This window comes from Aeromonas sp. R7-2, assembly GCF_040908105.1.
In the GTDB taxonomy this organism is placed as follows: Bacteria; Pseudomonadota; Gammaproteobacteria; order Enterobacterales; family Aeromonadaceae; genus Aeromonas; species Aeromonas caviae.
On record NZ_JBFODC010000028.1, the window covers coordinates 1 to 114,757 of the forward strand.

103 protein-coding genes (1 of these 103 cut by a window edge) are annotated in these 114,757 nt (G+C 60.8%); 54 read left to right on the plus strand and 49 right to left on the minus strand.

The genetic code is table 11. The annotated features are described in order from the left end of the window. The first annotated feature begins 64 nt into the window (after window positions 1-64). Window positions 65-1,215 (plus strand): IS3 family transposase gene (locus AB5Y47_RS12000; RefSeq protein ID WP_102948979.1). Its coding sequence is split into 2 segments (ribosomal slippage): window positions 65-302 and window positions 302-1,215, totalling 1,152 coding nucleotides; the frame shifts between segments, so codons are not numbered across the junction. Between the two features lie 280 nt (window positions 1,216-1,495). On the opposite strand, the gene rne is transcribed toward AB5Y47_RS12000, so the two are convergent. Next, window positions 1,496-4,630: a ribonuclease E gene (gene rne / locus AB5Y47_RS12005; protein WP_368220266.1), complete on the minus strand. Its 3,135-nt coding sequence runs from the start codon at window positions 4,628-4,630 to the stop codon at window positions 1,496-1,498. Between the two features lie 414 nt (window positions 4,631-5,044). Between rne and rluC the strand changes: the two genes are divergently transcribed. Then, window positions 5,045-5,989 (plus strand): 23S rRNA pseudouridine(955/2504/2580) synthase RluC, encoded by a 945-nt coding sequence (gene rluC / locus AB5Y47_RS12010; protein WP_201893979.1) that lies wholly within the window; start codon window positions 5,045-5,047, stop codon window positions 5,987-5,989. Window positions 5,990-6,041: 52 nt separating this feature from the next. Here rluC and AB5Y47_RS12015 read toward each other — a convergent pair whose 3' ends face one another. Then, complete coding sequence (locus tag AB5Y47_RS12015) at window positions 6,042-6,623, minus strand: nucleoside triphosphate pyrophosphatase (protein WP_041215169.1); 582 nt, start codon at window positions 6,621-6,623, stop codon at window positions 6,042-6,044. A 159-nt stretch (window positions 6,624-6,782) separates the two neighbouring features. Here AB5Y47_RS12015 and AB5Y47_RS12020 point away from each other — a divergent pair, with 159 nt between their 5' ends. The 16 genes from AB5Y47_RS12020 to AB5Y47_RS12095 all read left to right on the plus strand — a co-directional run bounded on the left by AB5Y47_RS12020 (window position 6,783) and on the right by AB5Y47_RS12095 (window position 19,808). Continuing rightward, window positions 6,783-7,436: an START domain-containing protein gene (locus AB5Y47_RS12020; protein ID WP_286700009.1), complete on the plus strand. Its 654-nt coding sequence runs from the start codon at window positions 6,783-6,785 to the stop codon at window positions 7,434-7,436. Between the two features lie 196 nt (window positions 7,437-7,632). Further along, entirely contained in the window at window positions 7,633-8,154 is a 522-nt protein-coding gene (gene yceD, locus AB5Y47_RS12025) for a 23S rRNA accumulation protein YceD (protein ID WP_029314532.1), read from the plus strand. Window positions 8,155-8,174: 20 nt separating this feature from the next. Continuing rightward, the gene (rpmF, locus tag AB5Y47_RS12030; protein WP_005300935.1) at window positions 8,175-8,342 is read left to right on the plus strand and encodes a 50S ribosomal protein L32; all 168 of its coding nucleotides are present in this window, start codon (window positions 8,175-8,177) and stop codon (window positions 8,340-8,342) included. Window positions 8,343-8,351: 9 nt separating this feature from the next. Further along, window positions 8,352-9,371 (plus strand): phosphate acyltransferase PlsX, encoded by a 1,020-nt coding sequence (gene plsX, locus AB5Y47_RS12035; protein WP_290436387.1) that lies wholly within the window; start codon window positions 8,352-8,354, stop codon window positions 9,369-9,371. Window positions 9,372-9,377: 6 nt separating this feature from the next. Next, window positions 9,378-10,337 (plus strand): beta-ketoacyl-ACP synthase III, encoded by a 960-nt coding sequence (locus AB5Y47_RS12040; protein ID WP_010674740.1) that lies wholly within the window; start codon window positions 9,378-9,380, stop codon window positions 10,335-10,337. Window positions 10,338-10,403: 66 nt separating this feature from the next. Continuing rightward, a complete protein-coding gene (gene fabD, locus AB5Y47_RS12045; protein ID WP_042863866.1) occupies window positions 10,404-11,339 on the plus strand; it encodes an ACP S-malonyltransferase in 936 nt (311 codons plus the stop codon). A gap of 13 nt (window positions 11,340-11,352) precedes the next feature. Continuing rightward, window positions 11,353-12,087, plus strand: a complete 735-nt coding sequence (gene fabG, locus AB5Y47_RS12050) for a 3-oxoacyl-ACP reductase FabG (RefSeq protein WP_039041169.1) — start codon at window positions 11,353-11,355, stop codon at window positions 12,085-12,087. Between the two features lie 157 nt (window positions 12,088-12,244). Continuing rightward, on the plus strand, window positions 12,245-12,481 hold the full coding sequence (gene acpP, locus AB5Y47_RS12055) for an acyl carrier protein (RefSeq protein ID WP_005300909.1): 237 nt from the start codon (window positions 12,245-12,247) through the stop codon (window positions 12,479-12,481). Between the two features lie 81 nt (window positions 12,482-12,562). Further along, entirely contained in the window at window positions 12,563-13,804 is a 1,242-nt protein-coding gene (gene fabF / locus AB5Y47_RS12060) for a beta-ketoacyl-ACP synthase II (protein ID WP_151027385.1), read from the plus strand. Between the two features lie 66 nt (window positions 13,805-13,870). Continuing rightward, window positions 13,871-14,677: an aminodeoxychorismate lyase gene (gene pabC, locus AB5Y47_RS12065; protein WP_324028888.1), complete on the plus strand. Its 807-nt coding sequence runs from the start codon at window positions 13,871-13,873 to the stop codon at window positions 14,675-14,677. After that, entirely contained in the window at window positions 14,667-15,668 is a 1,002-nt protein-coding gene (mltG, locus tag AB5Y47_RS12070) for an endolytic transglycosylase MltG (RefSeq protein WP_029314535.1), read from the plus strand. The genes pabC and mltG overlap by 11 nt, the downstream gene beginning before the upstream one ends. Beyond that, window positions 15,668-16,309, plus strand: coding sequence for a dTMP kinase (gene tmk / locus AB5Y47_RS12075; RefSeq protein WP_368220267.1), 642 nt, complete (start codon window positions 15,668-15,670; stop codon window positions 16,307-16,309). Before mltG ends, tmk begins: the two co-directional genes overlap by 1 nt. Next, the gene (holB, locus tag AB5Y47_RS12080) at window positions 16,294-17,241 is read left to right on the plus strand and encodes a DNA polymerase III subunit delta' (RefSeq protein WP_319896597.1); all 948 of its coding nucleotides are present in this window, start codon (window positions 16,294-16,296) and stop codon (window positions 17,239-17,241) included. The genes tmk and holB overlap by 16 nt, the downstream gene beginning before the upstream one ends. 12 nt (window positions 17,242-17,253) lie before the next feature. Continuing rightward, the gene (locus tag AB5Y47_RS12085) at window positions 17,254-18,033 is read left to right on the plus strand and encodes a TatD family hydrolase (protein ID WP_368220268.1); all 780 of its coding nucleotides are present in this window, start codon (window positions 17,254-17,256) and stop codon (window positions 18,031-18,033) included. 298 nt (window positions 18,034-18,331) lie between these two features. After that, window positions 18,332-19,360, plus strand: coding sequence for a site-specific integrase (locus AB5Y47_RS12090; protein ID WP_103243121.1), 1,029 nt, complete (start codon window positions 18,332-18,334; stop codon window positions 19,358-19,360). A 163-nt stretch (window positions 19,361-19,523) separates the two neighbouring features. Then, window positions 19,524-19,808: a RepB family protein gene (locus AB5Y47_RS12095; RefSeq protein WP_128271379.1), complete on the plus strand. Its 285-nt coding sequence runs from the start codon at window positions 19,524-19,526 to the stop codon at window positions 19,806-19,808. Window positions 19,809-20,042: 234 nt separating this feature from the next. Here AB5Y47_RS12095 and rsmF read toward each other — a convergent pair whose 3' ends face one another. The 4 genes from rsmF to AB5Y47_RS12115 form a co-directional block, all read right to left on the minus strand. Beyond that, window positions 20,043-21,473 carry a 16S rRNA (cytosine(1407)-C(5))-methyltransferase RsmF gene (rsmF, locus tag AB5Y47_RS12100; protein WP_368220282.1) on the minus strand — a complete coding sequence of 477 codons (1,431 nt, stop codon included), beginning with the start codon at window positions 21,471-21,473 and terminating at the stop codon, window positions 20,043-20,045. Window positions 21,474-21,602: 129 nt separating this feature from the next. Beyond that, complete coding sequence (locus tag AB5Y47_RS12105) at window positions 21,603-24,155, minus strand: MlaD family protein (RefSeq protein ID WP_041205787.1); 2,553 nt, start codon at window positions 24,153-24,155, stop codon at window positions 21,603-21,605. Window positions 24,156-24,206: 51 nt separating this feature from the next. Beyond that, a complete protein-coding gene (locus AB5Y47_RS12110; protein WP_010674753.1) occupies window positions 24,207-24,815 on the minus strand; it encodes a paraquat-inducible protein A in 609 nt (202 codons plus the stop codon). Next, a complete protein-coding gene (locus AB5Y47_RS12115; RefSeq protein ID WP_010674754.1) occupies window positions 24,793-25,437 on the minus strand; it encodes a paraquat-inducible protein A in 645 nt (214 codons plus the stop codon). Before AB5Y47_RS12115 ends, AB5Y47_RS12110 begins: the two co-directional genes overlap by 23 nt. A gap of 220 nt (window positions 25,438-25,657) precedes the next feature. Between AB5Y47_RS12115 and AB5Y47_RS12120 the strand changes: the two genes are divergently transcribed. The 4 genes from AB5Y47_RS12120 (at window position 25,658) to fabA (ending at window position 30,364) form a co-directional block, all read left to right on the plus strand. Continuing rightward, entirely contained in the window at window positions 25,658-25,963 is a 306-nt protein-coding gene (locus tag AB5Y47_RS12120; RefSeq protein WP_045524873.1) for a YebG family protein, read from the plus strand. A 307-nt stretch (window positions 25,964-26,270) separates the two neighbouring features. After that, window positions 26,271-27,539, plus strand: a complete 1,269-nt coding sequence (locus tag AB5Y47_RS12125) for a site-specific integrase (protein WP_324028882.1) — start codon at window positions 26,271-26,273, stop codon at window positions 27,537-27,539. A 206-nt stretch (window positions 27,540-27,745) separates the two neighbouring features. Then, entirely contained in the window at window positions 27,746-29,725 is a 1,980-nt protein-coding gene (locus AB5Y47_RS12130) for a Lon protease family protein (RefSeq protein WP_045524875.1), read from the plus strand. Between the two features lie 78 nt (window positions 29,726-29,803). After that, window positions 29,804-30,364, plus strand: coding sequence for a 3-hydroxyacyl-[acyl-carrier-protein] dehydratase FabA (fabA, locus tag AB5Y47_RS12135; RefSeq protein WP_010674758.1), 561 nt, complete (start codon window positions 29,804-29,806; stop codon window positions 30,362-30,364). A gap of 80 nt (window positions 30,365-30,444) precedes the next feature. Here the strand turns inward: fabA and rmf are convergent, their stop codons facing one another. The 14 genes from rmf to AB5Y47_RS12205 all read right to left on the minus strand — a co-directional run bounded on the left by rmf (window position 30,445) and on the right by AB5Y47_RS12205 (window position 50,784). Beyond that, a complete protein-coding gene (rmf, locus tag AB5Y47_RS12140) occupies window positions 30,445-30,621 on the minus strand; it encodes a ribosome modulation factor (protein ID WP_010674759.1) in 177 nt (58 codons plus the stop codon). Between the two features lie 160 nt (window positions 30,622-30,781). Further along, window positions 30,782-32,431 carry a DUF3466 family protein gene (locus AB5Y47_RS12145; RefSeq protein WP_368220269.1) on the minus strand — a complete coding sequence of 550 codons (1,650 nt, stop codon included), beginning with the start codon at window positions 32,429-32,431 and terminating at the stop codon, window positions 30,782-30,784. Between the two features lie 8 nt (window positions 32,432-32,439). Continuing rightward, window positions 32,440-34,350, minus strand: coding sequence for an ABC transporter ATP-binding protein (locus AB5Y47_RS12150; RefSeq protein ID WP_368220270.1), 1,911 nt, complete (start codon window positions 34,348-34,350; stop codon window positions 32,440-32,442). Between the two features lie 72 nt (window positions 34,351-34,422). Beyond that, on the minus strand, window positions 34,423-34,650 hold the full coding sequence (locus AB5Y47_RS12155; RefSeq protein WP_103858454.1) for a glutaredoxin family protein: 228 nt from the start codon (window positions 34,648-34,650) through the stop codon (window positions 34,423-34,425). Continuing rightward, window positions 34,650-36,821 carry a bifunctional 23S rRNA (guanine(2069)-N(7))-methyltransferase RlmK/23S rRNA (guanine(2445)-N(2))-methyltransferase RlmL gene (gene rlmKL / locus AB5Y47_RS12160; RefSeq protein WP_324037020.1) on the minus strand — a complete coding sequence of 724 codons (2,172 nt, stop codon included), beginning with the start codon at window positions 36,819-36,821 and terminating at the stop codon, window positions 34,650-34,652. Before rlmKL ends, AB5Y47_RS12155 begins: the two co-directional genes overlap by 1 nt. 307 nt (window positions 36,822-37,128) lie before the next feature. Next, window positions 37,129-37,665, minus strand: a complete 537-nt coding sequence (locus AB5Y47_RS12165; protein ID WP_041211431.1) for a cell division protein ZapC — start codon at window positions 37,663-37,665, stop codon at window positions 37,129-37,131. 85 nt (window positions 37,666-37,750) lie between these two features. After that, window positions 37,751-38,761: a quinone-dependent dihydroorotate dehydrogenase gene (gene pyrD / locus AB5Y47_RS12170; RefSeq protein WP_039040791.1), complete on the minus strand. Its 1,011-nt coding sequence runs from the start codon at window positions 38,759-38,761 to the stop codon at window positions 37,751-37,753. 47 nt (window positions 38,762-38,808) lie between these two features. After that, window positions 38,809-43,671: an NAD-glutamate dehydrogenase gene (locus AB5Y47_RS12175; RefSeq protein ID WP_319896585.1), complete on the minus strand. Its 4,863-nt coding sequence runs from the start codon at window positions 43,669-43,671 to the stop codon at window positions 38,809-38,811. Window positions 43,672-43,945: 274 nt separating this feature from the next. Then, on the minus strand, window positions 43,946-44,167 hold the full coding sequence (locus AB5Y47_RS12180) for a DUF2835 family protein (RefSeq protein ID WP_151027405.1): 222 nt from the start codon (window positions 44,165-44,167) through the stop codon (window positions 43,946-43,948). A gap of 67 nt (window positions 44,168-44,234) precedes the next feature. Further along, window positions 44,235-46,859, minus strand: coding sequence for an aminopeptidase N (gene pepN / locus AB5Y47_RS12185; RefSeq protein WP_319896584.1), 2,625 nt, complete (start codon window positions 46,857-46,859; stop codon window positions 44,235-44,237). Between the two features lie 129 nt (window positions 46,860-46,988). Further along, window positions 46,989-49,004: a carboxy terminal-processing peptidase gene (gene prc / locus AB5Y47_RS12190; RefSeq protein WP_219603624.1), complete on the minus strand. Its 2,016-nt coding sequence runs from the start codon at window positions 49,002-49,004 to the stop codon at window positions 46,989-46,991. 8 nt (window positions 49,005-49,012) lie between these two features. Continuing rightward, a complete protein-coding gene (proQ, locus tag AB5Y47_RS12195) occupies window positions 49,013-49,657 on the minus strand; it encodes an RNA chaperone ProQ (protein WP_010674770.1) in 645 nt (214 codons plus the stop codon). A gap of 101 nt (window positions 49,658-49,758) precedes the next feature. Continuing rightward, entirely contained in the window at window positions 49,759-50,217 is a 459-nt protein-coding gene (locus AB5Y47_RS12200; protein WP_219603625.1) for a GAF domain-containing protein, read from the minus strand. A gap of 108 nt (window positions 50,218-50,325) precedes the next feature. Next, entirely contained in the window at window positions 50,326-50,784 is a 459-nt protein-coding gene (locus AB5Y47_RS12205) for a hypothetical protein (RefSeq protein WP_124243803.1), read from the minus strand. A 279-nt stretch (window positions 50,785-51,063) separates the two neighbouring features. Here AB5Y47_RS12205 and ccoN point away from each other — a divergent pair, with 279 nt between their 5' ends. The 11 genes from ccoN (at window position 51,064) to ttcA (ending at window position 61,283) form a co-directional block, all read left to right on the plus strand. Continuing rightward, window positions 51,064-52,488: a cytochrome-c oxidase, cbb3-type subunit I gene (gene ccoN / locus AB5Y47_RS12210; protein ID WP_010674773.1), complete on the plus strand. Its 1,425-nt coding sequence runs from the start codon at window positions 51,064-51,066 to the stop codon at window positions 52,486-52,488. 18 nt (window positions 52,489-52,506) lie between these two features. Next, window positions 52,507-53,121: a cytochrome-c oxidase, cbb3-type subunit II gene (gene ccoO, locus AB5Y47_RS12215; protein ID WP_010674774.1), complete on the plus strand. Its 615-nt coding sequence runs from the start codon at window positions 52,507-52,509 to the stop codon at window positions 53,119-53,121. An 11-nt stretch (window positions 53,122-53,132) separates the two neighbouring features. Then, complete coding sequence (locus AB5Y47_RS12220; protein ID WP_010674775.1) at window positions 53,133-53,312, plus strand: CcoQ/FixQ family Cbb3-type cytochrome c oxidase assembly chaperone; 180 nt, start codon at window positions 53,133-53,135, stop codon at window positions 53,310-53,312. Further along, window positions 53,312-54,301 (plus strand): cytochrome-c oxidase, cbb3-type subunit III, encoded by a 990-nt coding sequence (ccoP, locus tag AB5Y47_RS12225; protein ID WP_039040785.1) that lies wholly within the window; start codon window positions 53,312-53,314, stop codon window positions 54,299-54,301. The genes AB5Y47_RS12220 and ccoP overlap by 1 nt, the downstream gene beginning before the upstream one ends. 113 nt (window positions 54,302-54,414) lie before the next feature. Beyond that, complete coding sequence (locus tag AB5Y47_RS12230; RefSeq protein ID WP_219603627.1) at window positions 54,415-54,903, plus strand: FixH family protein; 489 nt, start codon at window positions 54,415-54,417, stop codon at window positions 54,901-54,903. An 88-nt stretch (window positions 54,904-54,991) separates the two neighbouring features. Next, window positions 54,992-57,388 (plus strand): heavy metal translocating P-type ATPase metal-binding domain-containing protein, encoded by a 2,397-nt coding sequence (locus AB5Y47_RS12235; protein ID WP_124243800.1) that lies wholly within the window; start codon window positions 54,992-54,994, stop codon window positions 57,386-57,388. Between the two features lie 134 nt (window positions 57,389-57,522). Beyond that, a complete protein-coding gene (gene ccoS, locus AB5Y47_RS12240) occupies window positions 57,523-57,729 on the plus strand; it encodes a cbb3-type cytochrome oxidase assembly protein CcoS (protein ID WP_201888749.1) in 207 nt (68 codons plus the stop codon). Continuing rightward, entirely contained in the window at window positions 57,713-58,399 is a 687-nt protein-coding gene (locus AB5Y47_RS12245; RefSeq protein ID WP_124243798.1) for a sulfite exporter TauE/SafE family protein, read from the plus strand. Before ccoS ends, AB5Y47_RS12245 begins: the two co-directional genes overlap by 17 nt. 68 nt (window positions 58,400-58,467) lie before the next feature. Then, window positions 58,468-59,223, plus strand: a complete 756-nt coding sequence (locus AB5Y47_RS12250) for an FNR family transcription factor (protein ID WP_041215139.1) — start codon at window positions 58,468-58,470, stop codon at window positions 59,221-59,223. A gap of 136 nt (window positions 59,224-59,359) precedes the next feature. Further along, entirely contained in the window at window positions 59,360-60,307 is a 948-nt protein-coding gene (uspE, locus tag AB5Y47_RS12255; protein WP_039040780.1) for a universal stress protein UspE, read from the plus strand. Window positions 60,308-60,374: 67 nt separating this feature from the next. Further along, window positions 60,375-61,283, plus strand: coding sequence for a tRNA 2-thiocytidine(32) synthetase TtcA (gene ttcA / locus AB5Y47_RS12260; RefSeq protein ID WP_010674783.1), 909 nt, complete (start codon window positions 60,375-60,377; stop codon window positions 61,281-61,283). A gap of 71 nt (window positions 61,284-61,354) precedes the next feature. Here the strand turns inward: ttcA and AB5Y47_RS12265 are convergent, their stop codons facing one another. Both AB5Y47_RS12265 and AB5Y47_RS12270 read right to left on the minus strand, forming a co-directional pair. Then, window positions 61,355-62,017, minus strand: coding sequence for a DUF2987 domain-containing protein (locus AB5Y47_RS12265; protein ID WP_368220271.1), 663 nt, complete (start codon window positions 62,015-62,017; stop codon window positions 61,355-61,357). Between the two features lie 60 nt (window positions 62,018-62,077). Next, window positions 62,078-62,833 carry a hypothetical protein gene (locus AB5Y47_RS12270; protein WP_042017089.1) on the minus strand — a complete coding sequence of 252 codons (756 nt, stop codon included), beginning with the start codon at window positions 62,831-62,833 and terminating at the stop codon, window positions 62,078-62,080. A gap of 257 nt (window positions 62,834-63,090) precedes the next feature. On the opposite strand from AB5Y47_RS12270, the gene AB5Y47_RS12275 reads away from it, so the two are divergent. The 7 genes from AB5Y47_RS12275 (at window position 63,091) to AB5Y47_RS12305 (ending at window position 69,865) form a co-directional block, all read left to right on the plus strand. After that, window positions 63,091-63,708 (plus strand): glutathione S-transferase family protein, encoded by a 618-nt coding sequence (locus tag AB5Y47_RS12275; protein WP_368220272.1) that lies wholly within the window; start codon window positions 63,091-63,093, stop codon window positions 63,706-63,708. 245 nt (window positions 63,709-63,953) lie between these two features. Next, complete coding sequence (gene rbsD, locus AB5Y47_RS12280; protein WP_216944276.1) at window positions 63,954-64,373, plus strand: D-ribose pyranase; 420 nt, start codon at window positions 63,954-63,956, stop codon at window positions 64,371-64,373. A 35-nt stretch (window positions 64,374-64,408) separates the two neighbouring features. Further along, window positions 64,409-65,938 (plus strand): ribose ABC transporter ATP-binding protein RbsA, encoded by a 1,530-nt coding sequence (gene rbsA / locus AB5Y47_RS12285; RefSeq protein WP_216944277.1) that lies wholly within the window; start codon window positions 64,409-64,411, stop codon window positions 65,936-65,938. Further along, window positions 65,935-66,903 (plus strand): ribose ABC transporter permease, encoded by a 969-nt coding sequence (rbsC, locus tag AB5Y47_RS12290; protein ID WP_042863889.1) that lies wholly within the window; start codon window positions 65,935-65,937, stop codon window positions 66,901-66,903. The genes rbsA and rbsC overlap by 4 nt, the downstream gene beginning before the upstream one ends. A 30-nt stretch (window positions 66,904-66,933) precedes the next feature. Then, window positions 66,934-67,809, plus strand: coding sequence for a ribose ABC transporter substrate-binding protein RbsB (rbsB, locus tag AB5Y47_RS12295; RefSeq protein ID WP_010674790.1), 876 nt, complete (start codon window positions 66,934-66,936; stop codon window positions 67,807-67,809). A 98-nt stretch (window positions 67,810-67,907) separates the two neighbouring features. After that, window positions 67,908-68,840: a ribokinase gene (rbsK, locus tag AB5Y47_RS12300; RefSeq protein ID WP_216944278.1), complete on the plus strand. Its 933-nt coding sequence runs from the start codon at window positions 67,908-67,910 to the stop codon at window positions 68,838-68,840. Then, window positions 68,840-69,865: a substrate-binding domain-containing protein gene (locus AB5Y47_RS12305; protein WP_368220273.1), complete on the plus strand. Its 1,026-nt coding sequence runs from the start codon at window positions 68,840-68,842 to the stop codon at window positions 69,863-69,865. Before rbsK ends, AB5Y47_RS12305 begins: the two co-directional genes overlap by 1 nt. An 88-nt stretch (window positions 69,866-69,953) precedes the next feature. On the opposite strand, the gene AB5Y47_RS12310 is transcribed toward AB5Y47_RS12305, so the two are convergent. From AB5Y47_RS12310 to thrS, 13 genes are all read right to left on the minus strand, one after another. Beyond that, window positions 69,954-71,603 carry a GGDEF domain-containing protein gene (locus AB5Y47_RS12310; protein ID WP_274799354.1) on the minus strand — a complete coding sequence of 550 codons (1,650 nt, stop codon included), beginning with the start codon at window positions 71,601-71,603 and terminating at the stop codon, window positions 69,954-69,956. Continuing rightward, window positions 71,600-72,058, minus strand: a complete 459-nt coding sequence (locus AB5Y47_RS12315; protein WP_010674793.1) for a hypothetical protein — start codon at window positions 72,056-72,058, stop codon at window positions 71,600-71,602. Before AB5Y47_RS12315 ends, AB5Y47_RS12310 begins: the two co-directional genes overlap by 4 nt. Before the next feature lie 106 nt (window positions 72,059-72,164). Further along, window positions 72,165-72,938, minus strand: a complete 774-nt coding sequence (cobB, locus tag AB5Y47_RS12320) for a Sir2 family NAD+-dependent deacetylase (protein ID WP_010674794.1) — start codon at window positions 72,936-72,938, stop codon at window positions 72,165-72,167. 72 nt (window positions 72,939-73,010) lie between these two features. Then, on the minus strand, window positions 73,011-73,625 hold the full coding sequence (locus AB5Y47_RS12325) for a GNAT family N-acetyltransferase (protein ID WP_103261891.1): 615 nt from the start codon (window positions 73,623-73,625) through the stop codon (window positions 73,011-73,013). Then, window positions 73,626-74,876 (minus strand): response regulator, encoded by a 1,251-nt coding sequence (locus AB5Y47_RS12330; protein ID WP_039040767.1) that lies wholly within the window; start codon window positions 74,874-74,876, stop codon window positions 73,626-73,628. A 1-nt stretch (window position 74,877) separates the two neighbouring features. Beyond that, window positions 74,878-78,801, minus strand: a complete 3,924-nt coding sequence (locus AB5Y47_RS12335; RefSeq protein WP_368220283.1) for a transporter substrate-binding domain-containing protein — start codon at window positions 78,799-78,801, stop codon at window positions 74,878-74,880. Window positions 78,802-78,855: 54 nt separating this feature from the next. Beyond that, window positions 78,856-79,152, minus strand: a complete 297-nt coding sequence (ihfA, locus tag AB5Y47_RS12340; RefSeq protein WP_005300715.1) for an integration host factor subunit alpha — start codon at window positions 79,150-79,152, stop codon at window positions 78,856-78,858. A 3-nt stretch (window positions 79,153-79,155) separates the two neighbouring features. Further along, entirely contained in the window at window positions 79,156-81,543 is a 2,388-nt protein-coding gene (gene pheT / locus AB5Y47_RS12345) for a phenylalanine--tRNA ligase subunit beta (RefSeq protein ID WP_201926257.1), read from the minus strand. 12 nt (window positions 81,544-81,555) lie between these two features. Then, window positions 81,556-82,539 (minus strand): phenylalanine--tRNA ligase subunit alpha, encoded by a 984-nt coding sequence (gene pheS, locus AB5Y47_RS12350; protein WP_041211447.1) that lies wholly within the window; start codon window positions 82,537-82,539, stop codon window positions 81,556-81,558. 306 nt (window positions 82,540-82,845) lie between these two features. Further along, complete coding sequence (rplT, locus tag AB5Y47_RS12355) at window positions 82,846-83,202, minus strand: 50S ribosomal protein L20 (protein ID WP_010674800.1); 357 nt, start codon at window positions 83,200-83,202, stop codon at window positions 82,846-82,848. A gap of 15 nt (window positions 83,203-83,217) precedes the next feature. Then, complete coding sequence (gene rpmI, locus AB5Y47_RS12360) at window positions 83,218-83,415, minus strand: 50S ribosomal protein L35 (RefSeq protein WP_005300673.1); 198 nt, start codon at window positions 83,413-83,415, stop codon at window positions 83,218-83,220. A gap of 86 nt (window positions 83,416-83,501) precedes the next feature. Beyond that, entirely contained in the window at window positions 83,502-84,032 is a 531-nt protein-coding gene (infC, locus tag AB5Y47_RS12365; protein WP_266110168.1) for a translation initiation factor IF-3, read from the minus strand. Window positions 84,033-84,053: 21 nt separating this feature from the next. After that, the gene (gene thrS, locus AB5Y47_RS12370; RefSeq protein ID WP_052815417.1) at window positions 84,054-85,982 is read right to left on the minus strand and encodes a threonine--tRNA ligase; all 1,929 of its coding nucleotides are present in this window, start codon (window positions 85,980-85,982) and stop codon (window positions 84,054-84,056) included. A gap of 325 nt (window positions 85,983-86,307) precedes the next feature. On the opposite strand from thrS, the gene AB5Y47_RS12375 reads away from it, so the two are divergent. Further along, on the plus strand, window positions 86,308-86,520 hold the full coding sequence (locus AB5Y47_RS12375) for a hypothetical protein (RefSeq protein ID WP_257692657.1): 213 nt from the start codon (window positions 86,308-86,310) through the stop codon (window positions 86,518-86,520). A gap of 3 nt (window positions 86,521-86,523) precedes the next feature. Here the strand turns inward: AB5Y47_RS12375 and AB5Y47_RS12380 are convergent, their stop codons facing one another. After that, window positions 86,524-87,114, minus strand: coding sequence for a tetratricopeptide repeat protein (locus AB5Y47_RS12380; protein WP_164882852.1), 591 nt, complete (start codon window positions 87,112-87,114; stop codon window positions 86,524-86,526). A gap of 174 nt (window positions 87,115-87,288) precedes the next feature. Between AB5Y47_RS12380 and AB5Y47_RS12385 the strand changes: the two genes are divergently transcribed. Next, the gene (locus tag AB5Y47_RS12385; protein WP_216944284.1) at window positions 87,289-88,344 is read left to right on the plus strand and encodes a PA0069 family radical SAM protein; all 1,056 of its coding nucleotides are present in this window, start codon (window positions 87,289-87,291) and stop codon (window positions 88,342-88,344) included. Window positions 88,345-88,350: 6 nt separating this feature from the next. Here the strand turns inward: AB5Y47_RS12385 and AB5Y47_RS12390 are convergent, their stop codons facing one another. Both AB5Y47_RS12390 and gyrA read right to left on the minus strand, forming a co-directional pair. Then, window positions 88,351-88,524 (minus strand): hypothetical protein, encoded by a 174-nt coding sequence (locus AB5Y47_RS12390; RefSeq protein ID WP_216944285.1) that lies wholly within the window; start codon window positions 88,522-88,524, stop codon window positions 88,351-88,353. 304 nt (window positions 88,525-88,828) lie between these two features. After that, window positions 88,829-91,576 (minus strand): DNA topoisomerase (ATP-hydrolyzing) subunit A, encoded by a 2,748-nt coding sequence (gyrA, locus tag AB5Y47_RS12395; protein ID WP_042017103.1) that lies wholly within the window; start codon window positions 91,574-91,576, stop codon window positions 88,829-88,831. A 199-nt stretch (window positions 91,577-91,775) separates the two neighbouring features. On the opposite strand from gyrA, the gene ubiG reads away from it, so the two are divergent. From ubiG to yfaE, 5 genes are all read left to right on the plus strand, one after another. Beyond that, window positions 91,776-92,492, plus strand: coding sequence for a bifunctional 2-polyprenyl-6-hydroxyphenol methylase/3-demethylubiquinol 3-O-methyltransferase UbiG (gene ubiG, locus AB5Y47_RS12400; protein WP_201872694.1), 717 nt, complete (start codon window positions 91,776-91,778; stop codon window positions 92,490-92,492). Continuing rightward, entirely contained in the window at window positions 92,492-93,178 is a 687-nt protein-coding gene (locus AB5Y47_RS12405; protein ID WP_201872696.1) for an HAD family hydrolase, read from the plus strand. Before ubiG ends, AB5Y47_RS12405 begins: the two co-directional genes overlap by 1 nt. Before the next feature lie 588 nt (window positions 93,179-93,766). Then, a complete protein-coding gene (gene nrdA / locus AB5Y47_RS12410) occupies window positions 93,767-96,034 on the plus strand; it encodes a class 1a ribonucleoside-diphosphate reductase subunit alpha (RefSeq protein ID WP_039040757.1) in 2,268 nt (755 codons plus the stop codon). Window positions 96,035-96,113: 79 nt separating this feature from the next. Beyond that, window positions 96,114-97,247, plus strand: coding sequence for a class Ia ribonucleoside-diphosphate reductase subunit beta (nrdB, locus tag AB5Y47_RS12415; RefSeq protein WP_010674816.1), 1,134 nt, complete (start codon window positions 96,114-96,116; stop codon window positions 97,245-97,247). A 69-nt stretch (window positions 97,248-97,316) separates the two neighbouring features. Beyond that, window positions 97,317-97,613 carry a class I ribonucleotide reductase maintenance protein YfaE gene (gene yfaE / locus AB5Y47_RS12420; protein ID WP_327790081.1) on the plus strand — a complete coding sequence of 99 codons (297 nt, stop codon included), beginning with the start codon at window positions 97,317-97,319 and terminating at the stop codon, window positions 97,611-97,613. 133 nt (window positions 97,614-97,746) lie between these two features. On the opposite strand, the gene mltA is transcribed toward yfaE, so the two are convergent. Next, the gene (gene mltA, locus AB5Y47_RS12425) at window positions 97,747-98,898 is read right to left on the minus strand and encodes a murein transglycosylase A (RefSeq protein WP_114523292.1); all 1,152 of its coding nucleotides are present in this window, start codon (window positions 98,896-98,898) and stop codon (window positions 97,747-97,749) included. 150 nt (window positions 98,899-99,048) lie between these two features. Here mltA and AB5Y47_RS12430 point away from each other — a divergent pair, with 150 nt between their 5' ends. Further along, window positions 99,049-99,300, plus strand: a complete 252-nt coding sequence (locus AB5Y47_RS12430; protein ID WP_216944288.1) for a DUF1289 domain-containing protein — start codon at window positions 99,049-99,051, stop codon at window positions 99,298-99,300. An 82-nt stretch (window positions 99,301-99,382) separates the two neighbouring features. Here AB5Y47_RS12430 and fruA read toward each other — a convergent pair whose 3' ends face one another. The 3 genes from fruA to fruB are packed head-to-tail and all read right to left on the minus strand — an operon-like array spanning window position 99,383 to window position 103,193. Next, a complete protein-coding gene (gene fruA, locus AB5Y47_RS12435; protein WP_216944289.1) occupies window positions 99,383-101,107 on the minus strand; it encodes a PTS fructose transporter subunit IIBC in 1,725 nt (574 codons plus the stop codon). Further along, the gene (pfkB, locus tag AB5Y47_RS12440; RefSeq protein WP_041215117.1) at window positions 101,104-102,093 is read right to left on the minus strand and encodes a 1-phosphofructokinase; all 990 of its coding nucleotides are present in this window, start codon (window positions 102,091-102,093) and stop codon (window positions 101,104-101,106) included. The genes fruA and pfkB overlap by 4 nt, the downstream gene beginning before the upstream one ends. Further along, window positions 102,093-103,193: a fused PTS fructose transporter subunit IIA/HPr protein gene (gene fruB, locus AB5Y47_RS12445; RefSeq protein ID WP_214004726.1), complete on the minus strand. Its 1,101-nt coding sequence runs from the start codon at window positions 103,191-103,193 to the stop codon at window positions 102,093-102,095. Before fruB ends, pfkB begins: the two co-directional genes overlap by 1 nt. Window positions 103,194-103,500: 307 nt before the next feature. Here fruB and cra point away from each other — a divergent pair, with 307 nt between their 5' ends. From cra to AB5Y47_RS12465, 4 genes are all read left to right on the plus strand, one after another. Beyond that, on the plus strand, window positions 103,501-104,487 hold the full coding sequence (gene cra / locus AB5Y47_RS12450; RefSeq protein WP_368220274.1) for a catabolite repressor/activator: 987 nt from the start codon (window positions 103,501-103,503) through the stop codon (window positions 104,485-104,487). A 634-nt stretch (window positions 104,488-105,121) separates the two neighbouring features. Continuing rightward, a complete protein-coding gene (locus AB5Y47_RS12455; RefSeq protein WP_041211460.1) occupies window positions 105,122-106,315 on the plus strand; it encodes an aromatic amino acid transport family protein in 1,194 nt (397 codons plus the stop codon). Between the two features lie 243 nt (window positions 106,316-106,558). After that, window positions 106,559-106,963 (plus strand): antitoxin Xre-like helix-turn-helix domain-containing protein, encoded by a 405-nt coding sequence (locus AB5Y47_RS12460; RefSeq protein ID WP_039040750.1) that lies wholly within the window; start codon window positions 106,559-106,561, stop codon window positions 106,961-106,963. After that, window positions 106,963-107,652 (plus strand): RES family NAD+ phosphorylase, encoded by a 690-nt coding sequence (locus AB5Y47_RS12465; protein ID WP_319883660.1) that lies wholly within the window; start codon window positions 106,963-106,965, stop codon window positions 107,650-107,652. Before AB5Y47_RS12460 ends, AB5Y47_RS12465 begins: the two co-directional genes overlap by 1 nt. Before the next feature lie 86 nt (window positions 107,653-107,738). Here AB5Y47_RS12465 and AB5Y47_RS12470 read toward each other — a convergent pair whose 3' ends face one another. Further along, window positions 107,739-109,145 carry a DEAD/DEAH box helicase gene (locus AB5Y47_RS12470; protein ID WP_069651299.1) on the minus strand — a complete coding sequence of 469 codons (1,407 nt, stop codon included), beginning with the start codon at window positions 109,143-109,145 and terminating at the stop codon, window positions 107,739-107,741. A 338-nt stretch (window positions 109,146-109,483) separates the two neighbouring features. Here AB5Y47_RS12470 and AB5Y47_RS12475 point away from each other — a divergent pair, with 338 nt between their 5' ends. Next, on the plus strand, window positions 109,484-110,269 hold the full coding sequence (locus AB5Y47_RS12475; RefSeq protein WP_319883662.1) for a transporter substrate-binding domain-containing protein: 786 nt from the start codon (window positions 109,484-109,486) through the stop codon (window positions 110,267-110,269). Window positions 110,270-110,356: 87 nt separating this feature from the next. On the opposite strand, the gene aroC is transcribed toward AB5Y47_RS12475, so the two are convergent. Together aroC and prmB are read right to left on the minus strand one after the other, a co-directional pair. After that, window positions 110,357-111,445: a chorismate synthase gene (gene aroC, locus AB5Y47_RS12480; protein WP_042017130.1), complete on the minus strand. Its 1,089-nt coding sequence runs from the start codon at window positions 111,443-111,445 to the stop codon at window positions 110,357-110,359. 16 nt (window positions 111,446-111,461) lie between these two features. After that, window positions 111,462-112,397 carry a 50S ribosomal protein L3 N(5)-glutamine methyltransferase gene (gene prmB, locus AB5Y47_RS12485; protein ID WP_041211581.1) on the minus strand — a complete coding sequence of 312 codons (936 nt, stop codon included), beginning with the start codon at window positions 112,395-112,397 and terminating at the stop codon, window positions 111,462-111,464. Between the two features lie 65 nt (window positions 112,398-112,462). On the opposite strand from prmB, the gene smrB reads away from it, so the two are divergent. Beyond that, window positions 112,463-112,987 (plus strand): endonuclease SmrB, encoded by a 525-nt coding sequence (gene smrB / locus AB5Y47_RS12490; RefSeq protein WP_041211465.1) that lies wholly within the window; start codon window positions 112,463-112,465, stop codon window positions 112,985-112,987. A gap of 90 nt (window positions 112,988-113,077) precedes the next feature. On the opposite strand, the gene AB5Y47_RS12495 is transcribed toward smrB, so the two are convergent. From AB5Y47_RS12495 to AB5Y47_RS12510, 4 genes are all read right to left on the minus strand, one after another. Further along, window positions 113,078-113,488: an SRPBCC domain-containing protein gene (locus AB5Y47_RS12495; protein ID WP_042881036.1), complete on the minus strand. Its 411-nt coding sequence runs from the start codon at window positions 113,486-113,488 to the stop codon at window positions 113,078-113,080. A 46-nt stretch (window positions 113,489-113,534) separates the two neighbouring features. After that, window positions 113,535-113,762, minus strand: a complete 228-nt coding sequence (locus AB5Y47_RS12500) for a DUF4287 domain-containing protein (RefSeq protein WP_042863908.1) — start codon at window positions 113,760-113,762, stop codon at window positions 113,535-113,537. Between the two features lie 29 nt (window positions 113,763-113,791). Then, on the minus strand, window positions 113,792-114,190 hold the full coding sequence (locus AB5Y47_RS12505) for a GFA family protein (protein WP_041211468.1): 399 nt from the start codon (window positions 114,188-114,190) through the stop codon (window positions 113,792-113,794). A gap of 207 nt (window positions 114,191-114,397) precedes the next feature. After that, window positions 114,398-114,757: the 3' portion of a VOC family protein gene (locus AB5Y47_RS12510; protein ID WP_103243083.1), read on the minus strand. Its footprint extends 6 nt past the window's final position; 360 of the gene's 366 nt are visible here — the last part of the coding sequence; the start codon falls outside the window, past its right edge; its stop codon occupies window positions 114,398-114,400.

Here is a 114,757-nt window from a genome sequence, read left to right on the forward strand (position 1 = left end):
TTGAATCGCCCCCAGTTCCCTAGACACCTCACAGCCTTAAAATGAGGCAACTATTGGAGGTGTTATGACCCGTCAGCGTTATCCAGAAACATTCAAAATCGAAGCCGTTAAACAAATCACCGAGCGCGGGCGGCCGGTGGCTGACGTTGCACGTGCCATCGGGGTATCCAGCCACAGCCTGTATGCATGGCTCAAGCAGTACGGTAAGCCTGCTGACCAGCAGATAGAAGAGTCTGCCTTGCAAGCCGAGATCCGCCGCCTGAAAACTGAACTGCGCCAGGTCACCGAGGAGCGCAATATTCTAAAGGAGGCCGCCGCGTACTTTGCCAGCGAGTCAAGGAAAGGTACGCGTTCATAACCTCCCGACTCGACCGGTACAGTGTCGTTACCCTGTGCCAGACCCTGGGGGTTCACCGAAGTGGCTTCTACGCGTGGTTGAAACAGCCCACATCGCCACGACAGCAGGAGGACGAACGACTGACCGGATTGGTCAAGCAATCCTGGCTGGAAAGTGGTGCTGTCTACGGTTATCGCAAGATCCATCGCGACTTTCGTGGCGCAGGGGAAGCCTGCGGCAAGCACCGTGTGGCCAAATTAATGAAGCGGGAGGGACTGCGTTCGCAAACGGGCTATCAACGCCGCAAGGGGCATTATGGAGGCAAGAGCACGCAAGCTGCCCCAAACACGCTGGCACGTCAGTTTAAGGTGCCAGCCCCCAACATCACCTGGGTGACTGACATTACCTACATTCGCACTCAAGAAGGGTGGCTGTACCTGGCGGTGGTGCTCGACCTGTTCTCTCGCCAGATCGTCGGCTGGGCGATGAAGTCACGCATGACGGCAGACTTGGCGGTTGATGCGTTATTGATGGCCGTCTGGCGGCGCAAACCCAAGCAGCCGGTACTGGTGCATTCGGATCAGGGCAGCCAGTTTACCGGTGGTGAATGGCAAGACTTTCTGAAGGCCCACAACCTGAGTTGCAGCATGAGCCGACGGGGTAACTGTCACGACAACGCGGTCGCCGAGAGCTTCTTTCAGTTGCTCAAACGGGAGCGGATCAAGCGCAGGATTTACGCGACAAGAGACGAAGCCCGCAGCGATGTGTTTGATTATATCGAGATGTTTTACAACCCAATCAGGCGTCATGGTTCCAATGATGGGCTGTCGCCGGTAGAGTTTGAAAGGCAGTTTATTTTTCAGCAACAAAGTGTCTAGAAAACCAGGGGCGCTTCAGTTTGCCAATGGCTCCATATGCTGTCAACGCACGGACCCTGTCGACAAAGCAGAGCATGTCGTGGTGCGTTGACAGAGATGAATCCTCTGTCTGGTGCGTTATTCACGTCTTGCTTGGACTGTGTGTGTGATCGCTGAACATCGGGAAAGCGGCGGATATCGAACGGGCAGGGGGGGGAGAGCAAGGCGATGTCAGCCCCAAAAAAGAGACAAAAAAAGAGCCACACATTGTGTGGCTCTTTATTCAGACTAACGAGTCTGCTCAGGGGCGACCGGCCGGGCTGGTTGCCACGTTGCTGGCAGCGGTGCTGCCACCGTGGCGACCGGAGGTCACGACTTCGCTGCGTACCAGGGGAGCGTACTCCACGGGTTCACGGGGTGTCGGGGCAGGCGCCGCAGCCGGCGTTGCCATGGGGGCATAGGCCTTGCGGGCACGGGCCAATACACCGGCACCCTTGTTCACGACCTGGGCCACAGGCACAGCGGCTTCTGCAGCGGCAGATTCCTGGGGGGCGACTTCGGCAGAGACTGGCGCCACGGGAGCAACTGGTTCGGCGACCACGGCAGGGGCTGCATCCACGTTGGTGACGTCGTCAGCCACGGATTCGGCCACAACAGCTTCGCTGCTCGGGGCTTCCTCGGTCTTGGTCTTCACGTTGGCAACAGCAGGCTCGGCAGCAACCACCTCGGCGGCGGCTTCCACGACCACAGGGGCAACAACGACGGGTTCCACCTGCGCGGCAGCCTCGACGGTGGCAGACTCTGCAACCAGTGCGGCTTGTGCCTGCTCTGCCGCTTCCTCAGCAACGGCTTCAGCCACCACGTGTTCGGTCAGTGCGGCGGAGGCCTGCAGGGCGGCTGCAACCGCTTCTGCGCTCGGAATGGTGATGACAGGCACAACCGGTTCTTCCACCTTCACCTGAGCCGCATCGGCCTGGGCCGCGGTAGTCAGCTGCACTTCACCTTGTGCTTCGTCTTCACGCTGGCCACGAGCCTCTTCGTTGATGCGCTTGCGACGTTGCCCTTCGATGCGCTGATTGCGCGGGGTACGGCGGGAACGACGCTGACCTTCGCCTTGCTCTTCTTGCTGCTCAGCGGCGGCTTGCACGTCGGCGACATCGATGATTTGCTCGTCAGTCGGCAGGGCAGGGGTGTCGGTTGCGGCGACATCGACACGGATCTGCTTGCGCAGTTGTCGACGTTCGCGGCGCTCGGCCACTTTTTGCTCTTTTTCCTGACGCGGTTCAGCGCTGGCGACAGCAGTATCAACGGTATCAACCGCCTCGACGCTCACCTCTGCACGGGGTTCGCGGGGCGCGCGAGGTTCACGAGCCGGACGCGGGGCACGAGGTTCGCGCTCCTGGCGGGGTTCGCGAGGCTCACGCTCCATGCGCTGTTCGGTGCGCACTTCGCCACGGGGTTCCCGTTCCTGGCGCGGTTCCCGCTCTTGACGAGGCTCACGCTCTTTGCGCGGGCGACGATTGCGATCACTGCTCTCGCGGCTGGCTGCGCCTTCACGCTTCTCGCCGGCCTCGGCATTGCGACTGCCGCGGTTGTCATCGCGACGGCCACGTTGACCACGGCTGCGGGATTCATCGCGCTGGTGACGGTGCCCGTCATCCTTGCGAGCTTCGCGCTGGGCGGCCGGTTTGTCGGCAGGCGCCTTCACCTCGGCCGGAGCCGCATCGGAGGAGGCACCGAACAGGCCGGAGAAGGCCTTGGCCAGCTTGCCAAAGAAGCCGACTTGTTCTGCAACCGGAGCGGGAGTCGCAAGAGGAGCCGGGGCGGTGGGCGCAACAGGCTGGGGAGCCGGGGCAAACCCTTGCAGCAGCGGCTGTTCGCGCTCGACTACCTGAGCCTGGCGCGGCTGATAGACCGGCTTGGCAATCTCGGTTTTGAGCTCGTAGCTGGCCGCTTCCGGGATCTCGTTCTGACGGATGCGGGTCACTTCGTAGTGCGGCGTTTCCAGATGCTGGTTCGGAATGATGTAGACACGCACATCATTGCGCTGTTCCAGATTGGCGATGGAGGTACGCTTCTCGTTGAGCAGATAGGCGGCCACATCGACCGGCACCTGGGCATGAACCTGCTCGGTGTTGTCCTTCATGGCCTCTTCTTCGATGAGACGCAGGATGGACAGGGCGAGGGATTCATTGTCACGGATGACCCCCTGACCCTGGCAACGGGGGCAGATATGGCTGCTGGACTCGTTGAGGGAGGGACGCAGACGCTGGCGAGACATCTCCAGCAGACCGAAACGGGAGATACGGCCCAGCTGGATGCGGGCACGATCCTGATGCACCGCTTCACGCAGACGGTTTTCCACTTCGCGCTGATGGCGAACCGGGGTCATGTCGATGAAGTCGATGACAATCAGGCCACCCAGGTCACGCAGGCGCAATTGACGGGCAATCTCGTCGGCCGCTTCCAGGTTGGTCTGCAGGGCGGTCTCTTCGATATCGCCGCCCTTGGTGGCGCGGGAGGAGTTGATATCGATGGAGGTCAGTGCTTCGGTCGGGTCGATGACGATGCTGCCGCCGGAGGGCAGGCGCACTTCGCGCTGGAAGGCCGATTCGATCTGGCTCTCGATCTGGAAGTGGTTGAACAGGGCGACATCGCCCTTGTACAGCTTCACGCGATTGAGAAAATCGGGACGGACCAGCTCGATATGCGACTTGGCGCGCTCGAAGATGACCGGGTTGTCGATCAGGATCTCGCCCACATCGCGACGCAGGTAGTCACGGATGGCGCGCACGATGACGTTGCTTTCCTGGTGGATCAGCACGGGAGCGGAGCGATTCTGTGACGCCTTGTGGATGGAGTCCCAGTGGTTGAGCAGAACGTTCAGATCCCACTCCAGCTCTTCCGGGGACTTGCCCACACCGGCGGTACGCACGATGAGGCCCATGCCGTCCGGCACGGTCAGACCGCTCAGGGCTTCCTTCAGCTCGGTCCGCTCGTCACCCTCGATGCGACGGGAGATGCCGCCGGCACGGGGGTTGTTCGGCATCAGCACCAGGTAGCTGCCGGCCAGACTGATGAAGGTGGTGAGGGCTGCACCCTTGGTGCCACGCTCTTCCTTATCGATCTGGACAATGACTTCCTGGCCTTCGCGGACCACTTCTTTGATGTTGGGACGACCCTGATAGGAGTAACCGGAGGGGAAGTAATTGCGGGCGATTTCCTTTAACGGTAGGAAACCGTGGCGTTCGGCGCCATAGTCAACAAAAGCAGCTTCGAGACTGGGTTCTACTCGGGTGATTTTGCCCTTGTAAATGTTCGCTTTTTTCTGCTCGTGTCCCGGACTTTCAATATCCAAATCGTAGAGCTGTTGTCCGTCAACCAGCGCTACGCGCAACTCCTCTTCCTGAGTCGCGTTGATTAGCATTCTTTTCATTGAGTTCTCATTATTTTGTCATTTTGATTCCTCCACTGGGTCCTGCCGGCGCCGGCCTCGGGTCTTCAGCATGCTGGGGCAACCTCCCGGTTGGGGTATGCATGAGGCGCAAACTAAGGGCACTCTGGTTCAGCCTTCTCGAGAGGGCGTGAATTAAGGATACCGATGTGGAGACAATTTACGTCGGCTCTGTTTGTGTTCTCCATGCGTTGTACCTCGCACCCGGGAACCGTCATGTTCTTGTATACACGGTGTTTCGGGATTGGGTGGCATACATTTTGGCCACTTAGTACAAGGCTTGAACACAATGACAAAACCTTGTTTATTATCCCATTTAAACCACTTTTATAGCAAGACGCCATTTTTTAACAAAGCATGGAGCCAAGGGCTGTCGGCGGTGTTAAAATCCGCGCCATGACACAGATACATCAACAAGTGCAGCTGCTCACCATCGAAGCTGAGCATGACGGGCAGCGCATCGACAATTTTCTCAAGACTCAGTTAAAGGGCGTCCCCAAGAGCCTGATTTATCGCATCCTTCGAAAAGGGGAGGTACGGGTCAACAAGAAGCGCATCAAACCGGAATACAAGCTTTGTGCCGGTGACGAGGTGCGGGTGCCCCCCGTGCGTGTGGCCGAGAAGAATGAGTTGCCTTCTGCCAACCTCGGCAGCATCCAGCGTCTGGAGAGCCAGATCCTGTTTGAAGACGACGCCATGATAGTGCTAAACAAGCCGTCCGGCATGGCAGTGCACGGCGGCAGCGGCCTCAGTTTTGGCGTCATCGAAGGGCTGCGTGCCCTGCGCCCCGAAGCCCGTTTCCTCGAACTGGTGCACCGGCTGGATCGCGACACCTCCGGCGTGCTGCTGGTTGCCAAGAAGCGCAGTGCCCTGCGCAGCCTGCACGAGCAGCTGCGGGTCAAGACCATGCGCAAGCAGTATCTGGCGCTGGTGCGCGGCCAGTGGCAACCCCACGTCAAGGTGGTCAATGCGCCACTTCGCAAAAATGATCTGCAATCCGGCGAGCGGGTGGTGCGGGTCAGCAGCGATGGCAAACCCTCCGAGACCCGGTTCCGGATTGCCCGTCAATTTGCCGAAGCCACCCTGGTCGAGTGCAGCCCCATCACTGGCCGTACCCACCAGATCCGTGTCCACACCCAGCACGCCGGCCATCCCATCGCCTGCGATGACAAATATGGTGAGGCCGGGTTTGATGAAAAAATGCGGGGGCAGGGGCTAAAGCGTCTGTTCCTGCACGCCTGGAAGCTCACCTTTACTCATCCGGTGGACGACCGGGAGATGCAGGTGGAAGCGCCATTGTCACCGGAGCTTGAGGCGTTCCTCGCCAAGCTGCCACGCTGACAGCCATGAAAAACGGGAGCCAAGGCTCCCGTTTTTCATGGCAGAGTTCTTGTTATGGCAGAGCCAGGCCGTGGCGACCCAGGAGATCAACCAAGCCTATCAGGGGAAGACCGACAAGGGCGTTGGGATCGCGCCCCTCCAGCGCCTTGAACAAGACGATGCCCATTCCCTCGCACTTGAAGCTGCCGGCACAATCCAGAGGACGTTCGGCCTCCACATAGCGACGGATGGCGGCTTCGTCGAGCGAGCGAAAATGCACGGTGAAAGGCTCGACGAGCTGCTCGGCATGGCCATTCGCAGCATTGATCACACAGAGCCCGGTGTAAAAGATGACGCGCTTGCCTTGTGCCCGCAGCAACTGCTCGACCGCCTTCTCCACCGTGCCGGGTTTGCCGAGGATCTGCCCGTCACAGACGCACACCTGATCTGAACCGATGATCAATCCTTGATCACGGTCAGCGGCAACGGCATTCGCCTTGGCAAACGCCAATCTGCTGACCAGAGCTTCTGCGGTCTCCCCGTGTCGCGCCGTCTCATCGACTTGAGGCGCAGCACAGTGAAATGGCTGACCGAGTTTTTCCAGCAAGGTCTTGCGGTAGGACGAGGTGGACGCGAGGATCAAGGAAGGCTGCATGTTTTGATGATATCCATTTATAAATCAATTGGTTGATTCTATCTGTGCAGATGGGGCCACGCAAACAGGAGATGTCTACAGCGGGACTCGCCTAATTAGCGGGAAGCATGCATGCTGATGGAACCACAGCACAAACACAAGAGATCGGAATTGAGCGTGATGACACGATATGCGGCCTTGGTCATGGCACTGATCTCCTTCGCCAGCTGGGCAGGGACATGGCAACTTCGCCAGGGGGATGAGGGGGTGATGCTTTGGACCCAGCCACATCCTCCGACCTCTTTTCAGGCCTTACGTCTGGAGATGCGGGTGAATGCCGATCCTGGCGCGCTGATCACGGTGCTGCGGAACACGGCGCGCCATAAAGAGTGGTTGCCCCAGAGCCGTGAAGTCAGGGTGCTGGCCAGATCGGGTCCCGACGATGATCTGGTCTATACCCGCCTGGCATCTCCCTGGCCGGTGCAAGACAGGGAGCTCATCACCCGCTCTCATCTGAGTCGACGCATTGATTGCAGCCTGACTCTCGAGGTGTGGGCAGAGCCGAATGCCCTGCCATTGCATGCAGGGCTGTTCCGGATCCAGGAAAGCGCCGGACGGTGGGAGGCGCTACCCCAACGGGATGGCAGCACACTCGTTCGGCTCGAAACCTATACCAATCCGGGCAACAACTTGCCGGGCTGGCTGGTCAATCCCATTGCCATCAAGGCTGCCGTGGGCAGTTTCAAAGCCATACGCCGACTGATGGAAGCCGAGCCCAGTGTGGCTGCGACACCAGGCCTGCTGGGGAGCGACCCGCGCTGTTCTGCCACCTGATGAGACACCAAGGAGCACATCCGGTGGACAGACAGGGGAGGGGAACAGGATCCTGTGCCAGATCCTGCACGATATGGCATAATCGGCCACCGATGAGCACAAGTTCCTCTTGCAGGGGCCTGTGAAGGTAAAATCATCGGCGGTAAGGACTTTTTCCTTTGACTATCCCTTGTTGGACCTATAATATTCGCGCCCTATGCAAAAGGTGAAGTTGCCCGTTAAGGTTGATCCAGTCCGTAATGCCTTGAAGCTACTCGATTATGTCGGGATAGTGGAAAAGTCGCAGATGCCCAGGCTGGAGGAATCAACCGAAGGCTTGCGAAGTGATGTGGATGTCACACTGCACTTTGGCAAAGATGTCCAGAAGTTGACCGTTATGAAAGGCACTGCCCATGCCAAGGTCGACCTGGTTTGCCAGCGTTGTGGTGAGACGTTTGAACACCTTTGTGAAGCTAGTTTTATTTACACTCCGCTGTTCGAAAGAACAAACGAGGAAGAACTGCCGGAAGCTTATGAGCCCATTGAGTTGGACGAAAACGGCGAGATAGATCTTCATCAAATCCTGGAGGATGAACTCATCCTCTCGTTGCCTCAAGTAGCCATGCATCCGGTGGATGTGTGTCCCAGAGGAAACATGGAGATGACCTGGGGTGAAATCGAACCTGCTGATGAGCGGCCGAATCCCTTTGCAGTTCTTGAAGCGCTCAAACGTAAGTGAATTTTAGGAGTTAGCCTACCATGGCCGTACAACAGAACCGTAAAACCCGCGCCAAGCGTGGCATGCGTCGTTCCCACGATGCGCTGACCACCGCTGCCCTGACTGTTGATCAGACCAGTGGCGAAATTCATCGTCGTCACCACGTGACTGCCGATGGTTTCTACCGCGGTAAAAAGGTAATCGCTTAAGGATTGCCTTTGTCTACGCAAACTGTCGCGCTAGACATAATGGGGGGAGATATCGGCCCCTCGGAAACAGTGCCTGCCGCCGTGCAGGCACTGTCTCTTCTACCCCAGCTAAAACTTGTTCTGGTCGGTGATCAATACCAGACCGCCCCTCTTCTGCAGCAACATGGCTTGCTCAACCACCCTCGCGTTCGTCTCGTGCATGCCTCCCAGGTCGTGGGCATGGGCGAAAAGCCTATCGTGGCGCTGCGTACCCTGAAAGACTCCTCCATGCGCGTGACCCTGGATCTGGTCAAGAGCGGCGCTGCCGATGCCTGTGTCAGTGCAGGCAACACCGGTGCCTTGATGGCCATGGCCAAGTGCGTGCTCAAATCCTTGCCCGGTGTTGACCGGCCAGCCCTCATCAAGGCGCTGCCCACATTGAGTGGAAAGCGGACCGTGATGCTGGATCTGGGTGCGAACGTGAGCTGCGATGCCGACACCCTGCTGCAATTTGCCGTGATGGGCGCCGTAGTCGCAGAGAAGGTGGAGGGGATACCTTCACCCAGAGTGGCACTGCTCAACGTAGGGGAGGAGGAGATCAAGGGCAACGACCTGGTGCGCCACAGCGCCGAGTTGCTGCGCCAATGCTCCGCCCTGAATTTTGTCGGTTTCATTGAGGGGGACAGGATCTTCAGCGGCGAGTGCGACGTGATCGTCTGCGACGGTTTCGTGGGCAACGTGGCGCTCAAGACCGCAGAGGGGGTGGTGCGGATGATGGCCGAACTGGCCGGATATCCGCGCAAAAAACGCAGTTTTCTTGGTCGACTCGCCGGATTTATGTTCAAACGGCGTTTCTCTTACCTGAACCCCGACCAGTATAATGGCGCGAGTCTGTTAGGATTGCGCGGCATTGTGGTAAAAAGCCATGGGCGGGCCGAGCGCCGCGCTCTGTGTCATGCGATTCTGCTGGCCGCACAAGAAGCCAGACATCAACTTCCATTGCAAATTGCAGATCGCCTTGAATCTGTCTTTTCCGACAGGGATTTATAAAACTCTATGCATAGCAAAATTCTGGGTACTGGCAGTTATCTGCCGAGTTCGGTTCGTACCAACGCCGATCTTGAACAGATGGTTGAAACCAGTGACGAATGGATCGTGGAACGCACCGGGATCCGTGAACGCCGTATCGCCGGAGCCGACGAAACCGTCGCGACCCTTTCTCATCAGGCGGCCTTGCGTGCGCTTGATGCGGCAGGTCTGACTGCCGCCGATCTGGACATGATAGTGCTGGCCACCACCAGCGCAGAGAATGCCTTCCCAGCTGCTGCCTGTGAACTGCAGGGGCTGCTTGACGTACCGGGGATCCCGGCGTTTGACGTAGCCGCCGCCTGTGCCGGCTTTACATATGCTCTCGCCATCGCCGATCAGTTCGTCAAATCCGGCGCTGCTCGCCACGTGCTGGTTGTCGGTGCGGACGTGCTGTCACGTATGTGCGATCCCGAGGATCGCGGCACCATCATCCTGTTCGGGGATGGGGCAGGGGCCGTGGTCATCGGTGCCAGCGACACTCCTGGCATCCTCTCCACCCATCTGCATGCCGATGGCCGTTATGGCGAGCTGCTCAAACTGCCGCAGCCCCGTCGCGGCATGCCGGGTGCCGAGCTCGAAGCCTACATGTACATGAAGGGCAACGATGTCTTCAAGGTGGCGGTGACACGCCTTAGCGAGATCGTGACCGAAACCCTGGCTGCGGCCAACGTCGAGCCGAGCGAGCTGGACTGGCTGGTGCCCCATCAAGCCAACTTCCGCATCATCAATGCCACCGCCAAGAAACTCGGCATGGGGCTCGACAAGGTGATCCTGACCCTGGATCGTCATGGCAATACCTCCGCGGCCTCCGTGCCCATCGCCTTCGATGAAGGGGTGCGCGATGGTCGCATCAAACCCGGCCAGCTGGTCCTGCTGGAAGCCTTCGGCGGCGGTTTTGCCTGGGGCTCTGCGCTGGTTCGCCTCTGATACCGAGCGGTGCCCGGTCCTCGGGCGCCCGCTTACCGAATTCGTCTTACCTTAAAGGAATCAATGATGACCCGATTTGCCATTGCCTTCCCGGGACAAGGCTCCCAGAGCGTCGGCATGCTGGCCGAGCTGGCCGAGCAACACGCCGTGATTAAAGAGACCTTCGCCGAGGCGAGCCAGGTGCTGGGTTATGACCTGTTTGCCCTGGTGATGGCAGGCCCGGCCGAGGATCTCAACAAGACCTGGCGTACCCAGCCAGCGCTGTTGACCGCCTCCGTCGCGCTGTGGCGCCTGTGGCAACAACAAGGCGGGGCAACCCCTGCCGTGATGGCCGGCCACAGCCTGGGGGAATACTCCGCCCTGGTGTGCAGCGGCGCGCTGGCGTTTGCCGATGCCGTCAAACTGGTCGAGCTGCGTGGTTTGGCCATGCAGGAAGCCGTACCGGAAGGCACTGGCGCCATGGCTGCCATCATCGGTCTGGACAACGAAAGCATCGCTGCCAACTGTGAGAAAGCGGCCCAGGGGCAGGTGGTCTCTCCGGTCAACTTCAACTCTCCGGGCCAGGTGGTCATCGCCGGCCACAAAGAGGCGGTCGAGCGTGCCAACGTGCTGATGAAAGAGTCAGGTGCCAAGCGTGCCCTGCCGCTGCCGGTCTCCGTGCCCTCCCACTGCGCCCTGATGAAACCGGCCGCAGAAAAGCTGGCCGCCGCCCTGGATGGGATCGAGATCAAGGTTCCTGCCATCGCCGTCATCAATAATGTCGACGTTTCCTGTGAGCAGGATCCGGCCGCCATCAAGCAAGCCCTGGTGCGTCAGCTGTTCAGCCCGGTTCGCTGGACTGAAACGGTAGAGCGCATGGCAAACGACGGTGTTACCCTCGAAATCGAGATGGGCCCGGGCAAGGTGTTGACCGGCCTGGCCAAGCGTATCGATGCGCGAGTGGAAGGTATTCACGCCAACGATGTCGCCTCGTTCGAGCAGGCGCTGGCCCAGATCAAGTAAACAGGAGCAAGTCATGAGTTTTACCGATAAGGTTGTGTTGGTCACTGGCGCCAGCCGTGGCATTGGTCGTGCGATTGCGGAGACGTTTGCTGCTCGTGGTGCCAAGGTCGTGGGTACTGCGACCAGCGAGAGCGGCGCCGAAGCGATCAGTGCTTACCTGGGTGAGCAAGGCTGCGGCATGGCACTGAACGTGACCAGTCAGGAATCCATCGAAACCGTCTTCGCCGCCATCAAGGCGCGTTTTGGCGACATCGACATCCTGATCAACAACGCCGGCATCACCCGCGACAACCTGCTGATGCGGATGAAGGATGACGAGTGGAACGAGATCATCGACACCAATCTCACCTCCCTGTACCGTCTGAGCAAGCCGGTATTGCGAGCCATGATGAAGAAGCGCAACGGTCGCATCATCAGCATCGGTTCCGTGGTCGGCACCATGGGCAACGCCGGTCAGGTCAACTATGCTGCTGCCAAGGCCGGTCTGGTTGGTTTTACCAAGTCGCTGGCCCGTGAAGTGGCATCCCGTGGCATCACGGTGAATGCGGTTGCTCCCGGTTTCATCGAGACCGACATGACCAAGGCACTCAATGAAGAGCAGCGCGCCGGCATCATGAATCAGGTGCCTGCTGCCCGTTTGGGCGATCCGAAAGAAATTGCTGCCGCTGTGGTATTCTTGGCATCGGATGATGCCGCCTATATTACCGGCGAAACCCTGCATGTTAATGGCGGGATGTACATGGTGTAATCAATTTGTCGTGAGTTCTGTTCAAATTTGCGATAATACGCCGAAGTTTGGCGAATTTCGTGGTTTGACCAGCGGCAAGTCACTTGCAAACTCACGTCAATTGAATACACTACCCCAACCAGACGCAATAGCGTATTTTTAAAGGAAAATTCAGGTCATGAGCAACATCGAAGAACGCGTAAAGAAAATCATCATCGAACAACTGGGTGTTAAAGAAGAAGACGTGAAGAACGCTGCCTCCTTCGTCGACGACCTGGGCGCTGACTCTTTGGATACCGTTGAACTGGTAATGGCGCTGGAAGAAGAATTCGATACCGAAATTCCTGATGAAGAAGCCGAGAAGATCACCACTGTTCAAGCGGCTATCGACTACATCACCGCTAATCAGGAATAAATTCCTGTTCTGAAAGAAGCGGCCCAAGGGCCGCTTCTTTTATGTTTACCCCTTTCAAAACACCTCTCGGAGACTACCTCAGTGTCAAAACGCAGAGTCGTGGTGACCGGCTTGGGGATGCTTTCCCCGGTAGGCAACACTGCCGAATCCAGCTGGCAAGCCCTGCTCAACGGGCAGAGCGGCATTTCCCTCATCGACCACTTTGATGCAAGCGAGTTCGCAACCCGTTTCGCAGGCCTGGTCAAGGATTTCGACCCCGAAGAGTTCGGCATCAACCGCAAAGAAGCCCGCAAGATGGATCTCTTCATCCAGTATGGCGTGGCGGCGGGTGTTCAGGCCCTGGAAGATTCCGGCCTGATCATCAACGAAGAGAACGCGGAGCGGGTAGGCGTTGCCATCGGCTCTGGTATCGGCGGTCTGGGTCTGATTGAGCAGAACCACAGCAGCCTCATCAATGGCGGCCCCCGCAAGCTGAGCCCCTTCTTCGTTCCGTCCACCATCATCAATATGGTGTCCGGTCATCTTTCCATCATGAAAGGCATGCAGGGCCCGAACATCGCCGTGACTACCGCCTGTACCACGGGTACCCATGCCATCGGCATGGCTGGCCGGATGATCGCCTATGGCGATGCGGACGTGATGGTCGCCGGTGGTGCCGAGAAAGCCTCCACCCCCATGGGCATGGGCGGCTTTGCCGCTGCCAAGGCGCTCTCCACCCGTAATGACGAACCGCAGAAGGCGAGCCGCCCCTGGGACAAGGATCGCGACGGTTTCGTACTGGGCGATGGTGCCGGTGTGCTGGTGCTGGAAGAGTATGAACATGCCAAGGCCCGCGGCGCCAAGATCTATGCCGAGCTGGTCGGCTTTGGCATGAGTGGGGATGCCTATCACATGACGGCCCCTCCCTCGGACGGCGATGGTGGCGCACGCGCCATGAAGAACGCCATCAAGGATGCTGGCATCGCACCCGAGCAGATCGGTTACATCAATGCCCACGGTACCTCCACGCCCCTTGGGGATGTGGCAGAGCTGCGCGGCATGAAGAAGGTGTTTGGTGACCATGCCAGCGCCCTGATGGTCAGTTCCACCAAGTCCATGACAGGCCACCTGTTGGGTGCGGCTGGCGCCATCGAGGCGATCATCACTGTGCTCTCTCTGCGTGACCAGATGGTGCCTCCCACCATCAACCTGGACAATCCGGATGATGAGTGCGACTTGGATCTGGTGCCGCATGTTGCCAAGGCCGGCAGCTTCGAATATGCCCTTTCCAATTCCTTCGGTTTTGGCGGCACCAATGGCTCCCTGATCTTCAAACGCGTATAATTCGCTCTGGGCGAATGATAAGGCCCGATACGGCAGTATCGGGCCTTTTTTATCGGAGGGATCCCCTTGCTGATTAATGGAATACCCACAGACACACTGTCAGCCAGGGATCGTGGACTGGCATACGGTGATGGTCATTTCACCACCATGCTGGCGAGGGAAGGGAAGGTGCTCTGGTGGCAGGACCATCTGGCCCGGCTGCAACATGCCAACACCCGCCTTGGTTTTGGCGAGCACTCCTGGGACCTGCTTGCCGACGAGGCGGCGCAGCTGGCTTCTGGGCAGACACAGGCTGTCGTCAAGATAATGCTGACCCGGGGCGCAGGTGGGCGGGGATATGACGCCGCAGGCTGTGACACGCCCACTCGCATCGTCTCTTTGGCACCTTATCCTGAGCATTATCATGATTGGCAGCAAACCGGCATCAATGCCCTGGTATGCCAGCAGCAGCTTGGTGACAGTCCCATGCTCGCCGGTCTCAAGACGCTGGGGCGCCTCGAACAAGTGATGCTGAAGCGCGAACTTGCTGCGCGCGGCGGGGTCGAAGGTATAGTCTTGAACAGCCGGGGATTTCTGGTAGAAGGGGTCAGCGCCAATCTGTTTTGGCGTCGCGGCAGGACGGTGTTCACACCGGATCTCACCCGCGCCGGGATCGATGGCATCATGCGCAAGCGCGTGATGACGATGCTTAAACAGATGGGCATTGAACTGCGTGTTGTAGAGGCTCCATTGGAGTCACTCTGGCAGGCGGAAGAGGTCTGGCTGACCAATACCCTGATGGGCATAGTCCCGGTCACCCGCATCGGGGATATGCACTATCCCAGTCCGGTATTGATCCGCCGTTTACAGGAGCGCTTGGTCATTGAAGTTTAATCGGCTTTACACCCTGCTCGCGGGGGCGGCACTCTCTGTCGCCGTTGCCGGAGGGTACGTGTATCACAAGTGGCAACAGGTGGAGACGCTCACCAACAAGGGGCCAACACGCCTCTTTACCGTCGAAAAAGGCGCCCATGCGGCACGCCTGATTGCCGAACTGGGGGAGGGGGAAACCAGCCCCTGGGCGGTGCGCCTCTGGTTGCGCGGTCATCCCGAACTGGTGGCCATCAAGTCCGGCACCTATGAAATCAAGGAAGGGGCGCCGCTCAAGGAGACTCTCTCTCTCTTTGCTTCCGGCAAGGAGTTTCACTTCAGCCTGACCTTTGTCGAGGGATCCCGTTTTGAGGATTGGCTGAAGCAACTTTCCAGCGCCCCCTATCTGGAGCGCCTGACTCTGGAGCAGAGCGAAACCGAGCTGGCTCAGGAACTCGGCATCGAAAATGGCAAGCTGGAGGGGTGGTTCCTGCCGGAAACCTACGCCTATACCACTCATGCCAGCGATCTTTCCATTCTGCGCCGCGCCTATCAGGACATGAAAACGTTCCTGGAGGCTTCCTGGGAGAAGCGTCAGGCCAATCTGCCCTACAAGACTCCCTATGAAGCGCTTATCATGGCCTCCATCATCGAAAAAGAGACGGGCCAACCGGATGAACGGGCCCAGATTGCTTCTGTGTTCGTCAACCGTCTACGCCTTGGCATGAAGTTGCAGACCGACCCTACCGTCATCTACGGGGTGAAGGAGAGGTACGATGGCAACATTCGCCGCAGCGATCTGACCGACGTGAACCCCTACAACACCTATGTGATCGACGGTCTGCCTCCGACGCCCATCGCCATGCCGGGCAAGGCCTCCATCGAAGCGGCGCTCAACCCCAAATCGACCGACTATCTCTACTTCGTTGCCAAGGGGGGCGGTGCCCACTACTTCTCCAAGACCCTCGATGAACACAATCGGGCGGTGCGTGAATACATATTGAAGAAACCCTAATGTCTAAATTTATCGTGATTGAAGGATTGGAAGGGGCAGGGAAGAGCTCTGCGGTGCGCTATGTCACCGACTATCTGCAAGCCCACGGAGTGGCGCGGATCGAGTGCACCCGGGAGCCGGGCGGCACGCCGCTGGCGGAACGCATGCGGGCCATCGTCAAGGAAGTACACGACGAGCGTCTGACCGTCGAGGCCGAGCTGCTGTTGATGTACGCCTCCCGGGTACAACTGGTGGAGACCCGGATCAAGCCGGCCCTGGCAGACGGCATCTGGGTAGTGGGCGATCGCCACGATCTTTCCTCTCAGGCCTATCAGGGGGGTGGCCGCGGCATCGATGCGAACCTCATCGGCGCCATCAAACGGGCGGTCCTCGGGGATTTCAAGCCGGACCTGACGCTCTATCTCGACATTGATCCTGCCATCGGCCTGCAGCGGGCCCGCCATCGCGGCGAGCTGGACAGGATTGAGCTGGAGCAGATCGGCTTCTTTGAACGTACCCGCCAGCGTTACCTCGAGTTGGCGGCCGCCGATGATTCCATCCAGGTCATCGATGCCGGATTGCCCCCGAAGCAAGTCAAAGCCGCCATCGAGGCAGCTCTTGAGCATTATCTGGCAAGCGAGGGACTATGTATCCCTGGCTGATCCCGGATTGGCATGCCTTGAGCGAGACGGCCCGGGCCGGACGGCTCGGGCACGCCTGGTTGCTGCTAGGCGATCCCGGCCTTGGCAAGGAGCAGCTTGCAGAGCGACTGGCGCGACTGCACCTGTGTCAGCATCCACAACGAGGTGAGCCCTGCGGTCAGTGCCACTCCTGCCAGCTTTTTGAGAAGGGGCATCACCCGGATCTTGGCACCCTGGGGCCCGAGGGCAAGACCATAGGTGTCGAAGCCATCCGGGAGATTTGCAGCCGTCTCCAGAGCACGTCCCAGCTCGGTCGCGGAAAGGTGGTGATCATTCAGGAGGCGGAGCGCATGACGGAGTCTGCCGCCAATGCTTTGCTGAAGACGCTGGAAGAGCCGGCTGGCGACAGTCTGTTGCTGCTCATCGCATCCCGGGTATCTCGCCTGCTCCCCACCATCTTGAGCCGTTGTCACAAGCATGTCTGCCAGCTCCCCTCTGAGGGGGAGACCCTTGCCTGGCTCGCCGAGCAGGGCCATCAGGCCACCCAGGCCCAGGTGCGGATCTGCCAGGGTGCGCCGCTGCGGGTGCTGAGCTATATCGAAGCACAGCAAGATGATGCCAGACGGGCATTGCTCGACGGATTTGTCTCGCTGGCATCGGCCCCCACCCGTGCGGCGAATGTCTGTGCCCAGTTGGCCGAGGATAATCAGGTCCGGCTGCACTGGTTGCAGCTCTTCCTGTGCGATGCCCTCAAGCTTCAGGCTGGCTGCGGCCATCATCAACTGGCAATGCCGGATCTTGCATCACTCAGCCAGCAACTGGCAGAGAAACACTCCAGCGAACGGCTCCTGGAAGCCGAACAGCAGCTGGTTATGCTGAAAGAGGTTTGTCAGCCAGGACAGCTTTCCAATCCCACCATCCATTTGATGAACTGGCTCAATCGCTGGTTATAAACAAGGTTGTCTATGTTACTCGTTGATTCCCATTGCCATCTCGATCGCTTGAGTTATGGCTCCAAGCAGACGGACATGGCCGATGTGCTGGCCAAGGCGGCGCAGCAGAGCGTGGGATATTTTCTCTGCGTGAGTGTGACCCAGGCCCAGTTCCCGACCATGATGGAGGCCATCGCCCCCCATCCCCAGGTGTTTGCCTCCTGCGGTGTTCACCCGCTCAATCAGGATCCCGGGGTGGATGCTGCCTTGCTGCTGACTCAGGCGGCCGATGAGAGAGTGGTGGCCATCGGCGAAACCGGGCTCGACTACTTCTATTCACCGGAAAACAAGGATGTACAGCAAGCCTCTTTCCGCGAACATATTCGTGTAGCCCGGGCACTGAACAAACCGCTCATCATCCACACCCGGGATGCCCAGGAAGACACGCTGCGGATCATGCGAGAGGAGGGGGCCGAACAGGTGGGCGGAGTGCTGCACTGCTTCACCGAGTCCCTCGAAATGGCCGAGGCCGCGATGGCCATGGGGTTCTATATTTCCATCTCGGGGATAGCCACTTTCAAGAACGCCTCAGCCCTGCAGGCCGTGGTCAAGGCGTTGCCACTGGAACGGCTGCTGGTTGAAACCGACTCTCCCTATCTGGCACCGGTTCCCCACCGGGGGAGGGAGAACGAGCCGGCCTTTGTTCGCGACGTCGCCCAATTTATCGCGGATCTTCGCCAGATACCGCTCGCTGAATTGGCAGAGGCCACCAGCCATAATTTCTTCGCATTGTTCAAGTTAGCAAAGCGATAACAGAAAACGCCCCGCATAGCGGGGCGTTTTCTATGACAATCTGCACTATCACGATCCATCCAAAAACAATCATGCCAAGTTGTTATCTCTCACTTTGTGTGGTGGATGCTGACGAGTTCAAATTGCCAGCACCTGATAAACGGAGCAGGAATGACAGAATGCTTGAGGAATAGATGAGGGGGCTGAAATGGGTTAAAAGCACTCTTCATAAGTATCGATAATATTCATTATCGATACTTGATAGATCTGAATGATCCTGTAAGATCCACCGAAACTCCGCTTTAAATCATAGAGTTAAGTGAACTACCCACGCCTTCAAAACCCAGTTCAGCAATCCTTGCAAAGCGTCTTCGATCCTCAGCTGAACAGCCGGGCAAGACGCTTCCTGCGCAGCGCTAAAGCCGACTCCACCCTCAATGCCTATCAGGCAGATACCCGTATCTTTGTCTCCTGGTGCCAGCTCCACGGGCTGGAGCCCTTGCAGACGACACACCACGACATCATGAATTTTCTGGCGGATCAGGCCGACGGCATCCTGGCCAACTGGGTCTGGCTCGACAAGGAGGAAGGAAAGGGGGAGCTTCGCAACGGGGAACCTCGCAAACCGGCCACCCTGGTAAGACGGCTTGCCGGCATTCGCTATGCCTTCAAGCAGAAGGGGATCCACCCCATGCCGACCGAGCATGCGGAGATCAAGGAGATGATGCGGGGCATAGTACGGCTCGGTGATAACCGCAAACGCAAAACGGGGGCGCTGACCCTGAAACCATTGGCCTGCGTACTGGACGAGATAGATACCAGCAACCTGGCGGGACTTAGGGATTACACCCTGTTGCTCCTGATGTTCAGTGGCGCCTTGCGCCGATCGGAAGCGGCCAGGATCGAGGTGGATGACGTGCAGTTTGTGGGGCAGGGGATACGCCTTCGTCTCAAACCAAGCAAACATCAGCTCCATGAATCGGAGATAGCACTCATTCCGGGTACCCGGTATTGCCCAGTGTCTGCACTGCAACAATGGCTGAAAAAAAGCCGGATTGCTGAGGGCCCCCTGTTTCGCCGGATGAATCGCTGGGGACAGCTGATGGCAGACCCCCTGGGGCCGCAAGGTATCAACCTGATGATCAAGCGGCGAACCGGCCAGGCCATCGACGATCTCCACGTCAGTGGCCACAGTTTGCGGCGGGGGTTCATCACCTCGGCGGTGACGGCGGGCAAACCGATGAACAAGATCATCGAGGTGACCCGACACAAGGACATGCGCACCTTGCAGGAATATTTCGACGATGCACACAAGTTCTCGGAACACGCCCTGGATGGGTTGTTATAGAAAACCGCGCCTCTCCATTTTTTATGTTAAATGATATCCTGTTGATCTGGTGATATATTCATGTCGTCCTCCACAGACATCATGACGGTGGGGGAGTCGTAATCCGATTTACTTTCGTAGAAGATGCCAACGAAAAATGAGAGATAACATTCACGATATAGACATGTCGGAAGGTCACGATAGCCAGGAATTGAAGAAAAGCGCTGCGCAAGAGAATGCCGAACGGCAGCGCCAGCACGTGAAGCGCAAGCAGGAAACCCACAGCCGGTTGCAATGCTGGATAAGCAATCGTCATGCAGAGCGGTTGGCCATGCTGGGGCAACAACTGGAAGACAGTCAGGCCTCCATCATCGAGCAGGCAATCGATCTGCTCTATCAGCACGAACTGCAACAAACGACCAACGCGCAGCAGAGCGATGTCCCCGAGTCGGCAGACATACTCGAATAGACGATGGTATCGTGCCAGCATGGTTGAAAAAGGAAGACAAAAAAAGCCAGGTACGAATTCCTTGTACCTGGCATAGGGGAATTGGCTCCTTGCAGAGCCGTGCGCTAACTGGTGTGCGGATAGCCTTAAGCTTAGACAAGGCTCTAGGCATTTCAAGAACCGGATAAAAGTTCAACCAGAGTGGGGGTTTTTCAGACTCGAACAGGCGCTGTTTTTGCTCGAGCGACCCCACTCTCACGCATTGAACAGGTTGTTGTCCCGTACCAGCTCCCGGGGCAGGGCATTCTTGATGCGACTCCCCACCCATTTCCCCATGCCGAGCGGGTGCCCCTGGTAACGAACGATCACTTCCCCACTCCCGGCATCCTGCTCTGGCCAGACATCTCGTCCCATCATGAATTCACGGGCATTGGCGGCATCCAGCTCGACGCATCCCTTGCTCGCCTCATGGCCGTAAGCCAGAGCCCATTCATGGGTCAATCGATATCCCTTCTTGAAGGTTTCAGCCAGCTTGATGCCGATGCGATCGAAACGCAGCTTCCCCTGTACCAGCTCGAAGGCGTGAGGGAAGAGCCAGATCTCGTCATTGCGGCCAAACAGTTGGCCATGGGGCACGATGCCAAAATTCCCTTCAATCTCCCGCAGCATGGGGCCGGCCTCTTTCTCTGGCAGCGGTGAGAAGGGGAACTTGCCGAGCTTGCCAGGTTTGAACATGGTGTTGGGCACGGAGTGATGCTTGCGTAACCGGGCGACGAAAAAGCCTTCACTGTCGAAGATCTGGGGCCAAACGTGCAAGTATCCCTCCGGTGTACAGGCTTTCTCCGCTCCCGGAAAGAGATCGGCCAACGAGTCAAAGCTGAAGGCATCACCGAACTTCTCCTGCAACGACTGACAGACGGCCTGATTCTCTTGCAGGCTCAGGGTGCAGGTGGAGTAGACCAGTACGCCGCCGGGTTTGAGGGCGTGAAAAGCGCTCTCCAGCAGGCCACGCTGCACCGCGGCAATCTCGTCGATGCTCTCGAGACTCCAGTTGCGCAGCGCGTCTTCATCTTTTCGCACCGTCCCCTCGCCGGAGCAGGGGGCGTCGAGCAGGATGGCGTCGAAGGTTTCAGGCAGCCATTGGCCAAAGACCTTGGCATCGAAATGGGTCATGCCGACGTTGGTCACACCGCAGCGCTGGATATTGGCGCTCAGCACTTTCAACCTGCTGCTGGAAAACTCGTTGGCGATCAGCATGCCGCGATTTTCCATCAGCGCCGCGATCTGGGTAGTCTTGGAGCCAGGGGCGGCGGCCGCGTCCAGCACCATGCCATCCCCTCGGGTTTGCTCACTGGCAAAGAGCGCCATCACCGGCAACATGGAGCTCGCTTCCTGGATATAGAAGAGGCCGCACAAATGCTCGGCCGTGTTGCCAAGGGGAACGCTCTCATCGCTGCGGGTGAGCCAGAAGCCGGCTGCACACCAGGGCACGGGATCCAGCTGCCAACCAAGCGGCGCCATACGGGCGACAAACTCGGATACCGTGATCTTGAGGGTGTTGACCCGGATGCTTCGCCGCAGCGGCTGCCGGCAACTCGCCACGAATGCCTCCATGGAGAGATGGGATGGCATGAACTCCGCAATGTGACGCAGGAAGTGATCGGGGAGGTAGGTGTTGTCGTGCACGGCGCAATCTCGCTGACCCAAAATGAGGGGCGACATCTTACCACAGTGCGCGGCCCTTCTTGATGGGGGAGTCCATGAGGCCATAAAAAAACCGGCACAAGGCCGGTTTTTGACGAACAGGGGAATAACTCAGGGCAAGATGCGGGGGCTCCACTCCAGCCACTCTTTCTCTGCCTTGGCATGAAGCGGATAACGATGGCCCGCCTTGACGGTCGCGCCCATTTCCCGCTCCGGCGTATTGAAGGCAATCCCGCCTGCCAGCAGGCTTTGCACCGTTTCGACCTCGATGGTGCCACCGGTCAGCCCGATATCGGCCTTGACCCCGGAGACATTCCAGAAGCGGCTATTGGCGCGTATCAGATGGGCGTACTGTCCATCCACATTCACATCGATCAGCACCTCACTGCCATCCCGGGCCAGGGTCACGCCGGTGACGCTGCCCACGACCATCTTGCGAAACAGCAGGGGGCTGCCCACGCTGATGCCATCGACGGAGGGGCTCTTGAGGGTCAGGGCAAGACCGGCGGGGCCACTCTGGCTCAAGGGGAAGGTCTCCTTGCCAGCCCCCCGGCCCGGTGTCGCCTCCACAAAGGCCCCCTTGATCAGGGTATCGAGGTGGGCAACCCCCCCCAGCCCGACCTTGGCCTGCACCAGGGCATAGCGTGCCCCGGATTGCAGGAAACGCGCGGCATATTGCTCATTCAGCTCGGCCTTGAAGCTTACCTGGCCCAGGGTCGGGTCCAGTTCCACCTGCTCTACTTTGCCGATGTCCACTCCGCGATAGCGGATGGGGCTGCCAACCCCGAGACCCGGGTTGTGATCCGCCGTGAGCGTGAGGGTACGCACCTGGGAGCTTGCCTGCTCCTTGCTGTCAAAGAGCTGATGACTGCTGCGACCTGTCCCCAGCTTGTCGAATTCGATGGCACCACGCAGCAGGGTGGCGAGGTTCCCCATCTTGACCTGCACGCCATCGAGCCGGATCTTGCCGTCGATGGCGGCCTTCTTCCAGAACTGGGGTTGCTGCTTGAGCAAAGGAGCATAGATGGCATCGATCTCCAGGGTGATGGCCACACCGCGATCATCGGCATCCAGCGCCTTGACCTTGCCCGCTTCCAGTCCCAGGTAGAGGACGGGGGAGCCCACACCGATACCATCAGCCTGAGCGGCACGCAGCGTCCAGCTGACCGCTTTGGCATGGCGGCTCCCAAGCAGGGCTAGCTCCTGGCTGGGGTAGAGGCGGTCAATCCTGTCACCCTTCGCAGCCTGTACCAGCTTGATGCCCCCCGCCAACCAGGCACTGGCCGGGCTGGTCTCCACCTTGATACCGCTGAGATCCGCCTCCACCTGCAAGGGGGCGGCGCGATAGAAGCGAGCCCGTTGCAGCAGATGGCGATAACGCTCGTTCACCAGCAACTCGACACTGGCATTGCCGCCGGCATCCAGGGTCAGTGCCCCGAGCTGACCTATCTGCAACCCCTTGAACCAGAGCGGAGCCCCTTCGCTCAAACCGGCGAGATCCTCTGCCTGCAGGGTCAGCTTGATGCCGCCGCGCTGTGCCTGGCTCTCCAGGGTCATGGTGTTGACCCGTTTACCGGGTTCATAGTCCAGGCGAATGGCGGGCCCGGCCAGCAGGCGATCCGCATGCTTGATCCCGGCAGGGGAGAGAGAGACTGTCTCCCACACCAGACGACTCTTGCCGGTCACCCGGAACGCCTGCTCGGGGTTGATGAGGGCCGTCACGCTCCGCCCCTGTTCGGTGAGGCGAATAGGGTCGACTCGTCCAATCTCGATGCCCTCATAGAGGATGGGCATCCCTTCCTTGATGGGCAGAGTCCCCGCCTGGATGGTGATGCGCTCACCCCGGGCGGCCTCGGCCAGCCCCTTGTAGAGGATGAAGTTGACCCCCTTTTGCGCCACGGGGGAATCCTTGGGGGAGTCAAACGCAATGCCGCCGCTCAGGATGGAGGTTAGGCTGCCCGCCTCCACACTGACGCCAGCCAGGCTGAAGGAGCCCTTGATGCCGCTGATGTTCCAGAAGCGGGTATCCGCCTTGACGAGGTGCTCGAAGCGCGGCTCGATCACCAGATCCAGGATCACGTTCTGGTTCTCTTCCCCAAGACGGGTGTTGATGACACTGCCCACCTCCAGCCCGCGGAAATAGATCTTGGCGCCGATGCCCACCGACCCCAGAGAATCGGCTGTCAGGTGCAGGGTTCGCCCCTGGGCCTGATAACCGGGGGGAGGGCCATCCAGGGCATCGAACTCATCCTCCAGCGGGTTGTTCTCCCGTCCGGGTTGCAGGTTGATGTAGTTGCCTGACACCAGGGTGTCCAGGCCGGAGATCTCGGTCAGTGACGCCTTCGGACTCACCAGCCAGAAGTCGGAACCCTTGCGTATGAGGGAGCGGGCACGGCTGTCCACCTTGGCCAGCACCGCAATCTTGCGACCATCCTGTGCCAGTTCCAGCTCCTGGACCACGCCGATGGCGACCCCCTGATAGCGCAACTGGGTCTTGCCCGGCAAGATACCGTTGCCCTGGGCAAAGTTGATGCGAATGAGTTGACCACTGCTCGTCCACTGCTGGTAGAGAAAGCCTCCCGCCAGCAAGAGGGCGATGAAGGGCAGCAACCAGACCGGGGATAACCAGCGGTGCTTCTCAATGACGGGCTCAGCCCCGACCATACCGACTCCTTACATTGGCTGTGATGCACAGCGCGTTCGACACAAAAAACATTAACGGGCCGCCTTGTCCCACAACAGGCGGGTATCGAGCATCCTGGCCGACATCATGGTGAGCACCACCACGCCGGCGAATGCCGTCGCCCCGGGGCCGGCACGCACGTTGAGCAGCACGCCGCGATCCACCAGGGCCACCATCAGCGAGATGACGAACAGGTCCAGCATGGACCAGCGTCCGATGAAATCGATGATGCGGTACATGACGAGCTGGCGTTTGCGGCGCACCGGCTTGCTGCGCTGCAACTGCCAGCAGATCCAGCCAAGACCCAGGATCTTGCCGATGGGCACGATGATGCTCGCGGTCAGTACTATGGTGGCGATGCCGGACATCTTGCTGCGATAGAGCGCCATGATACCGCTGAAAATGGTATCGGACTGCAATAATCCCTTGTTGTAGAAGTGGGTGATGGGCAGCAGGTTTGCAGGCAACAACATGAAGGTGGCCAGCGCCAGCAGGCCCCATGACCAGGCGAGGGAATGGGGAATGCGCATCTGCAAGGGGGTGTGACAACGAGGGCAGCTCATGCCGTGTTGATGGCGCACCAGCAACCCGCAGGTATGGCAGCGGCAAAGCCCCAGTTCACGGGCGCTGATCGGGGACATGGTCCGGCTCCCGGGAGGCATGTTGCAGCGGAATCCGCTCCCAGTAAGGGGCAGGATCAAAGAGGATCAGCAGCGTCATGTTGAGCAGCATCAGACAACCCAGGCTTAGCAGACCACCTCCCAGGCGCACGTCGGCGATGTCGATAAGCTTGAACAGGGCGACAAGCAGGCTGACGATGTACACCTCCAGCATGGCCCAGTGGCGAAATACCTCGACCGCTTTGAGGGTCCACGCCAGCAGATGCCAGCGCTTGGCCAGGCCGGAGGCGAGGGCAAAGATCCCGAGCAGCAGCCCTGTCGGCGCCAGCACGGCGCACCAGAGCACCAGTGTTGCCACCCAGAGCTCGCTCTCGGCATACAGCATCATAATTCCCTTGATCAGGTTGGCGTCCGAGTTCACACCCGCCAGACGAAGATAGATCAAAGGCTCAAAAAACGCGGAAGGCAGCAACAGGAATCCGGTGATGGTCAGCGCCATCAACTGGGAAGGGCGAAAGGCATAACGCCCATACAGATGCTGATGACAGCGGGGGCAATGGGCGTGACGGCGCAGCGGCAGCAACTTGCGTTCGATCAGCAAGTCACAGGCCGGACAGACAATCACCGAGTGCGGATCCGACATACGATTCAACCTGTTGAAGGAATTGATGAAATTTACCTTAAAACGCCTGCCCTGTCTTGCCGCGCTGCACAGCCCCCTTTGAAAAGACGTGTTTTCCGCTGTGAACTGGCCGCCGCCAGCCAAGCAGGGGCTGGCGATGCATGCCGACATGCTGAGGGTATTTGCAATACTGTATATACGTACATATACTTGCAATCACTATCATCAGGAGGGCGCCGCGATGGCCGTTGAGATCAAGTATGTTGTGGTACGTGGGGGAGTGGAGAAGATGACCTTTGCCAGCAAGAAAGAGGCGGATGCCTATGACAAACTGCTGGACACCGCCGATGAGCTGTTGACACTGCTGGCGGGTGCGCCGGTCGCGCTTGCACCGGAGCAGCAGGAGAGTCTGGCCTTTTATCTGGCCGAGCAGCGGGATCAGTTGCAGCAGGTATTGCGCGGTGGAAAAGGGCAGGGGAATCCACCCAAAGAAGACAAGCTGGATACTGAACTGCCAAAGGGGAAGCCCCTGAAGAGCGTGGCTTGAGACGAAAGGGCGGGGAAGGGGATGTGAGGCAGAAGCCGCTCTCTCATTCATGAAAAGTGCAACTTAAGTCATTATCGCGACTATTTTCCCCGAGAATTTTCCAACCACACTGCATATTCATTGAATATGCCGATTGCTCGTGATCATGGGGTATCACAGCAAGATGCCTCAGGTCGTTGCCCCCAAGGCGCACTGCAAGCCCTGATGCCGATAACCCTATTTATCGGCATCAGGGGGTTGCGGCCCCGTTCAAAACATTCAACCGACATCACACACCATCATGATTCATCCAGCTCTTCCACCCGCCATGCCACTGTTCGATAGCGTGGGCCACCTTGAAGCGGGCAATCCCCAGGTCAACCAGTACCTCGCCACCCTGAGTCTTGGCAAGGTCCCCGACGCGGGGATCGTGTATGAGCTGGCCGTCGACTGGCTGCTGGAGCAGCGCCACAGCGAAAACAACTACAAGACCTATCGCAGTGAGCTGACCACTTTTTTGCACTGGTGTTTTTGCGAGGTGGCCATCAGCCCCAGGGATCTCACCAGGCGCATCATGATGCGCTATCTCGACTATTGCCAGGCGCCACCGTCCGGACTGATTGCCTATCGCAACGTCGCCCAGTTCGTGCTCGACAAGGAGTGGGGGGAACGGTTGCCAAACCCCCTGTGGCGTCCGTTTCTTGGCAAGCGGGAACTGGGCCGGGAGCTGCCGTATCGACTGAGTGAGCAGGCGATGAAGACAAAACTCGCCATTTTGTCCGCCTTCTTCCAGTTTCTCATCCAGGAGGAGTACATGGATCGCAATCCGGCTCTCCTGCTGCAGCGGGTTAAACGTGCGGGCCCCCAGGAGGCTGGTGAAGACGCGCAATCCTTCACCGAACTGCAATGGTCCTATGTGATGCAAGCCGCCGAACAGCTCGCTGCCGAATGCCCGGCCCAACATGAGCGCAGCCGCTTTCTCATCTGTCTGATGTATGCCTGTTATCTGCGGATTTCCGAGGTGGCGGCCAGGCCGGGTTTCAGCCCCGTCATGGGCCAGTTTCGACGTGACGCCAAAACGGGCGTCTGGGGTTATGACATTCCCCGCAGCAAAGGCGGTAAACGTCGCACCGTGGCCGTTTCTCAGGCTCTGCTCGAAGCCCTGGCTCGCTATCGTACCTTTCTTGGACTTTCGCCACTGCCGGCCCCCGGAGAGCAAACCCCGCTGTTCGTACGCCACAAGGCGGCGGCCCATGGCCGCGAACAAGGCGAACTCAATGCCAATCTGGGTATCCGCCAGCTACGAGACCTGGTAATGGCGGTATTTGAACAGGCCGCAAGCCTTGCCGAACAAGACTGTTTTGATCAGGATGCCACTGAAATGCGAACCCTGACGCCGCACTCCATTCGCCACACCGGTATCACCCATGACATCAATCTGCACGGCAGGCCTTTATCCCACGTACAAGCCGATGCGGGACATGACAGCATCGACACCACCTCCAAGTACCTGCACACCGGCAACCGGGAACGTCACGAGAGTGCCAGCCGCAAGCCGCTGGACCACTTGCTCGACCAGGACCGTACATATGATTGATAACCAGTGGTGAACAATAAAACTGCACTCATAGCCAAGACGCGGGACCTAAAGGCAATCCTTGATTGACCATGCCCTGGGACTCATAAATCCGACACTGCGCATAATGTATATTATGTTAAATGAAATATCTTGGTATTCTGTCACCCTCAACCGAACTGTGTATAATGGTGGCAATTGATCCTATCCCCGACCGGATGTCTTAAGTGGCTGAATTAACATCAGAACAATTAAAACCCGCTTTCTCGATTGAGCAGTTCCCCACACTTGGCGAACTCGACCCCATTCCGTTTGCCGCCCTGCAACCCAGAGCGATTTCGGGTATCAAACGGCTGGCCAGTTTTGATGGTGACTGCCCGGTCATGATCCTCAACGGTTTCCCCGGTGCAGATTACGAGAATGTCTGCCAGACCCTGATCGCCTCTTCGAATGGCAAGGATGGCGACCTGTTCGATCTCTGTTATACCGAGAATCTCAACAACCCTTTCAAGCCCATCTGGCTGCGCCTGCAACCGGGCTCGGGTTTCGAGTTCTGCGAAATGGTCGGTGAGCTGCTCAAGCTGATGAGCCACCATCTCGACGCCGAGCGGCTGGTCACCCGGATCATCCGCAAACAGAACAACGACCCCAAGATCGTGGATTTCCTCTCCGATCTGGCCGCCCATGTCGCCCAGGGCCTCGAGTTCCAGCACCCGGTGCTCATCAACCTGCTGATCCATCATGAGGATCAGCAAGCCCCTGTCGTCTACGGCCGTGACCTGAACTGGGATACCTTGTTCGGCTCCATCAACTATCAGACGGAACAAGGCTCCGTTTACGCCAACCAGCACCTTTTGGAACCTGGTCTGCTGCGGGAAGCCAACGGTGGTTACCTGATACTTCAGCTCGATGAGCTGCTGGATCAGCCTCATCTCTGGTTCAAGCTCAAAAACGCCATGCAAAAAGGCGAGCTGGACTGGAATGCCTATCAGGAAGGCAAGACGCTGACGCCGTTCTTCACCCCGGAAGCGACCCCCATCCGGTTCAAGTTGATCCTGGTCGGTGACAGGCTGGACGTGGCGGAATTCCAGATGCTGGACAGGGACATGGCGGAGCGCATCTTCCTGCGTGCCGATCTGGTCTCCGAAGTGAACATCGAGGAAGATCTCCCCGCCTTCCTGCAATATCTCGCCTGGCTGCGAGCGCGCTGGGCGCTGCTGGATTTCACGCCAAGTGCCCTCCTCGCCCTCTGTCGCCATGCCAGCCGCCTGTGTGACCACCAGGAGTGGCTATCCCTCTCCGAGGTACAGCTCGGCGCCATCATGCGCATGGCCGACAGCCTGGCCCGCGAGCTGGAAGCGACCTGCGTCACTGACGAACATATCCTGCTCGCCCTGGAAGAGCAGGATTACCGCCTCAACTATCTGGTGGAGCAATCGGATCAGGGTGTCATCGACGGCCAGATCCTGCTGCAGACCGACGGTGAAGAGGTTGGCCAGATCAACGGCCTTTCCGTCATCCAGGTGGCCGGCCATCCCTATGACTTCGGGGAGCCGGTACGCCTCACCGCGACCGTCCACCTCGGGGATGGCGATGTGGCTGACATCGAGCGCAAGGCGGAGCTCGCCGGGCACATTCACGCCAAGGCCATGATGATCATCCACGGCTACCTCTCCAACAAGTTCGGCGCAGAGAACCCCTCGCCGCTCTCGGCCAACCTGGTGTTCGAGCAGTCATACCACGAGATCGATGGTGACAGCGCCTCCCTGACCGGCCTGTGTGCCCTGCTCTCCGCCCTCGCCCGCCAGCCCATCTATCAGCACTTCGCCGTGACCGGTGCGGTCGACCAGTTCGGCAATGTGCAGGCCGTTGGCGGCGTGAACGAGAAGATTGAGGGCTTCTTCCGGGTGTGCAAGATCCACGGTCTCACCGGCAAGCAAGGCATTCTGCTGCCAGGCACCAACGCCCAGCAGCTCAACCTTTCTGATGAAGTGATCGCGGCAGTAGAGGCCGGCCAGTTCCACATCCACCCGGTGGATCACGTGGAAGAGGCTATCGAGCTGCTCACCGGCTGCGTCGCTGGCGAACCGGACATGCCGGATACCCTGTTTGGCCGCATCCAGGAGAGACTGGACGAACTCAATGGCACGGCAACCAAGAGTGGCGGCCTGCTGCGCAGCCTGCTGGACCGGCTGCTTGGCCGTTAAATGAAGTGATCGGAGTTGTTTAGCGAACATCTGTAAGCTAAATTGGCCCGGCTTTGACCCATATGAAGGATAAACAGCGTGACCCTAGATAACGACACCACTGATCCCCGCCTCTCCCTGTGCGAACAAGGCAAAGAGTCCTTTACCCGTGAAGAGCTGCTTGCCTGCAGCCGTGGCGAATTATTTGGTGAAGGTAACAGCCAGCTGCCCGCCCCCAACATGCTGATGATGGATCGCATCGTCAAGATTAACGACCATGGCGGCGAGCACGGCAAGGGTGAAATCCTGGCTGAACTCGATATCACGCCGGATCTCTGGTTCTTCGACTGCCACTTCCCCGGCGATCCCGTCATGCCTGGCTGCCTGGGCCTGGATGCCATGTGGCAACTGGTCGGCTTCTTCCTGGGCTGGAAAGGGGGTCCTGGCAAGGGACGTGCGCTGGGTGTCGGTGAAGTCAAGTTCACCGGCCAGATCCTGCCGACAGCCAAGAAGGTCACCTACAAGATCACCTTCAAGCGCGTCATCAACCGCAAACTGGTCATGGGCATTGCCGATGGCGTCGTGGAAGTGGATGGTCGCCCCATCTACAGCGCCACCGATCTGAAAGTGGGCCTGTTCAAAGACACCACCGCATTCTGATCCTGCTCCTGGGTGAGCAGAGACAACGTAAAGGGGCCACGACGGCCCCTTTCCTTTTGTAATGAGTGATGAAGTATCGGTTACTTCATGAAGAGGCCTGAGCCTCGCCCTTCCATGGCATCGCGCCAACCACCAAGCCAATGGCCCCTGGCATCCAGGCACTGGTACGGACACGCTTCTTTCTGTTTGCCGACTACGCCAGCCTGATAACCACGAGCGCGAGCTCTCTCCAGACGGTCCCGTTTCTGTCTCTTCATCATCTACGACCCTCTTCGTGGAACAAAAAAAGCGACCAGTTTTTCACCGGTCGCCTTCATCTTTACCCCAGGGGGGAGGCAGGGTCAAACAAAAAATTCCATGCTATTCAGGGGTTGTGACACAAGATACTGAACTGCATTAATTTTTGATGACACTTATTTATCGCTGATAGCGACGCAGCCAGGCAAAGGGCAGCGCCAGCAGAGTCAACCAGAACAGGCTGCCGCCACCGCCCTCGCCACCATCCTGACCGGTCTGGTTGTTGACCGGCGCATTGCTGACCACATAGCTGGCCGGGGCATTGCCCTGATAATCCGCCACGGCCGGCGTCAGTTTGACGGCGACCACGGTGGCGTTGGCGCGTTTGTTGAGGTCGCTCTCGCTGTCATAGCGATACGCCGTCGCGGCAATGGTGCCGTCGCTGCTGATGCCGCTGGCGTAAGCGATGTGATAGTACTTGCCGTTCTGGGCACACTGCTTGTTGCCGGCGTCATCCTTGCCACAGATGAGATCGTTCAGATACCAGCTGTTGGCCGGGGCGGCCGCGTTCAGCAGGAAGGCTTCCTGCATGCGGTTGGTGCCATTGACCACCGGTTGGGTCTGGTGACGGGAGTCGCGCCAGCCAACCACCATGTTGTGATCGTTGATGGCGGCCGCTTCCGAGCCTGCCCCCGAGACCGGCTTGTCCTGGAGAGGAAGGCTGGCCGCCGTACCCGGCTTGCTCAGGTTGAACAGGAACATCTCCACCGGGCGGTTCTGTCCCTTGTTGATGCGATAGCGCTGGTTGCCGATCACGTAGCCGTTGTCGTTGACGGCCACGGCCCAGCTGTGTTGCAGCTTGGCATCGTCCTTGCCAGGCTCGCCATCCGGCAGCGGGATGATCTTGGTGGTGCCCACGGTGCCGGCAGCCGTATCCAGGGTCCAGTAGCTGGCGAGGTTGCGACCATCCAGATCACCGGTGCCCACCTCGCCGGTAGAGCTGTAGCCCACGCCGTAGAGGGTGCCGTTGTACTTGGCCACGCCCAGTGCAGAGGCGGTTTGCAGCACCTCGTCACGCTGATGACCATAGGTGCCGGCCTGCATCAGCTTGTTGAACCCGCCCGAGCTGTTGAGCAGCCAGAAGCTCGCCTGGGTATCGACCCCGGGGCAGTAGCGGAAGTCACCGTACTGGCTGTCATTGCCCGTCTCGAAACACCACTTGTAGAAGTCACCGCCCACCTTGTGGCGATACTTGTCGCTGGCCGCGGTACCGGTCACCAGATACTGACCGTTGTCCAGCTTCTTGATGGAAGTGGATACGCTCAGGCCGTGGGTGCTGGCCGCATCCTTGAGCTCGACCGGGTTGCCGTCATTGACCACGGCAAAGGCGGTGCGCAGCTTGCCATTCATCTTGTAACCGACCCGATCCTCCGGGACATCCCCGAGGGCCGTCACCAGGCCATCAACCTCGGAGCTGGTCACGTAGCCCAGGTTGCTGCGTTGATCCACCTTGTCCAGGAAGTCGCGACGCCACTGGTAGGCAAAGCCCGAGTTGTCGCTCCAGAAGGAGTTGCAGACCGAGTTGGAGAGCATGCAACCCTGCTCGAAACGGAAACGATCGACCAGGAAGTCGGCAAACCGCACGGTGGAGAAGTATTCCGCCATGTTGTTTTTGGTGTTGAGCCCGATGAGGCCGTTGGCATCGCCGCTGATCCCGCTGGCATAGCCTTTGACTTCGTCATCGACGATGGTGAAAAAGGAGCTTTGTGCCGCCTGCGCGTTGAGGCTGGCGCCGACCAGGATGGCCAGCATGGATAATTGCTTTTTCATCTACTTCCTTAGTCTTGATGTTTCAACGCTTCCAACTCCTCCCAACGGGAGAAGGCGTGTTCCAATGCGGCCTCTGCCGCATTCAATGCATCCAGTTTGGGCTGGGTCTGCTCTGCTGGCAGAGAGAAGAAACCGGGGTGGTTAATCTCGGCCTGCAGGGCATCGAGTTCCATTTCCAACTGTTCCAGCCGGGCTGGCAGATTATCCAGCTCCAGTTGCAACTTGTAAGAGAGTTTTCGTGTTTTTTTCGCAGGCTCCGCTGCCGACGCGACAGGCTCTGCCACCTTGACCGGGGCCGACTTGGCCGTCTGTTGGGCGGCCTGCAGGGCTCGTGTGGCCATCATGTCGGCGTAGCCCCCGACATAATCGCTGATCCGTCCATCCCCTTCAAACAGCCAGCAGCCGGTCACGGTATTGTCGATGAAACGGCGATCGTGGCTGACCAGCAGCAGGGTCCCCGGGTAATCGGTGAGCAGTTCTTCCAGCAATTCCAGCGTTTCGACATCCAGGTCGTTGGTTGGTTCATCCAGAATCAACAAGTTACTGGGCTTGAGGAAGAGTTTGGCCAACAGTAGACGGTTTTTCTCGCCCCCTGACAAGGCCTTGACCGGGGTGCGCGCCCGCTTGGGCTCGAACAGGAAGTCCTGCAGGTAGCCAAGGATGTGGCGGGAGCGGCCGCGAACCATCACCTCCTGCTTGCCCTCCCCCACGTTGTCCACCACCGTCTTCTCGGGATCGAGCTGCTCACGGTATTGATCGAAGTAGGCCACTTCCAGGTTGGTCCCCTGGCGCACCGAGCCACGGCTCGCCTCGAGCTGGCCCATCAGCAGCTTGATCAGGGTCGACTTGCCGCAGCCGTTGGGGCCCACCAGAGCAATCTTGTCCCCGCGCAGCACCTGCAGATCCAGTCCCTGGAACAGGGTGCGATCACCAAAGTCCAGCCCCAGCCCCTCGGTCTCGAACACCAGCTTGCCGGAGCGGCCCGCCTCGTCCAGTTGCAGCTTGGCCTTGCCCTGCAGCTCCCGGCGCTGGGTGCGCTCCATGCGCATCGCCTTGAGAGCCCGCACCCGTCCCTCGTTGCGGGTACGACGCGCCTTGATCCCCTGGCGCACCCATACCTCTTCCTGGGCCAACTTGCGGTCGAACTCGGCGTTTTTCAGCTCCTCGACCCGCAGCCACTCCTCCTTGCCTTGCAGATATTCGTCATAGTTGCCGGGCCAGGAGGTGATCACGCCGCGATCGAGATCGATGATCCGGGTCGCCAGCTTGTGGATGAACTCCCGGTCGTGGGAGATGAAGACGATGGCGCCGCGAAAGTCCTTGAGGAACTCTTCCAGCCAGTTGATGGCATCGATGTCCAGGTGGTTGGTCGGCTCGTCCAGCAGCAACAGATCCGGGTCACACGCCAGGGCGCGGGCCAGAGCCACCTTGCGCAGCCAGCCGCCAGACAGACTGTCGAGCGTCACATCAGGGTCGAGATCAAGCAGGGTCAGCACCTGATTGATGCGGGTCTCGTACTGCCAGCCGTTCTGATAGTCGAGCTGCTCCTGCAACTGGCTCATGGTGCGAATGTTGGCATCGGAAGGGTCGTGCGCCAGGGCGTGGGAGACATGGTGGTACTGCTTGAGCAGCTCCCCTACCCCGGCCAACCCTTCTGCGGCGTAATCGAACACGGTGATCTCGCTCGAGGCGGGCGGATCCTGCTCGAGGCGGGTCACTTTCAAATCTTGTTGCAACACCAGACGGCCGTCGTCCAGCGGCAGTTCGCTGGCAATCACCTTCATCAGGGTAGACTTGCCCGCCCCGTTGCGACCCACCAGACAGAGGCGCTCGCCCCGCTCTATGGTGAGCTCGGCATGGTCGAGCAGCGGAAAATCACTGAACGACAGGGACGCGCCGTGCAATGTCAAAAGAGCCATGTTTGTTCCTTGTTGCTTATGAAAAAACGGGCGGCAGCGTGAGTCTGCCCCCGTTTTGTCGTCAAATCCTGCTCACCCCTGTGCCAGCCAGCCTTGCAGCTCTCCCAGGGTGAAGGGCCAGCCCAGCTCCCGGCCGGCACTGTCTTGCAGCACCGGGATGCGCACCCGGTAAGCCTCGAGCCAGGCCTCCTCCTCCAGGATGTCGCAGCGGCGGGTCTGCGTGGCCATCCCGGCCTGTTCCACCAGCGCCCACGCCTGTTCGCACAGGTGGCAGCCGTCGGTGTGAAACAGGGTCAGCATCAGCCTTGTGCCTCGGCGTGGGTGATGATCCAGCAGTTGTGGATATGCTGGTTGCGCTCGAAGTCCTTGGGCCGGGTCTTGTTCGTGATGTTCTGCGCCTTGAGACCGATGGCGTCAAGGCCGGCCAAGTCCATCTTGAAGTGGCGCTTGTTGTTGGAGAAGACCAGGGTGCCGTCCGCCGCGAGCAGGCGCTTGAGGTGCTGCATCAACAGCAGGTGATCCCGCTGCACGTCGAAGCTCTCGTCCATCCGCTTGGAGTTGGAGAAGGTGGGCGGATCGATGAAGATGAGGTCGTACTGCTCGTCGGCTTCCGACAACCACTTCAGACAATCCGCCTGCACGAACTTGTGCTCGCGGCCCACCAGCGAGTTGAGGCGCATGTTGTCCTGGGCCCAGTTGAGGTAGGTGCGCGACATGTCCACCGTGGTGGTTTCGCGGGCGCCGCCGAGCCCCGCGTGCACGGTGGCACTGCCGGTGTAGGCAAAGAGGTTCAGGAAGCGCTTGCCCCGAGCCATCTGGCCCAGCATGCGGCGGGTCTGGCGGTGGTCGAGGAAGAGGCCGGTGTCCAGATAGTCGTAGAGGTTGACCCAGAGGCGTGCACCGTACTCCTGCACCTCCATCCGGTGCTGCTCTTCGGAGAGCTTCTGGTACTGCTGTTTGCCTTCCTGGCGCTCGCGCACCTTCAGGATCACCTTCTCGCCGTCCATGCCGGTCACCTTGATGGCGGCCTGCACCATGTCCAGCAGACGCTGGCGGGTCTTCTGGGCGGGAATGTCCTTGGGCGCCGCGTACTCCTGTACCACCAGATAATCCTGATAGCGGTCGATGGCAGCGTTGTACTCCGGCAAGTCCGCGTCATAGAGGCGGTAGCAATCGAGGTTCTCCTTGCTCGCCCATTTCTCGAGGGTCTTCAGATTCTTGCGCAGACGGTTGGCAAAGTCCTGGGCCACCTCTTTCTGGGAAGCGACGGCATCGAGGGCGATCTGATAGTTGCGCAGCTGGCACTCGAGGGCGCCGTTGAACAGGCGATACTGCTTGTCGGCACGCAGGCGCAGGCAGCTCAGGAGTTCGGGAGAGGCGGAGAGAATGGTGACCTTCCACCCCTGGAAGCCGCGGCGCAGGGCATCGCCAAGGGCCTGATGCACTTCCAGCAGGGCCGGGAACTCCCCAAGACGCTCGCCATAGGGCGGGTTGGAGATGAGCATGCCGACCTGACGACTCTCCCCTTCCACAGCCGGCATCGGCAGCGGGTTTTCCAGCTTGGTGACATCGGCCTGCTTGAAGGTGATGAGATGGGCCACGCCGGCGGCCTTGGCGTTGTCACGGGCCTTCATCAGGACCCGGGTATCCGCATCGCAACCGAACAGCTTCACCTCGCAGCGCTGCATGCCGCGCTTGGCTCGCACCTGGGCTTCCATCATCAGGCTCTGCCACAGTTCACCATCGTGTTGCAGCCAGCGATCGAAACCGAAGCGCTCACGGCGCAGCGCAGGCGCCATGTCGGCAGCGATGAAGGCCGCTTCAATCAGCAGGGTACCGGAGCCGCACATGGGGTCCATCATGGGCTCGCCGGCCCAGCCGCTGCGGGCAATCATGGCCGCAGCCAGGTTCTCTTTGAGGGGCGCCTCGCCGGTGCCCTGGCGATAGAAGCGCTGGTGCAGCGCCGGGCCTGACAAGTCCAGCGTGATATTGGCCTTGCCTTTGCCAAGGTGCGCCATGATGCGAATCTCCGGGGACTTCTTGTCCACATCCGGGCGCACGTGACCGCGCTTGGTGAAGCGATCAACGATGGCGTCCTTGATCTTCAGGGCGCCGTACTGGGTATTGCGAATGGAGGCGTTGGTACCGGTAAAGTCCACCGCGATGGTGGCGGTACCGGAGAAGTGCTCTTCCCAGGGAATGGTATGGGCCCCGAGGTAGAGGTCCAGATCATCGTTCATCTGGAACTCGGAGAGCACCAGCACGATTCGGGAGGCAAAGCGGCTCCACAGACAGGCCTTGTAACCGATGGCCAGTTCGCCCTTGAAGTGGACGCCGGCCACGGTCTCACGGACCTGCTCCGCACCCAGATTGGTCAGCTCGACGGCCAGCAGGTTTTCCAGCCCTTTGGGGCAGGTTGCAAAAAATTCTTTCATCACGCTCACGGGGATGCCATAAAAATAGTGCCGCATTATACCTTATCGGCCCGCGCTCGGCACTCGAACCTTGGACAAAGGCGCCATATAAACGGCAAGAGGCGCGGCAAACGCTCCCCTCCCCCTTGCGGGCGACAGGATCCCGCTCCTGGCTGGCAGTTGTCTACCATCACATTCGTAAAGAATTCGAAAATCTTGCCCGGACCAGGCAGAAAATGGTCGTGACGACCAGACGAAGGAAAAAGACAAATAATGGAACAAGAGAGAGACTGAGCGCTTAAATATCAGACCAATATAGCAGGCCTATAACGGACTTATTCGTCGCCATATAACGGCCTCATCGTCAGCCCACTTCCCGATATTGTGTCTGTGCCCGGACTCTGGCTTGCATCCGGTTATTCATCACCTTGATCACTGCAAAGCGCGGCAGCGTCTTGCTGTTGGTCAGCACCAGTTCGTCGGTCAGGTTCAGGCAAACGCTCGCCTGATCGCCGGCTTCGATGACCATGAATTCCCCCCGACCGTGGGGCGTATCCATCCACACCAGGGATCCCATCTCCGGAATAACATGAGCCTGCTGTTCATGAAAGAACCAGCTTTGCGGCATCAGGGGTTTATAAAAACGGCTGACGGCGATGGCATTGAGGACCAGCTGGACCTGGTGGGGCGTACTCCAGTCGAGTTCAGCGGCCTTGTCCATCAACTGGTAATAGAGGGCGGCATCATCCACACAAAAAGGCTGGGTGGTGAAAGAACAGGGAACAAGTTGCCGACCTTTATATTCGGTGGCAAATATCATGCGATCGGACAAATCCAGCATCAGGCGATCATCCTGAGCGTCATAATGCCACTGCCAATTGTCATTGGGTTGAATACACATGGTGGTGCCCTTATCTAAGCCGTCCCTCGACTTTATTCCATGTCGAGAATTTGAGCAACGTTAAATAAGGGCAACCGGTTATTTTTTAAATATGGGTAACGATCTCTTTGACCAGACTCGGCCCTTTATAAATAAAGCCGCTGTAAATCTGGACAAGACTGGCACCCGCCGCCAGTTTTTCCCGAGCCGCCATGGCGCTGTCGATACCACCCACACCGATAATGGGCAGGGCGCCGTCGAGGGCCTTGGCCAAGTGGCGGATCACCTCGGTGCTCTTGTGCTGGAGCGGACGACCGCTAAGCCCGCCAGCCTCTGCGGCATGGGGCATGTCATATATCATCTCCCGCTCCAGAGTGGTATTGGTGGCGATGACACCATCAATACGGTTCTTGATCAAAGAGGCGGCTACCTGATCTATTTCATCGAGTGACAGATCCGGGGCAATTTTCACGGCCAGCGGCACATACTTTTTATATTTCTCGGCCAGCTCCTGTTGACGCTGTTTCAATGCGGCCAGCAGTTCATCCAGTGCATCGCCATATTGCAATTGACGCAGACCCGGGGTGTTTGGTGAGGAAATATTGACCGCAATATAACCGGCGTGGTCATACACCTTGTCCATGCAGAGAAGGTAATCATCCTTGCCCTGCTCGATGGGGGTGTCCTTGTTCTTGCCGATATTGATGCCGATCACCCCCTGATATTTGGCCTCTTTCACCTTGGCCACCAGGTGATCGACGCCCTTGTTGTTGAAGCCCATGCGATTGATGATCCCCTCGGCCGGGATCACCCGGAAGAGACGAGGCTTGTCATTGCCGCTCTGGGGTCTGGGGGTCACGGTACCGACCTCGATGAAACCGAACCCCATGGCGCCGAAGGCATCGATGCACTCCCCGTCTTTATCCAGACCGGCGGCCAACCCCACCGGATTGGCAAAATTAAGCCCCATGACGGTGACGGGGCGTTTGGGCAGAGAATGGCGGAAGAAACAATCAAGCGGGGTACCGAGAAGGCGGGGCAAATATTTGATGGAGAGATCGTGAGCCTGCTCCGGATTGAGTTTGAACAGGAAATGCCTGGCGAGTGGGTACAGCATGCTTGCTCCTTAAAAAAAGCCCCGGCAACTGGCCGGGGCTTTTGGGGTTATGCCGAGGTTCGGCAATTCAACTGGAGCAGGTTCAACTCTCGCAAGGCCACCGAGAACTTGGCGAACTCGTGCGTGCTCGTGGTCTTGAAGTCGGCCAACATGTGGGTCCAACGGGACAAGAGTTGCTCATGCTCCGAAATCCAGTCGGCCAGTATGGTAGCGCATTCCCCCTGCTCTTTGCACCCTTCCAGTACCACGGAGGTGAGGCTGCGTTGCTGCCAGTCCAGATCTTCGCGGAAGGAAGCCCGCGCCATCGCCTGCCAGTGGTTGCCCACCGGCTGATGGTTGATCTGCTCGAGGAACCAGTGCAGATCCAGCTTGGCGCCCAGGCGATAGTAGACGTTGGCAACCCGCAGGATGTCGGTCTTGTGCTCCGCGGCAATCTGCGCCAGATCCAGGCAGGAGAAGAGGCTGCTCATGTGGGCCACGCGACGGGCGATGGCCTCCGGCACCTGTTTCTCCATCAGGGCGGCGACAGCCTGGCGGTGTTCGGCCACTTCGCTCTCGTCCATTACCTCATAAAGGTGCTGACTCAGGGTCTCGAAGGCCGGGCGGAAGAAGGCGATGTTCTCGCCGATGCTCCAGCTGCGGTTGCGGGCGCGCAGGAACCAGCGGGTGGCGCGGCGCACGATGCGGCGGCTGTAGAACATCAGCTCGAGCTGGGTCTGGGCATCCACCCCGTTGTCACACCCTTCGATGTCACGCCACAGGGCGCCGAGGCCGAACACTTCCCGGGCCATAGCGAAGCAGCAGGCCACTTCCGCCACCGAGGCACCGGTCTCGTCCTTCATCCGGCTGGCGAAGTTGAGCCCCATGTCGTTGACCAGCATGTTGGCCACCCGGGTCGCGATGATCTCGCCTCGCAGCGGGTGCTGGGCCAGGGCCGCACCAAATTGCTGCTGCAACTGGGTCGGGAAGCTGGTGACCAGCATGTTGGCGAGGAAGGGCTCGTCGGTCACTTCCGGGCAGTTGAGCTGCTCTTTGAGCACCATCTTGCCGTAAGCCACCAGCACCGCCAGCTCGGGTCGGGTCAGCCCCTGCCCTGCCGCCATCCGCTCGGAGAGCTCCTCGTCGGAGGGGAGGAACTCGAGCGCCCGGTCCAGCTTGCCTTCCCGCTCCAGCCCCTGGATGAAGCGCTGCTGCTCTTTCAGCTGCTCGGCACCACGGAAGGCGGTCACCGAGATGGACTGTGACTGGCGGTAGGCGTTGGTGATGACCACCTGGGCCACCGCATCCGTCATCTCGTAGAGCATCTGGTTGCGCTGCTTGAGGGTCAGGTCACCGGCCGCCACCAGTTGGTTGAGCAGGATCTTGATGTTGACCTCGTTGTCGGAGCAATCCACCCCGCCCACGTTGTCGGTGAAGTCGGTGTTGATGCGACCACCCTGACTGGCGTACTCCACCCGGCCAAGCTGGGTGAAGCCCAGGTTGCCACCCTCGCCCACGATGCGGGCACGCAGGTCACGACCATTGACCCGCAGCACGTCGTTGCTGCGATCCCCGACGTCGGCGTCGCTCTCGCGGGCACTCTTCACATAGGTGCCGATGCCGCCGTTCCAGAGCAGGTCGACGTTCAGGCAGAGCAGCGCCTTGATCAGCTCGTTCGGGGCCATGCCGCTCTTGTCGGTGCCGAGCAGGGTCTGCATTTCCGGGCTCAGCTTGATGGACTTGGCAGAGCGCAGGAAGATGCCGCCCCCCTTGGAGATGAGCTCACGGTTGTAGTCATCCCAGCTGGAGCCGGGCAGCTCGAACAGGCGCTTGCGCTCGACGAAGCTCCCGGCCGCATCCGGGGTCGGGTCGACGAAGATGTGCATGTGGTTGAAAGCGCCCACCAGCTGGATGTGCTCGGAGAGCAGCATGCCGTTGCCGAACACGTCGCCGGCCATGTCGCCTATCCCCACGCAGGTGAAGTCGGTGGTCTGGCAGTTGATGCCGATCTCACGGAAGTGGCGCTTGACCGATTCCCAGGCGCCGCGGGCGGTGATGCCCATCTTCTTGTGGTCATAGCCGACCGAGCCGCCGGAGGCAAACGCATCGCCGAGCCAGTGGCCGTACTCGAGGCTGATTTCGTTGGCGATGTCGGAGAAGGTCGCGGTGCCCTTGTCGGCGGCCACGACCAGGTAATAATCATCCTCGTCGTGACGCACCACGGATTTTGGCGGGATCACCTCGCCGCCAATGATGTTGTCGGTCACGTCGAGCAGGCCGCGGATGAACAGACGGTAGCAGGCCTTGCCCTCCTCCTGGATGACGGCACGGGGGGCGCCTGCCGGCATCTGCTTGCAGTAGAAACCGCCCTTGGCACCCACCGGCACGATGACGGTGTTCTTCACCTGCTGGGCTTTCACCAGACCCAGCACCTCGGTGCGGAAGTCCTCCTTGCGATCAGACCAGCGCAGGCCGCCACGGGCCACCTTGCCCCAGCGCAGGTGTACCCCTTCCACTCGCGGGGAGTAGACGAAGATCTCGAACTTCGGCAGCGGCAGCGGCATGTCGGTGATGCTGGAGGGGGCCAGCTTGAAGGAGATGTAGGGCTTGATGTTGCCCGCCTTGTCCAGCTGGTAGTAGTTGGTGCGCAGGGTGGCGTCGATCATCTCCACATAGCGGCGAATGATGCGATCGTCATCCAGGTTGGCGACCTGATCCAGCTTGGCGGCGAGCTGCTCGTGCAGCTTGGCGGATGCCTTGGCATCTTGCGATGGCACCTTGGCGTCCTGCTTGCCGGCCGGATCCAGGCGCTGTTCGAACAGAGTGAACAGCAGCTCTGCGATATCCGGATAACGGGTCAGGGTCTCCTCGATATAGGACTGGCTGAAGGAGACGCCGGTCTGGCGCATGTATTTGGCATAGGCCCGCAGCACGGATACCTGACGACCGGTGAGGCCGGCCCCCAGCACCAGACGGTTGAAGCCGTCATCTTCCAGGGTCTTGCTCCAGATGGCGGCGAAGGCCTGCTGGAAGCGCTGCTGGCTCTGCTCCAGATCGAACGGTTGCTCACCGCGCAGCAGCATGGAGAAATCGAGGATCCAGAACACCTCGCCGGTGGGGGTCCGTACCTGATACGGGGTCTCGCCGATGACGCGCAGCCCCATGTTTTCCAGCATGGGCAGGACGTCGGAGAGGTGGATGGGTTCGCTTCGGTGGAACAGCTTGAGGCGTACCCGGCGATCGTTCTCCTCCTCCTGGGCGCGGTAGAACAGCATGCCAAGCGGCTCGGCCTCGCTCAATCCATCCAGGGCCATGATGTCGGCCACGGCAGAGCCCGGCAGCACATCTTCCTTGTAGGCACGGGGGAAGGCGGTGCTGAAACGGCGGCGCAGCTCGTTACCGCGGGCCTCGCCATAGTGGGAAAGCAGCACGGAATCCAGGCGGTCATCCCAGCTGCGGGCCGCTTCAATCAGGTTGTTCTGTACTTCGTTCACATCCACATCCACGTTGTTGTTGTTGACCCGCACTATGTAGTGGGTCCGTGCCAGCACGCCCTCGGTGAAGTAGACGTTGAACTCCACATCGATGCTGCTGCCAAAATATTTCTGCAAAATCTGCTGGGTCTTGACCCGCAGCGCCGTGTTGTAGCGCTCCTTGGTGACATAGACCATGCAGGAGAAGAAGCGGCCGTAGACGTCGCGGCGCACGAACAGGCGCAGCATGTCCCGCTCCTGCATTTCCAGCACCCCGAGACCGGTGGCCAGCAGCTCCTCTTCACGGGCCTGGATCAGCTCGTCGCGCGGGTAGGTTTCCAGCACGTTCAGCAACGCCTTGTAGGCATGGGAGCCCGACTCAAAGCCGGAGGCGGCCATGATGCGCTCGAGGCGGTGGCTGATGAGGGGGATCTGGGTCGCACTGGTGTTGTAGATGGAGGAGGCATAAAGGCCGATGAAGCGATCCTCTCCCACCACCTTGCCGTGCTCGTCGAAACGCTTGATGCCGATGTAGTCCACATAGGCCGGACGATGTACCCGGGACTTGCTGTTGGACTTGGTGAGGATCAGCAAGTCGGAACTGAGGGCCGCGTGACGGGCGCTGGCGGGCATGGTGCCGAGGCGCTGGCCTTCGTCCTTGATGGAGTTCTTCATCAGCCCCAGGCTGGACTCGGGCTGCGGCAGGATCTCGTGATCCCCCTCCACCGCCTTGACGTCGTAGCGACGATAACCCATCAGGGTGAAGTTGTGGGCGGCCACCCATTTGAGGAAGGCGACGCAGGAGTCCACCTCGGCCTGGCTGACCGGGTTCTTGCGTTTGGGCAGCTCCTCGATGATCTCGTTCAGGCGCGCCAGCATGGGCTGCCAGTCTCCCACCGCCAGGGCCACTTCCCGCGCGACCGAGTTGAGCTCGGCAGTCAGGGCGTCCATCTCCTCTTCACCGGTCAGGTGATCGATTTCGATGAGGAAGGCAGTTTCCACCGAGGTCTGCTCTGCGGTGTTGTCCAGTTCCAGGATGGCGCCAATCTTGCCGCCTTCGCCGCGGATCAGGTGCAGCGGCTGGTGCAGCATCATGTGGGCGGTGATGTTGAGACGCTTGAGGGCCATGCGGATGGAGTCCACCAGGAAGGGGGAATCCTGCAGGATGATCTCGACGATGGTATGGGGAGACTGCCATCCGTGGCGGGTCAGCTCGGGGTTGTAGACCCGGATATAGGGCTCGATGCCGGTACGGTGGTTGAGGGCATTCCACAGACTGAGGGCGGCGCCATAGAGATCGCTGTCATTGCGGTCATGCAGATCAGTGCTGGCCATGTTGCCGTAGAACTTGGCAACGAAACATTCGACCAGGGAGGCACTGTTTTTCGGCAATTTCTGGTGGATCAGACTGAGAACGTTTTCGAGCAGAACGGAGGTAGGGGCGTCTTTCAATGCCATTGCTAGTTTCCTTATCGGACGACATCACAGACACGGCGACATCCACCCAGGATGCCCACCGGTACAGAGTTGCAGCGAAGTGTAATGGCTTGGATCAAGGAAGGCGAGCAAAGGTGATAACGGGATGTTAAAAACAAGGGGCAGATCACGGCTTGGGTTGTGATAAATTTTGCCAAGTTGGCAAAATTCAGAAAATCGCACTGGATTCCGCGCCATTTACCGGATAGATAGTGACTTAAAGCAGATATTTACCCGGATTGATGTTCAAGTTTTGTTAATTTATGCGTTCTAGGGAAATGAAGCGATGATCGTCCTGGGTTTTCAGTCGAAAGTAGCCGTGAACACCGCTCTCCGACACAAAACGCCGGATTTTCTCCAACCCCAGCTCCAGAGTCAGACCCTGCTCGGTACGTACCACCAGGCGGCTCACCTGTCCCTGGTACATCAGCATGATCTCGTCGCGGCCAAGGGAGAGCCGAAAAGTGTATTGCCTCATGTCACCTCCTGGTCATCCATGAAAAACGGGCAGGAGAGCCAGGCTCCCCTGCCCGCCGTCGTGGCGCTTACTGTGCCAGCGCCTTGCTCACCTTCTCGAACAGATCCCGCGCCAGCCCGTCCAGGTTGGCCAGGCGGGTCAGCTCGGCGCGAACCAGCACCTTGCGCCCCTCATCGAGCCGCTTGAACTGGATAAGCGGGGTGATGAGGCGGGACGCCACCTGGGGATTGACCTCGTTGAGCTCGATCAAGAGATCGGTCAGGAAGCGATAGCCGCTGCCATCGGCGGCGTGGAACTGCACCTGGTTGTTCATGGCGAAGCTGCCGATGAGCGCCCGCAGCCGGTTCGGGTTGCGGATGCTGAAGGTCGGGTGCGCCATCGCCTGCTTCACGTCATCGAGCACATCCTTGGCCGGCTTGGCGCCCACCAGCCGCAGCCAGTTGTCCAGTACCAGGCCATCATGGGCCCACTTGCCTTCGAAGTCGGCCAAAAGCGCGGCGCGGCACGGCAGCAGATGGCTGTTGGCCACCTGGAGTGCAGCCAGGGTGTCGGTCATGTTGTCGGCGGCCCCGTACTGCTCGCGCACCAGGGTATCGGCCTTCGCGGCATCCAGCGCCGCCAGATAACCCAGCACCACGCCCTTGAGGGCCCGTTTGGCCATGTCGGCATGGACCACCTGATAAGCCGGCAGACGCAGGCTCTCGTAGCACGCCAGCAGGCGGTCGCCGAAGGCGTGGGCCAATGCGGTCTGGATCCCGTTGCGCACCTGGTGGATGGCGTCGATATCGGCCACCTCGAACAGCTCGGCCAGGGTCGCCTCTCCCGGCAGGGCCAGGATCTCTGCCTTGAGGGCGGGATCCAGTGCAGCCTCGTCCAGAATGGCGACAAAGGCCGCCAGCAGGGTGTGGGAGAGTTCAACCCTCTGCCCGTGCTGGACCCGCGCCACCCCGTCGATCACCGCCTTGTTGATCAGCATCTGCGCCGCATCCCAGCGGGCAAACTCGTTGCGGGCATGGCGCATCAGGAAGGCAAGGGCCTCGTCGCTGTAGTCATAGTGCAACTTGACCGGGGCGGAGAAGTCCCGCAGCAGGGAAGGTACTGGCCTGACCGGTACCCGATCGAATTCGAAAGTCTGCTGTGCTTCCAGCACGTCCAGCACATTGCCGATGGCCTTGCCCTGATATTGCAGCGGGATGACGGCACCCTGTGCATCGTAGAGCTCGATGTCGAGGGGGATATGCAGCGGCAGCTTTTGTGGCTGATCCTGGGTCGGCGGGGTGTGCTGGCTCACGTGCAGACGATAAACACCACTCGTGGCATCGTACTCGTCGGTCACGGTGAGCTCGGGGGTGCCGGACTGATTGTACCAGCGGCGGAAGCGAGCGAGATCCACCCCGGAGGCATCCTCCATCGCCTGCACGAAGTCGTCGCAGGTGGCGGCAGAGCCGTCGTGACGCTCGAAGTAGAGTCGCATGCCCGCCTGGAAGGCGTCCTCCCCCAGCAGGGTGTGCATCATTCGGATCACTTCAGAGCCCTTCTCGTAGACGGTCAGGGTGTAGAAGTTGTTCATCTCGATCACCACATCCGGGCGGATGGGGTGGGCCATGGGGCCGGCATCTTCGGCAAACTGCGGACCGCGCACGGTGCGCACGTTGTTGATGCGGTTGACGCCGCGCGACCCCAGATCGGAGGAGAACTCCTGATCCCGGAACACCGTCAGCCCCTCTTTGAGGCTTAACTGGAACCAGTCGCGGCAGGTGACGCGGTTGCCGGTCCAGTTGTGGAAATATTCGTGACCGATCACCCGCTCGATGCCGTGGTAGTCCGCATCGGTGGCAGTGGCCGGGTTGGCCAGCACGAACTTGGAGTTGAAGATGTTGAGCCCCTTGTTCTCCATGGCCCCCATGTTGAAGAAGTCCACCGCCACGATCATGTAGATGTCGAGGTCATACTCGAGGCCGAAACGCTGCTCGTCCCAGCGCATGGAGTTGATGAGGCTCTCCATGGCGAAACCGGCGCGGTCCAGGTTGCCCTTGTCCACGAAGATCTCGAGCGCCACCTGGCGGCCGCTTTTGGTAATGAAGTGGTTGCGTTCCACATCGAAGTCACCGGCCACCAGGGCAAACAGGTAACTCGGTTTGGGGAAGGGATCCTGCCACTGCACGAAGTGGCGACCGTCGTCCAGATCGCCGCTCGCGACCTTGTTGCCGTTGGAGAGCAGATAGGGGTACTTGGCCTTGTCGGCGGTGATGCGGGTACTGTAACGGGCCAGGATGTCCGGCCTGTCCATGTAATAGGTGATACGACGAAAGCCCTCGGCCTCGCACTGGGTGCAATAGGCATCGCCGGATTTGTAGAGCCCCTCCAGCGCCGTGTTGGCGGCGGGATCGATGTCGGTGACCACGGTCAGCACGCACTCGGCCGGCAGGTTGAACAGGGTCAGACAGCTCTCTCCCTGCTCGTATTGCTGATAGGGCACGCCATCCACACTGACGCTGACAAGGTCAAGCCCCTCGCCGTCCAGCACCAGGGGTTCGTTGTGATCGCCGCTGCGACGCAAACGGGAGATGGCGGTGACCCGGGTCAGGGGCTCTTGCAGCTGAAAATCGAGATCCAGGCTGTCACACCAATAGAGGGGAGCCTGGTAATCCTGGCGATATTTGGCCGTCATGGCCTGAGGTTGTTCAGTCATTATTGTGTGCTTCCACGCTTTGTTATTGACGTGTCAGAGGCTGTCACAAGGCTCGGACAGGGTCAAATAGTTTGCATTCAGGCAAAAGAAAGGGCGACCCGAGTCGCCCTTGTCATTTCGTTGCCAGCATCAGCTCTTCTTGCTGAGGGTGGCCAGATCCGCCGTGATGTTGGCCGCTTCCACCTGGTATTCGTCAGGTGCCTCGAAATCGGTCGGCAGTTCATCCAGGCTCTTCACCGTCGGCTTGCCAAGACGGGTCAGCCGCTCATTGGCTCGCGCCAGCGCCTTCTCGTCCTGTTTGGCCTGTTCATCCAGCCGCTCAGCTTCGTTCAGGGAGACCGACTTCTTGTCCTTGTCCGCCTGATACTCCTTGATGTCCTGCAGCACATAGGCAAATTCCGGATCCTTGGTGATCCGTGCCTCGTGGGCCGCTTTCAGCTTGGGCAGCAGGCTGGAGAAGTCCCCCAGTCGCTCGTAGCTGGCCGAGGCGATCTTGTCCCAGGGCAAGGCGTTGAACTCGCGGCTCTCCCCCGTCTCCCCCGGCGCGACCGCAGTCGGGAAGGCGATATCGGGTGCAACTCCCTTGTTCTGGGTGCTGCCGCCATCGATACGGTAGAACTTGGCGATGGTGTACTGCACGTGACCCAGCGGCTGCTCGTAGAAGTCATAGACCTTGGCGAGGCTGCGATGCTGCTGCACCGTCCCCTTGCCGAACGAGTTTTCGCCGAGGATCAGCGCACGACCATAGTCCTGCATGGCGGCAGCGAAGATCTCGGAGGCCGAGGCGCTGTAGCGGTCGATCATCACCGACATGGGGCCACCGTAGTAGACATTGCCGTCGTCGTCGCCATTGACGGTGATGCGACCCATGTGATCACGGATCTGCACCACGGGGCCGCTGGCAAAGAAGAGACCGCTCAGGGCGGAAGCTTCCGTCAGGGCACCGCCACCGTTGCCGCGCAGATCGACGATGAGGCCGTCGATCTTCTGCTTGTTGAGGCTGGAGATCTCCTTGATCACGTCGTCGTGCAGGTTGACGTAGAAGCTCGGGATCTCGAGCACGCCGATCTTCTTGCCCTCGGCGGTGATCACCTTGGACTTGGCGGCTCTGTCTTCCAGACGCACCTTGTCACGCACCAGCTCCACCAGCTCTGTCTTGGCGGTCGCGCCCTTGCCGCGCTGGATCTCCAGCTTCACCTTGCTGCCCTTGGGCCCCTTGATGAGCTCGACCACGTCGTCAAGACGCCAGCCTATGACATCCACAATCTTGCCGTCGTCCTGCCCCACCCCGGTGATCTTGTCATCGGGTTTCAGGTGATTGGACTTGGCCGCCGGGCCACCGGGCACCAGGGAGCGGATGACGGTGAAGTCATCTTCCGCCTGCAGCACGGCACCAATCCCCTCCAGCGAGAGGTTCATCTCGGTGTTGAACCGATCGGCGCTGCGCGGAGACAGATAGCTAGTGTGCGGTTCGATGGCGCGGGCGAAGGAGTTCATGAAGAGCTGGAACACGTCCTCGCTCTCGGTCTGGGACATCCGCTTGATGGCGTTGTTGTAACGCTTGCCAAGCAGCTCCTTGATCTCGGGCCACTCCTTGCCGCTGAGCTTGAGGCTCAGGGCATCGAACTTGACCCGCTGACGCCACAGCTCGTTGAGCTCGGCTTCATCCTTGGGCCAGGGAGCCCCTTCCCGATCGAAGACGTAATTGTCTTTCTGGGTAAAATCGAAGGGAGTGTCGAGCAGTTTGAGGGCGTATTCGAACCGCTCGTACCGCCGCTGCTGACTCAGGTTGAACATCTCGTAGGCCGGAGCCAGTCGCCCTCGCTCGAGGTCGGTGTCAAAACCGGTACGATATTTCTCAAAACGGCTGATGTCAGAGGCCAGAAACAGGTTGCGGCTGTAGTCCAGATTCTCCAGATACTTGTCAAAGATCACGGAGGAAAAGGCGTCGTCCAGCTTGAACTGTTTGTAGTGGGAGCGGGTAAACAGATTGGCAATTCGCTTGCTGGCCGTAGCATGTTGGCTCTCTTGAGCCAACACAGGCAAATCACTTTCCTTGAGCACCGGCTCGATGGCCTGTGCGAGCCCGGCAAGCGCCAGGCTACAGGCAACGAGTGAAAAACGAATCACGCCATGCTTCAACATTCGTCTCCTTAGAGAACCAGATGCTCGAACTTGACCCGCAACATCATGCCGGTCTGCAATTGAACCTGTACGTCATCCTTGGTCACTTCCTTGATGGTCGCAGGCACAGGGGACTTGCCCAGCACGACGCGCACGCCCTGCTCGACTTTCAGAGTAGCGGCATCCACTTTCACCAGCGGCGCATCAGCGACCGGTGCAGCCTTGGGAGCAGGGGCGGACTTGGGCTTGTCGGAGCGGGGAGCGTCAGCCTTGCGCGGCGCGTTGCGACGCGGCTGCTTGGGCTTGTCTTCCTTCTCCTTGGTGTTGGTGCGGCGGCTGGCAAAGACACGTTCCTTGCTCTCCTTGAGCGCCTGTTTGGCATGCTCGATGTGCTCTTCGGTGAGCAGCTCGCCCGGGTTGCCGTCCAGATCGACACGGGCCTGGCCAGCCTTGAGGCCATGCAGGTAACGCCAGCTGGAGGTGTATTGACGCAGAGCAGAGCGCAGCATGGTCTTGGAGACTCTCTCGTCATCAGCAAGACGCGCGGCCAGATCCTGGAAGATGCCAATCTTGAGTGGCTTGGCCTCTCCTTCAGCGATGAAGCAGGCCGGGAATTTCTCGACCAGGTAGGCGACGATCTCTTTACTGTTCTTCAGCTTTTCAGTGTTTTCCATGTATAACCTTGGCTTTCATATAGACGCACGGGCATGCCCGAACACAACAAAGGCCCCATTATAGAGAGCTTGGGACCTTTTGCGAACCATCTAGCAATGACTTAGAGCATGCTTTCCAAAATTTGCACCGTTTCTTCGAGGCCAATCCGGTCCTGCTCGTCAAAGCGGTTAAAGATTGGACTGTCGATGTCCAGCACCCCGATGATCTTCCCGCCACGGCGCAGCGGGATCACGATTTCCGAGTTGCTGGCACCGTCGCACGCAATGTGCCCCGCGAACTGGTGCACGTCGTCCACCAGCTGGGTCTTGCCCTCGGCAACCGCAGTGCCACAGACGCCGCGCCCGACCGGGATGCGCACACAGGCCGGCTTGCCCTGGAACGGGCCGAGCACCAGGGTCTCGCCCTGCAGCAGGTAGAAACCAACCCAGTTGATGTCAGCCAGTTCCTGATTGAGCAGGGCAGACAGGTTTGCCAGGGTGGCGATCATGTCGGGTTCGCCCTCCAGCAATGCCTGGGCCTGCTGGTTGAGCGTGCGATAAAATGCTTGTTTTTCAATCATGATTAAATGAACTTCACTCCTTGATAATCAATGCAAGGTACCGTCCTGCCTGAAAATTTCAAATCAATTTTCAATTATCCCCCCTCCTGGGGCCCGATGAGATGCCGTTCAACGTGCCGCGCCCAACGTCAGTTGATGGCGCTGGCCATTGCTCCACTCGATGGTCAGGAGCCAGTCCATCGCCTCGGTCGTACAACTTCCCACCTGGGTCACCCCTCGCCACCCCGTTTGGCTGGGTTCAAACAGCACGGGGATGAGCCCCATGAACATATCCTTGCCCTCGAGCCAGGCCTTGACCGGCGTGATGGCCGGCACACCCCCTTGAAGGCGCAGGACAAAGTCATGTTCAGGGCGGATCGGCAAGCCATCGATGCTGACCGTCAGCGGGCGATCCCCGACGATGAGGCGGCAGGGGCTGTGGGACAGATCACAAATCTGAACATTGGTGCCCTCTGCATGGTCGCTTCCAGTGCCTGAAAACCAGGTTCGATAGGCCATCAGGGAGAGCAAAATGACCAGCACCATGGACAGGTGGACGATTTTGCGTGAAGTGAGTCTCTCTTTCATGAAAAAACAGCTCTGTAAGGTACTTTGAAAATGTAATTTTCGTGATCTGGCGCAAGGTAAAAACTGGCGGACATGAGACCCGCTGGAGCCAAATATATCACTGTTTGTACTGTTATTTTACCGGTCATTTCAGTATCATTCTCAATGGATTTTCATTTAACCACCTTTTGCTTTTCCTTTTATTAACAGATGTTAACGAGAGGATTTTGCAAAACCGGGGTGAAAATGGCCCAGGACACCGGGCAACACAAACAACAGCATCGGAAGCGGAATACAACGATGAGCCATACAACAAACCACCCTGAGTACAACTACACCGTTGTGCGCCAGTTCACCGTCATGACGATTGTCTGGGGTATCGTCGGCATGTCGGTGGGTGTATTGATTGCAGCCCAGCTGATCTGGCCTGCCCTCAACTTCGACACCCCCTGGCTGACGTACAGTCGTCTGCGTCCCCTGCATACCAATGCGGTCATCTTCGCATTTGGTTGCAGCGCCCTGATGGCCACCTCCTTCTACGTGGTGCAGCGCACCTGTCAGGTCCGACTGTTTGGTGGTCCCCTCGCCTCCTTCGTGTTCTGGGGCTGGCAGGCGATCATTCTGTCTGCAGCCATCTCGCTGCCGCTGGGGTACACCACCTCCAAAGAGTACGCCGAGCTGGAGTGGCCCATCGACATCGCCATCGCCGTGGTCTGGGTGAGCTATGCCATCGTCTTCTTCGGCACCCTGGTCAAGCGCACCACCTCCCACATCTATGTGGCGAACTGGTTCTTCGGTGCCTTCATCATCACGGTGGCCGTACTGCACATCGTCAACAACATGGAAGTGCCGCTCTCCGGCATGAAGTCCTACTCCATGTACTCCGGTGCCATGGATGCCATGGTGCAGTGGTGGTATGGCCACAACGCGGTGGGCTTCCTGCTGACGGCGGGCTTCCTTGGCATGATGTACTATTTCGTGCCCAAGCAGGCGGGTCGCCCCGTCTACTCCTACCGCCTCTCCATCGTGCACTTCTGGGCGCTGATCTCCCTCTATATCTGGGCCGGTCCGCACCACCTGCACTATACCGCCCTGCCTGACTGGGCCCAGTCGCTGGGCATGGTGATGTCCCTCATCCTGTTCGTGCCCTCCTGGGGCGGCATGATCAACGGCATCATGACCCTCTCGGGTGCCTGGCACAAGCTGCGTTATGACCCCATCCTGCGCTTCCTGATCGTCTCCCTGTCGTTCTACGGCATGTCGACCTTCGAAGGCCCCATGATGGCGATCAAGACCGTCAACGCCCTCTCCCACTACACCGACTGGACTATCGGTCACGTTCACTCCGGTGCCCTGGGCTGGGTTGCCATGGTGTCCATCGGTGCCGTCTACCACCTGATCCCGAACCTGTTCGGGCAGGGGCGCATGTACAGCATCAAGCTCATCAACGTCCACTTCTGGCTGGCCACCGTGGGCACCGTGCTCTATATCGTCGCCATGTGGATTTCCGGTGTGATGCAGGGCCTGATGTGGCGTGCGGTCAACGACGACGGCACCCTGACCTACAGCTTCGTGGAGGCGCTGCAAGCTTCCTATCCCTTCTACTTCGTGCGCTTCCTGGGTGGCTGCTTCTTCGTCACCGGCATGCTGCTGATGGCCTACAACGCCTATCGCACCGTCACTGCGCCCAAGGGTTCTCTGGAACCCGTCGCACAGCCAGCCTGATTTGAAGGGGTTTAAAGCATGAGCAACAACAACCGTCACGAGATTTTTGAAAAAAGCGTCCCCATGCTGGTGATTGGCATCATCTTCGCCATCAGCCTGGGGGGCCTGGTGGAAATCACCCCCCTGTTCTTCCAGAAGCAGACCAACGAGCCGGTGGAGGGCCTCAAGCCCTACACCGCCCTGCAGATGGAAGGACGCGACATCTACATCCGCGAAGGCTGCACCGTCTGCCACAGCCAGATGATCCGCCCGTTCCGCGCCGAGACCGAACGCTACGGCCACTACTCGGTTGCCGGCGAGAGCGTCTGGGAGCACCCCTTCCTGTGGGGCTCCAAGCGTACCGGCCCGGATCTGGCCCGGGTCGGCGGCCGCTACTCCGATGACTGGCATCGCGCCCACCTCATCAACCCGCGTGACGTGGTGCCCGAGTCCAACATGCCGGCCTTCCCCTGGCTCGAGACCAATGTGCTGAGCGGCGAGCTGACCGGCAAAAAGCTGGCTCTGTTCCGGGATCACTTCGGCGTGCCCTATACCGATGCCGACATCGCCGGTGCCGGTGAGGCCGTCAAGGGCAAGACCGAGCTGGATGCGCTGATCGCCTATCTGCAATCACTGGGCCATGCCCTGAAATAAGGAGTCGGGATATGGATTACGGCACATTTCGCGGCCTGTACACCCTGCTGCTGATGGTCATCATGATTGGCATCATCGTCTGGGCCTACAGCAAGCGCCGCAAGGCTTCTTTCGACGAGGCCGCCAACCTGGTTTTTGCCGATGACGAGCAACCCAGTGCTGATAACAAGAACGCAGGAGCGAAGCAATAATGAGCACTCTGTTTAGCATTTTTGTGACCGTCATAAGCCTTGGCACCATTCTCGGCTGCTTCCTGCTGCTGGCCTGGTGCATGAAGGACAAGATGGGGGCCGAAGAGGGCAAACCCATGGGTCACACCTTCGACGGCATCGAGGAGATCAACAATCCCCTGCCGAAGTGGTGGTCCTATATGTTCCTCTTCTTCATCGTCACCGGGCTCATCTACCTGCTCGCCTTCCCGGGCCTTGGCAACTTCAAGGGTCTGCTGGGCTGGCAGAGCTCCAACCAGGATGTGCGTTCCCTGGCCGAGTCCAAGGCGGCGGCCGAGTCTGCCAAGGCCGAAGGACGCGCGGTGGAATACGACCGGGAACTTGCCAAGGCCGACGAGATCTACGGCGCCAAGTTCCGCGAGCTGACCTATCAGGCTGACGGCAAGAGCTACAAGGAGATCACCGAGATCGCCAAGGATCCGGAAGCCCTGAAGGTGGGTCAGCGCCTGTTCCTGCAAAACTGTTCCCAGTGTCATGGCTCCGATGCCCGCGGTGGTCGCGGTTTCCCGAACCTGACCGACAGCGAATGGCAGTGGGGCGGCGCACCCGACCAGATCAAGACCACCATCATGGGCGGTCGTCAGGGGATCATGGCCGCCTGGGGCGAGATCCTGGGTCAGGACGGGGTGAAGGAGGTTGCCTCCTATGTGCTGAGCCTCTCCGGTCGCAAGGTTGATCTGGTGGAAGCCAAGAAAGGGGAGGCACGCTTTGCCATGTGCGCCGCCTGCCACGGTCCGGATGCCAAGGGCGGCATCGCCTTCGGCGCACCGGATCTCACCAACAACATCTGGCTCTATGGCGGCTCCCGTCAGGTGGTCGAACAGACCATCACCCACGGTCGTCACGGCGTGATGCCGGCCTGGAAGGACATTCTGGGGGAAGACAAGGTACATCTGCTCGCTTCCTACGTTTACAGCTTGTCCCACAACGATCGGCAAAATCAGCAGTAACATGTGATAAGCACGTGATTAATCAGCAAAAAGCCTCGACTCTTCGAGGCTTTTTGTTATCTTGTGTTGGCTGAATTACCGCCATTTCGTTAACCATTTGTTTCGGTAGCATCATGACTCAACCCTGGTATCGCCAATTCTGGCCCTGGTTCATCATCGCCCTCCCCTGCGCCGCCGTGGTAGGCAGCATCGCCACCGCCATCATTGCCAGCAAGGATGGGGTCAACCTGGTGGCGGAGGACTACTACAAGCAGGGCAAGGAGATTAACCAGGATCTCAGCAAGTTCGATCGCGCCGAGGCGCTCGGCATCCGTATCGCCCTCAATGTCAGCGACAAGGAGCTGACGTTAAATCCACTGTCCGGGGATTTCCCCCTCGGGCAGGCACTGCACCTCTCCCTGTTTCATCCCACGTTGGCGGGCCTGGACAGCGAACATCTGCTGACGGCCGATGGCAAGGGAGTCTATCGCCTGATGCTCGACAAGCCCCTCACCGGCAAGTGGCACGTGCGGGTCGATGCCTTCAACCATGAATGGCGCCTCCAGGAGACGGCACAACTGCCGACTCAGACAGTGATTGAGCTCGATCCCAAGGGACGTTGAATCACGAAGGCAGGGTGATCGGCACGCCGGTCAGCCGCCCTTCTCCCCGACCCGGCCTGCAGGGCTGCATCAAAGAGGGATGATCACCATGACCGGCTGTTTTCACTGTGGTGAACCGGTTCCCACTGGCAGTAACTTTACTCTCGAGATCAAAGGCATCGTTCAGCCGATGTGCTGCCCTGGCTGCCAGGCCGTGGCACAGACCATTCTCGAATGCGGCCTCGCCAGTTATTACGAACACCGCACCGCTCCCGGCATCAAGGGGGAGCTGGTGCCCGAAGAGCTCGCCGCCCTCACCCACTACGATCTGGCGGAGGTGCAGCAGGAGTTCGTCACCGACACCGGTACGGGTCGCGAAACTACGCGCGAGATCCAGCTGACGGTGGAAGGCTTGACCTGCGCCGCCTGTGCCTGGCTCATCGAGCGGCACCTGATGACCCTGCGCGGTCTGCGTTACATCAACGTCAATACCACCACCCATCGCGCCCGCATCAAGTGGGATCCGGCCCAGCTCTCTTTGAGCGACATTCTCAAGGGCTTTGCCAGGGTCGGCTATCGCGCCTATCCCTTCCAGACTCATCAGCAGGAAGCACTCTACGCCAAAGAGGTGCGCAGCTACATGTTCCGCATGGCGCTGGCCGGGCTTGGATCCATGCAGGTGATGATGTGCGCCGTGGCACTTTACATGGACCTCTTCATCAGCGTGGAAGAGGAGTTCATGATCTACTTCAAGTGGATAAGCCTTCTGCTCTCCACCCCCATCATGATCTACTCGGCCCAGCCTTTTTACGTGGGGGCATGGCGCAGCCTGAAGCAGGGGCACCTCTCCATGGATGTTTCGGTGTCGCTGGCACTGATCGGCGCCTTCGTCGCCTCCATCTGGGCCACGGTCTTCAACACGGGTGAGGTCTATTACGACTCCATCACCATGTTCGTCTTTTTCCTGCTGTTGGGCCGTCTGCTGGAACTGCGAGCGAGGCGCAAGGCGTCGGAGTCGAGCTCCAACCTGGCGCGTCTGGTGCCCATCATGGCGACCCGCATCGATGATGACGGCGAACACGAGGTGGCCGCCAAGACGCTGCGAGTCGGAGACAGGGTGCGGGTACTCGCGGGGGCCACCCTGCCGGCAGACGGCATCGTCACCTTGGGCCAGGCCAGCCTCAACGAATCCATGCTGACTGGCGAACAGTTGCCTCTGCTCAAGCAGGCCGGGGATCCCGTCTATGCAGGCACCATCAATACCGATGCCCCCCTGGAGATCCGGGTCAGCCATCCCATTGAAGAGTCGCGCCTGGCCCAGATCATGCGCCTGCAGGATCATGCTTTGGACGACAAGCCCGCCATCGCCCAACTGGCGGACGTGCTGTCGCGCCACTTTATCCTGGTGCTCCTGATCATTGCGGCCGCGGTCTGGACCTTCTGGCATTTTCATCAGCCCGAGCGGGCCTTCTGGGTCACCCTGGCGGTGCTGGTCGCGACCTGTCCCTGCGCCCTCTCGCTGGCCACCCCGACCGCACTGACCACGGCCACTGCCAACCTGACCCGCAGCGGCATTCTGCTGCGCCGCGGCCACGTGCTGGACATTCTGACCCGGGCCAACCGCATCGTGATGGACAAGACGGGAACTCTGACTACGGGCAACATCAGCCTGGTGAACACCCAGCCCCTCGGCGAGCTCGACGCAGCCCGCTGCCTCGCCCTCGCCCAGGCCCTGGAGACCTACTCCGAGCACCCCATCGCCCGTGCGTTTCGAAGCAAACCACTGGCGGACGGGGTGCCGCTCGCCGCCAGCGACGTCACCCCCGTCATCGGCCACGGCGTGCAGGGAGTGATTGAGGGCAAGCATTACCGCATCGGCAGTGCACACTGGCTCGAACTGGCGCAAGAAGAGAATGCCGCTCAAGGACTGGCCATCTATCTGGCCGATGAACACGGACTGCTGGCCCGTTTCATCCTGGCCGACACGCTGCGCCCCGATGCCGGTGCGCTGATCCAGGCCTTCAAGGAGGCAGGCCTGCAAACCACCATTCTCACCGGCGACGGTTCGGACCAGGCGGACATGCTGGCCCGCGAGCTGGGGGTCGATGAGCTGGTAAAAGGGGTCACCCCGGACGGCAAACTGGCCTATCTCAAGGCCCGTGAAGCGGCCGGGGATATCAGCATCATGGTAGGAGATGGCATCAACGACGCCCCTGTGCTGGCTGGCGCCCACGCGTCCTTTGCCATGGCGGGGGGCACGGATCTGGCCAAGAACAGCGCCGACGCCATCCTGCTGGCCGACGATCTCTCCCGTCTGCTGGCCGCCCGGGCCCTGGCCCTGCGCACTCGCAAGATCATCAAGGAGAACTTTGCCTGGTCCATCGGCTACAACCTGCTTGTGCTGCCGCTGGCGGCCAGTGGCTGGCTCCCCCCTTATCTGGCGGCTGCTGGCATGTCCCTGAGCTCCCTCATCGTGGTCACCAACTCCATGCGGCTCAATCGATGAGCAAGCGGGGAAAACGCTGAACATGTGGCCTGCCACCGATGCAGGCCACATATTTCACTGATAGCGGCTGGCCCCCTGCTCGAACAGGGTTACCATAGGGGTCGATTGCCACGGATGAATGCAAGGTAGCTTCCATGAACATCATTTTTGTCCTGATCCCCATCGCCATCCTGTTCGTCATCATCGCGGGGGCCGTCTTCTTCTGGGCCATCCGCTCCGAGCAGTTCGAGGATCTCGACAGGCAGGGCTCCAACATCCTGTTTGACGAGGAGCAGCGCCCCTTGCCCCCCCCTGAACAACAAGCAGAACAGGAAAGCAAGCCTCATGACCAGCAGCCTTGACCTCATGGGCGCCCTGCTGGTCGGGCTTGCCGGTGCCGGCCACTGTATCGGCATGTGCGGCGGCGTGTCCGCAGCGCTCTCCATGGCCATACCTGCCGAGAAGCAGCATTTTTGGGGCCGACTCGGTTATCTGCTCAACTACAACCTGGGGCGCATCCTGAGCTATGTGCTGGCGGGCGCGCTGGTGGGTGGTTTGCTCGCCACCACCACGGAGATAGGCGCTGGCAAACACGCCTTGGCAGGGCTTCGCTTCATCGCCGCCCTGCTGATGATAGCGCTCGGCCTCTACTTGGCTGGCTGGTGGCATGGCGTCTTGCTGCTCGAGCGCATCGGTGCGAAGTTCTGGCATCTCATCAAGCCGCTGGCAGGCAGGTTTCTCCCGTTTACATCAGCCTGGCAGGCCCTCCCCTTTGGCATGGTCTGGGGCTGGCTCCCTTGCGGCCTCGTCTACTCCATGCTGACCTGGAGCGCTGCCGCAGGCTCCGCAAGTGGCGGGGCACTCATCATGCTCTTTTTCGGCCTCGGCACCCTGCCGACCCTGTTTGCGCTGGGGGGGCTGGCAGACCGATTGCGCTACTGGCTCACCCTGCGCAGCCTGCGCCTTGGGGGCGCCTTGCTGCTTATTGCCTACGGGATCCACACCCTCTGGATCGGGATGGCGTCCTTTTGAAACCCTATCCAAAACGGATGAGATGGTGGTAAACTTGTTTGATATAAATCAATTATTCATTTGAGCCTATGATCCCGGACAAGAAACCTGGCAGACGTATTCAGAGCGGTGGCTGTGCAATTCATTGCCAGGATTGCAGCATCAGCCAGCTCTGCATCCCCTTCACCCTGAACGACAACGAGCTCGATCAGCTCGACAGCATTATCGAGCGCAAAAAGCCGATCCAGAAGGGTGAAGAGTTGTTCAAGGCCGGCGATGAGCTCAAGTCGCTCTATGCCATACGTTCCGGGACCATCAAGTCATACACCATCACCGAACAGGGTGACGAACAGATCACCGCCTTCCACCTCGCCGGTGATCTGGTCGGTTTCGACGCCATCCACAAGCAGGCCCACCCCTCCTTCGCCCAGGCGCTGGAAACCGCCATGGTGTGCGAGATCCCGTTCGATGTGCTCGACGACCTCTCTGGCAAGATGCCCAAACTGCGCCAGCAGATCATGCGGCTGATGAGCAACGAGATCATGGGCGACCAGGAGATGATACTGCTGCTCTCCAAAAAGAACGCCGAAGAGCGCCTCGCTGCCTTCCTGCACAATCTCTCGGTTCGTTTCTCCGAGCGCGGCTTCTCCGCCAAGGAGTTCCGCCTCTCCATGACCCGTGGGGACATCGGCAACTACCTCGGTCTCACCGTCGAGACCATCAGCCGCCTGCTGGGCCGTTTCCAGAAATCCGGTCTTATCAGCGTCAAAGGCAAATACATTACTGTACTGGACAACGTTGCCTTGGGCGTCATGGCCGGAGCCACTCGTCCTCCCTGCGGTTAATCCCCGTTTATTTCCTCTTTTGCCGGATCGGAGCACCCTGAAATTTGATCCGGCACACCTTCCCGCCTCCCCCCTTGGACTAAGCTGTAATAGCTAAAGAGTTGCCATCATTGGCCTTTTTGCCAAGGAGGAGAACATGGTCAAGTACCGAAACATTCTGGTGGTGATCAATCCCGAGGAGGAGCGCCAGATCGCGCTCGAGCGCGCGGTCAAGGTCGCCGAGCTGGATGAGGGCGCCCAGCTGACCCTGCTCCTGACGATTTACGACTTCTCTTACGAGATGACCGCCATGCTCTCGGCAGACGAGCGGGAAGAGATGCGCCATGGTGTCATCGCCCAACGTCGGGAGTGGCTCGACGAGATCCTCACTCCCTATCGGGCCAGAGGGCTGGAATGCGAAGTGAAAGTGCTCTGGCACAACCGTCCCTTCGAGTGCGTCATTCAGGAAGTGCTGGAGCAGCGTCACGATCTGGTCGTCAAGGCGACTCACAAGCACTCCTTCCTGCAAACCTTCATCTTCACCCCCACCGACTGGCACCTGCTGCGCAAATGCCCCTGTCCGGTTCTGCTGGTAAAAGAAGGGCACTGGCAACGGGGGGGCAACCTGATTGCCGCCATCAACTGCTCGAGCGATGACAAGGAGCAGAAGGTGCTCAACGAGCGGATCACCCGCGAGGGGATCGCCATCGCCGAGCTGCTTGGTGCCAGTCTCTATCTGGTCAACACCTACCCGGGCACCCCGGTCAATGTCGCCATCGAATTGCCAGAGTTCGATCCCAACGCCTACAACGATGCCATTCGCAAACACCATGAAGATCTGCTGCGGGAACATGCCGATCAGTTCGGCATCAACCACATGTGGACCAAGGTGGCGGAAGGCTTGCCGGAGGAGGTGCTGCCGGACATGGCGGACGATCTGAATGCCACCCTGATGATCATGGGATGCGTCGGCCGTACCGGCCTCTCTGCCGCCCTGCTTGGCAACACCGCCGAGCACGTGGTGGACAGGCTCAACTGCGACATTCTCATCCTCAAACCCGACGATTACAGCTGCCCTGTGGATGACAGGCGTCATCCTGCATAAGCGTTTCTTGCCCTCCCCCGGGACATGGCTATAATAAGCCGCTTATTTTTGTCCCGGGTTTGAGGCCATGCTAGAAGAGCTTAACGCCAAAGAGAAATACAGTTTCAACAAGCTGCAGAAACGCCTGCGGCGCAACGTGGGCCAGGCCATCGCCGACTTCAACATGATTGAAGAGGGTGACAAGATCATGGTCTGCCTGTCTGGCGGCAAGGACAGCTTTGCCATGCTCGACATCCTGATGAGCCTGAAGGCCAGCGCCCCCATCCATTTCGATCTGGTGGCCGTCAACCTGGATCAGAAGCAACCCGGCTTCCCCGAGCACGTGCTGCCCGAATACCTGAGCACCCTCGGCATCGACTTCAAGATCGTGGAAGAAGATACCTACTCCATCGTCAAGGAGAAGGTACCGGAGGGCAAGACCACCTGCGCGCTCTGCTCCCGCCTGCGCCGCGGCATTCTGTATCGCACCGCCCAGGAGCTGGGTTGCACCAAGATCGCCCTTGGCCATCACCGTGACGACATCCTCGAGACTCTGTTCCTCAACATGTTCTACGGTGGCAAGCTCAAATCCATGCCCCCCAAGCTGGTGAGCGACGATGGCAAGAACGTGGTGATCCGCCCCCTGGCCTACTGCAAGGAGAAAGATCTGGTGCGCTATGCCGAGGTCAAGGCCTTCCCCATCATCCCCTGCAACCTGTGCGGCTCCCAGGAGAACCTGCAGCGCCAGGCCATCAAACAGATGATGCAGGAGTGGGATCGCCGCTTCCCGGGTCGTCTCGAAACCATGTTCACCGCCATTCAGGACGTGATCCCGAGCCACCTGCTCGATCACCAACTGTTTGACTTCAAGAGCATCAACCGCGACTCCGGCATCATCGACGGTGGCGACAAGGCATTTGATCCGCCAGAGCTGCCCAAGGCGCCGCTGCTGGACATCGACGAGATGGACATGCTGGACGTGATTGAGGTGCGCTAAGCCCCGTTACCCACAAAAAAGGAGCGCCAGGCGCTCCTTTTTTCATTCTGGCAATCTGCGGACTCGGGTCGCTACTCCTTGTGCAGCCAGGGGGTCAGGCGCAGGCTCTCCCCTTGCAGTTGCAGCTTGCCCTGGGCAAACCCCTTCAGCTGCGCATTGCTGAGCAGCAGTTGCCCCTGCTGCCAGGAGACGGCCTCCTGACGGGCACCCTCCACAAGGTTGGCAGTGCCTGTGGGCGCCACCATGGAGATCCTCACCCCTTCCATCTTGGGCAGGAAATACTGGCCGACCATGCCGGCCATCTTGTCGAGCAATCGCTGCATCTGCTGCTGGCGCGAGACGAGCTCAGCCAGCGGCACCTCGGGTGTGGCGGGGGCGTCAGCCATCACCTGTACCGACAGATCGCAGGCAGCGTGGGCCTCGGTGAGCCCCACCACCACGATCGCCTTGTCGAGGTTGAGATCATCGTCATAGGGCAGACGCAGTTCGCCATCCACCGTGACCTCGGCGGGCACATCCCTGTCCGGGGTCGAGACCCGGGCCGAGGTGAGCCCGCATCGCCGACCGTTCTGTTGACTGGCCAGATAAAAGCCCAGTCTGGCGTGGCCAAATTCCCCCTTGGCGAAGGTCTTCATCTGGCTGTAGAAGGTGCCGTAGTCAAGTTCAAGGGACGGCTCAGCCTGTCCCAGCATGGGTACCAGCAGGAGCGCCGCCATCCCGTATCGCTTGTTCATATGCCATCCTTTTGCATCATGCTCCGGGCGGGTCGACACCGGCTGACCCCTGGTATCCCGTTATGCGTTGAAATGATCCGGGCCCTGCCCGTCGTTGCCACTGGCAACCTCGGTCACTTCGACTGCCACCCCACACAGATCCCGGTAGAGAATGCCCTTGCAGTTGAAGTAGAGCGGCGCCACCCAGATAAGTCCCAGCCCCATGGGGATGAGCGCCAGGAAGAAGAGTGCCAGCATGACCCCGTGCAGCAGCACTATGCTGGGCCAGCCCCGGGCAAAGAGCTTGAGGGAGACCAGAATGGCCTGAGCCGGGGAAAGACCGCGCTCCAGCACCAGAGGTACGGTAAACACCAGCCCCATGCCCACCAGGGCGGAAGGGATGAAGGCCAGCATCACCGGCACGCCCAGCAGCTCGAACAGGGGGCCAAACAGGCTGGTGATGAGGCTGCCGAGCAGACTCAGGCTGCCCAGGCGCAGGAAGTGGCGGAAGAAGTCGAATACCTGGCTCGGCCGGGCGCGCACCCCCACCGACTGCTGCAACCCCAGCATGTCGAGGGAGGAGGTCATGGGTGACATGATCACCGTGACCAGCAGGCTCAGGATCAGGGCCATATCCATGTCCCCTCCTTCACGGGCGACATAGGGCGTCAGCAAGGTATTGCTCAGCAGGATCCAGATTGCCATGACCCCGGCGATGGCCAGCGCCAATCCGAAACCGGTGCGACGAGTCTGTTGCCACCCCTCTTTCAACACCCCTTGCAGGTCCAGACGATATCCCTGGCTGAGGGACTGTTCGAGGGTTCCACCGATCCGCATTCTATTACTCAATTGACTGTCCAACATTCACTGACGACTGATCCAAGGTGGCACATTATAGCGGTTTGAACCGGCATGCGTAGCCGTTTTTCCTGTTATCTTCCGTTCAGAAAGCCATTGATACCAAAGGCCTTGCAGCCCTTCTTGATGAGGTTCCCCTCACCCTTGGCCCCTCTGGCCAACGGGAGTAGGATGATGGCGTGCGCTGGCGGACGAGATGTCCACTGGCTCTTCTCTCTCACACAAGGAAAACGGTCATGTCCGAACTGACGCTCTATCTTGCCCCGGGTACCTGTGCCATGGCGGTACGCATCGCTCTGGTGGAGGCCGGTGCCCCTCACCTTGTCAAGCGCCTGGATCTGGCCGCTGGTGAACAGCGCAGCCCCGACTACCTCGCCATCAATCCCAAGGGGCGAGTCCCGGCACTGGTGACGGAGCATGGCGTGCTGACCGAAACACCAGCCCTGCTGCTCTACGTGGCCCAGCGTTTTCCTAACGCCGGGCTGGCCCCATTGGATGACCCCTTCCTCCTGGCCAGGATGCAGGAGGTACACAGTTTCCTCGTCTCCACCGTCCATGTCGCCCATGCCCACGGACGCAGTCCCGGCCGCTGGGCCAACGATGAACAGGCCATGGCTGCCATGCAGGCCAAGATGCCCCAGAACATGCGCGATGGCTTTGACCAGATTGAGCGCCACTATCTGGCCGGCCCCTGGGTACTGGGGGAGCGCTTCAGCCTGGCCGACATCTACCTCTTCGTGATTGCAGGCTGGCTCGAGAGCGACGGGGTAGCCATCAGCGAGTTTCCCAAGGTGGCGGATCACTATCAGCGCATGCTGGCCCGCCCCGCAGTGCAGGCGGCGCTCGCCCTCTGATCTCCTCGCGCCGGTTACGCCTTTTTGTACGGGCAACATCCGGCGACGCCTCTCAGACGGGTGCTCTTCTGGCACCCGTTTCTTCTGAAATTGCCCTGTCACTGAGATCGTTTTCACATTTTCGTCATCACTGCCTAGACCCGTTAACGGTTAACACCTATCTTTCGCCCTAATGACGCAACCGGTTGCGTAACCGATTGCCCAACTCAATATCCATATGCGGTCCCAGGCCGCCGAGGTGCTGTATGAAACGAGGCAAGCTGCTCAATGCTCCCTTAAGCGCGCTGGTCGCGAAGATGGGCCACACCGACGAGATCACCGTCTGCGATGCGGGCCTGCCCATTCCGGCAGGCCCCGAGCGCATCGATCTGGCGCTGATGGCGGGCACGCCGAGCCTTGAAACCGTACTGGCCGCCCTGCTCACCGACCTGGTGGTGGAGAAGGTGATCATGGCAAGCGAGATCAAGGCGATCAGCCCCGCCACCCATCAGGCGCTGGTGGATCAGCTGGAGGCGCACGCCGCGGCTCAAGGCAAGCCCATCGCCATCGAGTACTGCCTGCACGAAGCGTTCAAGGCTCGCTCCCACCAGAGCAAGGCTATCGTGCGCAGCGGCGAGGTGACTCCCTACGCCAACCTGATCCTCTGCGCCGGTGTGGCGTTCTGAATTCTTCAAAGAAGGCCTCTTCAAGGAAGCTGCAAATGAGCACAACCTCCCCCCTCTCACCCATTCTGGAGCTGACCGGGATCGTCAAGACCTTCCCCGGGGTACGCGCCCTCGACGAAGCGGGTCTTCGGGTCTATCCGGGCCAGGTGATGGCCCTGCTCGGCGAAAATGGCGCTGGCAAGTCGACCCTGATGAAGGTGCTGACCGGCATCTACCAGGCCGATTCGGGCAGCGTCAGCTATCGCGGCCAGCCGGTTCACTTCAAGGGCCCCCGCGACTCCCAGGATCAGGGGATCAGCATCATCCACCAGGAGCTGAACCTGCTGCCGGAATTGTCGATTGCCGCCAACATCTTCCTCGGCCGCGAACCCCGTACCCGTTTTGGCAGCATCGACCACAAGCAGTTGCGTGAGCGTGCCAGCGGTCTGCTGGCACGGCTTGGCGTCAAGCACGGCCCGGATACCCGACTCGGAAGTCTCTCCATCGGCGAGCAACAGATGGTGGAGATAGCCAAGGCGCTGTCGTTCGATGCCAGCGTCATCATCATGGACGAGCCCACCGATGCCCTCACCGACACCGAGACCGAGCAGCTCTTCACCGTCATTCGCGAACTGCGCGAGCAGGGCTGCGGCATCGTCTACATCTCCCACCGCCTGAAAGAGATCTTCGAGATCTGCGATCGGGTCACCGTGCTGCGGGACGGCAAGTGGATCGGCGAGCAGGCGGTGAGCGATCTCGATGAAGACAGGATCATCGAGATGATGGTGGGCCGCCGGCTGGAAGAGCAGTACCCGCGCCTGGTGCGCGAGCTCGGCCCGGTCAGCCTGCAGGTGAAGGATCTGGCTGGCCCCGGCGTGCGCGGGGTGAGCTTCTCCCTGCGTCAGGGGGAAATTCTGGGCTTCAGCGGCCTGATGGGCTCCGGCCGCACCGAGCTGATGAAGCTTATCTATGGCGCCAGCCCCATCAGCGCTGGCCAGGTGACGGTGGATGGCCACGCCCTGGTACCCAGAAGCCCGGCCGATGGTCTGGCCGCCGGCATCGCCTATATCTCCGAGGATCGCAAAGGCGACGGCCTGGTGCTGGAGCTGTCGGTGCGCGAAAACATGAGCCTGTGCGCCCTCGGCGAGTTCATTCGTGGCGGCAAGATTGACGGCAAGGCCGAGCGCCAGGCGGTAGGGGACTATGTGCGTCTGTTCAACATCAAGACCCCGAGTCAGGATCAGCTGATCAAGCTCCTCTCCGGCGGCAACCAGCAGAAGGTGGCCATCGCCAAGGGGCTGCTGACCCGGCCCAAGGTGCTGATCCTGGATGAGCCGACCCGCGGCGTCGATGTCGGCGCCAAGAAGGAGATCTATCAGCTCATCAACCAGTTCAAGAAGGAGGGGATGAGCATCATCCTGGTTTCCTCCGAAATGCCGGAAGTGCTCGGCATGAGTGATCGCATCATGGTGATGCACGAAGGGCGCATCAGCGCAGAATTCAACACCCGCGATGCCAATCAGGAGAAGCTGATGGCAGCGGCAGTCGGTAAACAATGGCAAGCAGAGCAAGAGGCAGCACAATGACAACCCAAACCCTTTCCCGCCGCGGCGTCATGAGCAAGGCCTGGTGGATCGAGAACAAGTCCCTGGTCGCGCTGCTGGTGCTGATCGGCGTGGTCTCTTTCCTGAGCCCCAACTTCTTCACCGCCGACAACCTGCTCAACATCCTGCGCCAGACATCGGTCAACGCCATCATGGCGGTCGGCATGACGCTGGTCATCCTCACCGCCGGCATCGATCTGTCGGTCGGCTCTGTACTGGCCCTGTGCGGCGCCCTGGCCGCCACCATGGTGGCCATGGAGCTGCCCATCGGCCTGGTGATCCCCCTCACCCTGGGGGCCGGCGCCCTGCTTGGCAGCGTCAGCGGCCTCATCATCGCCAAGGGCAAGGTACAGGCCTTCATCGCCACCCTGGTCACCATGACCGCCCTGCGCGGCGTCACCATGGTCTACACCGAGGGGCGCCCCATTTCCACCGGCTTCAGTGACGGCGCCGATCACTTCGCCTGGCTGGGTACCGGCTACCTGCTGGGTCTGCCGGTGCCCATCTGGCTGATGGCCATCGTCTTCCTGCTGGCCTGGTACCTGCTCAACCACACTCGCCTGGGCCGCTACATCTATGCCCTCGGCGGCAACGAATCGGCTACCCGCCTCTCCGGTATCAATGTGGATCGGGTCAAGCTCGCGGTGTATGGTCTGTGCGGCATGCTGTCGGCACTGGCCGGGCTCATCGTCACATCCCGCCTCTCCTCCGCCCAGCCCACCGCCGGCATGGGGTACGAGCTGGATGCCATCGCCGCCGTGGTGCTGGGGGGCACCAGCCTGATGGGGGGCAAGGGCCGTATCATGGGTACCCTGATCGGTGCCCTCATCATCGGCTTCCTCAACAATGCCCTCAACCTGCTCGACGTCTCGTCCTATTACCAGATGATCGCCAAGGCCAGCGTGATTTTGCTTGCCGTGATGATCGATAACAAAAGCAACCGTTAACAAGCCACGCCACACACAAGGAATGAAATGATGAAAAAGCTCAATACCCTGCTCGCTGCCGCCATCATGTCCGTGCTGGGCACCGCCCAGGCCGCGGATCACACCCTGGCGATGGTGGTCTCCACCCTCAACAACCCCTTCTTCGTCACCATGAAGGAGGGCGCCGAAGCCAAGGCCAAGGAGCTTGGCTACGAGCTGGTGGTGCTGGACTCCCAGAACGACCCGGCCAAGGAGCTCTCCAACGTGGAAGATCTCACCGTGCGCAAGGTGAACGCCATCCTGATCAACCCGACCGACTCCGAAGCGGTGGGCAACGCCATTCGCCTGGCCAACAAGGCGAACATCCCGGTGCTGACCCTGGACCGCGGCGCAGCCCAGGGTGACGTCAAGGCCCACATCGCCTCCGACAACGTGGCCGGTGGCAAGCTGGCTGGCGACTTCATCGCCGAGAAGCTGGGCAGCGGTGCCAAAGTGATCCAGCTGGAAGGGATCGCAGGTACCTCCGCCGCCCGTGATCGCGGCGAAGGCTTCGCCCTGGCAGTCACCGCCAACAAGCTGCAGGTGCTGGCCTCCCAGCCCGCCGACTTTGATCGCACCAAGGGTCTGAACGTCATGGAGAACCTGCTGGCCGCCCATCCGACCGTGCAGGCAGTGTTCGCCCAGAACGACGAGATGGCGCTGGGTGCCATCCGCGCCGTGCAGGCCGCTGGCAAAGAGGTGATGATCGTGGGCTTTGACGGCACCGACGATGGCAAAGCCGCCGTGGCCAAGGGTAAACTGGCCGCCACCGTGGCCCAGCAGCCTGCCCTCATCGGCGCCATCGGCGTGGAAACCGCCGACAAGGTGCTCAAGGGTCAACCGGTGGAAAAATCCATCCCGGTACCGCTGCAAATCGTCAACAAGTAAGTTGACGGGGGGAGGTTCGCCTCCCCTCTCTTTTTCCGCCAGTGCCGCCTGGTCTGGGTCCACCCAGACCAGGATGTACTCAACCAAGGGTGATAGGAATGAATCGTCTCGTAGTCCTCGGCAGCGTGAATGCGGATCATGTGCTGCGCGTCCCCCACTTTCCCCGCCCCGGTGAAACCCTGACCGGCCACAGCTATCAGGTCGTTCCCGGCGGCAAGGGCGCCAATCAGGCGGTGGCCGCCGCCCGCCTCGGCGCCCCTGTCTCCTTCATCGCCCGCATCGGTGATGATGCCATCGGCCACCAGATGAAAACCGGGTTTGCCAACGACGGCATCGATGTCAGCGCCGTCGAACTCGACCCCAGGCTCCCCACCGGCATCGCCATCATCTATGTGAGCGACGAGGGGGAGAACAGCATCGGCATCTCCGCCGAAGCCAATGGCGCCCTCACCCCGGCCGTAGTGCAAGGTCACGAGGCAATGATCGCCGCCGCCCACACCCTGCTGCTGCAACTGGAAGTGCCGCTGGAGAGCGTGCAGGAAGCGGCCCGTCTGGCTCGTGCCCACGGCACCCGGGTGGTGCTCAACCCCGCCCCCGCGCGCCCGCTCTCAAGGGATCTGCTGGCGCTGGTGGACCTCATCACCCCCAACCAGACCGAGGCCGAGCTGCTGACCGGCGTCAAGGTGACGGACGAAGCGAGCGCCCGTGAGGCTGCAGCCCGCTTCCACCAGATGGGCATCGGTGAGGTGATGATCACCCTGGGGTCTCAAGGGGTCTATTGCAGCAAGGGGCAGCAACAGGCGCTCATGCCGGGTTTCCGGGTCAAGGCAGTGGATACCACGGCGGCCGGGGATACCTTCAACGGCGCCTTCCTGGCGGCCGAGCTCGCCGGCGCCGACTTTGACGCAGCCGTACGCTTTGCCCACGGGGCGGCGGCACTCTCCGTCACTCGGTTTGGTGCCCAGAGCTCCATCCCGAGCAAGCAGGAGGTCGATACCTTCCTCCTTGAACAGACTGCGCAGGGGCACTGATGGCCAATATCAAGGAGGTGGCCGCGCTGGCGGGGGTGTCGACCACCACCGTCTCCCACGTCATCAACGAGACCCGCTTCGTGGCCGAAGAGACCCGGGAGCGGGTCTTCGCCGCCATGCGCGATCTCAACTATGCCCCGAGCCTGGTGGCCCGCAGCCTCAAGGTAAAGGAGACCAACAGCATCGGCATGCTGGTTACCACCTCCAGCAACCCCTTCTTCGCCGAGGTGGTGCGCGGGGTGGAGCGCTACTGCTTCGAGCAGGGTTACAACCTGATGCTGGGCAACACCGAAGGACAGGCCGAGACCGCGCTCTCCTACCTCAAGATGATGCTCAGGAAACGGGTCGACGGCCTGCTCATCATGTGCAGTGAAGGGCAGCAGGAGGTGTTCAACCAGCTCGACTGGCTCAAGAGCCTGCCAGTCGTGGTGATGGACTGGGGCATGGAGAACGGCGAGGTGGATCTCATCGCCGACAACTCCCATCGCGGCGGCTACCTGGCAACCCGCCACCTGCTGGGGCTGGGTCACACTGCCATCGGTTGCATCACGGGGCCCCACAGCCGCGCCCCGGCCAACCAGCGCCAGGCGGGTTTCGAGCAGGCAATGCAGGAGGCCGGGCTCACCGTCAATCCGGGCTGGATCCAGGAGGGAGACTTTGACTGCGCCAGCGGTGCCGCCGCCATGACCCGCATGCTGGCACTGCCAGAGCGTCCCACCGCGCTGTTTGTCTGCAACGACATGATGGCCATGGGGGTCATCAGTGCCGCCCATCAGGCGGGGCTGGAGATCCCCCGCGATCTCTCCATCGTCGGCTATGACAACGTGGCGCTGGCCCAGTTCATGTCCCCCCCGCTCACCACGGTCAATCAACCGAAAGAGGAGCTGGGCCGCCTCGCCGTCACCCGGCTGCTGGCGCGCATTAACGGCGAGCCCATCGCAAACCGCATGATCACCGTGGATCCGGACCTGGTGATCAGACACTCCTGCGCTCCCTTTTCCTCACCGAACAGCAAACCAGTTTAAGTGCCAGCAAGCAGCAGAAGGGCGGCCATGAGCCGCCCTTCTGTGTATTGTCTCCTTGGCATCGGCCCCGGACTGCACAAGCCACCACTCAACTCAGCTTGAGATCATCCTCTTGCTGCGCCTCTCCCCGGGGAGCCAGGCGCAGCAGCCCCAGCGCCGTTGCCAACGGCTGGAGCAGCGCCTCGTACCCGGAGGGGGCTGGCAGCCAGTAGCGAATTGGCCAGCCCGCTTGCAGCAGTTCGGGGGCGCTGCTGCCAAGCTCGCTCAGCGCCAGCACGCAGCCACACTCGCGCATCTTCTCAAGCAGGGTGGCATCCGGTATCAGCGCAGGCAATGCCAGGATCAGCCTCCCCTGTGGCAAGGGGGGCAGGCTCGCCAGCAGAGGGGCCAGCTGGGCAGGCTGATGAAGCCTTACCAGCAAGGTGCCACTGCATGGCTCTTCTGTCAGCCATCGTGCCATCACGGGCCCAAGGACACCACGCTCCTGCATCCAGCCCACATCACAGGGCTGCTGGCTCACCCGCCAGCGCAGGCTGACCGCCGTCACCGGCACGCCCTGCTCGTCTCTCATCGGCTCGCAGAGGGTCTCCAGGGGTGAAGGGGCGGCCCCCGCCAGCCATTCCCGCAGTTGGTGCAGCTGCCGCTGGGCCATGTGGAGGTCAGCCTTCATCGCACTCTGATACCACACCAGGGTGTTCCCCTCACGCTTGGCCTCGTTCAATGCCAATATGGCCTGCTCCAATAGCTCATCGGCATCCTCGCCACCCTCGCACCTGGCCACTCCGAAGCGACACGCCAGATCAAAGCTGCTTTCCCGGGTCACGAACTCAAACTGCAACAGGCTCACCATGGCGGCCATGCGGGCATCGAGATCTCCCTCTTCGTCGTCCAGCACCACGGCGAACTCATCGCCCCCCAGCCGGTACGCACGACCGGGGCATGCCTGACGCAACCGGGCCGCAACGGCCTGCAACAGGCGATCACCAACCTGGTATCCGAGCAGATCATTGACCTGCTTGAACCGCTTCAGATCCAGCACCGCCAGCGCCTGGACTCGATCTTGCAGCAGGGATTGCCTGAGCTGTCCCTGCAAGGCCCGGCGGTTGCCAAGCCGGGTCATGGGATCGAGCAGGGAGAGGCGACGATTCTGCAGATTGGTCCGAATGAGGGCAAATACCAGCACACAGCCCATCACCAGCAGGATCAACTGCCAGATCTGGATCCAGAACAGGCTCTGGCGCAACTGGTTGAGGGAGGCTTCCCGCTCCTGGCCGGAGAGGATCTGATCCCCAATCTGCTCCACCTGATGGGTCAAGCCGGTCAGCCGGACGAGGGCAAGATCGAGGGCTTTCCCCCTCTTCAGCTCCCCGGACTGCATCTGGGGATCCAGCCCCTTGAGTTCGTCAAAGAGCCGTTCAAGCACCTCCCCCAGCCCATGCCTCGCCCGCGCATCGGCGGTCTCGGTACTGATCAGGAACACATCCAGCCGGTTCCACAGCAGGTCGTAATCCAGGCTCAGGGCCGCCATGTCGAGCGCCCCGGCACGGTAGAGGCGCACATCATAGAGAAATCGCTGGGACTCCTGCATTACCTGGCTGATGTTCCAGTGGGTGTTGCGGTAGAACATGTCAACGAGCTGCTCGTGCCGACTCTGCAGCAGCAGCCCCCAGAGGGACGAGAAGAGAAACAGCAGGGAAATGGCTGCAAGCAGCAGGTTATCTCGCTGTCGTCGCGTCACGGGACAACCTCGATGCGGATCACCTGCCAGACCATGTTGTTGTGGATGGCGGACACATCCATGTCGGGATGGGCCGAGAGGGGGACCAGCAGCCAGAGCGGCCCTTTATTGCGACGGGTGAGCGGTTTGTCATCCTGGTAACGCACCAGGGTCAGCGGCACCTTGGCAAACAGGGAGAGATCGACCCGCTGCTGGTAGCCATTGAGTGCGGCGACATCGATGGCGCTGGCACTATCCACCTGCTGCGCCGCCAGCACGCTCTTCAGGGTCGGTCCACGATAGCGGTGAGTGCCGAGGGTCCAGGGCGTCGCCGTCTCGAACTCCACTTGTGGCAAGGCTGCCAACGCCGCCTCATCCAGGGTGATTTCCCGCTTGTCCGGCAGGATCAGTTGCAATAGCGAAGAGGAGGAAGCCTGGGTACCGAACGAGAAAAGCACCAGCAGGAGCGAGGCCATCCCGCGCGTTGGAAAGTTCATGACATGTTGTGCCAACTGCATCTTGAAGTTAGGTGCCAGTGTGGCGATTTCAGTGGGTCAATGCAACTGTGTGAAAAATCAATAATTAGGGGCCCCGCATCTCCATCCAGTTATGGCCCTCGACGGAGAGAGGCTGATGCACTCCGCAACTTTGCAGGAGTTCATCCACAAAAGCGGGCACCAGCAAGGAAGCCGGACCATAACGTTTTTCATCAAACTGGCTGCCCACTTCGCTCGGCTCCAGATTGAGCTCCACCGTATGGGCACCGTTCAGGCCGGCCTCATGGACGAATCCGGCGGCAGGGTAGACCGCCCCGGAGGTCCCGATGGAGATGAAGAGATCGCACTGAGCCAGGGCCGAGTAGATGCGGTCAAGTCCGAGGGGCATCTCCCCGAACCAGACCACATGGGGGCGCAGCGGGTGGGGAAACTGGCAGCAGGAACACAGCTCTTCCTGATGGAGATCCCCGCGCCACTCGATCACCTGACCCGAGCCCGGGCAGCGGGCCTTGAGCAACTCGCCGTGCATGTGGATGAGGTTCTTGCTGCCGGCACTCTCGTGCAGGTTGTCGATGTTCTGGGTGACCAAGGTGACGCGCCCCGGCAGCAGGCGCTCCAGACGGGCCAATGCATAGTGGGCCGGATTGGGGTGGATCTCGGCGCGCTGCAACTGATGGCGCCGTGCATTGTAGAAACGTTGTACCAGTTCGGGATCCCGCGCATAGCCTTCAGGGGTGGCCACGTCCTCCACCCTGTGCTCTTCCCACAGGCCATCACAGGCCCGGAAGGTCTTGATACCGGATTCGGCCGAGATGCCGGCACCGGTGAGGATCACGATATGTTTGGCTGACTGCACCATGGTTGTTCTCCTCCAACGGGTAACAGGCTGACCTTAGCACAGGAGCAAGAGGCGGCCCATTCGCCCTTGGTCTTAGGCCGATGGGAGCACAAAGCTCGCCATGGGCGCGAGATCCAGCCTGGCAAAGACCATCTCCCGTCCTGTCACCAGGGTAAGCGGCAACCCGAGCCCCTTGAGCAGAGCCAGCATGGGGCGATTCTGGCCGAGCACTTCCGCCGTCCACTCCCGGATCCCCTCCCCGTATGCCAGCCGCGCAAGCGCCAGCAGGATGCGACGCCCGGCGCCGCGATGCTGAAAATGATCCGCGACGATGCAGGAGAACTCGGCCCTGTCCGGGTGCAGGCGCCGGCGAACGGACTGGGCCATGGCAAGCGGCCCCCCCTGCTCGTCGGTCAGCAGCAATCCTATCTGGGGTTCTCTGGGGTAGTCGAGAAAGAAGGCGAGCTGCTCGGCCGTCGCAGGCTGCTTGGCCCGCATGAAGCGCAAATAGACGCTCTGCTCGCTCAGGGCGTCATAGGCCGCGCTTATTCGCTTCGGGTCGCTGCCCGCCAGCTCCTGCAAGCGGCAAGTCAGCCCCCCCACCACCATCGTCATCGGCAAGGCGGCCCGTGAGGCGGGAGCCGTCCAACCCGACATTCCCTGCCACAAGCGCGGCTCATCGAGCGGCCAGCAAAGATAGCGAGCCATTTACCAGCGCCCTGCCACGCCGCGATCCTGCCACTGGGCGGCATCCTGCAGGTTGAAGGGGTCGTCGAGGTAGAGCGCGATGCCAAGCTCCCGGGAGCGCTGGATGAAGCGGGCCAGCAAGGAGTCGGCAGCCATCGCCTCCAGTTCGGGCAGCAGGTGTTGCCCGAGCAGCAAGGATTGCAACGGCAGACGCTCGATGAGATCAAACGGCAGGTGCTGGGCATGATCGAGCAGCAGCGCGAGTCTGGCCCCCGCGAGGCTCGCCTGCAGCACCAGGGCGAAACGGTCCGCCTGGCTCAGCAGGTGATCCCGTCGGTGGATGACCAGGGTGAGTTCGCTTGCTTCTCGTCCATGCTGCTCGAGCCAGAGCTTGAGCGGCTCCCAGTGAGGGGAAAGACCGCTCAGGCTCAGCCAGATCGGCAGCGTGCAGGAAGCCGCATCTGCCAGCAGCCCAAGCTGTCCTCTCGCCTCTCCCTGCCAGCTACGCACGGTGCGCTTGAGCCCGCCCAGCCTGCGCTGACGCTGGGGGCCAAGATAGAGCATCTTGAGCAGACGCAGCAGATCGTCGCTTTGCAGCGGCTTGGCCAGGGCGGCCAGCACGTTGAAACCCGCATCGTGCAGGAGACGCCGGGCGCCGTCTATCAGGGTCTGATCATGAGCGGAGAGCAGGATGATGGGCAGACCGCTGTGGCGATACTGGGGATGGCTCATCAGCAGGCTGATGGCATCCTGCTCCGCTAGGCTGAGATCACAGATAAGCAATCTCACGCCCCCCTCTTCCAGCGCCTTGAGGCACCCTTCGCCATCCTGAACCCAGTGGCAGGGCAACCCCAGTCCCTGGATCTCCTGCTGAATGCAGGCTCCCTGGAAGGGGTGATCTTCGAGCAGCAGGATCTGGCACTGGGCGAGCCAGGCACGCCACCCCTGCTCCCGTGCCTGCAACCCCTCGAGCCAGGGATCGCTGAGGCGATAGATCCCCGCCCCGGGAGCCAGCAGATGAGGCAGATAGTCGGCCCCCTGATGAGAGGCAGGATCAAACAGGGCGATGGCCCCGGCGGCAAACAGCCCTTCCCATTGCCAGCCGGCATCGGGTCGGGTGCGGTGCAGATTGGCATAGGCCGGCAGGCCCGCCCCCTTGACCGCCTGATGGGAGACAGCGTCCAGGGCATAGACGCTGACCGGGTAAAACGTTGGCTCCTGGCTGTCATCAGACTCCAGCAAGGCCATCAACTCTTCATCTGTGATGATCATGTCATGCTCTCTCGCCCAGTTGTCGGCAGACCTCTTCCACGCACTGCCTCAAGGCGACTCCAAGGGGATGTCCGGGGGCCTCCTGCCAACGGTCGATCACCTCTACCAGGGGGGTAGCCCCCACCATTTTGGCGGCCCCCTTCATCTTGTGTAAAGCCGTATTGAGGGCCTTCTCGTCCCCTTGTGTGACACACCGCTCAATGTCGGCCAGATCCTGGTGAACCGATGCCAGATAGATGTCAACGAGGGCCGGGCTGAGGGACACGGGCAGGGAAAGGGCTGCCGTTGGCTGCGGTGCCTTCCCCCCTTCATGGGGGCCAAAGACGGTACGAAGCAATACGGCCAGATCCCTGAGCAAGACGGGTTTGTCCAGATGGCCCTGACAGCCGCATTCCGCCAGTCGCTGCGCCGCCGGCTCGCTAAGATCCGCGGTGATCACGTAGACGGGTAGATGCTGCCAGCGTTCATCGGCGTGCAATTGCCTGCAGAGCTCGGCGCCGTCCATCACCGGCATCTGCAGATCCGTCAGCACCAGATCCACCGACTCCGATTGCAGGATCTCCAGTGCCAGACGGCCATTGGCCGCGCTCAATACCCGGGCCCCCAGCTGACCCAGCTGCATGCTGATCAGCATTCTGTTCACCTCGTGATCTTCCACCAGCAGCACCCGCCTGCCTGCCCCCGGCAGGTCCGTGATCTCCTCGGCGCCACGGACGAGTCTGGGTTGCAGCAGGCTGACCACGGAGCCCGGGATCCAGGGTTCCCCCTGCCAGTACCAGGCGCGCAAGCCCCCATCGTCCTGCATGGCCCCAAGGCAAGGTGCCGCCGGATCCTCGGCCACGCCAAACTCTGCGAGCCAGGCCCGCATATATTCGAGCTCCCCGGGCAACAGTTGCAGGGAGACCGTCTTGACGCGCGGTTGCCAGGGCGCCTTCTCCTGCGCATGCCTGAGGGGCAAGGAACAGAGGAAACGGCTGCCCCCGCGAGCCAGAGGTTCAACCCGGATCTCGCCCCCCATCTGTTCCATCAGCTGACGGCAGATGGCCAGCCCAAGCCCGGTCCCCTGGGCTCTGGGCTGGCCAGGCTCCTCCCCTTGCTCGAAGGGCTGGAACAACCGGGGCAACAGCTCGGCACTGATCCCGGGCCCCTCGTCATCCACCCCGCACAAAATCCACTCCCCTTGCCGCCGGGCCCAGAGCACCACCTCTCCCTGCTCGCTGAACTTGATGGCGTTGGAGAGCAGGTTGTGCAGCACCTGTTGCACCCGGTGGGGATCGAGTTCCATCAAGGCGGGCAGCGCCGGGTCGAGCGCCAGGCGCAGTTGCAGATGGCGGGATCGCGCCTTGGACCAGTGCACCGCAGCCACGTGCTCGCACAGCTCCACCAGATCCGTGGGCTGTACGGAGAGGCGCAACTGACGCGTCTCGTTGCGGCTGAAGTCGAGCACATCGTTGAGCAGTCCGAGCAGTTCATTGCCCGCCTGTCTGACATGGGCCAGAACCGAGGCCTGCTCTGCATTGAGTTCGGTCTGTTCGAGCCACTCCAGCAGGCCGAGCATGGCGTTCATGGGGGTGCGGATCTCGTGGCTCACGGCGGCCAGGAAGCGCCCCTTGGCAAGCACGGCCTGCTGGGCCTGCTCGTGGGAAAGCTGCAGGGAGTGCTCCTGCTCCACCCTGGCCGTCACATCCTGCACCACCCCGTAGATCCGCCACCCCTCCCCCTGACGGCGCCCCCTGCCGGAAAATTGCAGCCAGCGGGTTCCCTTGGCGGGGTGCTGATAGCGCAGCAGATGGGAGAAAGGTCGTCCGGCTTGCAGCATGGCCAGCATGGGGGCTCGCATCTCGCGCCTGTCCTGGTGGGAGATGCGAGTCAGGGTCTCGTTGGGATTGACCCGGATCTGCTGGCTCGCCAGCCCCAGCAGCTCGTGACTGCCCCGGCTCACAAACTCCACCCGGGTGATGGCTCCCCCCAGCAGGGTGAATTGCAACACCACACCGGGCACCGTATTGGTGAGGGCGCGCAGGCGCCGCTCCGCCTGACGCAGCAGGCGGGTACGTTCGCGCAGGGCGCTGATGTCGGAGAGGGCGATAAGATCCCCTGCCGGTGCCTGGGGCCCCAGTCGCAAAGGGATCTGGGCATAGGAGTAGACCTGCTCGTGCAGCGCCAGCTCCCCTTCGGCGCCCTGCAACTGGGGCGCGGGCAGCACCAGATCGGCGGCGTAGCGCGCCTCCATGCGCTTGGCCCGCTTGTTGCGCTTGATCACCTCCCCCTTGTCATTGCGCAAGAACACGGGAACGGGGAGCGCCTGGAAGAGAGACTCCCTGAACTTGCTTTCCAGCGCCAGCGCCTGCTCTACCTTGTGACGCTCGCGGGCCTCCTGGGCCAGTTGCTGGCGGGATCGCCAGACTGACCAGATCACCGCCATGCTGATCAGCAGTGCCAGCAACACGGAGCCAAGCCAGAAACCGTAGCTGACCCCTTCCTGCTGGTTGACCACTAGGCGGCGCCAGCGTTGCACCAGCTCGTCTACCTGCCGATCATTGAGGGTCATCAGGCTCTGATCCAGCACCCCTGCCAGGCTGGTCTGTTCCGGCCGGATGGCAAAACCGAGGCCGAAACGCTCCGGCAATTCGGTGATGGTCAGCTCGCTCAACTGGTTGTTTCGAATGGGATATTGGAGCTGGTACAACTCCGCCAGCATGGCCTGGGCATCCCCATGCCGCACCGCCGCCAATCCCTGCAGCAGGTTGTCGGTCACCTCCCACTCATGCTGGCCGAACCGGGCAAGCAGGCCGGGATCATAGAGCATTCTCGGGACCACCACCTTGCCACTGACGTCCACGAGGGAGACAGGCCCCCTCTTGCTGCGACTGACCAGGGCATAGCGGCTGGTCGCCACCATCCTGGTGAAGTCGAACTCCTTGTTCAGGGCGGCGGACTCCATCAGCCCGACCATCATGGCGGCATCGCCACTGCGCAGCAATGCCAACGCCTCCTCCCGGCTAGCGGCGGGCACCAGCTCGAAGCGCAGTCCCGTCTGCCGACTCACTTCCCGCAAGACGTCCGCACTCCAGCCAATGAGCTCTCCCTGCTGGTTGACGCCGCTGTATGGCATGAAACCGGGATCCGCCACCATCTTGATGGTGTGGGCCTTGCCGACCAGCCAGGCCTGCTCCTTGTCGGTAAAATGCAGGGGATTCACATCTTGCTCACCCTGAGGCAGATACTTGCCCAGATCCCGGTAGAGACTGCCCGGCGGCAAATAGCGGATGGCCGTATCCACCAGCTCCAGCAACTCGGGCTGGTTGCGCATCATCAGCCGGTAGCTGATGACCAGATCGTCGCTGCGAAGACGGCGAAGGCGCAGCCCTTCATCCGGGAATTCCCGCATCAGGTAGCGCAGTTGCAGATAATCGCCGAGATAGGCGCTGCCCTTGCCGGCCACCAGGGCACCATACCAGTTCTCGGCATCGGTCAGCAGTTGCTGGGATGAACCAGGATAGAGACGCTTCAGGGTCTCCTGGGCCTGCCAGATGGGTGACACCAGAAACTGCGCATGATCGAGCTCACCCCGATAGAGGATGGCGGACTCCGCTTCCATCATGGCCCGGCTCAAGACGGTATCGCTCGAGTTCGACCGGGCAGGCCCGACGTGAGGAATGAGATCGCAGCGCCCGTTCAGCAGATCCTGCGTCACGGCTGCCCAGCTCGGCCGCTTCTCGACATGCACCGGTACCGGCAACAGCTCTGCCAGCCGCGTCATGCGATCGATAAGCAGGCCCCCCTCCGCCTCCAGATAGGGAGGACGTTGCAGGGCCGGGTAACAGAAGGTCAGTCCGGTGAGCGAATCGGCATAAGCCTGGGCATCCGGTGACAGCGGGAGTATGGCGGCACGCAGTGGCAAGGCCAGCAGCGCGCCGGACAACAGAAGGATTTTTATCATCGGAACGGAAAAGCCAGGCGATTGCCTGGCTTTTTGTCACTCGTTGGGTTCAACATTTTCTACCCTGGCCTTGAGCTTCTGGCCGGGCCGGAAGGTCACCACACGACGGGCGCTGATGGGAATATCCTCCCCCGTCTTGGGGTTGCGTCCGGGACGCTGGTTCTTCTCGCGAAGATCGAAGTTACCGAAGCCGGAAATCTTGACCTGTTCGCCACGCTCGAGCGCCTGTCTGATCTCCTCAAAGAAGGCTTCCACCATATCTTTGGCTTCACGCTTGCTCATCCCGAGCTGGGTGAACAGGTGCTCTGCAATGTCGGCTTTGGTAAGCGCCATAGATCAATCCCTCAAGGATGCATTCAACTCTTCACCGAGGGCCCGCACGACATTGTCCACGGTCTCGGCGATCTCTTTCTCCTCCAGGGTGCGCTGGGTGTCTTGCAACACCAGGCTGATGGCCAGGCTCTTCTTGTCCTCTGCCATACCAGCGCCCTGGTATACGTCGAACAAGTTTATTCCAACTAACTGATTTCCGCCAACTTTTTTAATTACTGCCAGAACGTCGCCTGCCAGGATCTGTCTGTCAACCACCACGGCGATATCGCGACGGTTGGCCGGGAACTTGGATACTTCGGCAGCAACCGGCACCTTGGCCGGCGTCAGTTTGTCCAGCTCCAGCTCGAACATGACAGCGCGGCTCTTGAGCCCCAGCTTCTTCTCGAGGCTCGGGTGGATCACGCCGATGTGGCCGATCACGACGCCATTGCGCAGAATGGCTGCGCTCTGGCCCGGATGCAGGGCACTGTGCTCGGTGCGCTCGAAGGTGAAGGTAGCCCCTTCAGCTGTCAGATCCAGTACCGCTTCCAGGTCACCCTTCAGATCGAAGAAGTCGACGGGACGGGCCTTGACATCCCAGTGCTCGTCCCCCTGGTTGCCGGTGATGATGCCGGCCAGCATGGGCTCCTGACGGATGCCGTTCTCGGCATTCTCGTCCTTGATGAAACGCAGGCCCTGCTCGAACAGGCGCACGCGCGGCTGCTGACGGTTCTGGTTGTAGACCACCGCCTGCACCAGACCCGGGAACAGAGAGACGCGCATGGCGGACATCTCGACCGAGATCGGGTTCGGCAGCACGATGGCATCGCTCTGCGGGAACAGGGTTTGCTGGGTCTTGGGATCCACGAAGCTGTAGGTGATCGCTTCTTGGAAACCGCGGTCAACCAGCAGGTCGCGCACCCGCTTCAGGGTCACCTGCCCTTCAGCCTGCTCCACCATCGCGAGGGATGCGGCGGGTTTGAGATTCGGTATGTTGTTGTAGCCGTAGATGCGGGCCACTTCCTCGATGAGGTCTTCCTCGATGGCAATGTCGAAACGCCAGGAGGGAGCCAGCGCGGTCCAGCCGTCAGTATCCACGGTTACCTGCATGCCCAGACGAGTCAGGATCTCGACCACCTGCGCATCCGCCACGCTGATGCCGATCACCTTGTCGAGCTTGGTGCGGCGCAGCTTGATGGGGGCAGCCTTGGGCAGATGGGCATCGGATTTGACTTCGATGACCGGACCCGCTTCACCGCCGCAGATGTCCAGCAGCAGACGGGTGGCACGATCCATCACCTTGGCCTGCAGCTCGGGATCCACCCCGCGCTCGAAGCGGTGGGAAGAATCGGTATGCAGACCGTAGGCACGGGCACGGCCGGTGATGGAGAGCGGCGCGAAGAAGGCGCACTCCAGCAGGATGTCGGTGGTGGTCTCGGAGACACCGGTGCGATCGCCGCCGAAGATGCCGGCCATGCAGGCAGGGCCTTTGGCATCGGCAATCACCAGAGTAGTCTCTTTGAGCTTCACTTCGTTGCCATCGAGCAGAGTCATCGGCTCGTCGGCCTTGGCGCGGCGCACCACCAGTTCCCCTTCAAGCGTCGCCAGATCGAAGGCGTGCATTGGCTGACCGTATTCCAGCAGCAGGTAGTTGGTGATGTCAACGATGGCGTCGATGGAACGAATACCGCCACGGCGCAGCTTCTCCTGCATCCAGAGCGGGCTCTGGGCGTGCAGGTTCAGCCCCTTGATGACACGGCCCAGATAACGGGGGCAATCTGCCGGCGCTTCAACCCGGATCGGGAAGGTAGCATCGATAGTGGCAACAGCCGGCGCCCAGGTCGGCTCGACCACGTCCACGCTGTTGAGCACGCCGATTTCACGGGCCAGACCCGCGATGCCTAGGCAGTCGGCACGGTTCGGGGTCAGATCCACATCGATGCTGACGTCGTTAAGCGCGAGGTATTCACGAATATCGGTCCCGATGGGGGCATCCAGCGGCAGCTCGATGATGCCATCAGCCTCGACGTCGATGCCCAGCTCGCTGAAGGAGCAGAGCATGCCGTGGGACGGCTGGCCGCGCAGCTTGGCTTTCTTGATGGTGAAATCACCCGGCAGGGTCGCCCCGACCTTGGCCACGCACACTTTGAGGCCGGCACGGCAGTTCGGCGCACCGCAGACGATGTCCAGCAGCTCGGCCTCGCCCACGTTGACCTTGGTCACCCGCAGCTTGTCCGCGTCCGGGTGCTGGGCGCACTCGACCACTTCACCCACGACCACATTGTTGAACTGGCCGGCCACCGCTTCCACGGCGTCCACTTCCAGACCGGCCATGGTGATCTGCTCGGCCAGTGCATTGTCACTCAACTCGGTGCGGACCCACTCCATCACCCAGGATTTACTGAATTTCATGTTCTCTCGCCCTTACTTGAACTGCTTGAGGAAGCGCAGGTCGTTTTCGAAGAAGGCACGCAGGTCGTTGACCCCGTAACGCAGCATGGTCAGGCGCTCAACGCCCATGCCGAAGGCAAAGCCGGAGTATTTTTCCGGATCGATGCCGACCGAACGCAGCACGTTCGGGTGCACCATGCCGCAGCCCAGCACTTCCAGCCACTTGCCGTTCTTGCCCATCACGTCCACTTCGGCGCTCGGCTCGGTGAACGGGAAATAGGAAGGACGGAAGCGAATGGTCAAGTCTTCCTCGAAGTAGTTGCGCAGGAAGTCGTGCAGGATGCCTTTCAGCTCGGTGAAGCTGGCATGCTCGTCGACCAGCAGGCCTTCGACCTGGTGGAACATCGGGGTGTGGGTCATGTCGTAGTCGTTACGATAGACGCGGCCCGGCGCGATGATGCGGATCGGCGGCTGCTGATGTTCCATGGTGCGGATCTGCACACCGGAGGTGTGGGTACGCAGCATCAGATCAGGATCGAAGTAGAAGGTGTCGTGATCGGTACGCGCCGGGTGGTGAGCCGGGATATTCAGCGCATCGAAGTTGTGGAAGCCATCTTCAATCTCGGGACCACGGGCAACCTTGAAGCCCATCTCGCCAAACAGGCGCTCGATGCGCTCGATGGTGCGGGTCACCGGGTGCAGACCGCCATTCTCGATGCGGCGGCCCGGCAGGCTGACGTCGATGGTCTCGGCGGCCAGCTTCTGGTTCAGCACGGCGACTTCGAGGGCTTCACGACGCGCGTTCAGGGCATCCTGAACCTGCTGTTTGGCCTGGTTGATCACGGCGCCCGCTGCGGGACGCTCTTCAGCGGACAGGGCGCCCAGTCCCTTCATCTGCTCGGTAAAAAAGCCCTTTTTACCCAGATATTTGACCCGGATTTCGTCGAGGGCGGCGATGTCGCTTACGCCCTCAATTTCGGCCTTGGCCTGGCCGACTACTTCTTCAAGCTGTTGCATGTCTTCCTCGTCACCACTCCCGGAACAGGAGCCTTTAGGCTAAATAAGGTCAAGAGGGGAATAATACAAAAAAAGCCCCTTGGCTGACCATAGTTATGACGGGCTTTTCTCCCTGCAAATCATTTTGTTATATGGAGAAAGCCACAAGCCAGATGCAACAGGATTGAGACAAGCGTTGTTTGTTCTAGTTTGTTGGCATATGGAAGGATAAAGCATTCATGAACGTGGCATGCTACCTGCCAACGCTCAAAAATGAGCAACAAAAAAGGAGGCCTGAGCCTCCTTTATTTTTATAACAGAGCTGGATTAGACCAGAGCTGCTTTAGCTTTTTCAACCAGGGCGGTGAAAGCCAGCTTGTCGTGAACGGCGATATCGGACAGGATCTTGCGATCGATCTCGATGGAAGCCTTCTTCAGACCGTCGATCAAACGGCTGTAGGACAGGCCGTTCTGACGGGCTGCAGCGTTGATACGCGCAATCCACAGTTGACGGAACTGACGCTTCTTCTGGCGACGGTCACGGTAGGCATACTGACCAGCTTTGGTTACCGCTTGTACCGCTACGCGGTAGACACGGGAACGGGCGCCGTAGTAACCCTTGGCGGCTTTCATTACTTTCTTGTGACGAGCGCGAGCGGTCACACCACGTTTAACTCTTGGCATTTTTCACATCCCCCCTTATGCGTACGGCAGACAAGCGACAACACGTTTGTGGTCGGCAGCGGAAACAAAGAACTTCGGTCCCAGCTGACGCTTACGCTTGCTGCTCTTCTTGGTCAGGATGTGACGCAGGTGGTTGTGCTTGCACTTGAAGCGACCTGAGCCAGTCTTCTTGAAGCGCTTTGCCGCGCCCCGGTTGGTTTTCATCTTCGGCATTTCATACTCCGCATTGTGAGTGACAACAAAATCGCAAGGCGAACCGACTCATGGGGCCAGCCCCATGAGTCAATTTCTTGTGGGCCTTAAGATTTCTTCTTGGGTGCGAGGACCATCACAGCTTGACGGCCTTCGACTTTCGGGAACGATTCGACTACGGCCAGCTCTTCCAGATCGTTCTTGACGCGCTCGAGAACCTTGATACCAAGATCCTGGTGGGCCATTTCACGACCACGGAAGCGCAGGGTGACCTTTGCCTTGTCCCCGTCTTCCAGAAAGCGAACCAGGTTGCGTAGTTTTACCTGATAGTCGCCTTCGTCTGTGCCAGGACGGAATTTGATTTCCTTGACCTGGACGACTTTCTGCTTTTTCTTCTGTTCTTTGGTGGTCTTGCTCTTTTCGTAGAGGAATTTGCCGTAATCCATGATCCGGCAAACGGGCGGCTCAGCGTTCGGACTGATCTCGACCAGATCCACTCCTGCCTCAAGGGCCAAGTTCAGCGCATCCTGAATGGAGATGATGCCAATGGCTTCACCATCCAGACCAGTCAGACGAACTTCTTTCAGACGGATCTCTTCATTGATCCGGTGAGCGCGGGCTTGCGGTTGCTTGCCCAGTTTTTTTCCGCCTTTTATAGCTTATTCCTCCACTTTCTTTTGTCCGCGGGTCTGAACTTCCTGGGTCAACAGAGCAATCAGCTCTTCAACAGGATAAGAGCCCAGGTCAGCCCCTTTACGAGTACGCACTGCAATCTTGCCGGCTTCTACTTCTTTGTCGCCGCAGACCAGCATGAAAGGTACCCGCTTCAAAGTATGCTCGCGGATTTTAAAGCCAATCTTCTCATTTCTCAAGTCCGCTTTTGCGCGAAGGCCCGCATCATTCAATGCCTTGGCAACTTTCACAGCATAATCGGCCTGGTTATCCGTGATATTCATGACCACGGCCTGGGTCGGCGCCAGCCAGGTCGGGAACAGACCGGCGTACTCTTCCGTCAGGATCCCGATGAAGCGCTCCAGCGAACCCAGAATGGCGCGGTGGATCATCACGGGGATGTGACGCTCGTTATCTTCGCCCACATAGGTGGCGCCAAGACGGCCCGGCAGGGCAAAGTCGAGCTGCACGGTACCACACTGCCAGGCACGATCAAGGCAATCGTGCAGGGTAAACTCGATCTTGGGACCGTAGAAAGCCCCCTCGCCCGGTTGCAGGTCGTACTTCAGGCCGTTGAGTTCCAGCGCCTCGGCCAGCGCGGCCTCGGCACGATCCCAGGCTTCATCAGAGCCGATACGCTGCTCCGGACGGGTCGAGAGCTTCACCACGATGTTTTCGAAACCGAAGGTGCCGTAGACGTCATAGACCATGCGGATGCACGCAGACACCTCTTCCATGATCTGCTCTTCGGTACAGAAGATGTGGGCGTCATCCTGAGTGAAGCCCCGTACCCGCATCAGGCCGTGCAGGGAGCCTGACGGCTCGTTGCGGTGGCAGGAGCCGAACTCGGCCATGCGCAGGGGCAGATCGCGGTAGGATTTCAGACCCTGGTTGAAAATCTGCACGTGACCCGGGCAGTTCATCGGCTTGATGGCGTACTCGCGGTTTTCGGACTGGGTGGTGAACATGGCCTGGGCGTATTTCTCCCAGTGACCTGAACGCTCCCACAGCACGCGATCCATCATGAAGGGGCCTTTCACTTCCTGATAGTCGTACTCTTTGAGCTTGCCGCGGATGAAAGTTTCCAGCTCGCGGAAGATGGTCCAGCCGTCGTTGTGCCAGAACACCATGCCCGGCGCTTCTTCCTGCATGTGGTACAGGTCGAGCTGCTTGCCGATCTTGCGGTGGTCGCGCTTGGCGGCCTCTTCCAGACGCTGCAAATAGGCCTTGAGCTGCTTCTTGTCGGCCCAGGCGGTGCCGTAGATGCGCTGCAGCATCTTGTTGTTGGAGTCGCCGCGCCAGTAGGCGCCGGACATCTTCTGCAACTTGAAGTGGTGGCAATGACGCATGTTGGGCACGTGCGGGCCGCGACACATGTCGATGTACTCTTCGTGATGATACAGACCGGGCTGGTCATCACGGGCAATGTTCTGATCCAGGATCTCGACCTTATAGGTCTCGCCACGGGCTTCGAACACGTCACGTGCTTCCTGCCAGGAGACCTTCTTCTTGATGACGTCGTAATCCTTGGCGGCCAGCGCCAGCATGCGCTCTTCCAGGGCAGCCAGATCTTCGTCGGTCAGGGTGCGGTCGAGATCGATGTCATAGTAGAAACCGTTATCGATGACGGGACCGATGGCCATCTTGGTCTGGGGCCAGAGTTGCTTGATGGCATGACCCAGCAGGTGAGCACAGGAGTGGCGCAGAATGTCCAGACCTTCTTCGTCTTTGGCGGTGATGATGGCCAGGGAGGCATCGGTTTCGATCAGCTCACAGGCATCCACCAGTTCACCGTTTACCCGACCGGCAATGCACGCCTTGGCGAGACCGGGACCAATGTCCGCGGCCACATCCATGACGGAAACGGCGTGGGCAAATTGACGTTGGCTGCCGTCAGGCAGAGTAATGATTGGCATTAGGTGTTTCCTTATACAGTGGTGACCCCTACCAAAGGCCACATGCAGGTTGGAGAAACCCTTTCATGTCCAGCTGTTCACTCCCGAGTTTCACCGTTCACAATACGGTTGGTACACGGCAGTGGCACACCATATGGCGTGTGCAAGGCCATCCATTGAGAGGTACAGCGGGGGATTGTATCAGACGCGACAACCCAGACAAGCTGTCTTGGCGATTTTGCATACCGCCTAAGCGCGGGTGTCAATCTGTCGTACTTGCGAGGGCGCCCTTCTGCTGCCATACCCTGTACCAGATTGAGGCGTCAGCCAAAGCAAGGAGAGCATGATGTACACCTACGACATTTCATTTCCGGAGCATGCAGAAAAGCTGGTTCATCCGGATCACCTTCTCACGACTCACTGTCCCGTCCATATCGGTGAGCTGGTGATCCTGGGTGATGGCAGCAAGCGGGAGGTATGCAGCATCGTCCACAGTGCCGAGCGCAGTACCCTCTATGTCACCGAAGTGACGCCCGGCAAAGTCACCGCCAGCCGTTGATCCCTAACCGGCGTTCAGAAAAGAGTGGCCATTGAAATCGAAGGCGCTGCGCCCCTCCTCGGCCAGCGCCATCTCCTGCAACACCTGGAGTGCCATCTTGTTGCCCTTTTGCGAGGCCTGATAGAGCCACTGCTTCGCCTCGGCCAGTTCAACCCGCCCGTTGACCCCCATCAGGTGCAGGATGCCCACCTTCAGCATGGCGGGCACATCACCGTTCCTGGCTGCCAGCTCCATCCAGCGAAACGCCTCGTGCAGATCCCGCTTCACCCCGGCCCCGCGCAGATAGACCTCTCCCAGCCGATACTGGCCGAAAGCGTCCCCCGCCTGCGCAGCCTGACGATAGAGTCGGATGGCGCGATCCATATCCTGCTCGCTCCCCTGCCCCACTTCATGGCTCCAACCCATCAGCGCCTGTGCCCGTGGCTGGCCCTGCTCCGCCAGCGGCGACCAGATCCGGGTCGCCTCATCAAAGTGCCCTGTCCGCCAGGCGCGGTTGGCCGCCGCCAGCTCCTGATCGGTGGAGAGCGGGATCAGACGCCAGATGACCAGCGCAATGAGGGCGATGAAGAGCCAGCGGGCAGTAGTAGGTTGCATGACATTTTCCGTGATCTGGTTCGCATTTCGTCTATGTAAACGAAATGTAGCAACAGATCAAGCAGGAGATCACCCGGGTTCACCCTCTTTCATGGGGTCGCTCTTTGCGAACTTGCAGTTTGACGGGCTACACAGCAAAATAACTGTATATATAAACAGTGCATTGGTGATGTGATGGCAGGACGAGGCGCGAACCACAATGTCGAGCACCGCTTCAGCGGCCCGCAAATCGAAACCGTTGACGACGGCTGGAGTCAGAGCGACTGGGACGCGGCATTTGCCGCCAGCGCTCCCCGTACCGAGGTGACGGAGATCAGCGCCCGCAGCATCATCAGCTACAACGATTCGCCGGATCTTCCCTTCGGTCGCTCCATCAATCCCTATCAGGGGTGCGAGCATGGCTGCATCTACTGCTATGCCAGACCCAGCCACGCCTACCTTGAGCTCTCCCCCGGGCTGGATTTCGAGAGCAAGCTGTTTGCCAAAATCAATGCTGCCGAGCTGCTGCGACGGGAGTTTGCCAAGCCAGCCTATCAGCCACAAACCATCGTGCTGGGGGCCAATACCGATCCCTATCAACCCATCGAGCACCACTATCGCCTGACTCGCGAACTCCTGACGGTGATGCTGGCTCATCGCCATCCGGTAGGGCTCATCACCAAGAGCGCCATGATCCTGCGCGACCTCGATCTGCTGACCGAGCTGGCCCGGGAAGGGTTATGCCAGGTGATGGTGTCGGTCACCACCCTCAATGAGACGCTGAGGCGACAGCTGGAGCCCAGGGCCAGCACGGGGGTTGGGCGGATCAAGGTGATCGAACGACTGGCCAAGGCCGGTGTGCCGGTCGGCGTGCTCGCCGCCCCCATGATCCCCAGGCTCAACGAGCCGGAACTGGAACAGATCATCAAGGCCGCCGTCGACGCCGGGGCGGGCTGTGCGGATTACATCTTGCTGCGATTGCCCCACGAGCTCACCACCCTCTTTTGCGACTGGCTCGATACGTACTATCCCGGCCAGAAAGAGGCGATCCTCAACCAGCTGCGGGCAAGCCGGGGTGGCGCACTCAACAGCGCCACCTTTGGTAGCCGCATGCGAGGTGAAGGACAGTTTGCCGACCTGCTCGCCCAGCGCTTTCGCCTGATCAGCAGGCGGCTGCAACTGGGCAAGCGCCATATAGCACTCAATACAGCCGCCTTCATCCGCCCGGGCGAGCAGTTGCGTCTGTTCTGAGCACCGTCAGCCCCGTGTTCTCGGCGGGCAGCTCCCCGCTGGGTGGCGCTGTGCAATCAGCTCCGCAGGCAGGCGTGATGGCTCGTGCGCCACCTCCTCCTCATCCACCCTAAGGCGCGCCTTCTCCTGCCCTCCCCACATCCGGCTCCACCAGATCTCCCACATTACCCAGCTCGTCATAACAGTGCTCCTGGCAAGCGATGCCTGCCTCTGTGGTGGCCTCATTCAACGCAGGCAGCATGGCTGGCCGTCATGACAGGGCCATGACAGCCGAGTGAAGGAATCGTGTTGATGCGATGGGGTCAACCCTGCATATCAGGAATATGACGCCGTGGCAGGCAGGGCTGCATGCACGGCAGACGGAGCCGGGCACCAGAGAAGAGAGCTGCTGGGCAAGCACAAGGACGGGGAGAGCCTGCGGTGAGGCGGACAAAAAAAGAGCGACCATCAAGGTCGCTCTTTTGCACCGGACAAAGGGGGACGATTACTCGTCGCTCGCCTCCCCGGTATCGACGGCGCCAGCGTCCGCTGCGGTGTCGGTGCCTTCAGACACCTCCCCTTCAACAGCCAGGGCCTCGGTTTCCTCTTCGTCGCTCTCGGCAACACGCTGCAGGCCGACCACGGTCTCGTCTTCACCGGTACGGATCAGACGCACACCGCCGGTGTTGCGGCCGATGACGCTCACCTCGGACACCCGGGTACGAACCAGGGTACCGCCGTTGGTGATCAGCATGATCTGGTCGGTATCTTCGACCTGGATCGCATCGATCACCTTGCCGTTACGCTCATCCACCTTGATGGAGATGACGCCCTGGGTACCCCGGCTCTTGGTCGGGTACTCGTCCAGCGCGGTGCGCTTGCCGTAGCCGTTCTCGGTGGCGGTGAGGATGGCACCATCGCCACGGGGTACGATGAGGGAGACCACCTTGTCACCGGCGCCCAGCTTGATGCCGCGCACACCGGCAGCGGTACGACCCATGGGACGTACGCCCTTGAAGGTGCCCTTGCTTTCGGTGCCTTCGCCGTTGTCACTGCCATCATCATCGTTGCCGGCGTCGTCGTCGGTGTCGACTTCGTCAGTGGCATCGGCATCGGCGCGACCGCTGCCTTCCGCGAAGCGAACCACCTTGCCCGCATCGGAGAACAGCATGATCTCGTTGCTGCCATCGGTGATGTCCACCCCGATCAGCTCATCACCCTCTTTGAGGTTGATGGCACGGATACCGGAGGAGAGCGGACGGCTGAAGTCAGACAGGCTGGTCTTCTTCACGGTGCCGTTGGCGGTGGCGAAGAAGACATACTTGTCGGCGTCATATTCTTTCACCGGCAGGATGGCGGTGATGCGCTCACCCTCATCCAGCGGCAGCAGGTTGATGATCGGACGACCGCGGGCGCCACGGGACGCTTCCGGCAGCTGATACACCTTGAGCCAGTAGACCTTGCCACGGGTGGAGAAGCACAGAATGGTGTCGTGGGTGTTGGCCACCAGCAGACGCTCCACAAAGTCCTCTTCCTTGATCCGGGTGGCCGACTTGCCACGACCACCGCGGCGTTGGGCCTCGTAGTCCGAGAGCGGCTGATACTTCACATAGCCCTGGTGAGACAAGGTAACGACCACGTCTTCCGGGGTGATCAGATCTTCGATGTTGATCTCGGCACTGGACATGCTGATCTCGGTGCGACGCTCGTCGCCGTACTGCTCGCGCACGGCCAGCAGTTCGTCACGGATCACTTCCATCAGGCGTTCCGGGCTTGCCAGGATGTGCAGCAGCTCGGCGATGAGATCCAGCAGAGATTGATACTCTTCCAGAATCTTCTCGTGCTCGAGGCCGGTCAGCTTGTGCAGACGCAGGTCAAGGATGGCCTGGGCCTGGATCTCGGTCAGGAAGTACTGCCCTTCACGGATGCCGAACTCCGGCTCCAGCCACTCGGGGCGAGCCGCGTCGTCGCCCGCTTTTTCCAGCATGGCGGCCACGTTGCCGAGCTCCCAGCCCTTGGCTACCAGGGCGGCTTTCGCATCCGCCGGGGTCGCACTGTGGCGAATAAGCTCGATGATGGGGTCGATGTTGGCCAATGCCACCGCCAACCCTTCCAGGATGTGCGCCCGATCCCGCGCCTTGCGCAGCTCGAACACGGTCCGGCGGGTCACCACTTCACGGCGGTGCAGCAGGAACGCATCCAGGATCTCTTTGAGGTTCATCACCTTGGGCTGGTTGTTGTCCAGCGCCACCATGTTGATGCCGAACGTGGTCTGCATCTGGGTGTGCTTGTAGAGATTGTTCAGCACAATCTCGCCGGACTCGCCGCGCTTGATCTCGATGACGATGCGCATGCCGTCCTTGTCGGACTCATCGCGCAGGGCGCTGATGCCCTCGATTTTCTTCTCTTTGACCAGCTCGGCGATCTTCTCGATCAGGCGAGCCTTGTTCACCTGATAGGGGATCTCGTGGACGATGATGGTCTCGCGACTGGTCTTCTCGTCCACTTCCACCTCGGCCTTGGCCCGCACATAGACGGAGCCGCGACCGGTACGGTACGCCTGCACGATGCCGGAACGGCCGTTGATGATGCCGCCGGTGGGGAAATCCGGGCCGGTGACATGGGTCATCAGCTCGTCAATGGTGAGGTCGCCGTTTTCGATCAGCGCCAGGCAACCGTTGACAATCTCGGTGAGGTTGTGAGGCGGGATGTTGGTCGCCATGCCCACCGCGATACCGGAGGAGCCGTTGACCAGCAAGGTGGGGACCTTGGTGGGCATGACAGCCGGGATCATCTCGGTGCCGTCGTAGTTAGGCACCCAGTCCACGGTCTCTTTGTCCAGATCGGCCAGCAGCTCGTGGGAGATGCGCGCCATCCGCACTTCGGTGTAACGCATGGCCGCGGCGTTGTCGCCGTCCACCGAACCGAAGTTGCCCTGACCGTCGACCAGCATGTAGCGCATGGAGAAATCCTGCGCCATGCGGACGATGGTGTCATACACGGCGCTGTCGCCATGCGGGTGATATTTACCGATTACGTCACCGACCACACGGGCCGATTTTTTATAGGGCTTGTTCCAGTCGTTCCCCAGCTCGTTCATTGCATACAGAACGCGGCGGTGAACCGGTTTCAAGCCATCACGCACATCCGGCAGAGCTCGTCCTACGATCACGCTCATGGCGTAATCCAGATAGGAACTCTTGAGCTCTTCTTCGATGTTGACCGGCGTGATCTCTCTGGCCAGATCGCTCATAGAAAGCCTTAATCCCTAATTAGTTGTTCTTTGGCTTAAACAGCGCGACATGGTAACACACTGAGCCAAATACATTAAGCCACAAATCCGATGAGCACATCGGGCTGGTGCGACGAGGTCGGTCCGTTATAATGCGCGCCAGGACAATAGATTGCGCGCGCCCAGCCCGCTGCGCGCCTTGCCACAGGATCATCAAAACATGAATAGTGATGCCAATGTCGATCTGACAGAAATCGCCAAATTTGAAGCCATCGCCTCCCGCTGGTGGGACATGGAGGGCGAATTCAAGCCGCTGCATCAAATCAACCCGGTGCGCCTTGACTGGATCACCGACAAGAGCGGCGGCCTGTTTGGCAAGCGCGTGCTCGACATCGGCTGCGGTGGCGGCATCCTCTCCGAGAGCATGGCCCGCCGGGGGGCCCGGGTCACCGGCATCGACATGGGCAAGGAACCCCTCGGCGTCGCCCGCCTGCACGCGCTGGAACAAGGTGTGGAGCTCGAGTACCGCCAGATCACCGCCGAAGCCCACGCCGATGAAGCGCCTGGCCAGTATGACGTGGTTACCTGCATGGAGATGCTGGAGCACGTGCCGGACCCGGCCTCGGTGCTGCGCGCCATCGCCATCCTGGTACGACCGGGGGGCAAGGTGTTCGTCTCCACCATCAACCGCAACCCCAAAGCCTATCTGATGATGATCCTCGGGGCCGAGTACCTGATGAAGATGGTCCCCAAGGGCACTCACGATCACAAGAAGTTCATCACCCCCGCCGAACTCTGTCGCATGGGGGAAGCGGCGGGCCTGCTGGTGCGGGACATGAGCGGCGTTCACTACGCCCCGCTCTCCAACAGCTTCAAGCTCGGCAAGAATGTCGACGTCAACTACATGGTGGCGTTCGAGCGCCCGGAGCAAGGCTGATGAGCACACCTCACCCGATGCCCCTGCGCTGCGTGCTGTTTGATCTGGACGGCACCCTGCTCGACACCGCCCCAGACCTTGGCGCCGCCGTCAATCACGTGCTGATAAGCGAAGGCTTTGCCCCGCTCTCTGACGACATCATCCGTCAGACCACCTCCCACGGGGCCCTCGGGCTGCTCAGGGCCGGTCTTGGGGACGAGCTGCTGGAGGAGCTGGGGGCCACCCGCCTTCGCACCGCCCTGCTCGACTACTACGCCGCCAACCTCTGCGTCGGCACCCGTCCCTATGAAGGCATGGTGGATCTCATCGAGTGGCTCGACGAGAAAAAGCTGCCCTGGGGCATTGTCACCAACAAGCCGGGTTTTCTCACCGAACCGCTCTTGGCAGCCCTTCCCGAACTCGCCAGTTGCGGCGTGACGGTGAGCGCCGACACCTTGCCGGTGCGCAAGCCCGACCCCGCCCCCATGTTCTTTGCCTGCGAGCGGCTCGGTATCGCGGCGAGCCAGTGTCTCTATGTAGGGGATCACGTGCGAGACATCGAGGCTGGCCGCAATGCCGGCATGCGTACCGCGGTGGCTGGCTGGGGTTATCTCAATGATGACGAGGATCCGGCCCTCTGGGGCGCCGATCTTCACTTTGATACCGTGCAGGCCCTGCACCACTGGCTGCGTTACGAGCTGAGCTGACACGTTCATTGCCCATGACCGACAAGGCATCCGGATAGAGGTGGATCTGCGGGGCAACTTTGATGATGTCCCGATGGCCATGTGGGCATCGGCCCCGGCGCGCAGCTCCCCCCGCAGCACACCAGAGGGATCCCGGACGATCCCTCTTTTTATGGGCTTGGCAACCCCCCGAACGGCGTAACAGGACACCTTTTGACCCTGACTGCACAAGGGATGAGCAGGCCGGATTTGCTAGTAAAAACACCCTGCTTTCGCAAGCAAAAAAAGTTATTTTAATTTTCCATCTTCGATCGCCGGACTTGCATTTGACGGATCGGACGGATGAAAACCCGTTCGCTGTGAGCGTCCACTAACTCCCGTCCCGACACCCACAATTTATCCACAGCTAATGCGTTATCCACAGATTGCATTACCGCATCGACCTCACTATCTTGTAGTTCGCATTAAAAATAACACTACATCTTGTGATTCATCGCACAATCCCTGCCCAGTTTCCCTCGACAGACGGAGCCGGGTTGCGCCATTGTGCGATGGCTTTTCGGGAATCAACCGATACCGGCAGGTATCAATGAAAGGGGTCATCAGCCAATGAACTTGTTTGTGACGAAGCGTAACGGACACAAAGAACCCATCGATCTGGATAAAATTCACCGTGTGCTCGACTGGGCTGCCGAGAAGCTCGACAACGTGTCGGTCTCCCAGGTGGAGCTCAAGTCCCACATCCAGTTCTATGACGGTATCCGTACCGCCGACATCCACGAGACCATCATCAAGGCTGCTGCTGACCTCATCTCCGAGCAAAGCCCGGACTACCAGTACATGGCTGCCCGTCTGGCCATCTTCCACCTGCGCAAGAAGGCCTACGGCCAGTTCGAGCCGCCCCACCTGTATCAGCACGTCGCCAGACTGGTGGACATGGGCAAGTACGACAAGCACCTGCTGGAAGACTACACCCAGGCGGAATTTGAGGAGCTGAACGGCTACCTCGATCACTGGCGCGACATGGACTTCTCCTACGCGGCGGTCAAGCAGCTCGAAGGCAAGTACCTGGTACAGAACCGCGTCACCGGCGAGATCTACGAGAGCCCGCAGTTCCTCTACATCCTGGTAGCGGCCTGCCTCTTCTCCAAGTATCCGAAAGATACCCGTCTGGACTACATCAAGCGCTTCTATGATGCGGTCTCGACCTTCAAGATCTCCCTGCCGACCCCGATCATGAGCGGCGTGCGCACCCCGACCCGCCAGTTCAGCTCCTGCGTGCTGATCGAGTGTGACGACAGCCTGGATTCCATCAATGCCACCGCCAGCGCCATCGTGCGCTACGTTTCCCAGCGCGCCGGCATCGGCATCAACGCTGGTCGCATCCGTGGTCTGGGCAGCCCCATCCGTGGCGGCGAAGCCTTCCACACCGGCTGCATCCCCTTCTACAAATACTTCCAGACTGCGGTGAAGTGCTGCTCCCAGGGCGGCGTGCGCGGCGGTGCGGCCACCCTGTTCTACCCGCTGTGGCACACCGAGGTGGAGAGCCTGCTGGTACTGAAGAACAACCGCGGCGTGGAAGAGAACCGGGTCCGTCACATGGACTACGGCGTGCAGATCAACAAGCTGATGTACCAGCGCCTCATCAAGGGCGGTGACATCACCCTGTTCTCCCCGTCCGATGCACCAGGTCTCTATGACGCCTTCTTCGCGGACCAGGACAAGTTCGAAGAGCTCTACGTCAAGTACGAGCAGGATCCGGCCATTCGCAAGAAGACCCTGAAGGCGGTGGATCTCTTCTCCCTGATGATGCAGGAGCGCGCCGGTACCGGTCGCATCTACATCCAGAACGTGGATCACTGCAACACCCACAGCCCGTTCGACCCGAGCGTGGCACCGGTGCGCCAGTCCAACCTCTGCCTCGAGATTGCGCTGCCCACCAAGCCGCTCAACAACGTGGATGACGAGGACGGCGAGATTGCCCTGTGCACCCTCTCCGCCTTTAACTTGGGCGCCATCGAGAAGCTGGAAGATCTGGAAGAGATGGCCGAACTGGCCGTGCGCGCTCTGGACGCCCTGCTCGACTATCAGGACTACCCGCTCAAGGCCGCCAAGAAGGGCAGCATGAACCGCCGCACTCTGGGGATCGGCGTCATCAACTACGCCTACTACCTGGCGAAAAACGGTGCCCGCTACTCCGATGGTTCCGGTCTGGCCCTGACCCACCGCACCTTCGAGGCGATCCAGTACTACCTGCTGAAGGCCTCCGTGCAACTGGCCCGCGAGTTCGGCCCCTGCCCGGCCTTCAACGAGACCACCTATGCCCAGGGTATTCTGCCCATCGATACCTATAAAAAGGATCTGGACACCCTGTGCAATGAACCCCTGCACCTGGACTGGGAAACCTTGCGCGAAGAGATCAAGACCGTGGGTCTGCGCAACTCCACCCTGACCGCCCTGATGCCGAGCGAGACCTCCAGCCAGATCTCCAACGCCACCAACGGCATCGAGCCGCCCCGCGGCCTGGTGTCGGTGAAAGCCTCCAAGGACGGCATCCTCAAGCAGGTGGTGCCGGAGTACCACCGCCTGAAGGATCAGTACGAACTGCTGTGGAAACAGCCGAGCGTCGACGGTTACCTGCAGCTGGTCGGCATCATGCAGAAGTTCGTGGATCAGGCGATCTCCGCCAACACCAACTACGACCCGGCCCGCTTCGAAGGCAACAAGGTGCCGATGAAGCAGTTGCTCAAGGACTTGCTGACCGCCTACAAATACGGTCTCAAGACCCTCTACTATCACAACACCCGTGATGGTGCCGACGACACCCAGACCGATCTGCAAGATGACGGCTGCGCCGGCGGGGCTTGCAAGATCTAACCGCGAAACGCACTGATAAACCGGGCGGGAGCTTCAAGCTCCCGCCCTCCTGTTTTCCCTATTTCACGGCATTCGAACCATGGCTTACTCTACTTTTTGCCAGACCCAAAACGATCAGCTCAAGGAGCCGATGTTCTTCGGCCAGTCGGTCAACGTGGCCCGTTATGATCAGCAAAAGCACGACATCTTCGAGCGGCTTATCGAGAAACAGCTCTCCTTCTTCTGGCGCCCGGAAGAGGTGGACGTCTCCCACGACCGCATCGACTTCCAGGCTCTGCCGCCCCACGAGCAGCACATCTTCATCTCCAACCTGAAGTACCAGACCCTGCTGGATTCCATTCAGGGCCGCAGCCCCAACGTGGCCCTGCTGCCCCTGGTCTCCATCCCGGAGCTGGAGACCTGGATCGAGACCTGGGCCTTCTCCGAGACCATCCACTCTCGCTCCTACACCCACATCATCCGCAACATCGTCAACAACCCGGGCCAGGTGTTCGACGACATTGTAACCAACGAGCAGATCTTGAAGCGCGCCGGCTCCATCAGCCACTTCTATGACGATCTCATCGAGGCCACCTCCGTCTATCACCTGCACGGTGAGGGAACCCACCGGATCGGGGATCGCGAAGTCACCATCAGCCTGCGGGAGCTCAAGAAGAAGCTCTACCTGTGCCTGATGAGCGTCAACGCCCTCGAAGCAATCCGCTTCTATGTGAGCTTCGCCTGCTCCTTCGCCTTCGCCGAGCGCGAGCTGATGGAGGGCAATGCCAAGATCATCAAGATGATCGCCCGTGACGAAGCGCTGCACCTGACCGGCACCCAGCACATGCTGAACCTGATGCGCAGCGGCAACGACGACCCCGACATGGCAGAGATCGCCGTCGAGTGCGAGCAGGCCTGCTTCGAGCTGTTCAAGGAAGCGGCCCTGCAGGAGAAGGAGTGGGCCGAGTACCTGTTCCAGGACGGTTCCATGATCGGCCTGAACAAGGACATCCTCTGCCAGTACGTGGAATACATCACCAACCTGCGCATGGCGGCCGTCGGCCTGCAACCGGCCTTTGCCGGCACCAAGCAGAACCCCATCCCCTGGATCAACACCTGGCTCTCCTCCGACAACGTGCAGGTGGCGCCCCAGGAAGTGGAAGTAAGCTCCTATCTGGTGGGTCAGATCGACAGTGAAGTGCACGCCGACGATCTGGGTGACTTCGAGCTGTGATGCAAGGCGACCTCTGCTGGCAGACCATGATGCGGGGGAGCGACGTCCGTGAGTGACGCCACCGCCACCCTGAACGCGCCCCTGCATACCACCACGGCGCCGGAGGGGCAAGCCCCCCAGGTACAGACCCTGGACGGTGTGCTGCACCCCCATCCCGGCGAAAGCGTGCTGGAGACCCTGGAGCGCCACGGCCATCACGTGGAGTTCCAGTGCCGCAGCGGCTATTGCGGCGCCTGCCGCACCCCGCTGCTGGCGGGCAAGGTGCACTACGCCGCCGTCCCGCTCGCCTTTGTCTCCCAGGGGGAGTGCCTCCCCTGCTGCTGCCAGCCGGTGGGCGCCATCAAGCTCGATATCCGAAAGGGCTGACGGCCCTTGTCGCCAGATCTGCCCCGCAAACAAAAAGCCGCCGGATTGCTCCGGCGGCTTTTTTCATGGGAATGTCCCGTCTCTTGAGGGAAATGAGGGGCCATGGCCCCTCTTACATTACAACCCGGGGGCGTTACAACCAGGGGGCGGCGGTCGGCCCGTGGTGCAGACCCAGCTTCCAGACCCGGCCAAAGTGCTTATAGTGACCGGCCGCGACACCGGCCTTCTCACCCATACCGTGGTAGAGATCGAGGTGGCCCTTCTTCACCGCGCCCCCCACATCCAGCGCAATCAGCAGCCGCAGCTGGTGCTTGCCGGTCCAGTTTCCCTCTTTGTCCAGCAGCGGTACTTCCGCGAGGATAGGGGTGCCCATGGGCAGCAGAGTCTTGTCGGCAGCCACCGCCGCCATCGGCAAGAGCGGAATGCCGGCGGCCCCCACCACGTCGTTGGTGGGACGGCGCTCGAAGAAGACATAGGAGGGGTTCTGCTCCACCAGCTCCTTCACGCTCTCTTCCGGCTGACGGTTGGCCCACTCCTTGATGGCCTTCATGGACATCTGCTCCTTGGGCACTTCGCCACGGTCGATGAGCACCCGGCCAATGCTGACATAGCCGTGGCCGTTCTTGCCGCTGTAACCGAGGTACTGCAACCGGTCGTCATCGCCGTAGTGAACGAAACCGGAACCCTGCACGTCCATCAGGAAGTTGTCGATGAGGGACTTGCTGTAGCCCAGCTCCAGCCCCCGGTTGGCCAGCGCCCCCCGGTGGATCTCGGCCCGGCTCGGGCAGCGACCGCCGCAGTTGGGCATGGCATAGATGGGATACTTGTACTGGGCGTCCGGGCGATGGCGCACCTCCAGCACCGGCGAGTAGTAGCCGGTGAAGAGCACGTTGCCCATGCGGTCGGCACCGCCAAGCTGGGCCAGGCTGATGCCGTACTGGGTGATATGGGCGGGATTGCCCCCATTGGCGACCCAGCGTGAGAGTTGACGGTAGAGCTCCCCATAGCGGCTCGCCATACGGCCGGAGCGTTCCATCACCAGCCGGCTCTGGGGACCGAACTTGCTGTAATCGGCGCGGGCGCGGCTGTTGACCCGCTCCACCCGCACCAGATCCCCCGGCAGGGCACCATCCAGATACTGCTTGCCCAGATTCACAGGGATCTCGCAGTTCAGAAAACATCCGGATTCCGCCTTCTTCTGGGGCACCTTGACCGGTTCAGGGTTGCCCGCACAACCGGCCAGCCCCACCACGGCGGCGGCCAACCAGTACGCATGTCTATTCATATGTCCTCATATAACACCGAGTGTCTTGCACGGCGGGGAAGATGCCAAAATTGCCCGGGGAAAGCAAACGCCTTCACGCCCCTGACGACGGATTTCTCCTGCCGTGATCTTCTGGGTTATAACAAGGTGACAAGGTGTGAGAGGTCATGGATGGAACAGCTCGAAATCTTCCCGCTCCAGAGCCCCTGTGTCGGGGTCTGCGAACTGAACAACAAGGGGTATTGCAAGGGATGCCTGCGAAGCCGCGAGGAGCGTTTCAACTGGCTTGCCATGACCCCTGCCCAGCAGCAGGAGGTGATGCGCCTGTGCCGCAGCCGCAAGGCCAGGGTCGAGGCCGCTCGCCGCAAGGCGCAGGCCGCAGAGGCGGCCGATCCGTCGCCCCCGCCGGGCTGGGATTTTTAAATCCCCCTTTGCCCCTCCCCTCAACAAAAAAGGCGGCCCCAAGGCCGCCTTGTCATGAAGGGTGTGTCACGCCGTGACGTCCTCAGGCGGTCGCCAGCTTGGCCTGCTCCTCGCCACGCTTGAGCATGGCGTAGGCCACCCCGGTCACCAGAGAACCGGCCGCGATCGCCAGGATGTACATCATCACATGGCTGATGGCGTTCGGGATGAAGAGCACGAACAGACCACCGTGGGGTGCCACCAGCTCGCAGCCGAACAGCATGGAGAGCGCACCGGTCAGGGCGCCGCCCGCCATGCAGGCCGGGATGACACGCATGGGATCCTTGGCGGCAAACGGGATGGCACCCTCGGAGATGAAGCACAGACCCAGCACGAAGGAGGCCTTGCCCGCTTCCTGCTCCGCCTTGATGAACTTTCTGCTGGCCAGGAAGGTCGCGATCCCCATCCCCAGTGCAGGCACCATGCCGGCGGCCATGACCGCTGCCATGGGGGCATAGGTCTTGGAGGCGAGCAGGCCGACACCGAAGGCATAGGCCGCCTTGTTGACCGGGCCACCCATGTCGAAGCACATCATGGCGCCGATGATGACACCCAGCAGCACGGCGTTGGCAGAGCCCATGTTATTGAGGAACTCGGTCATGGCGTTCATGATGCCCGCCACCGGGCCACCCACCACGTAGATCATCACCAGACCGGTGAACAGGCTGGCAAAGAGCGGAATGATGAGGATGGGCTTGAGGGCTTCCAGGGTGACCGGCAGGCGCACCTTGTCACTCAGGAACTTGGCGCTGTAACCGGCGAGGAAGCCGCCGACGATGCCGCCAAGGAAACCGGCGCCGAGCGAGCTTGCCAGCATACCGGCGATCATGCCGGGCGCCAGGCCCGGACGGTCGGCGATGGAGTAGGCGATGTAGCCTGCCAGCACCGGGATCATCAGGGCGAAGGCGGAGCCGCCACCGATCTTCATCAGGGCCGCGGCCAGCGTCCCCTCTTCCTTGAACGCTTCAATGCCGAAGATGAAGGAGAGCGCGATGATAAGGCCCCCCGCCACCACCATGGGCAGCATGAAGGAGACACCGGTCAGCAGGTGCTTGTAGGGGCCCGCCTTTTCCTCTTTCTTGACCGCAGCCGCGCCGCTGTGGCGATAGACCTTCGCCTCGGTCCAGGCCTTGTCGAGCTCGGCCCGGGTTTTCTTGAGCGCCGCCCCCGTGCTGGTGCGATAGACCGGCTTGCCATCAAAGCGCGCCATGTCCACCTCAATGTCAGTGGCGAGGAACACCAGATCGGCGGCGGCAATCTCGTCCGCCGTCAAGGCATTCTGGGCACCGACCGAGCCCTGGGTTTCGACGCGGATCTGGTGACCCAGCTGCTTGGCCATGGTCTCCAGGGCCTCGGCCGACATGAAGGTGTGGGCCACCCCGGTCGGACAGGCCGTCACCGCCACGATGCGCTTGGCACCGCTGGCCAGTTTGGCAACCACAGGTGCCGCCTCATGGCGATAGACGCTGGCACCGCTTCGCGCGGCTTCCAGCAGGGCAGCGGGATCCTGGAGCGCCAGATCCATGTCGCCCCGATAGAGCGACTTGCCGTCATAGGCGGCCAGATCCACCGGTGCGCTGGCAACGACCAGCACCAGGTCGGCGGCGGCAATCTGCTCTTTCGAGGGAACCTGACGGGGCTGCACGCTGGACTCGACGTCGAGGGTGAGCTCCCAGCCAGCCAGTTTGGCCTGCTGTTCTATCCGTTTTGCAGCGAGAAAGCTGGTGGCAATGCCCGCCGGGCAAGCCGTAACCAGAATTGCTTTCATTGGGCATCTCCTGAGTTAGCCATCAAATGGGGTTGGGGTTGAGTCGGTGCCAGATCATCCAGACGCTGTACGCGCACCTGCTCGAGTAACGGTTTGAGCACATTGATATCGTTGAAGCCGACCGCGACCTGGCTCACCGCCAGTGCCGAGACGGCGGTGGCCAGACGCAGGGTCTGCTCCGGCGTCCAGTCCAGGCTCATGCCATGGACCAGGCCCGCCACCAGGGAGTCGCCGGCACCCACGGTGCTGACCACCTCCATGCGCGGCGGAATCGCCTGCCAGGTGGCATCCGGTGCAAACCAGATGAGGCCGTCGGCACCATTGGAGATCACCACGTTGGGGATCCCGCTGGCCTGCAGCGCGCGGGCGCACTCGGCCTGCTCGCTCAGGGTCTTCACGGGGCGACCGGCCCACTGGCTCAGCTCTTCCAGGTTGGGTTTGACCAGCGTCGGCGCCGCCTTGATCCCTTCGCTCAACGCCGCGCCGCTGCAATCGAAGATCACCTGCTTGCCCTTAGCCTTGAGCAGGCGAATGAGGCGCGCGCAGTAATCGGGGGCCACCCCTTTGGGCAGGCTGCCCGCCAGCACGAACCAGTCGGAGTGGGGAGCCAGTCGCTCCAGCGCCGCTTCCAGGGCGCTGACATCGCCTTCCTGCACGGCGAGTCCCGGCAGATTGAGATCGGTCACCCGGCCGGATTGTTCGGAGATCTTGACGTTGATCCGGGTGTCGCCCGCCACGCGCACGAAGTGATCGGCAAGGGCACGTTCCTCGAACAGGGAGACGAAGCTCTGCTGGTTGCCCTCACCGAGCCAGCCGGTCAGGCCTACGTCACGGCCGAGATCTTTCAAGACCATGGCGACGTTGATCCCCTTGCCCGCTGCGCGCAAGTTGGCCTCGCTCACCAGATTGACCTCGCCAGGGTGCATGGCCTCCAGACGGGTGGTGAGATCGAGCGCGGGATTGAGGGTGATGGTGACGATGTCCATCAGTGCGCCCCCTCGCCCAAGCCGGCGGCAATGGCTTCGCCAATGCCCTTGAGGGCTGCTTCGGCATCCGCTCCTTCGGCGCGAAACGCCAGACGATGACCGCACTTGACCCCAAGCCCGATCACCTTCATCAGGCTCTTGGCAGAGACGGCTTCACCGCTGCCATCGAGGTTGGCAACGCGGATGTCGGATTCATACTCCTTGGCCACCTTGACCAGCATGGCGCCCGGACGGGCGTGCAGACCGTGGGGGTTGATGATAGTGAAGGTCTCGGACAGCCCGCTCGCCGGACCCGCCTGCAACATGGCAAGACCGTCGTTGCCAGAGAGGGTGGCCAGCTGGCCGGCTGCGGCCAGCTTGGCCAGATTCTCGAGTTGCGGCAAATGGCCGCTATCTGCGGCACACAGCAGCAGCAGGGCGCTGACCGGCAATTCACCGACGTTCAGCGGGGTGCTCGGGGTGGCCAGCACCCAACCGGTCTGGGCCGCTTGCGCACGGGCCAGCCAGATGCCCTCCCCCAGGTGAACAGGCTGACTGGCCAGGAGGGCGCTCACCATGGCGGCGTCTCCCCAGCCTGCGGATTTGGCGCGGGCCGCAGCCCCCAGCAGCAACTGGTCCTGGTCGTCGGCCGGGAAGTCCGCCAGGGTCAGGTATTGCACCTCTTTGGCGGCAGTCGCGCCAGTCAGGATATTGATGATGGTCTCTTCGTCGGTCGCCCCCTTGAGCTGGGCTGCGGCCTGCTCGTCACCCAGCACGTGGGTGAGCTGGCGCAAGATCCCCAGGTGCTCGTCGGACTTGGCGGCGATGCCGATGGCGACGTAGGCAATCTGCCCCTCGTCCCACTCGATGCCGTGGGGGAACTGGGCCACCATGACGCCGGTGCTCTTCACCAGATGACGGGTGTCCGTGGTGCCGTGGGGAATGGCGATACCGCTGCCAAGATAGGTGGCGTGCTGCGCTTCCCGCGCCAGCATGCCGTCCACGTAACCTGCTTCAACCAGACCGGCGTCGGTCAGTTTGCTTGCCAGCAGGGCGATGGCGTCCGCCTTGGTCGTCACCGATTGTCCCAGCAGAATTTGCTGTCGCGCCAACTTCAACATAGAGATTCTCCATCAGGTCCGGCTTCGCCTCGCGGCGTACCGGCTCAACTCAACTCGATTTTTGGGTAACTTGCCTGCTGACAATAGACGGTGATCTCTCGCTTTGGTGAGCCGGAACCCATTTCCAAGTGCAGATAATCATCCGTTACTGACAAGCTGAATCGTTTCACTTACACTCAGACTGAATCGTTTCAGCGCATTGTTCAAGATCCCGCAGAAAGTACGTTTCAATGATATGATCCCGCGCACACTTTTCGGCGCCCCAACCAGGAACCGGCGCGGGCCTTGCAACTCAAACAGAGCCAACATGATGAAACTGGATGAAATCGCCGCGCTGGCCGGTGTCTCTCGCACCACCGCCAGCTATGTGATCAATGGCAAGGCCGATCAATACCGCATCAGCCAGGCAACCCGCGACAAGGTGATGGCCGTGGTCCATGCCCACAACTATCAGCCGGACAGCCGCGCCGCTTCCCTGCGCGGCGGCCAGACCCGCACCCTCGGCTTCATCCTGCCCGACCTCGAAAACGCCAGTTACGCCAAGCTCGCCAAGCGCCTGGAGCAAGGGGCCCGCACCCAGGGATATCAGTTGCTCATCGTCTGCTCGGAGGACGATCCGGACACCGAAAAGGAGCTGGCCCGGATGCTGGTGAGCCGCCATGTGGACGCGCTCCTGGTGGCAAGCTGCCTCCCCCCGGTGGATCCCTTCTACCTGGAGCAGCAGTCCCGGGGCGTGCAGATCCTCGCCATCGACCGTGCCATGGCCACCGAGCACTTCGTCACCGTGGCGAGTGAAAACCAGAAGGCGAGCCTGGACCTCACCGCCTCCCTGCTCACCCCGGCCATCGGTCATATCGCCTTGATCACTGCACTGCCGGAACTGACGATCAGTCAGGAGCGAAAAGCGGGCTTCGAACAGGCGATTGCCAGCCACAGTGCGACCCGCCACCTGTGTGAAGGGGCCCACTTCTCGCGCACCGAAGGGTATCGCCTGATCAAGACGCTCCATCAGCAGCTCGGCCAACTGCCCGAGGCGCTGATCACCACCTCCTACATCCTGATGGAGGGGGTGCTCGACTACCTGCTGGAGCAGGAGGCCGACATGAGCCAGCTCGCCATGGCTACCTTCGGGGATGACCGCCTGCTCGATTTCCTCCCCTTTGGCATCAACTCCCTGCCCCAGCAGCACGACGCCCTGGCAAGCCAGGCCCTGGCGCTGGCCCTCAAGGCGGTCAATGGCGACTACCAGAGCGGCCTGCACTATGTGAGCCGTACCCTCAAACGCCGCCGCTGACCCGACCACGACGCACCACCCCGGGGGCGGCCCGCAGTGCCAGCCCCTGAGCCTGCTCCCCCACACCTGCTTGTGTTCTCCCCTGTTGTCTCAGCTTTTGCCCTTCGCCTTCTGACTTTGAGGTGATCTGCCGGGCGGCAACCCCGCCGGCAGGGTTGGCCACCCCGCGCCAGGGCACGTTTATCGGCGCCTCGGCTCGCTATAAGTGAAAATGATGGCTTTTGGGAGTATGACCCGATGTTTGCTTATATCGGGCCAGTCGCACCACCAGGGCCCCGTGTTACCCTCTGCAAGCCCTGTTGCCGCCAACGCGGGCGCTCTCGATGTCGACCCGCAACGCAGCCTGACGGGCAGCCTCCCCCTGAGGGGCGCGTTTTTTCGGCGCATGGCGCAATGTGTCACTTTTTATTGCCACCCTTCGGCTTGCTACAGCACAAAATCCGCTTTTAAGGGGTTGTTTCCGCCATTTCAATCCGCTAACTTGGCAACCAATTTTTACAACTGACAGGTTTCAGGTACAGATGTATCCACACCGATATTGCTAGCCTCCGGCTTTTCCCCGGAGGCGTCTCCCGACACAGCCAACTGGCTCTCTCTTGTTTGCAACAGCGCCCCTCACTTTCGGATGGATGACATGAATACCAAGACCCTGGGTTGTACCCTGTTGATTGCCGGCACCACCATAGGCGCCGGCATGCTGGCCCTGCCGCTGGCCTCCTCGTCCCTGGGCGGCCCCGCCACCCTGATGCTGATGATCGGCCTCTGGGCCCTGATGGCCTTCACCGCCATGCTGCAGGTGGAAGCCAGCCTCAGCACCGGCAAGTGGTACCTGCACCAGCTGGCGGATCACCTGCTCGGCCCCTGGGGCAAGGGCATCGCCTCCTTCTGCATCCTGATGCTGTTCTACGCCCTGGCCTCCGCCTACATCAGCGGCGGCAGCAGCCTGCTGGCCCAGGCACTGGCCGATGCCGGCCTGCCCCTCGGCCAGGAGCAGGCGGCCTGGGTCTTTACCCTGCTGTTTGGCGGCATGGTGTGTGTCGGCACTAGGCAGGTGGATTACCTCAACCGCCTGATGTTCACCGTGAAGCTGGTGATCATGGTGGCGGTGCTGGCGCTGCTGCTGCCCCGCGCCCAGGGGCAGCACCTGCTCTCCATGCCCCTCGGGGAAGGCTTGCTGCTGGCGGGCCTGCCGGTCATCTTCACCTCCTTCGGCTTCCACGGCTCCATCCCGAGTGTCATGCTCTACCTCGGAGACAACCCCAGGCAATTGCGCCGGGTCTTCGTGTGGGGCTCCGCCTTGCCGCTCGTGCTCTACGTGCTGTGGCAGGTCGCCATACTGGGGCTGCTGGGCCAGCAATCCCTGATCCAGACCGGCGGCGCCCTGGACAGCCTGCTGGCCAACGTCGGCGGCCTGGTGAGCTGGCCCGCCTTCAACCAGGCGATGCATCTGTTTGCGGATCTCGCGCTCGCCACCTCCTTCCTCGGGGTGACCCTGGGACTGTTCGACTTCATGGCCAAGGTGACCCGTCGCAAGGACAACTGGCAGGGCCGCACCCAGACGGGCCTCATCACCTTCGTGCCGCCCCTGCTGTTCGCCCTCTACTTCCCGCAAGGCTTCATCATGGCGCTCGGTTACGCCGCCATTGCGCTGGCGGTGCTGGCGGTGCTGCTGCCGGTGGCCCTGGTGTGGCAGAGCCGCAAGCAGGCCGAGGCAGACCACTACCGCGTCCCGGGTGGCGTGCTGGCCCTGGGTCTGGCCGGTGCCATGGGGGTACTCATCGTCGGGGTACAGGTCAGCGTCAGCATGGGGTTGCTGCCCGCCCTCTGATCTCCCCGTCCCGACAAACAGAAACGCCGCAAAGAGACACGCCCCGCCAACCCAGTTGGCGGGGCGTTTCATTGGCACGGGCTCACTTGGCCGACCCGCGCCCCTCCTCGAGAAGCCCATCCAACAATGAACATTTGAGTGCAACCATGTATAGATATGTACATGACTGTGCCCCTGCCCTACACTGCTTAGCAGACAACCCATGATCCCGTGCCCGTCTGGCACGCCAACCCGGGAGGCAACATGGCCGCTACCGCATCTCTCCCCCGGCAACAGCCCGCCGTCGATCCCAGCAAGGCCCTGCCCGTGGTGTTTCGCATCCTGGACAAATGGCAGTGCAGCACGGATGAACAGCTCAGGCTGCTTGGCATTACCTCCCGCTCCACCCTGAACAAGTACAAGGAGGCCAGCGGCGGCATTCGGCTGAGCGCCGATCTCCAGGAGCGGATGAGCTATCTACTCAACATCCACAAGAGCCTGCGGCTGCTGTTCAGCCTGGATGAGAGCATCTATGGCTGGGTGCGCAAACCCAACAGCCACCCCTTCTTTGCCGGGCGCAGCGCCATGGAGGTCATGCAGGGTGGGCGGGTGGCCGATCTCTACGAAGTGGCCACCCGGCTGCACGCCTGGCGCGGGGAGATGGCCTGATGTCCTCCCCGCCCTTGCGCGCCTTCCACAATGCCTGCGCCTATCGCATCATTCCGAGCCGCTTTCCCCCCATCTGCCTCTATGAAGACGTCGCTACCGCCGACGAGCTGGAGGCGGTCTGGGCCGTCGAGGCCCTGACCAACGACAGGCTGAGGGAAGAGGCGGGCGAGCTGATGCGGGTGCCCAGGGAAGACTGGCTGGTGGGGCTGCCCGGCGGCAGCTATGTGATGGCCGCCTTCACCCACCTCAATCCCGAGGGTGGCCGTTTCACCACGGGGGACTTTGGCGGCTACTATTGTGCCCCCTCCCTCGACACCGGCATCAAGGAGACGGTCTACCACAGGGAGCGGATCTTCGGGTACACCCGGGAGCCAGCCCAGAAGGTGCAGATGCGGGTGATCCAGGCGAAGTTCAGCGCCAGCCTCATCGACATCACGGGCCCGGCGTTTCTGCCAGGCCCCCTCTATCACGCCACCGATTACGGCCCCGCCCAGGCCTTCGCCCGGGAGCAGAAGGTCGCCGGGGCGGACGGCATCCACTACCGCTCGGTGCGCCACCCCGGTCACGACTGTCACGTGCTCTATCGCCCCCGTCTGGTCAGCCGGGTGGACCACGCCCGTCATCTGGAGTACCACTGGAGCGGCGAGGCCATCACCCATGTGCTGGAGATCCGCCTCTACGGTGAATAGCGTCTACCAGGACAAAAAAAGCCCCGCCAGATTGGCGGGGCTTTTTGTATCAACCGAACAGTGGGGAAGCCTGGCTCCCTGACCGCTTACTGGTTGTGGCTGGCGCGACGGGGACGACGGGCCTGGGCCGGCTTCGCGGCACCATCAGCCGGACGCTGACCACCCTGGGGCTTGGGCTTGCCACCGTTGCCAGTGCGATTGCCACCGCCGTTACCACCGGCGCCATTGCCGGAGCGACCGGCACCCTGACGCTGGCCTTGACCTTGCGGACGCGGCGCACGGCGCTGCTCGCTCGGATCCCGCGGCTCTTTGCGCAGCGGTGCGCCGATACCACGGGCGATGTTGTCGAGGGTCTCGCGGGAGGCTTCAAAACCGGCCACCTGCTCGCACGGAATGTTCTGCTTGGTCAGCCGCTCGATGGCCTTGATGAGCTTGCCTTCATCGGCCGCGACCAGGGAGATGGCGTGACCGGCAGCGCCGGCACGACCGGTACGGCCGATACGGTGCACGTAATCTTCCGCCACGTTCGGCAGCTCGAAGTTGACCACCTGCGGCAGTTTGTCGATGTCCAGACCACGGGCGGCGATGTCGGTCGCCACCAGCACCTTGACGCTGCCATCCTTGAAACCGGCCAGGGCACGGGTACGGGCACCCTGGCTCTTGTTGCCGTGGATGGCGGCGGCGCTGACGCCATTCTTGTCGAGGGTCTCGGCAACGCGGTTGGCCATGTGCTTGGTACGGGTGAACACCAGCACCTGCTGCCAGTCGTTGCTGGTGACCAGATGGCTCAGCAGGGCAATCTTGTTGGCCTTGTCACAGGGGTGTACCAACTGCTCGATGCGCTCGGCGGTGCTGTTGCGCGGGGTCACTTCGATCACCGCCGGGTTGTCCAGCAGACCGGTGGCCAGCTCGCGAATTTCGTCGGCGAAGGTGGCGGAGAACAGCAGGTTCTGGCGCTTCTTCGGCAGCAGGGCCAGGATGCGGCGGATGTCGCGGATAAAACCCATGTCGAGCATGCGATCCGCTTCGTCCAGTACCAGGATCTCCACTTCGTCGAACTTGACGGCGTTCTGGTTGTAGAGATCCATCAGGCGGCCCGGGCAGGCCACCAGCACGTCCAGACCACGGCGGGTCGCCATCATCTGCGGGTTGATGCTCACGCCGCCAAATACCACGTGGCTGCGGATCGGCAGGTGTTTGCCGTAGTTGCGCACGCTCTCGCCCACCTGGGCGGCCAGCTCGCGGGTCGGGGTCAGCACCAGGGCACGGATGCGATTCGGGGAGACCTTGCGCTTGCTTTCAGTCAGACGCTGCAGCATCGGCAGGGTAAAACCTGCGGTCTTGCCGGTCCCGGTCTGGGCGGCGGCCATCAGATCACGGCCAGCCAGTACCGCCGGGATCGCTTGTTGCTGAATGGGAGACGGGGTGTCGTAGCCTTGCTCGGCAACGGCACGCAACAAGGGTTCGGCCAGACCGAGGGAAGTAAAACTCATAGTTACCTGCTAGGGATAGGGGCGCCAAAGATCGTGGTGGGGCTCCTCTGCTGAGCCGATGCCATCTCACAGGATCCGGGCCTATAGAGAAAACAACGATTTCCCCGGGGAGCAGAGCAAAGGGGAAAGAATAGAGGCGCAGTCTAACGGAGTTGGCGCACTTAGACGAGGAAAATGTGATGCACCTCCCAGCGCGGCTGGAAATAGCGACAAAGGCAGGACAAAATGGCCCGAATCGCCGTATGTATCAAAGCCCCTGCACAGCCTGCCGGGGACGGCGCGATACACGGAACAGGAGGTTTTGATTGAAACGGAAGTTCACCCCCACCGCCCGGCGCATGCTGGGCCTCGTCTTGCCCCTGCTCTTCGCCCCGCCCCTCGTCGCCAGGGAGACCCTGTCGGTGGCCTGGAGCCACTGGCCCCCTTTCAGTCAAATCGCTGCCGACGGCACCCTCGGCGGACTGGACGTGACCCTGACCCGCCAGATCCTGGGCAAGGCAGGCGTGGAGCCCGCCTTTCGCAACCTCCCCTGGGCCCGGGCCCTCTACCTCATGGAGCGCCAGCAGCTGGACGTGGCCATGGGCGCCCTGAAAACCCCAGAGCGGGAGCGGTTCGCCCGCTTCTCCGCCCCCTATCGGCGCGCCAGCTTCGTGCTGCTGAGCCAGCGCCCGCAGGCCGGGGAGCCCGACGGCTGGCAAGGGCTCACCGAGCTGGCAACCCTCTGCCAGGCCAAGGGGCTGCGACTTGGCAAGCTGCGGGGTACCCGCCCCCTGCCGATGAACGAGGAGTGCCCAGCCCTCGGGCAGGCGAGTGAATACAACAGCGATGACAGGCTGCTCACCCTCTTGCTGGCGCGCCGCCTCGACGGCGTCATCATGGAGTGGCAGTACGCCCGCTACCACCTCGGCCAGCTCGGGGCGAGCGACGCCATCCAGTGTCAGGTGCTCTTGCACCAGCAGCCGGTGCGCCTGATGTTTGCCAAAGAGGCCGTGAACGATGAGGCGCTCGCCCGCATCGATGCCGCCATCGCCACCCTGCCCTCACCGGACCCCGCCTTTGCGCCGCCCCGCTGCCGCCTGGACGCAACCCGGCCCCCATCGCTCTCGACGCCATCGGCCCCCTGAGGCAGGCGCCGGAAAAAATCCATGAAAAAGGCGACCCTGGGGTCGCCTTGTGGTATCTGGTGATCACTCACCCTGCCCGCAGCATGATCAGCGCAGCTGCGGGGTCTGGGTGTGCACGCCCTGGTTCTGGGCGCGATGGCGCAGCAGGTGATCCATCAGCACCAGGGCCAGCATGGCCTCGGCGATGGGCACGGCACGGATGCCGACGCAGGGGTCGTGACGCCCCTTGGTGATCATCTCGGTGGCCTCACCGCTGGTGGTGATGGTCTTGCCCGGCACCGTGATGCTGGAGGTGGGCTTGAGGGCCATGCTCACCACGATCTCCTGACCCGACGAGATGCCCCCCAGGATGCCCCCCGCATGATTGCTGGCAAAGCCGGTCGGAGTCATCTCGTCCCGGTGCTCGGAGCCTTTTTGCTCCACCACCGCGAAGCCGTCACCGATCTCCACCCCTTTCACCGCGTTGATGCCCATCATGGCGTGGGCGATGTCGGCGTCGAGGCGGTCGAACACCGGCTCCCCAAGGCCCACCGGCACGTTGCGCGCCACGACGCACACCTTGGCCCCCACGCTGTTTCCCTCTTTCTTGAGGGCACGCATGTATTCATCCAGCGCCTCCAGCTTGCCCGCATCGGGGAAGAAGAAGGGGTTCTGCTCGATCTGGCTCTCGTCGAACCCTTCCGCCTTGATGGGGCCGAGCTGGGAGAGAAAACCCACGATCTCGATGCCGTGCACCTGTTTCAGGTACTTCTTGGCGATGGCCCCCGCCGCGACCCGCATGGCGGTCTCGCGGGCCGAGGAGCGGCCGCCGCCACGGTAGTCACGCTGGCCGTACTTCTGGTGATAGGTGTAGTCGGCGTGACCCGGACGGAACAGATCCTTGATCTCGGAGTAGTCCTTGGAGCGCTGATCGGTGTTCTCGATGAGCAGCCCGATGGAGGTGCCCGTGGTCTTGCCCTCGAACACCCCGGAGAGGATCTTCACCTCGTCCGCCTCGCGGCGCTGGGTGGTGTAGCGGGACGTGCCGGGCTTGCGCCTGTCCAGATCCCCCTGCAAATCGTCTTCGCTTATCTCCAGCCCCGGCGGGCAGCCGTCGACCACGGCGCCCAGCGCCAGACCGTGGCTCTCGCCGAAAGTGGTGACCCGAAAGAGTTGGCCGAAACTGTTCCCTGCCATGGATGCTCCTTGCTGCTTAGTTCTTGTAAATGGCGAAATGGGCCTGGTACTGCTCGAGCTCTGCGCGGGTCATCACAAAGACGCCGTGGCCGCCGTTTTCGAACTCGACCCAGGTGAAGGGCACCTCGGGGAACTGGGCTTCCAAGTGGATCATGCTGTTGCCCACCTCGACCACCAGCACGCCATCCTCTTTCAGGAAGTCGGCGGCATTGGCCAGCAGGCGCTTGGTGAGCTTGAGGCCGTCGGAGCCCGAGGCCAGGGCCAGCTCCGGCTCGTGGCGAAACTCCTCCGGCAGATCCGACATGTCCTCGGAATCCACATAGGGCGGGTTGGAGACGATGAGATCGTACTTGTCACCGGCCGGCAGATCCCGGAACAGATCGGAGCGAATGGGGATAACCTGCTGCTCCAGCCCGTGATCGTTGATGTTGCGCTCGGCCACGTTGAGGGCATCGACGCTGATGTCGATGGCATCCACTTCCGCATGGGGGAACTCGTGGGCCATGATGATGGCGATGCAGCCGGAGCCGGTGCACAAGTCCATGATCCGGGTCGGTTCGTCTTTCAGGAAGGGGGCGAAGCGGTTGGCCACCATCTCGGCGATGGGGGAGCGCGGAATGAGTACCCGCTCGTCCACATAGAACTCCCAGCCCGCATACCAGGCCTTGTTGGTCAGGTAGGGCGCCGGAATGCGCTCCTGCACGCGGCGGATGATGAGCTCGGCGATGCGGTGGCGCTCGCTGGTGGTCAGGCGGGAGTGGCGCATGCCCGGATCCACGTCCGGCGGCAGATGTAACGCGGGCAGCACCAGTTGCACGGCCTCATCCCAGGCGTTGTCGGTACCATGTCCGTAGAAGATCCCGGCGTCGTTGAAACGACTCATGGCCCAGCGCAACATGTCCTGGATGGTGTGCATTTCGGCAACCACCTCATCGATAAATATCTTGTCCAAATCCACCTCCAAGTCGAGTAATATCCGGCCCGAGAATTTTATACAGCGAGCAAGACGAGTACCTGATGAAAAAAACGCCCTCACTCACAGACGAGGAAAGCCTGCTGTTTCGTGATGCTGTCAAAGGTACCCGGAAAATTAAGCAAGATACCATAAGGGCCTCCTCAAGCCCGGTCAAGCAGAAACGCGAAGTGCGCGAGAGCCGCGAAAAGCTTGGGGTTGACCACTTTTTCAGCGACGAGTACCAGCCCCATCTCGAGGCGGACGGGCCGACCCGTTACGTGCGCGACGACGTGTCAAAATTCGAGCTGAAAAAGCTCAAGCGCGGCAGCTACCCGCCGGAGATTTATCTGGATCTGCACGGCATGAACCAGCACCAGGCCAAGCAGGAGCTGGCGGCCCTGCTCACCCTGTGCCGAAAAGAGAACATCCACGTCGCCTCGGTGATGCACGGCATCGGCAAGCACATCCTCAAGCAGCGCATCCCGAGCTGGCTGGCCCAGCACCCCGCTGTGCGCGCCTTTCACCAGGCGCCGCGGGAGTGGGGTGGCGAGAGCGCCATCCTGGTGCTGCTGGACATCGAGGAGTGACCCCCTTCCCCGCCCCGCCTTGCCCCGGGCGAACGCCATAAAAAAACCACCGCCAGCTTGCGGTGGTTTTTTCTTGGCGCCCCACAGGGGTCAGCCGGCGGCTTCCATATGGCGCTTGAAGTTATCCAGGATGCTCTGCCACCCCGCCCGCTGCTGTTCGCCGCTGTGCAGGGACTCGGCATCGAACCGCTCCTCCACCCGGGTGCCCCCCTGCTCTGCCACGAACCGCACGCTCACCTCGCGGCCATCGTCCATGACGTAGCCGAGCCCCGTCGGCGCGGTGACCTCGGTGAAGGTCCCCTCGAAATCAAACCCCGTGCTGCCATCCCGCGCCGCCATGTGGTGGCAAAAACGCCCACCCACCCGCAGATCCACCCGGCTTTGGGGGCAGTGCCACTGCGGGGAGGCGGCGTTCCACGCCATGATGCTGGCGGGGGTGTTCCAGCCCTGCCACACATCGGCAATCGGCCTGGCAACCCAGACGCTGACGCTTATCTTCATCTCTCTGCTCCTCTGGCTTTCCTGCACGTTTTGCACTGTGGCACTGTCATGCCACGCCGGGCGCATCGGGCTGCGCCAAAAAGTGGGCCACCAGGGCATTGGCATGGCCGTGACCCATGGCGTGTTCGTCCTTGAGCCAGGCCACCAGCGCCATGTGTTTGCGCTCCTCCCGCCCTGCCAGCAGGGTCAGCCAGTGGACGATGGGCTGGCCGTATTTCTGCTCGATGGCGGGAAAATAGGAGGCAGGCCCCTTCACCTTCGGTTGTTCATCCATGATGGCTTCTCCTCAAGGTGGCCACAGGCTCAGGGTTTGGGGGCAAACTGCTCGAACACCTGCTGTCCGGTCAGGGTCGGGGTGTCGTTCTTGAGGGCATAGAAGTCGGGCTTCTCGTCGATGAAGATCTGCCCGGTGAGTTCGAACCCCTGATCCTGAAACAGGCCGGCGGAGAGGATGTACTCGTCCGTCGGCAACAGATGGTAGAAAAGATGGGTGCCGCAGGTGGGGCAGAATCCGCGCTCCGCCCACTCCGACGAGCGGTAGGCCACCGGGGCCATCCCGGTGAACCGCACGCCCTTGCCCCCGTGCACCGCGAACATGGGCCCCCCTGACCAGCGCCGGCACATGGCGCAATGACACAGGTTGACCTCCTTGTGATCGCCGCTCGACACGGTGATCCCGCCACACAGACAATGTCCTTCCATGATGCCTCCTGAGAGTTGGGGCGACAGACCGGGCGAACGGGTGCTCGCCTCCTTGCCGCACCAGATGAAGTAGCACGGGATCCGGGGGGCGGCAACTGACCATTCCGGGGCCTCACCGCGGGGCTGAGGCTCCCGGAGCGGGAAAATCCCCCTCTTTATTCACCTCATGAATGACTTAACACACCCCATGCACCGGATAAATAATGGTCAGGTTCCCTCCTGCAAGGCGATGCGATTCCCCTCGCAATCCCGACACTCCGCCACCCGGAGGCTCTCCCCGACCCGGGTGACGGGATAGAGACAGGCTCCGCCCGATGCCAGCGCCCGGGCCATGGCCCCCTCGATGTCAGGCACCCGCAGATAGATCCGGGTGCCATCCAGGCTCGGCACATAGCTCTCCCCCTTCGCCAGGGCGCCGGAGCAGCCCGCCGTGCCACCTTCCAGGGGAAAGAGCGCCATCTCGTTGCCATCGATCTGCACCCGCTCCAGCACCGTCTCGAAGACCCCCTCATAGAAGCGAATGGCTCTCTCCAAATCCTGTACCGGAATTTCAAAATGAATGGCGAT

Excerpts from the sequence above, each read along its gene's own strand:
- rne (WP_368220266.1), bottom strand. The coding sequence starts at position 4,630 with ATGAAAAGAATGCTAATCAACGCGACTCAGGAAGAGGAGTTGCGCGTA.
- rluC (WP_201893979.1), top strand. The coding sequence starts at position 5,045 with ATGACACAGATACATCAACAAGTGCAGCTGCTCACCATCGAAGCTGAG.
- AB5Y47_RS12015 (WP_041215169.1), bottom strand. The coding sequence starts at position 6,623 with ATGCAGCCTTCCTTGATCCTCGCGTCCACCTCGTCCTACCGCAAGACC.
- AB5Y47_RS12020 (WP_286700009.1), top strand. The coding sequence starts at position 6,783 with ATGACACGATATGCGGCCTTGGTCATGGCACTGATCTCCTTCGCCAGC.
- yceD (WP_029314532.1), top strand. The coding sequence starts at position 7,633 with ATGCAAAAGGTGAAGTTGCCCGTTAAGGTTGATCCAGTCCGTAATGCC.
- rpmF (WP_005300935.1), top strand. The coding sequence starts at position 8,175 with ATGGCCGTACAACAGAACCGTAAAACCCGCGCCAAGCGTGGCATGCGT.
- AB5Y47_RS12040 (WP_010674740.1), top strand. The coding sequence starts at position 9,378 with ATGCATAGCAAAATTCTGGGTACTGGCAGTTATCTGCCGAGTTCGGTT.
- fabD (WP_042863866.1), top strand. The coding sequence starts at position 10,404 with ATGACCCGATTTGCCATTGCCTTCCCGGGACAAGGCTCCCAGAGCGTC.
- fabG (WP_039041169.1), top strand. The coding sequence starts at position 11,353 with ATGAGTTTTACCGATAAGGTTGTGTTGGTCACTGGCGCCAGCCGTGGC.
- acpP (WP_005300909.1), top strand. The coding sequence starts at position 12,245 with ATGAGCAACATCGAAGAACGCGTAAAGAAAATCATCATCGAACAACTG.
- tmk (WP_368220267.1), top strand. The coding sequence starts at position 15,668 with ATGTCTAAATTTATCGTGATTGAAGGATTGGAAGGGGCAGGGAAGAGC.
- holB (WP_319896597.1), top strand. The coding sequence starts at position 16,294 with ATGTATCCCTGGCTGATCCCGGATTGGCATGCCTTGAGCGAGACGGCC.
- AB5Y47_RS12085 (WP_368220268.1), top strand. The coding sequence starts at position 17,254 with ATGTTACTCGTTGATTCCCATTGCCATCTCGATCGCTTGAGTTATGGC.
- AB5Y47_RS12095 (WP_128271379.1), top strand. The coding sequence starts at position 19,524 with ATGTCGGAAGGTCACGATAGCCAGGAATTGAAGAAAAGCGCTGCGCAA.
- AB5Y47_RS12105 (WP_041205787.1), bottom strand. The coding sequence starts at position 24,155 with ATGGTCGGGGCTGAGCCCGTCATTGAGAAGCACCGCTGGTTATCCCCG.
- AB5Y47_RS12110 (WP_010674753.1), bottom strand. The coding sequence starts at position 24,815 with ATGTCCCCGATCAGCGCCCGTGAACTGGGGCTTTGCCGCTGCCATACC.
- AB5Y47_RS12115 (WP_010674754.1), bottom strand. The coding sequence starts at position 25,437 with ATGTCGGATCCGCACTCGGTGATTGTCTGTCCGGCCTGTGACTTGCTG.
- AB5Y47_RS12120 (WP_045524873.1), top strand. The coding sequence starts at position 25,658 with ATGGCCGTTGAGATCAAGTATGTTGTGGTACGTGGGGGAGTGGAGAAG.
- AB5Y47_RS12125 (WP_324028882.1), top strand. The coding sequence starts at position 26,271 with ATGCCACTGTTCGATAGCGTGGGCCACCTTGAAGCGGGCAATCCCCAG.
- rmf (WP_010674759.1), bottom strand. The coding sequence starts at position 30,621 with ATGAAGAGACAGAAACGGGACCGTCTGGAGAGAGCTCGCGCTCGTGGT.
- AB5Y47_RS12145 (WP_368220269.1), bottom strand. The coding sequence starts at position 32,431 with ATGAAAAAGCAATTATCCATGCTGGCCATCCTGGTCGGCGCCAGCCTC.
- AB5Y47_RS12150 (WP_368220270.1), bottom strand. The coding sequence starts at position 34,350 with ATGGCTCTTTTGACATTGCACGGCGCGTCCCTGTCGTTCAGTGATTTT.
- AB5Y47_RS12155 (WP_103858454.1), bottom strand. The coding sequence starts at position 34,650 with ATGCTGACCCTGTTTCACACCGACGGCTGCCACCTGTGCGAACAGGCG.
- rlmKL (WP_324037020.1), bottom strand. The coding sequence starts at position 36,821 with ATGCGGCACTATTTTTATGGCATCCCCGTGAGCGTGATGAAAGAATTT.
- AB5Y47_RS12165 (WP_041211431.1), bottom strand. The coding sequence starts at position 37,665 with ATGTGTATTCAACCCAATGACAATTGGCAGTGGCATTATGACGCTCAG.
- pyrD (WP_039040791.1), bottom strand. The coding sequence starts at position 38,761 with ATGCTGTACCCACTCGCCAGGCATTTCCTGTTCAAACTCAATCCGGAG.
- AB5Y47_RS12175 (WP_319896585.1), bottom strand. The coding sequence starts at position 43,671 with ATGGCATTGAAAGACGCCCCTACCTCCGTTCTGCTCGAAAACGTTCTC.
- AB5Y47_RS12180 (WP_151027405.1), bottom strand. The coding sequence starts at position 44,167 with ATGAGGCAATACACTTTTCGGCTCTCCCTTGGCCGCGACGAGATCATG.
- pepN (WP_319896584.1), bottom strand. The coding sequence starts at position 46,859 with ATGACTGAACAACCTCAGGCCATGACGGCCAAATATCGCCAGGATTAC.
- prc (WP_219603624.1), bottom strand. The coding sequence starts at position 49,004 with ATGTTGAAGCATGGCGTGATTCGTTTTTCACTCGTTGCCTGTAGCCTG.
- proQ (WP_010674770.1), bottom strand. The coding sequence starts at position 49,657 with ATGGAAAACACTGAAAAGCTGAAGAACAGTAAAGAGATCGTCGCCTAC.
- AB5Y47_RS12200 (WP_219603625.1), bottom strand. The coding sequence starts at position 50,217 with ATGATTGAAAAACAAGCATTTTATCGCACGCTCAACCAGCAGGCCCAG.
- AB5Y47_RS12205 (WP_124243803.1), bottom strand. The coding sequence starts at position 50,784 with ATGAAAGAGAGACTCACTTCACGCAAAATCGTCCACCTGTCCATGGTG.
- ccoN (WP_010674773.1), top strand. The coding sequence starts at position 51,064 with ATGAGCCATACAACAAACCACCCTGAGTACAACTACACCGTTGTGCGC.
- ccoO (WP_010674774.1), top strand. The coding sequence starts at position 52,507 with ATGAGCAACAACAACCGTCACGAGATTTTTGAAAAAAGCGTCCCCATG.
- AB5Y47_RS12220 (WP_010674775.1), top strand. The coding sequence starts at position 53,133 with ATGGATTACGGCACATTTCGCGGCCTGTACACCCTGCTGCTGATGGTC.
- ccoP (WP_039040785.1), top strand. The coding sequence starts at position 53,312 with ATGAGCACTCTGTTTAGCATTTTTGTGACCGTCATAAGCCTTGGCACC.
- AB5Y47_RS12230 (WP_219603627.1), top strand. The coding sequence starts at position 54,415 with ATGACTCAACCCTGGTATCGCCAATTCTGGCCCTGGTTCATCATCGCC.
- AB5Y47_RS12235 (WP_124243800.1), top strand. The coding sequence starts at position 54,992 with ATGACCGGCTGTTTTCACTGTGGTGAACCGGTTCCCACTGGCAGTAAC.
- ccoS (WP_201888749.1), top strand. The coding sequence starts at position 57,523 with ATGAACATCATTTTTGTCCTGATCCCCATCGCCATCCTGTTCGTCATC.
- AB5Y47_RS12245 (WP_124243798.1), top strand. The coding sequence starts at position 57,713 with ATGACCAGCAGCCTTGACCTCATGGGCGCCCTGCTGGTCGGGCTTGCC.
- AB5Y47_RS12250 (WP_041215139.1), top strand. The coding sequence starts at position 58,468 with ATGATCCCGGACAAGAAACCTGGCAGACGTATTCAGAGCGGTGGCTGT.
- uspE (WP_039040780.1), top strand. The coding sequence starts at position 59,360 with ATGGTCAAGTACCGAAACATTCTGGTGGTGATCAATCCCGAGGAGGAG.
- ttcA (WP_010674783.1), top strand. The coding sequence starts at position 60,375 with ATGCTAGAAGAGCTTAACGCCAAAGAGAAATACAGTTTCAACAAGCTG.
- AB5Y47_RS12265 (WP_368220271.1), bottom strand. The coding sequence starts at position 62,017 with ATGAACAAGCGATACGGGATGGCGGCGCTCCTGCTGGTACCCATGCTG.
- AB5Y47_RS12270 (WP_042017089.1), bottom strand. The coding sequence starts at position 62,833 with ATGCGGATCGGTGGAACCCTCGAACAGTCCCTCAGCCAGGGATATCGT.
- AB5Y47_RS12275 (WP_368220272.1), top strand. The coding sequence starts at position 63,091 with ATGTCCGAACTGACGCTCTATCTTGCCCCGGGTACCTGTGCCATGGCG.
- rbsD (WP_216944276.1), top strand. The coding sequence starts at position 63,954 with ATGAAACGAGGCAAGCTGCTCAATGCTCCCTTAAGCGCGCTGGTCGCG.
- rbsA (WP_216944277.1), top strand. The coding sequence starts at position 64,409 with ATGAGCACAACCTCCCCCCTCTCACCCATTCTGGAGCTGACCGGGATC.
- rbsC (WP_042863889.1), top strand. The coding sequence starts at position 65,935 with ATGACAACCCAAACCCTTTCCCGCCGCGGCGTCATGAGCAAGGCCTGG.
- rbsB (WP_010674790.1), top strand. The coding sequence starts at position 66,934 with ATGAAAAAGCTCAATACCCTGCTCGCTGCCGCCATCATGTCCGTGCTG.
- rbsK (WP_216944278.1), top strand. The coding sequence starts at position 67,908 with ATGAATCGTCTCGTAGTCCTCGGCAGCGTGAATGCGGATCATGTGCTG.
- AB5Y47_RS12305 (WP_368220273.1), top strand. The coding sequence starts at position 68,840 with ATGGCCAATATCAAGGAGGTGGCCGCGCTGGCGGGGGTGTCGACCACC.
- AB5Y47_RS12315 (WP_010674793.1), bottom strand. The coding sequence starts at position 72,058 with ATGGCCTCGCTCCTGCTGGTGCTTTTCTCGTTCGGTACCCAGGCTTCC.
- cobB (WP_010674794.1), bottom strand. The coding sequence starts at position 72,938 with ATGGTGCAGTCAGCCAAACATATCGTGATCCTCACCGGTGCCGGCATC.
- AB5Y47_RS12325 (WP_103261891.1), bottom strand. The coding sequence starts at position 73,625 with ATGGCTCGCTATCTTTGCTGGCCGCTCGATGAGCCGCGCTTGTGGCAG.
- AB5Y47_RS12330 (WP_039040767.1), bottom strand. The coding sequence starts at position 74,876 with ATGATCATCACAGATGAAGAGTTGATGGCCTTGCTGGAGTCTGATGAC.
- ihfA (WP_005300715.1), bottom strand. The coding sequence starts at position 79,152 with ATGGCGCTTACCAAAGCCGACATTGCAGAGCACCTGTTCACCCAGCTC.
- pheT (WP_201926257.1), bottom strand. The coding sequence starts at position 81,543 with ATGAAATTCAGTAAATCCTGGGTGATGGAGTGGGTCCGCACCGAGTTG.
- pheS (WP_041211447.1), bottom strand. The coding sequence starts at position 82,539 with ATGCAACAGCTTGAAGAAGTAGTCGGCCAGGCCAAGGCCGAAATTGAG.
- rplT (WP_010674800.1), bottom strand. The coding sequence starts at position 83,202 with ATGCCAAGAGTTAAACGTGGTGTGACCGCTCGCGCTCGTCACAAGAAA.
- rpmI (WP_005300673.1), bottom strand. The coding sequence starts at position 83,415 with ATGCCGAAGATGAAAACCAACCGGGGCGCGGCAAAGCGCTTCAAGAAG.
- thrS (WP_052815417.1), bottom strand. The coding sequence starts at position 85,982 with ATGCCAATCATTACTCTGCCTGACGGCAGCCAACGTCAATTTGCCCAC.
- AB5Y47_RS12375 (WP_257692657.1), top strand. The coding sequence starts at position 86,308 with ATGTACACCTACGACATTTCATTTCCGGAGCATGCAGAAAAGCTGGTT.
- AB5Y47_RS12380 (WP_164882852.1), bottom strand. The coding sequence starts at position 87,114 with ATGCAACCTACTACTGCCCGCTGGCTCTTCATCGCCCTCATTGCGCTG.
- AB5Y47_RS12385 (WP_216944284.1), top strand. The coding sequence starts at position 87,289 with ATGGCAGGACGAGGCGCGAACCACAATGTCGAGCACCGCTTCAGCGGC.
- AB5Y47_RS12390 (WP_216944285.1), bottom strand. The coding sequence starts at position 88,524 with ATGACGAGCTGGGTAATGTGGGAGATCTGGTGGAGCCGGATGTGGGGA.
- gyrA (WP_042017103.1), bottom strand. The coding sequence starts at position 91,576 with ATGAGCGATCTGGCCAGAGAGATCACGCCGGTCAACATCGAAGAAGAG.
- ubiG (WP_201872694.1), top strand. The coding sequence starts at position 91,776 with ATGAATAGTGATGCCAATGTCGATCTGACAGAAATCGCCAAATTTGAA.
- AB5Y47_RS12405 (WP_201872696.1), top strand. The coding sequence starts at position 92,492 with ATGAGCACACCTCACCCGATGCCCCTGCGCTGCGTGCTGTTTGATCTG.
- nrdA (WP_039040757.1), top strand. The coding sequence starts at position 93,767 with ATGAACTTGTTTGTGACGAAGCGTAACGGACACAAAGAACCCATCGAT.
- nrdB (WP_010674816.1), top strand. The coding sequence starts at position 96,114 with ATGGCTTACTCTACTTTTTGCCAGACCCAAAACGATCAGCTCAAGGAG.
- mltA (WP_114523292.1), bottom strand. The coding sequence starts at position 98,898 with ATGAATAGACATGCGTACTGGTTGGCCGCCGCCGTGGTGGGGCTGGCC.
- AB5Y47_RS12430 (WP_216944288.1), top strand. The coding sequence starts at position 99,049 with ATGGAACAGCTCGAAATCTTCCCGCTCCAGAGCCCCTGTGTCGGGGTC.
- fruA (WP_216944289.1), bottom strand. The coding sequence starts at position 101,107 with ATGAAAGCAATTCTGGTTACGGCTTGCCCGGCGGGCATTGCCACCAGC.
- pfkB (WP_041215117.1), bottom strand. The coding sequence starts at position 102,093 with ATGGACATCGTCACCATCACCCTCAATCCCGCGCTCGATCTCACCACC.
- fruB (WP_214004726.1), bottom strand. The coding sequence starts at position 103,193 with ATGTTGAAGTTGGCGCGACAGCAAATTCTGCTGGGACAATCGGTGACG.
- cra (WP_368220274.1), top strand. The coding sequence starts at position 103,501 with ATGATGAAACTGGATGAAATCGCCGCGCTGGCCGGTGTCTCTCGCACC.
- AB5Y47_RS12455 (WP_041211460.1), top strand. The coding sequence starts at position 105,122 with ATGAATACCAAGACCCTGGGTTGTACCCTGTTGATTGCCGGCACCACC.
- AB5Y47_RS12460 (WP_039040750.1), top strand. The coding sequence starts at position 106,559 with ATGGCCGCTACCGCATCTCTCCCCCGGCAACAGCCCGCCGTCGATCCC.
- AB5Y47_RS12465 (WP_319883660.1), top strand. The coding sequence starts at position 106,963 with ATGTCCTCCCCGCCCTTGCGCGCCTTCCACAATGCCTGCGCCTATCGC.
- AB5Y47_RS12470 (WP_069651299.1), bottom strand. The coding sequence starts at position 109,145 with ATGAGTTTTACTTCCCTCGGTCTGGCCGAACCCTTGTTGCGTGCCGTT.
- AB5Y47_RS12475 (WP_319883662.1), top strand. The coding sequence starts at position 109,484 with ATGCTGGGCCTCGTCTTGCCCCTGCTCTTCGCCCCGCCCCTCGTCGCC.
- aroC (WP_042017130.1), bottom strand. The coding sequence starts at position 111,445 with ATGGCAGGGAACAGTTTCGGCCAACTCTTTCGGGTCACCACTTTCGGC.
- smrB (WP_041211465.1), top strand. The coding sequence starts at position 112,463 with ATGAAAAAAACGCCCTCACTCACAGACGAGGAAAGCCTGCTGTTTCGT.
- AB5Y47_RS12495 (WP_042881036.1), bottom strand. The coding sequence starts at position 113,488 with ATGAAGATAAGCGTCAGCGTCTGGGTTGCCAGGCCGATTGCCGATGTG.
- AB5Y47_RS12500 (WP_042863908.1), bottom strand. The coding sequence starts at position 113,762 with ATGGATGAACAACCGAAGGTGAAGGGGCCTGCCTCCTATTTTCCCGCC.
- AB5Y47_RS12505 (WP_041211468.1), bottom strand. The coding sequence starts at position 114,190 with ATGGAAGGACATTGTCTGTGTGGCGGGATCACCGTGTCGAGCGGCGAT.